This window comes from Hallella mizrahii (assembly GCF_009695775.1).
Taxonomy (GTDB): Bacteria; Bacteroidota; Bacteroidia; order Bacteroidales; family Bacteroidaceae; genus Prevotella; species Prevotella mizrahii.
Map to the genome: position 1 here is coordinate 115,343 of NZ_VUNG01000002.1, position 115,279 is coordinate 230,621.

The window sequence follows — 115,279 nt, forward strand, 5'->3', positions numbered from 1 at the left end:
ATCTGCCCATTCTCATAGGTGATCTCATAGAGCGATGAGGACTGTGATGACTTGGAGAGGAAGACCAGCACGCGACCGTTCATGCCTTTCTCATCGACGATGGCACTCTCAATGCTGTCGAGGTTCTCCTTCAACTCGTTATAGAGTCCCACACCCGACTGCGAGCCGGACCAAGGCATAAAGATGAGAATCGTCTGCTTGTTGATCGTGTTCACGTCCACGCTGTCGTCACTGCATGAGGTCAGCACCAAAGAGAGCATACTGACACAAGCAAACAAAAAAAGAAAGATACGGTGCTTCATATACGATTTACTAAAAACTCCCCCGCCCTATAAAGGGAGGGGGATGAAAAAAGAGATGATAACTTATTTAGCTTTCAAATGGCTGAGCGACTCCTTCAGCGCGGCAATCTTCTCCTCGGAGTCTTGCTGCTTCTTGCGCTCACGGGCCACGACGGCCTCTGGTGCATGGGCAATGAAGTTCTCGTTGGCGAGTTTCTTCTGAATGCCAGCCAGAAAGCCTTCGAGATGCTGGAGTTCTTTCTCCTGCTTCTCGATCTCAGCCTTAACATCGATGAGGTCGCCCACCGGTACGGCAAACTCCTGTGTGCCGACCATGAAGACGCTGGCGTCAGCAGACTTGTCGCTCACGGTCTCTACGCTCTCCACGTTGGCCATCTTCTTCACGATGTCGTTGTAAGCAGCGTAAGGGTTAGCAGCCACAGCCTGAAGCTTCAGTGCCTTCTTCGGTGCGATATTCTTCTGATTGCGGATGGTGCGCACGCCGGAGATCACCTGCTTGACCTGCTCCATCTCATCACAGAGTTTCTTGTCGTCGTCGTCAGGAGCTGCGATGTTGAGCGTAGCCTTCATAATGCTCTCACCATCCTTGCGGTCATAGAGATGCTGCCAAAGCTCCTCGGTGATGAACGGCATGAACGGATGCAGCATCTTCAGCAGATCGTCGAAGAAGTGGAGCGTAGCCTGATAGGTGGCAGTGTCGATAGGCTTGCCATATTCTGGCTTCACCATCTCGAGATACCAGCTTGAGAACTCGTCCCAGAACAGACGGTAGACGGTCATCAGCGCCTCGGAGATGCGGTAGGTCTTGAACTGGTCGTCCATGATGGCGTTGACCTCTTTCATCTTGGCAGTGAACCAGGCCACAGCCTGCTTGTTGGCCTCGGGCGTAGCCAGACTGTCATCGGTCTGCCAGCCCTGTACGAGACGGAAGGCGTTCCAAATCTTGTTGTTGAAGTTACGGCCCTGCTCACAGAGACTCTCGTCGAAGAGAATGTCGTTGCCTGCCGGAGCGGAGAGCATCATACCCATGCGCACGCCGTCGGCACCGTACTGCTCGATGAGCTTCAACGGGTCGGGGGAGTTGCCAAGGCTCTTCGACATCTTGCGACCGAGCTTGTCGCGCACGATACCGGTGAAGTAGACATGCTTGAACGGCATCTGTCCACGATACTCGTAGCCGGCCATGATCATACGGGCCACCCAGAAGAAGATGATATCCGGACCGGTGACAAGATCTGATGTCGGATAATAGTATTTGATCTCGGCATTGTCGGGATGGTTGATACCGTCGAAGACGGAGATCGGCCACAACCAGGAAGAGAACCACGTGTCGAGGCAGTCGCTCTCCTGCTCCAGGTCAGCGGCGGTCAGCGACGCGTTCTTCTCCTGAGCGAGCTTCAAAGCCTCCTCGGCAGTCTCAGCCACGACGAAGTCGCGCTTGCCGTCGGCTGTCCTGAAGTAATAAGCCGGGATGCGGTGTCCCCACCACAGCTGACGCGAGATACACCAGTCCTTGATGTTCTCCAGCCAGTGGCGATAGGTGTTTTTGTATTTCTTGGGATAGAACTCAATGTCGTCGTCCATCACCGGAGGCAGGGCGATGTCAGCGAAGTGCTGCATCTTCAGGAACCACTGGGTGGAGAGCTTCGGCTCGATAGGCACATTGGTGCGCTCGGAGAAGCCCACCTTGTTGTCATAGTCCTCGATCTTCTCCATCAGTCCGGCATTGGTCAGATCCTTGGCAATCTGCTTGCGCACATCCATACGGTCCTGACCGACATAGAGTCCGGCAGCCTCAGAGATGGTACCATTGTCGTTGAAGATGTCGATGGTCTCCAAATGATGCTTCAGTCCGAGCATGTGGTCATTGACGTCGTGAGCCGGGGTGACTTTCAGACAGCCGGTACCAAACTGTATGTCGACATATCCGTCCTCAATCACCGGAATGACACGGTTGACCAATGGCACTATGACGTGCTTGCCCTTGAGCCATGTGTTCTTCACGTCCTCGGGGTTGATGCACATGGCCGAGTCGCCCATGATGGTCTCGGGACGTGTGGTGGCCACGACAGCGTAGTAGCCTTTCTCGTCCTTGTGCATGACGTTGCCCTCGTCCTTGCGCTCGATAGACGCCTGGTCCTCGGGAGCCACATAGTATTTCAGATAGTAGAGCTTGGAGTGCTCGTCCTTGTAGATCACCTCCTCGTCGGACAGTGCGGTCTGGGCTTTCGGATCCCAGTTGACCATGCGCACGCCACGATAGATGTAGCCCTTGCGATAGAGGTCGACAAAGACCTTGATGACGCCCTTGGATCGGGTCTCGTCCATGGTGAAAGCCGTACGGTCCCAGTCGCAGGAGCAACCGAGCTTGCGAAGCTGCTTGAGGATGATGCCGCCGTGCTCACGTGTCCAGTCCCAGGCATGCTCGAGGAACTGCTCGCGCGTGAGATCGGTCTTCTTGATGCCCTGCTCAGCGAGCTTGCCGACAACCTTGGCCTCTGTGGCAATAGAGGCATGGTCGGTGCCGGGCACCCAGCAGGCGTTCTTCCCCTCCATGCGCGCACGGCGCACGAGGATATCCTGAATGGTATTGTTAAGCATGTGACCCATGTGCAGCACACCCGTCACGTTTGGTGGGGGAATGACGATGGTATAGGGTTCGCGATTGTCAGGCTTGGAGCTGAAAAGTTTGTGGTCCAGCCAGTACTCATACCACTTCGACTCTACTTCTTTCGGGTCGTACTTACTTGCTAATTCCATGTATTCTTATCTTTTATACCTTATTTTATAATTAATGCTGCAAAAGTACGAAAAATCCCCCGAAAATCAGTAACTTTGCATCAAAAAGATAAACGAAGTGCATACACGCGAAGAAAAATTGAGAGCTTTCGGGCGATTGCTCGATGTGCAGCACCGCCTGCGCAAGGAATGTCCCTGGGACAAGAAGCAAACCATGGAGAGCCTCCGACCCAACACCATCGAAGAGGTTTTTGAGCTCGCCGACGCTCTGATGCGCCGCGATTACCACGAGGTGATGAAGGAGCTGGGCGATGTCATGGAGCATGTCGTCTTCTATGCGCTCATCGGCGACGAGGCCGGGGAGTTCGACATGGCGGACGTCTGCAACCGCGAGGCCGACAAGCTGATGTTCCGTCATCCCTTCATCGACTGGAACAACTCCCAAGGCGACTGGACGATCGACAACGAGCCGTTCTCGGTGTCGGCGACAGACATGACCATCAACGCCAAGGGACAAGTGGTCTACAAAGACAGCGAGGCCGACGGCAGCCAGGATACCGACAAGCCCCAGACGGCAGCCGGCGTGGAACAGACGTGGGAACAGATCAAGCAACGTGAGCGCGACGGCAACACCAGCGTACTCAGCGGTGTGCCCTCTGCCCTGCCCTCGCTCATCAAGGCTTACCGCATCCAGGACAAAGCACGCAACGTGGGCTTTGACTGGCAGAAAAAAGAAGATGTCTGGGACAAGGTGAAAGAGGAGATGGGAGAACTGGAGACGGAACTGAAGAAGGAGGACAAGGAAAACTCCACCAAGGAGCTAGGCGACTTCCTTTTCAGCGTCATCAATGCCGCACGCCTCTATCATCTCAACCCCGACAACGCACTGGAGCACACCAACCGCAAGTTCATCTCACGCTTCGGATATATCGAACAGAAAGCCAAAGAGCAGGGTAAGAGCCTCAAGGACATGACGCTCGGCGAGATGGATGCCTTGTGGAACGAGGCCAAAAGCGTACTGAAAGACGAGTGATACTGTTGCTCGAAACGGGCACTGGGTCTTTCAAGCAGAATGTTGATTATCGAACCCCATAAAACTAAAGCAAAATGAAGAAAATCACATTGATATGCCTTGCCGCCCTGGTCACGGCATTTGCCATGACGGGCTGCAAAGGAAAGAGCACAAAGACAACAACTGGAAGCAAAGACTCGGTAAAGGCTGAAACCACTTCCGACTCCACCATCTATGGCGTTTGTGGCGATGGCACTTCCATGAACGTCGTGCAGTTGGTCACCGACGCGGGCGACAGCATTGAATTTGAGTTGCCACAGACCGACGACGGCACGGAAGCAGTGCTCGGCGGACTGCTTGCCGGTGACCGTCTGGCTGTCATCGCCGGTGGTACAATGGACGGCATGAGGGTGGCCAAGAAGGTCATCAACCTCACCACACTGCAAGGTAAGTGGACAAGTCTCGACAAGAACTTCGAGATCCTTGAGGGCGGAACGGTGAAGTCAAACGTACAGGCAGAAAAGAATCCCTGGACCAGCTGGAAGATCCTCAACGGACAGCTGATACTCAACACCGACACCTTCAACATCGACCGGCTGGGCGGTGACTCGCTCTATCTCGAGAACCGTCAGGGCATCTTTGTCTACACACGACAGAAATAAATGGAGCCTTTCCTCATACATATCTTAGGCTGTGGCAGTGCCCTGCCCACACTCCGGCACAGCGCTTCCTCGCAAGTCATCGAACTGCGGGGCAAGCTCTTCATGATCGACTGTGGCGAGGGCACGCAACTGCAAATGCGGAAATACCATATCAGCTTCACCAAGATACAGACGGTGTTTATCTCGCATCTCCATGGCGACCACTGCTTCGGACTGATAGGCCTCATCTCCACCATGGGCATGCTGGGGCGTACCGCACCGCTGCACATCTACGCGCCGAAAGAGACGGGACCGCTGCTTGACATGCAACTGAAAATGTTCTGTACGGGACTGGAATTCAACGTGGTCTTTCACGCCGTTGACACAAAGAGACATCAAGTCATTTATGAAGACCGAAGTCTCACCGTGGAGTCGCTGCCCTTGCAGCATCGGGTGCCCTGCAATGGCTTTCTCTTCCGCGAGAAAGCTACCCTGCCCCACATACGCCGCGACATGATCGACTGCTACGAGATACCGGTGTCACAGATCAACAATATCAAACTCGGTGCTGACTGGACAACCGAGGACGGCGAGGTCATCCCCAACAGTCGTCTGGTCACTCCTGCCGACAAAAGCCGCAGCTATGCTTATTGCTGCGACACCCGTTTCATCCCTTCGCTCCATCAGCTCATCGAAGGCGTCGATGTGCTCTATCACGACTCCACATACGACAAAAGCATGGAAGAGCGGGCTGCTCTCTACAACCACTCTACGTCAACGCAAGCCGCAATGGTGGCTAAAGAGGCGCACGCCGGACAACTGCTGTTGGGACATTTCAGCGCACGATATGATAACGAGGAGGGTATACTCAACGAGGCAAAGGAGATCTTTCCCAATACACAACTGACAGACGAGGGCATGACGTTCCCTATCTTAGCAAAGAAATAGACAAAGCAATCACAAAAACAGCAACATGGCAAAAATGGGTAAATGGATAGGTGGCTTTCTCGGCTTGATCACTGCCGGACCTCTCGGTGCGTTGGCGGGGTTCGTCTTAGGTGCCATCTTTGATTCAAGCGTAGATGCTGTCAACGCCAACGGCGGCGAGGCTTATGCGCAACAGCATGTCTACGAGGGCGAGCGCAATACGTTCCGCTTCTCCCTGCTCGTGCTGGCTTCCTATATCATCAAGGCAGACGGCAAAGTGATGCATTCCGAAATGAATGTGGTGCGCAACTGGTTGAGGGTCAACTTTGGCGAGGTAGCCGTGGAGGAAGGCGAGAGCATCTTGCTGAAACTCTTCGAGCAGCAGAGGCGACTTGGTGCTGAGGAGTACCGAAGTGCCGTCATCAGCAGTTGTCACCAGCTCCGGCAGAACATGCTCTATGAGCAGCGACTGCAACTGCTCAACTTCCTGGCGATGATCGCGCAGGCCGATGGTGTGGTGACTCCGCAAGAGGTCAGCGCGCTGAAGGAGTGTGCGGTAGGACTGGGACTGAGCGAGGCTGACGTAGACGCCATGCTCAACCTGAAAGACGCTGGCACGAGTCTCGACGCTGCCTATAAGGTCTTGGGCGTGGCACCGACGGCTACAGACGACGAGGTGAAGGCTGCTTACCGACAACTGGCCTTGAAAAACCACCCCGACCGTGTGGCGACGCTCGGTGAGGATGTCAGAAAAGCAGCAGAGAAGAAGTTCCAGGAGATCAACGCGGCCAAGGAAACCATTTGGAAAGCAAGAGGGTTGTAAAAGTAAGCTCTCTCTAACTCTCCCAAGGGAGAGCATGGCGATACCAATACTGCATGTTGTGACATCAGAAAATTAAGATTTAAGACCTCTCTGTGTCTCCGTGTACTCAGTATGAGATAGAGACAAGCCTTTGTGAGAGAAGAGTTCTGCGTTATCTGTTATCTGCGAGAAAATAAAAAGGCTTGCATCTGTGAGGAAAGTCTCACATATATCACATTAAAGTCTCTGATATCTCTTGCAAAGGCGCAAAAAACGCAAAGAGACCTACGGTGGTGCTCTACCTTGCTTTCTCACCGCGTCAGCATGTTTTCAAGCGAGGAACGAGCATGGCATTCTCGGTCTTTGTCAAAAAAACACCTACTTTTTCTTCGGGTTCTTGCTGAAGTGATACACGATATGCGCCATGACATAATGCGGCAAAGACCGGTTCCACATTTCGGTGCGCCCCTGAGCATTGACCTCATATTGAGTTGATGTGATCTGTTGCAAGAGGTCGAATGCCTCGATTCGTGCGATGAGTTTACCCTTAAAGAACGGCTGACTGACTGAGGCGTTCAGGATGAAGTCGTCAGTATTCAGATTCCGGCTACCATATCCACGTCGTGAGTACATGGTTCCATCAGCGGAAACAGTCATGTTCAGTGTCGGGATAGTGTAACGGGCTGAGAATCCATACTGGAAATCTGTAGCATTCAGCGTCTCGAAGTCGTACATCTTTCCCTCGCTGTGCCGCCATCGTATGTCGCCCGTAGCACGTACATTCAGTGAGCCCCTGTTATATTGTAGGTAAGCACCATCATGCAGTGTCAAGGTGTTGACTACGTTTTTATCACTCGCTGTCATACCCGATAGCATGGCATAGTCAACGTCGTGGTTCAGGAAGGCATCAGCATTGGCCTGCCACGTCCAATAACGTTTTTTGTCTATGGCGCGTGTGATGTCGAACCTGGCATTCAGCCTGTATGCTCCTGTAACGTTCACGGGCTGATAAGTATAAACGCCGGTAGCCGCATTATAGGTTACTGACTGAGCCGTCTGCCGGTGATAGATGTCTGCTGATGCTCCCGCATGCCATTGTTGTTGGTTGGCTCCTTTATTATAAAAGTCCACGGCAAAATTAGAGGTGATGATGCTTTTGAGGTCTGGATTTCCCAACTTTACGACGAGTGGCTGGCTGTCGTCGCGGTAAGTGATACAGTCGGACAGACTGGCACCTGTGCGCTGGTGGTTTGCTTTTGCCCTAAAATCATGTTTGCCGTCTTTTGACACGTGCCTGAAGGAAGCATTGGCATTGACAAAGAACGTGTTTTGTGTGGCGAGCGTGTCAAGCCTGCCCCGCTGATAGTTGAGAGATTCATGACGTACGGGCAAGCTGATGCCTACGGTCCAGGGCTGATAGCTGATGGCAAACGGATTGTCCGGCGCAATTTTGTATTCTGCTTTGCCCGACAATGTGAGGCCGATAATGTTACCTATTGCTTTCGTTTTGCTGTCGTACGAATTGTTAAAGTCAGTAACGGCTCTCAGCGCATCCACCTGAGATGACAGAGTCAGCGTATCGGGATGGTACAGATAGTCGTGGACTTTCGTTTGGGTCAGATACAGGGTTTCGTTCAACTGCATGTCCACACCGCTAAACAACTTAGTATTATAATTCAATGAAGCATACCCCAATGATGTGCGGTTGCTAATGTCATTCAAATTGTGCAATTTTGTTTGCTGACGACCAGCGTATTGCGTCGTATTATAGCTTTGAGCTGATTTGGAATCATCCTCCGTGTGTTCTGCCTTGATATAGAAGCCAAGATATTTCTGCTTTTTCCCGATGTTGAATGCGCCTGTAGCCTCTATGTTCCCACTCCACGTCTCCCCTTCCCCGAAGCTGTGGGTGCGCTGTGATGCGGTCAGGGTGTCAGAGAATTGGTCAAACGCAGCGTTGAGCCGGTTATGAGATTTGGTATATGTGAAATCTGATGCAATATTTAGATAGAGCGGTTTGTTTAATGAAAGCTCATCGTGAGCGTTCCATTGGTGGTTCCCGGTACTGTTGAAACTTGTTGTCAGAGAAACAGGAGTTTCTCCTTGCAAGAATTGTTCGTAGCGGCTTCTTGACTCGCTGACATCTGTTGTTGAGGTGTAGGATGCCGTCAGGTTATTCTTCACTGTTCCTTTTTTGTTCTGGTAGTCCATTTCTCCCGCGGCGCTTCTGGTTGTAACCAGATTTTTAGGCATTGTGGCAGGAGTCCAGTTGTTGGATTGTCCGATATGGCGTGTCTCGTTCACGTTGTTAAGATTTCCCAGCATCGTGAAGCGATACCGGTCAGTAAAACTGAGAAGAAAAGCTCTGCCAAGCCATCGCTCATTGTTCCTGCGGCTCCTTCCACATTGGCGATGTATCCGTGCTGATATTCCCGTTTCAAGTTCACATCCATAACGAGTTTTTTCGGCTCTACATCATAACCCAAGGCCATACTCTTGTCAGTCTGCTTGTTATAGACCTTGACATGTTTTACTGTAAAATATGGCAGGTTCTCCATCAGCACCTTCTTATTGCCACGCATGAACGAGCGTGAGCCAAGCAACAACTCGTCCACCTTCCTGCCGTTCACGAATATCTCTCCTGCTTCGTTCATTTTCACACCCGGCATCTGCCGGATAAGGTCATTGAGCATAGACCCTTGCGGCAGTTTAAACGCCGTGGCGTCATAGACGATAGTGTCGCCCCGATAGAACATTTTTATCCGGGTGGCCTTCACCTCCACCTCATTCAGGTTCGTCTCTCTCATCTTACGCATCTCCAGCGTCGGCACCTCCACCTTAGCCTGAGTACCGATGCTTATCCGCTGCCAGACATCTTCATATCCTTTCAAACGGGCGTGCAGCAACAGTTCACTCTCACCGGTCTTGACTTTCGCCGAATATACAGCGGACAGTGGTTTCCCGTTTCGTTGGTAATAGATGGTCCGATAGCAGGAATCCACCAACACGCTGCTGTCGGGCCTGCATATCGACACCATCGCTTCGACGAGAGGAGTTTTCAGAAAAGCATCCTTTACGTCACTTGTGATAGTTATTTCTCCCTGTGGCTGTGCCCAAGTAACGAAAGCATGACAAAGGAGAACAAATATCAAGACACTCTTATGAAGTAATGATCTTGTCATATTTACTTTCTTTTGAATTTAAAATCTTGTTGTATTTAATATGAATTTATTATACTACTCCCTTCTAGAAACGTTCTCATAAGATCCAGTTTATGGGACAGGAGCAAAGATAAAGAAAAAAATACAGCAAAACAAGGATATTTAGTTAAATTACAAGAGAATCATGTTTTTCCGTAACTATCAGCGAATATATTTCACACAGAGTCTCTGAGACGCAGACGTATCAACCAAATATAAAAGTAATCAGATCAATCTTACGTTCTTCACTAATAGTTCTTAACGTCTCTTTCAGCCTCTTAACAATAGACTCAGCTCTTTCCAGATGGTCAGCCCTCAAATGAAAATCTGAAAAATGAATTATTCTCATAATATATATATGTCGTTTATCAATTCATATTCAAGGATTATCCTACATATAGGGGGGGATAGTACATTATGAAATTTGCACTTATTTGATTATTTATTATGTGCTAAGCACCACCCACATTCCATCATTGTCCTTTCCTTCATGTTTCAGGATGCCGTTCTTTTGCATTGCAGAAAGGTCGCGTTCGACGGTGCGCTGGCTCACCGACAAAGTCTCCGACATTTGTTTGCCGGTGATTGTCGGAGATTTTTTGATGAGATTGAGGATTTTCTGCTGACGCTCAGTGAGTTTCGTCTCCGACATGTCTCCGTCATGGTCTCCGACATTCGGGGTGTCGAAGGTGGCATAAATGATGGTCTGAAATTGGGTTGGAGTGGACTTGAACTTGGGTTTTAGCTCATCCTTATAACCTTCCAAGGCTTTGGTCTCATTACAGATGCGTGTGAGTCCGCTGCCTCGTTTCTCCATATAGTCAAGTTGAGCCATTACGTTTGCAAGTATGGGATTGCGCCTTTCAGAAGACACATCTTTGATGTCCAAATCCTGTATCAGTAAACCATTATACATTCCGCCTGGGGATGTGACAGTGAGACGGTCATCGTATATATCAAGATGTACTTCGCCACCCATTACAGTATAATCGCGATGGATGAAATGGTTTATCATTGCTTCAAGAACTGCACGTTCCGCATACTCTGGTTTGTTCTTTCTTCCATCAGGCAGTTTCTCCCAGCCTTTCTTTGTGTTGGATTTCACAAAATTCATAGCTTCACGAAGTAGCATGAGGACATTGCCTGTAAACTCTGCATCGTTGATGGCATCGCCCTTTTCCTTTCCATCCCATCGTGTGCAATATAGGCGAGATTGCCACAATGGGCAGTCATCGGCAAACAACGCTCCTGCATTCGTAAGGTTCCCTGCACCTGCCACCAGTCCAAACGACAAGAGATATTTCTTGTCCCATTCTTGTTTGGTGCGGTCTTTGAACGAGTTCGCCAATATCGTAAAGGAATAGTCCTCTGCCTTATAGTCTGTATGAAGGGAATCAAAAGTTTTGTTGGAACCTTTCAGCACCAAGCGAACCATCTGCTCTGCTGTGGCAGGAAGACTTTCATCACCGATACGAACAAAGGCAATTCGCTGACCATCTCCAACGTAGTAATATGGGGTATAATGCCCTGAATTGACTTTGAGTTGCAAGATGTGCAGACCATCTATATCATGGGGAATCATTTCCACCTCTGGTAGAGGATCCATGTAATCGCGTATCCTACTACTGATAGTCTCACATACATGCTGCACGTCATCAAGACCTTTGACGATACCATCATTATCTATGCCATAGAAAAGGGAACCGCCCAAGCCATTAGCGAAAGCACTAACGCTCTTCAACCAACTCTTAGGCTTCTTTTCTTCAAGCATCACCTTGAAGTCGTATGCAGTACATTCCGCTACCAGAGTCTTTAATTCCATTCCATATGAATTTTGGCTTATCACCTTGCAAAGGTACACTTTTTTCTTGAGAAGAAGGCATGAAATCACCGTTTCGCGCGTAAATTTTATCTAAAATCACACTTTTGTAACATCAAAAGTTTCGATAATTATTTTTTTGAGTACATTTGCAACGCATAGTGGCGAAATGCCATCTTTGCAAGACATATTGCTCACATCCTGCCAAATTACCACACCGAAAGGATAAACAGAGCAAACACCAATCATCGTGAAGTCGCGCCATAGGCGCAGACTTCCCCGTAGATGATTGGAGGCTGTGGTAAGCCTGGCAGGATTATGGTGGCGGTCTGCGCCATTTTAGTAGATATTTAAAACATAATTCTATGAAGAAAGTATTTTTGACGTTGCTCATGATGGGATTTTTTTGACACCCTTTGTCAACTTTCGCCACGATATTGCTTTACTCAAAAGCAAGTCGGAAACCTGTCAACTCTTGTAACCTATTGTTGCCTTTTGTCAACTATGTACACGATGTGGCAAAAATAAAGCCTCGTAAATTCTCTGCGGTAGAAATACGTTGCAAATTTAACGGGAATTTCCGAAGCAACCAAAAACAGCTTCTGAAGTGTTAAAATCTAAAAGTAGCTGTAATACAATGATTTAAGTTCGATTAGTTTTCGTTGTTCATGGTAGTTTATAGGTCTCTAAATACAGTCCTCGAATATAATAACAAGAGAGAAACTCGACCAAAAGCAACTATTATATTCAACAGTTTTTTCTTACAAAAGTCTGTCAACCCAAACATACGAAATAGGAAAGGAAAGACGACATTTCCGCTTTCTCAAACAAATTTTTGCAGTGTTGGGGGATAAAAAGGGTTGTTTGATGCTGTCATCTAAGTTGAATGACAAGGTCAGCTAAGTTGAATGACAAGGTCATCTAAGTTGAATGACGAGGTCATCTAACTGTTTTCTTCGGGTCAAACAACCGAGATGACAGCTCTTTTTCAAAGTTTCTTTGTAAAAAATCACCGATATCTATATACTACGAGCGATTCATTTTTATAACTGTCTGATTATTTGTTAGTTATAAAAAGATCGATTTTTTCGCAGAAATCAAGGTCAAAGGAGGTGCTGATGGAAAAGAATCGATTCTCAGTGCCTCTAAAATGTCACTTTATAAGACAATATAGGCTACGAACACACGTCGCAGCCCCATGAGTCAGACAGAAAGCTATCTGTAGGTGAAAAACGTTCCTCCATCTGACTGAGCGTATTTTCTGACGAGCTCCTGGATATACTGCGCGTTGGCAACCACCTGACTCTCATCGCCATCATAGCCATTGATGAGCACGACGAGGTGGGTCGTGGACAGACCTATCTTGGTCCGCTCATTGTCGGAAGTAGGCGTCCCTACTCCACCCACGGCATCGCGATAGACGGGGAGTCCCGCAATGTTGATCATGCCACGGCCGATTCCCTCGTAAGGTTCACCTTCCCGCCCCACGCCGAGCGTCAGCGTGTCACCCTCGAACTTATCCGCGTCGAAGCCGCCGATGCTGTAACCATAGCGGATGCTCGCCAAGTTGACGAGATCCACCAAGGTATCGATCTGATAGAGATCCTTGCCCTTGAGCTGCCGGCGTATCAGTGCCTCAGCGGCAGGACGGTAGCGCGAGGGATCCTTGCCACAAGCACGGTAGACGCGTCGCGTGGCTTCGATACCGGAAATAGCCTTCAGCGTCTCGGTGCTCAGTACCTGACGATAGTGCTCTCCCAAGGCATTGATCTCCTGCCACAGCTCAGCGCAATAGGGTGAGTTCTTTACCTGCGCTTCTACGCAAGCCCCCACGAAATTCGGACAAACGTTCTCTATCTCTTTTGAAACTATAATTTTCATCTTTTCTCTTTCTTAAATGACTCTTGCTATTTCTTATAAAGGTCAGCATGTGTACCTGTATCCATAAGATAAAGCGTCAACTCTTTGTCATTCTGATCCCATAATAGAATCCAGTCTGACGAGATATGGCATTCCCAAATACCTTTCAATTTGCCATGTAATTGATGTGGCAAATACTTCTCTGGGAGAAACCGTTTTTTGCAAGCAGGTTATACACGTCATCAAATAACGACATATCATAGCCCCGTTTCTTGCAGAGCTTATATGATTTCTTGAAAGACGTGGAGAAATAGATTTTATATTTCATTCGTCAAGCCACTTTTTTGCGTCCTCCAAGGAGTCGAAGGAATAAGTCTTTTCCTTTCCGCTCCTCACTGCTTTGATATGCTTGACAACATCTTCCTTTAGTTCTTCCGATGTCTCTTCCGATTTTAGTCTTTTTACGAAAGCCTTGCGAACGGCCTTGGGCTGACTCTTGAAAAGTGCCCAAAGAGCGTCTAAGGTTGAAACCTGAGTATTTGAAACTTGCAATGTAGCCATAACTATTCCTTTCTGATGCAAAAATAAAAATAAAATTCCAAAGTAGCAAACCTATGACAAAATAAAAAGGAATGAAATGGATTTTTATTTTGCATTCCCGAGTGCAGCGCAACTTATCTGAGATCTATACAGTAGACGAGGGGAATGACAAAATAAAAAGAGAACAAAAAGCCACAAATAAAGTTGGAAGTCTCATAGAAAAAACCTAATTTTGCAAATAAAGCAGATTATATAATGTGGAGATATGGAGAAAAACTTATCAGACATCTCTTTAAGAAACGGACAGAAAGCCAACCTATACGTGTTGTCCTTGAGTCCAAAATACAGGCCGATCGCGACAGAAGCGATATTCGAGTGTTTGAGACTGGGGTATCCTCTCAACGATATGGAGATTACGAGCAAGGCACGAGAGCTGCAGCGCAAGAGACTGAAGGGAAACGCCTGATTTCCATAGCCAAAGACTATGGCTTATTCATACCCAAATTAGAATGGAGTAAGTTTGGTGACCGCAAGCGACTCCCTTCCGGAGAGAGCATTGTCTATCTCAATGAAGAAGGGGACACTATTACCAAGATCCGCAATCCTTTCGCCAAGGCAGTTATCAAAAATATCCATGCACAAGATGTCATCTATGAACATTTGATCCATAACATTCTTTTCCCATCGACAAGCTATAAGTTTATTGGAATAAGCGAAGATACTGATGGCGTGAGGATTATCCTCCAACAACAATATCTTCCAAAGAAGTTCTCTACTCCAAGCCAAAAAGATATTGATGACTATCTACTGAAAGGATTAGGACTAAATATCGAAAACAGATATTTTTATGCTAACGAATACATTGCAATTACGGATGTATCCGCTGATGGAGATAATGTGCTATCTGACAATGAGCACCTGCTCTTTATCGATCCTATCATAAAGTTCAAGCAACCGGCAATAGTTGTTCTGAATCATTATTACGAAGAAATACAAGGTTCATTGAGATGAACAGCAAGAAAAACAACGAAACAACGGGCATACCGATTTTTTTTGTTAACTTTGTAAACAGAAAGCCTATTAAGGCAGGTTACGACCATATCACGATCTTATGACAAAGACAGAGGAAATGAAGGCTTTGATTGAGCAGCTCAACAAAGCCTCCGACGCATACTATAACGGCCGCGAGGAGCTGATGACCAACTATGAGTGGGACGCACTCTTCGACCGGCTCACCCGACTGGAACAGGAGACGGGCACCGTGCTGGAGGGTTCTCCTACCCATCACGTCTCCGCCGACACGCTCACAGGACAGAAAGAAGCCCACGAATATCCGGCTCTCTCACTGGCAAAGACGAAAAAGCCCGAGGATCTGGTGAAGTGGGCTGAGATGAAGCCCATCTGGCTCTCTTGGAAACTCGACGGACTCACCTTGGTAGCCACCTACGACAACGGACGGCTGACAAAACTCGTCACACGTGGCGACGGACATATCGGCACCAACATCACGCACTTGGCCTCAGCCATCAGCGGTGTATTGCCCAAGATCGACTACAAGAACCACACGGTCATTCGTGGCGAATGTGTCATCAGCTACCACGACTTTGAGCAGTTCAACATGGAAAGCGACGAGGAATATGCCAACCCACGCAACCTCGCCTCGGGCTCACTCACACTGAAAGATATCGACGAAGTGCGCCAACGCCACCTGCAGTGGATACCTTTCACCCTGGTGCACTGCGACGACGACATCCATTCGTGGGGACAGCGCATGGACTGGCTCAAACATCTCGGCTTCCGACCCGTGGAGCACGAACTCATCGAGCAACCATCGCTGGAACATGTCGAGGATGCCATCAACCGTTGGACCAAAAAAGTGGAAACAATGCCCTACCCCGTCGACGGACTCGTCATCGCCTACGACGACAACGACTATGCTCAGACGGGATCGGTCACCGGCCACCATGCCACACGCGCGGGCTATGCCTTTAAATGGGCCGACGAAAGCGCCCTGACCGAGCTGGACCACATCGAATGGAGTTGCGCCGCATCGACAATTTCGCCCGTGGCCGTCTTTCGACCCGTACAGCTTGAAGGCACCACGGTGAAACGTGCCTCGCTGTGCAACATCAGTGAGTGCGAGCGACTGGGCATTGGCGACAAGGGCACGAAACTCGAAGTCATCAAAGCCAATAAGATCATCCCGAAAGTCATCAGCGTCAGAGAGAAAGTCGGTGAGTTGCAGATTCCCGGACAATGTCCCGTGTGCGGACATCCCACCTTGGTGACCACCAGCGCGGCCAGCGGCACACGCACACTGCACTGCACCAACCCAAACTGCGCAGCCAAGAAACTGAAAAAATTTGCCCGCTTCGTGTCGAAAGAAGGCGTAAACGTCGACGGCATCTCAGAACAGACGCTCGCACGGTTCATCAACCTGGGATGGGTGACTCGCTATGGCGACATCTTCCGGCTGGGCGACCATGCACAGCAGATGGCCCATCTCGACGGTTTCGGTGCCAAATCTGTTTCCAATCTGATGGCTTCGCTCGACAAAGCCCGCAACGTCGAGGCACGCCAATTGCTTTACGCCCTTTGCATCCCACTATGCGGCAAGGATGTCTGCCAACGGTTGCTCTCGGCCTACAGCCTGCAAGCACTGGTCGACATCGCCACCACCGACGGCGGGCTTTTCGGCAGAGGTGAGCAGTTGGCTATGATTCCCGGTATCGGCCCCGAAAAGTCGGCATCGTTCACAGCGTGGTTCCGCAATGCCGACAACAAGCATGACTTCGACGACCTCATGGAGCAACTCCACGTCACAGAATCGTCGACAGCACCCACCGGCAACCGCTGTCAGGGACTGACCTTCGTCATCACGGGCGATGTGCACCACTATAAGAATCGGGCAGAACTCAAAGCTTATATCGAGAGTCAGGGTGGAAAAGTCACAGGATCGGTCAGCAAGTCGACAAGCTTCCTGATCAACAATGACAATACCAGCACCAGCGGCAAGAACAAGAAAGCCCACGAGCTCAACACGCCCATCATCACCGAGGACGAGTTTATCAGCAAATTCACCGAAGGATGATGCCCAGTAGGAACAGCGTCTCAACCTTATCAACGAATCAAAAACAACAGACATAGCATATTACAGACACCATGAGAATAGATATCATTACCGTATTGCCAGAGATGATCGAGGGCTTTGTCCACGAGTCGATATTGGCACGTGCACAGAAAAAAGGCTTGGCCGAGATCCATCTCCACAACCTGCGCGACTACACCCTTGACAAATGGCGCCGTGTCGACGACTATCCCTACGGCGGCTTTGCGGGTATGGTGATGCAGATAGAGCCCATCGACCGCTGCATCTCGACCCTGAAGGCAGAACGGGACTACGACGACGTGATCTACGTCACACCCGACGGAGAGAAGTTCGACCAGCATATCGCCAACGACATGTCGCTGCAGCAAAACCTCATCATCCTTTGCGGACACTACAAGGGCATCGACCAGCGCGTGCGCGACCACTTCATCACACGCGAGATCAGCGTGGGTGACTTTGTGCTCACCGGCGGCGAACTGGCAGCAGCCTGCATCGCTGACGCTGTGGTCAGACTGGTACCCGGCGTGATCAGCGATGATCAGAGTGCCCTCTCGGACTGCTTTCAGGACGATCTGCTGGCAGCACCGATCTACACACGCCCCGCTGACTACAAAGGATGGAAGGTGCCCGACATCCTGCTGAGCGGCAATGAGGCTAAAATCAAACAATGGGAAATGGATCAGGCCATGGAGCGCACAAAACGCTTGCGTCCCGACCTGCTGAAGAAATAACAAAAAACGCCATCCGGTTACGGATTGTGCAACCGGATGGTGTTGATACCTAAATCGACTTTCTCATCGTCGGCCAACGACTGAACAGCAGAGGCGACCGTATCCTTGTCGAAATGAAGGGTACGAAGAACGGAAAGATCATGGGAATCGCCATCGGACAAGAGCTCAAGAATCTGACGTGGCAAAGCAGCCACCCGCTGACGGTAGTCCTTACGGCGCTGGACGCAGACGTCACACTGACCGCAATCGTCTTTTGCCTCCTCTCCAAAATATGCCAACAACTGACGGCTGCGGCACTCCTGATCGTTGAGGACATAATCCATCATCGCCTTGAGCCTTTGCTCATATTTTTGTTTCCTGTCCTCATAGACATGAGGCGGGATGATTACATCCTCAATGCTGACGCGGTCCTGGAGATATGTGATCTGCGGAATATGGCGGTTGGGGATGAAGTGGATGATGTGCTTGGCACTCATCGTCTTCAACACCAAATAGGTCTGCTGCTCACTCAACTGTGTACGCTCAGCCACCTCGTTTAAATCAAAAAAGGCATAGCGCGTAAAAATACCATCGCACAGTCGCAACAAGACAGTGAGGACAAGATCCTCTTGAGCAGGCAGACGAAGACGATAGAGTTCGTCACGACTGACCAGAATCCTCACCCGCGAGACACTGTCTGGCTCAGAATTGTAATCGATGTAGCCGGCGTATTGCAATAGCTGCAAGGCGGAAGGCACCATGAAAGGCGACAGATGATAGGATGCGCAGAACTTGTCGATATTGAAAAGAAACGTGTGTCCACCTCCACTTCCCACACCGACCTGATAGAAATATGCCAAACGCTCATACACGTCGGCAATCTTCTCCTTGGGCGGAAAGTTCATTTCCACACGCTTGAGCATCATGCGCAGATCCATCTGATCATCCCAAAGCAACACAGCATAGGACTTCTGTCCGTCGCGCCCTGCCCTACCGGCTTCCTGGAAGTAGGCCTCAATGGCATCGGGACAATCAAAATGAACGACCAGACGCACGTCGGGTTTGTCGATGCCCATGCCAAAAGCGTTGGTGGCAACCATCACCCGCACCTCGTCGCGCGTCCATTTTTCTTGCCGCTCGTCTTTGTCCTGAGGCTCCAGACCGGCATGATAATATGTAGAGGAAATACCGCTCTCGGTGAGAAAAGTCGACAGCAAGCGGCTCTTCTCACGGCTACGGACATAGACGATGGCACAGCCTGGAACATGCCGGAGGATATGCACCAGCTCTTTCTGCTTGTCGACGGTGGGACGTACCACATAGATGACGTTCTTCCGGACAAAACTCATCTTGAAGAACCGCTTGTCCTTGAAGGCCAACCGGTCCATGATGTCATGGACAACAGCCGGCGTGGCGGTGGCTGTAAGAGCCAGCACGGGTACGCCGGGCTTGACCTGCCGGATGTCTGCAATCTTGAGATAGGAAGGACGAAAGTCGTAGCCCCACTGGCTGATACAATGAGCCTCGTCGACCGTGATGAAGCTCACGGGAATGCGCTTGAGCTTTTGAAGAAACAAAGGACTGCCGAGACGCTCAGGCGAGACATAGAGCAACTTCAGCCCGCCAAAGATGGCATTCTCCAACGTCGCGACAATCTTGCTGCGCGACATGGAGGAATAGATGGCTGCCGCCTTGATGCCGTTGGCCTGAAGATGGGCGACCTGGTCTTTCATCAAGGCGATCAGTGGCGTGATGACTATGCAGACGCCATCAGCAGCCAAGGCTGGTACCTGGAAGGTGATGGACTTTCCACCACCCGTCGGCATCAGTCCCAACGTGTCGTGGCCGTTGCCAATGCTGTCTATGATGTCGCGCTGAATGCCGCGAAAGTCGTCATAGCCCCAATAACGCTGAAGAATTTCACGATACTTGTCCAATGTTCAAGCTCCAACTCTTTACCTCTAATTTTATATATCCTTATGCCACAAGACACTTACTCGCTCTTGCGTGGCCGGATATCCTCGATCTGCAACTGCACTTGGTTGCGCTTGAAGACATTGTCCTCAATGGTGTAGGCGATGTCGAATGACCGACGCGACTTGATATATCGGGCGGACGCACTCTGACCGAAGGCAATGCCGTTGACCACAACACCCGACTTGGAGTCGACAAGTTCCAGTTTGATATGCTCCTGAGACCGCCCGACGACCTTGCTGGTGCCATAGTCGTAGACGCCAAGCGTACAGAACACCGGTTTGGGATTGCTCGGCCCAAAGGGTGAGAAGCGCTTCAGGTCGTTGTAGAGTTTCTTGGTGATGTCCTTGAAGTCGATGATCGCATCAATCCTGAGGTAAGCCTCGGTTTGCTCGGGCTGGATATGCTCCTCGACATATTTCTGAAAACGCTTGCGGAATGTGGGGATGTCGGCCCAGCGCAAGGTAAGTCCGGCGGCATAGGTGTGCCCTCCGAAATTGATGAGCAGGTCACGGCAGCTCTTAATGGCCGAATAGATGTCGAAGCCCATCACCGAGCGGGCTGAGCCTGTCGCAAGGTCACCGTCACGCGTAAGAACAACTGTTGGCCGGAAATAGATCTCTGTCAGTCGGGAAGCCACAATGCCGATGACGCCTTTCTTCCAGTGCTCATCATACAGGACGATGCTTGACTGATGTTTCTGGCTTTCCAGACGCGAGACGATCTGGTTGGCATCTTCGGTCATGTGCTTGTCGATGTCCTTGCGCTGCTCATTGTACTCATTGATATGCTTGGCCTTGCGCAGTGCCTCGTTGATGTCTTTCTCCACGAGCAGGTCCACGCTTTCCTTACCGTTCTCCATACGTCCGGAGGCATTGATGCGCGGTCCGATCTTGAAGACGATATCGCTCATGGAGATGTCGCGGCCGCTGAGTCCACAGATGTCGATGATGGCTTTCAGGCCCACACTGGGATTCTGATTGAGAATCTTCAGTCCATGGAAAGCGAGAATGCGGTTCTCATCAACCACCGGTACCATATCGGCGGCAATGCTCACGGCGCAAAAGTCCAGCAAAGGGATAAGCCGGGAGAAGGGAATGCCATTGTTCTTGGCGAAAGCCTGCATGAGCTTGAAGCCCACACCGCAACCACAGAGTTGCTTGAAAGGATAGGGATCGTCGTCGCGCTTGGGGTCAAGAATGGCCACTGCGGGTGGCATCTCCTCGTCGGGTACATGGTGGTCGCAGATGATGAAGTCAATACCCAACGACTTGGCATAGGCAATTTCCTTGACTGCCTTGATGCCACAGTCAAGGATGATCACCAGTTTCACACCTGTCCGATGGGCATAGTCCAACCCTTTGCGGCTGATGCCGTAGCCCTCATCGTAGCGATCAGGAATGTAATAGTCTATATTGGAATAGAACTGCTGTAAAAACTTATAAACCAAAGCCACCGCAGTGCATCCGTCAACATCATAGTCACCATAGACGAGCACCCGCTCCTTGCGGCCCATCGCATCATTGAGTCTGTCGACCGCCGCGTCCATATCCTTCATACGGAAAGGATTGATCAGGTCGGCCAACTGAGGCTTGAAGAATTGCTTGGCTGCACTCTCTGTGGTGATGCCACGCTTGACGAGAAGCTGGGTAAGCAAGGGACTCATGTTGAGTTTCTCGCTCAGTTCGCCCGCCAAACGGAGTTCATCAGATGTAGGTGGCACATACTTCCATTTGAAATGCATTTTAAATATTTCTTTTTCTGCTTCAAAGATACAAATTTTCTTGCTGAACAGCAAAAAAACTATAGAAAAAGTATAAGGAAGGATGGAAATGAGGATAGCAGCAGTGCGGCTCGATGAAAGAAAGCCGACTGGCGAAAACAGAAATCCGCCTCTTCACACTGCGGTGAAGAGGCGGATGGTATGACTTAAGATCTTAATGATCAGATGTTGCACTTCTTGCGGATGTCCTTAGGCACAGCGTTTTTGTTGACCATGAAGTCCATGGTGTTGGCGATGATGAAGTTCTTGGTCATATACCAGATGCCGTCATAGTCGCCGCTCTTGCCCCAAGAGTTCTTTACCATGTAGTACTCCTTGCCATTCTGATCCTTAGCAATACCGAAGATCAGCATACCGTGGTCGTCGGTGAGCTCCCAGTCGTCGAAGCGCTCCTGACGCTGCTTTTGTGTAGGCACGACCTCCGGAACGTTAACACCGAGAGAGTCTACAATACTTTTCTTCTTGGCAGGAGTGAGTTTCAGCCAACGGGCCATGTCACTGCCTTTCATGTTCTCGAGCTTCTTCTCATCGACATTGTATGCGAGTCCCTTGCGGGTGAAGCCTTCCTCACTGACGTCGCCGCCCCAGGCAATCGTATAGCCGTTCATGATGGCATTGTCGAGGATCTTCTGGAGATCGTCGATAGGCACGTTCCATGTCAGAGGATTGCGCCAATTGTCCTGTACTTCTACAGCAAACTGTGTCCAGAAAGGATGATGGGAGAAAGAGGTGAAGCTCACATAGTTGTTCCAGTCAAGACCAAGGGAAGCGGCGAAAGTCTTCGGCGTGTAGGTCTTGCCCTCGTAGGTGAACTGCTCAGGGCACTTGCCAAGATAAGCGTCGAGAATGCCTTGCAATCCTACCTTCCACTGGCTGGAGATCTTCTTCAGGCTGCTCTTGGCAACGCTCTGCACGTAGGGAGTCATCACAGAGAAGAACTCACCGAAGTTGTTGAGCGAGTCGCCATAGAGACTGCCGGGGAAAGGCATGGCTTTTTCCGGGCAGATGCCGTAATGCTCGAGGCAATAAAGAGGATCGTAGGTGCTGCCGCCCTCAGAGAACTGGCAGTCGCCATGCAGGCGCACGACCTGGATAGCACGGTCCATATATGTCTTGTTGGCCACAAAGCTCTCGCAAAGATCATAGGTCTTGCCTGTGGCCTTGAGAATCTCTGACTCGAAATAGCTCAGCGTGGAATAGTCCCAACACGTACCTGAGCGGTTCTGATCCTTGATGGAAGTGATCGGGTTCTTCTTGACAACGGTGAACACCGGCTTGTTGGGATTAACACTGTCTTTTTTCTCAGCGTGGGCACCTAACGTGCACACTGCAAGTAAAGCCAATACAATTACTTTCTTCATCTTTTTCTTTTTGGTTGACTTGTCTTAATGTTGTTACTTGTAATTCTCTCTATAGTCTTTTCTATATTAGCGGTTCTCAGCCATGAAGGCTTCCACATCCTTGGGATGGTAAGGAATGCGGTTCTTGCCTATGAAGCGGCAACCATCATCGGTGATGAGCAGATCGTCCTCAATACGGATACCACCGAAGTCCTTATAGGTCTCCAACTTGTCGAAGTTGATGAACTCCTTGCAGTGGCCGCTGGCTTTCCAGTCATCGATCAGTGCGGGAATGAAGTAGATACCCGGCTCGTCGGTGACGACAAAGCCTTTTTGCAAGCGGCGCCCTAAGCGCAGGCAGTTGGTGCCAAACTGCTCAAGGTTAGGACGAACCTCCTCGTCGAAACCTACATTGATCTGGTCGAAGCCCTCCATATCGTGTACATCCATACCCATCATGTGGCCAAGTCCATGGCACATAAACATGGCGTGAGCACCGGCGCGAACAGCTTCCTCGGTGTCGCCTTTCATCAGACCGAGCTCTTTCAAACGGTCGGTCATCAAACGGCAAACGGCGAAGTGAACATCCCACCACTTCACACCAGGCTTGGCTACCTGAAGTACGTAGTCGTGGCAAGCCTCTACGATGGAATAGATCTCGAGCTGACGCTGGTCGTAGTGACCGCTCACCGGAGAGGTACGGGTGTTGTCGGAGCAATAGTTGTTGATCGTCTCGGCACCGGCGTCGCAAAGCATCAGACGGCCAGCCTCCAACTTGTTCATTGAGGGAGAGCCGTGCATGATCTCGCCATGCTGTGTCAGGATGGTAGCAAAACTGACCATAGAACCCAGTCCGTTGGCGATACCGTCGAGAGCACCGGCAATTTCTTGCTCTGTGATACCCGGGCGGCACATCTTCATGGCTGTCGTGTGCATCTTATAGCCAATGACGGCGGCACGCTCCAATTCCTCGACTTCTTCATCAGTCTTCACAGAACGCATCTTCACGATAGCCTTGATCAAGTCCATGGAAGCACTCTCTTTCTGCTGATTGGGATGGATGCCGAGCAGATCGAATATCTGAATCTTTATGTCTGCACGGTAAGGCGGCAGAAAATGGATGCGGCGCTTCTGACGCATGGCATCGTTGCAGATGGTCTTCAACGACTTCATCGGCGCAGAGTTCTTCACACCGACCTGCTCTGCCATGTCGTGTACACTTTCTACAGAACCATACCATACGATATCGTCGATACTGATGTCGTCGCCGATGAGTGTCTCAATATCATTATCCACATCAATGACACCCACGAGTCCGTCACGGTTCAGACCGAAATAATACAGGAATGATGAATCCTGACGGAAAGGATGGTATCCGTTGTTGGGAAAGTTGGCGGGAGAATTATTGTTGCCGAAGAGGATAATCACTCCACTCTTCACAAGCTTTTTGAGTTCAGCACGACGACTGACATAAGTTTCTTTGCTATACATAGACAATGAATTTAATATTCATTGCAAAGTTACTAATTATTCACTTAAATTGCGTAACTTTGCAATTAAAATTAAATGTTTTTATGCAAATTGATACGAATACAGGATTGGTGCTCGAAGGCGGCGGTATGCGCGGCGTCTTCACAAGTGGCGTCTTGGACGCTTTCATGAAGCACGAGGTATGGTTTCGCTATGTCGTCGCGGTGTCTGCCGGTGCTTGCAATGGCATGAGTTACATCTCACGCCAACCCCGGCGTGCGCGCATCTCGAACATCGACTATCTGACAAGATATAACTATATAGGTATAAAGCATCTGGTCACGCAAGGCTGCATCTTTGACCGGGAATTGCTATACGACCGTTTCCCCAACGAGCTGTTGCCCTTTGACTATGACGAATACTTCCGCCATGCCGACGGTTTCGAAATGGTGGCGACAGACTGCGCGTCGGGTCATCCTGTCTATCTCAAGGAGACACACGACCGGCAACGGGCCTGCGACATCGTGAAGGCTTCCAGCAGTCTGCCCTATGTGAGCAAGATCGTTTGGGTGGACGGGCGGCCGCTGCTCGACGGAGGTATCATTGACTCTATACCCGTGATGCGGAGTATAGAAGCCGGACACGCCACCAACGTGGTCATCTCTACCCGTAACTATGGATTCAGAGAACTGGGCAAAGACCGGAAAATACCACCCTTTGTCTACCGCAACTACCCTCGGCTGCGTTTGGCACTCAGCCATCGCATCCGGGCATACAACCAACAGCTGCAGCTCATCGAGGACTTGGAGCACGAAGACCGCATCATCTGCATCCGGCCACGGAAGCCCATGCAAGTGAGAAGAATAGAGAAGGACGTGGAGAAACTCGAAGCCCTCTATGAGGAAGGATTCGCTCTGGGTGAACAGTTTTGCGAAACTTATGGCAAGTACATCCGCGAAGAGCCCTCATCTAAGACTTTGTAACAAAGGAAACACATAGACTAAAAAACAAAGCAAAGACAAAGTAAACGAAAAAGCAAAAGGATGATACAGCCTTGAACAGAAGGGCTCTAAGACAAAGACATCGGGGCAGGCTACGAAATCGCAGCCTGCCCCTAATGTTTTTCAGTGCTTGATCAGATTTTCAATTTCTATTTGCATTCATGGAAGCATCACTGATACTATTTTACTTTCTTGTCTTTTGTATCGGTATCAGTCTTGTCGGAAGTGAAGAGCTCCTTGATACCACCAATGCTTCCGAGCAGATTCGTGGCCTCGTAAGGCAGGTAGACCGTTTTGGTACGGTCGCCCTCGGCTACATTCTGCATCATCTGGATGTACTTCTGTGCCAACAGGTAATTAGCCGGATTGGTACTCTTTCCTACTGCTTCCGTAATCTTTTCGATAGCGACAGCCTCAGCCTCAGCCTTGCGCACACGGGCCTGCGCCTCACCTTCCGCACGAAGGATAGCCTGCTGCTTGTCAGCCTCCGCGCGGTTGATCGTTGCCGCTTTCTCACCTTCAGACCGCAGGATATCGGCCTGTTTCTTACCTTCAGAGGTAAGGATGGTGGCTCGCTTATCACGCTCTGCCTGCATCTGCTTTTCCATCGCCTGCAAAACGCTCTGTGGCGGAATGATATCCTGAAGCTCCACACGGTTGACTTTGATGCCCCACTTGTTGGTAGCGTCGTCGAGTACACCACGCAACTTGGTGTTGATCGTGTCGCGGGATGTCAACGTCTGATCCAGTTCCATCTCACCAATGATGTTTCGCAAAGTGGTCTGCGTGAGCTTTTCAATGGCATTGGGCAGATTGTTGATCTCATAAACAGCCTTGAAAGGATCCACAATCTGGAAATAGAGCAAGGCATTGATCTGCATCTGGATATTGTCCTTGGTGATGACATTCTGCTTGTCGAAGTCGTAGACCTGCTCTCGCAAGTCTATGTTGTTGCTGTAGACATAGCGTCCGCGCACCAGTGTGCAAATGACTTTTGCACGGTCGATAAAAGGAATGATGATGTTGATACCGGGCTTCAATGTAGCATAGTACTTTCCCAGTCGCTCAATAATCTTGGTTTCACTCTGTGGAATGATGACGATGGCCATCTTGGCAAAGATAAGCGCAAGGACGATAAGTCCTATCAGTACGTAAGTTGCAATCATAGGGTTATTGTTGTTTTATGGGTTAAACTTATTATGAACAGCCTGCAGAGACCAAGCGGAAATATTGCCCGGACCTACTCCTCATTAATATATGTCATGCTACTCCTTATTATATATAGTATACTACAGCGCGATAAGCCACATTCTTGCGAAACAGATTGCATTCATCTATGCTATATTTCATAACCATATGGATAAGGCATAGCATTTTCCTACACCATCAGGCAGTATCGCCACAAGCTGATTTTTGATATTAATCTTCTTTCACGGCAACCTCAACGGTCACGACGATGCTCTCGCGTGCAACGACTTTCACAATAGTTCCTTTGTCGATATTGCTTCCATCTTTGCTCACTGCGCGCCACTCGTCACCATCAATTTTGACGTACCCGGGCTTTTCCGCGGTGATTGGCTCTATCACAACGCCCTCACGACCCAAAAGCGCATCGGCATTACTCCTGCGGTTACGACGGTCGGTATGCAGATATTTCACTACTACCGGACGCACACAGAACACACAGAGACAGGAAAAGATGACAAAGACCAACACCTGTGCCCATAAAGGAATGCCGAAAAAAGAGGAGACAATAGCCCCGGCAGCTCCTACTGCAAAGCAGAGCAAGTAGAAGGTACCGGAAGACACTTCCAGTATCAGCGCAAGGACACAAACCAGCGTCCATAGCAGCCATAAGTTTTCAGAAAGATAATCTATCATAGTCATAGAGATTGTTTTCTGTACGTAAAATTAAGAAAAAAAATCGATATTCCCTACATTTCGCTAAAAGAATTATGTGCAACTTAAGATTAATTCATAACTTTGCAATAACTGAAAGGATAAATCATCAAAACAGAAGGCTATGACAAGTATTTGGAGAAAGTTTTTTGGATTCACTGACGAAGAACATGAAGGAGAGACCTACGATGAAGCCGTGCAAAGAGCTAAGAAACTTTTGCACGAAGAAAACTACGAGGACGCGTGCCGTATCCTGAGATATGCAGAAAAGCAACACCATGCCGAGGCAATGTATTACCTGGCATGGTGCTATTGGAACGGGACCGGCGTGCGCGAGGATGCGGGACATGCGCGGCACCTATGGAAAGTTTGCGATGCGATGGGCTTCAAAAAAGAGCATCCGGAATAAGAATCTCTATACTTCTTGCCCAAGCAACATAGCACTAAATCTTCTATTTGCGGCGACGTGACTTGCGGCTCTTGGAAGAGGTCGTACTCTTTTTGGCAGTAGTGTGAGCAGCCTGATAAGCCTGATAATATTTCAAAGCCTCAGGCATCTCCTGCTGCAAGGCTGCAATACGTTTTGCATCGCTTGGGTGATCGCTCAGGAAATCATTGGTATTGTTATTGCCTTGTGACATGCGCTTCCAGAAAGGAATGGCCTCCTGGGGATTGTAGCCAGCCATAGCAGCAAAGACGAGTCCCATGTGATCAGCCTCGCTCTCATCATCACGGCTATACTTCAGATTGGCAAAAGAAAAGCCCTGCTGCATGATACTCGTGGCAACATTGGTGAGATCACCGGCTCCCAGCACACTGCCAAGGATGTTGACCCCCTGAGTAGCATACTGCTGACGGATCTGCTTCGACATCTGCTCGGCAGAATGCTTAGCCACTGCGTGAGCGATCTCATGACCGAGAACGATGGCCAATGATGCCTCGTTCTGGGTGTAAGGCAGCAGGCCTTCATAAACAACAATCTTTCCGCCAGGCATACAGAAGGCGTTGGCTTCCTTGCTCTGCACAAGATTGAACGACCAAGAAAAGTTCTTCACCTCGTCGGCAGCACCGTGTGAGGTCAGATAGCTCTCTACAGCAGTAGCCAGCCGCTGGCCGACCCGCTTTACCATGGCAGTATTTGTTGCATCCGTAGAGACCTTGGCGGACTGCATAAATTTCTGATACTCTTGATTACTCAAACTGAGAACCTGTTGGTCTGTGACCAAAAGATTGTGCTTACGACCGGTGATAGGCACGGTCTGTGTGGTTCCACATGCCGACACGAACAAGGCTGTCAGCATAGTAAAGAGGAAAAACTTGATTTTCTTCATAGTTACATAATATATATCAATTACTAACTGCAAAGTTAGAGATTAATCAGTTATCAACAAAAAGAAACCTTGAATATTTTATAATTTTAGCCAACTGAAATCGATTGCACAGCGTATTGTGCAAAAAAAGATAACTTTTTCATTTTCATATTTAGAAATATCGTACCTTTGCAACAGAAAAAAGAAAACAATAGATTATTCAAGAATAAGCAAGTTAGTTAGGTAGTTTTTCATATAGGTAGTTATTAGGTATTTGATGATTGGTTAGGTTAATTGATGTATTAGTCAAGAAAGGTAGAGATTGTTTTTAGGTACCAAAAGACGGCAGTTATCCAAGTGGGATGACTGCCGTCTTTTGCTTTTCTGCTATTCTTACCCTCTAAGTGTCAGAGAATTATATTTCTTTCTTACTAAAAAGCTAATGACCATTTGGCTCACTGCCGTTTCTTCCCGGCAGCATTAGGCAAATGGTCATCAAGGCAAATAGGAGTATTAGATATGTACTGTCTTGTTGAGCAGATAATTATCCAGCAACACCATCGCCGCCATCGACTCCACAATAGGCACTGCACGCGGTAACACACAGGGATCATGACGACCTTTGGCTTGCAAAACAGTTGCGCAACCGTTTGCATCAACTGTATTTTGACTGCGTAATAGTGTAGCTACGGGTTTGAAAGCTACGCGGAAGTATATATTCTGTCCATTTGAGATGCCGCCTTGGATGCCTCCACTGTTGTTGGTACGCGTAGTAATTTGCCCATGATGAGCGACAAAGACATCGTTTTGCTGACTGCCGCGCTGACTGACGCCGTCGAAGCCTAAGCCATATTCAAAGCCTTTCACTGCATTGATACCGAGCATTGCAGCTCCCAGCTGAGCATGCAGCTTGTCAAACTCCGGCTCGCCAAGCCCCACAGGACAGCCTTTGATGACACAGGCGATCACTCCTCCGATCGTGTCGCCGTCGGCTTTGACCTCTCTGATCAAGGCCTCCATCTGCTGCGCTTTTTCCAGATCGGGACAGCGCACGATGTTGGAATCGATCTGAGAAAGGTCGTAATGGGTGTAGTCGCCTTCCAACTTGATGTCACCAACTTGTGTTGTGTAGGCCTGGATAGTGATACCCAACTGTTGCAAAGCCAGCATGGCCAAGGCACCACCGACACAACGGCTGATCGTGATGCGGGCAGAAGAACGCCCGCCTCCACGGGGATCACGCAGTCCATATTTGTTGTAGTAGGTATAATCGGCATGAGAAGGGCGAAACAAATCCACCATATTGTTATAGTCGGAAGATCGCTGATTTGTGTTCCGGACCATGAAACCGATCGGCGTTCCCGTCGTCTTGCCCTGGTAGACACCACTGAGCAGCTCCACGTGGTCGGGCTCTTTGCGCTGCGTAGTGATCTGACTCTGACCCGGACGACGCCGGTCTAATTGATGCTGAATGAAATCCATGTCCACCTCTATGCCAGCCGGCATCCCGTCAATAATACCTCCTACAGCCTCACCATGACTTTCACCAAAAGTCGTCAAAGTGAATATATTACCAAACGTGTTCCTCATTGTTGTTCTTTCTTTTAGTTTTGCATCACCACACACCTGTAAATAATGGATGTCTCATGACAACCTAACAAATGTCTCCCCCTTATCTATTTCAGCTACACCTTATTATATAATAGGTCACTCCTTATTATATAGGAGCGTATACACCTTATTTTATATAAGGAGCAGGACAAGATCTCTGATGAAAAAAAATGCTTCCGGGCATCAAAGGACCGCTTAATGACAGTGTCCGCATCCTTCGCCACAACCGCCGCCACAGCCTTCTTCACCATGGCCTCCACAGCCTCCGCCGCAGTTATCGCAATGACCACCGCAACCTTCGCCCGACATAGCCTTGGCCAACTGTGCCATCTCTTCTTTCGTGGCCTCACGATTGGCCAGCACCTGACCGACAAAGTTCAGCGTGCAACCAGCCAATGGATGGTTCAGGTCGATGGTCACCGTATCAGGTCCCACCTCCACGACACGACCGTTGAAGTGATCTCCTGCCTCATTTTGCAGCATCAGTATGGCATCGGGATAGACATGCTTGGAATCAAACTTGCCATCTATCTCGAAGATATGCTTGTCGACACTCTTCACCAAGTCGTTGTTGCGGGGACCAAAAGCCTGCTCCGGCGTCAACTCAAAGTTGAAACTGTCGCCAACAGCCAGGTCGACGACCTGCCGCTCGAAGTCTTCCAACATAAAGCCCATACCACTGATGAAAGTAGCAGGCTTAGCCTCCTCAGTCATCTCGACAAGCACTTTCTGTCCATTAGAGACATCGTAGAGCTGATAGGAAACGCTCACCAACTTGTTACTCTTGTTTTCGCTCATTATAATACTATTCTTTTGATTATTTGTTGTTCGCCTGCAAAGGTAGTGCTTTTTTCTTAGTTACAAGCCTATTAAAATTCAAAATGGTAATATAATCTTTGATTTACATCAAAATAAGCAGTTGTTTACGCACACAGCTAACAAATTATTTGGTTGGTATCGATAATTCTCGTAACTTTGCATCGAAATCAAGAAGATAAGTGATTTCAAGGATAACATGTTGAACACCCGGACACAGATCCAATGAAGAAGATTCAGGACAAAGCCGGGAAAGAAGAAAGGTAAAAAGATGAAAAAGATTGTATTGACACTGGCTGCCATGATGACAATGAGCATGGCATTTGCAAACACAGAGAACATCCCTGAGAATGCACCTGAGGTAACCGAGGCAAGCACTGCTGCCAACTACGACATGACTGTCAACTACAGCAAACTGGCTACCACACTGGAGCTGAGCGCTGATCAGATCGACGCTGTCGAGGCCATCCACGACCAGTTCATCAACGACATGCGCAAAGCCGCAAACGCAGAGGCTTCTGAGCGTGCTGAGCTCGTCAAGAAGGCTGCCACCAAGGAGCTGAAGTACATGCACTATGTTCTCAACGAGAAGCAGTATCGCAAGTACAACACACTGCTCAACCTCACTCTTGAGAACCGCGGTTTGCTGAAGTAATAAGTAGATAAAGAGAACCCCTTTTCTGATACGGCATCCACTAACGGATATAGCGTCAGAAAGCAAATATAAGAAGCCTCGTCTGCAAAGACGGGGCTTTTTTATTAATTGTTCTTAAATACCAGCGAGAAGCTCACGTAGATCGAAATAATTTGTCTACCTTTGTAATCTAAAACGTATTAAGCGTGAAAATAGCAAAAGTGGTGAATGCCCTTGAACAGTTCGCGCCTCTGCCCTTGCAGGAAGACTACGATAATGCCGGCCTGCAAACGGGATTGACAGAGGCGGATGTCTCAGGGGCTTTATTGTGTCTTGACGTTACCGAGGCTGTGGTGGACGAAGCCGTAGCCAAAGGGTGCAACCTCATCGTGTCGCATCATCCTCTGATCTTCCACAAGCTCAGAAGACTCTGCGGTGAAGATGACGTGCAGCGCACGGTGATGAAAGCCATCGAAAAGCATATTACCATCCTCTCACTCCACACCAACATGGACGCCGCTGAAGGCGGTGTCAACTTCAAAATAGCAGAAAAGCTGGGACTGGAACATCCGACATTCTTCGGCAAACGCCAGTCCGCAGAAGTAAAAACCAGTGACGGCCAACTCCGAACAGTGGCTGCCGGCGAAGGAGTGATTGCGGAATGGACCGAGCCTCTTGCCGCCGACGACTTTATTATCCGGCTGAAACAAACCTTCGACGTGGAATGCGTGATGGCCAATGAACTGCTCCGTCGTCCCATCCGTCGTGTGGCCATCTGTGGTGGAGCCGGTGATTTTCTGTTGCCGGACGCTGTTGCCCTCGGAGCCGACGCCTTTCTGACAGGAGAGATGCACTACCATCAATATTTTGGCTACGAGCAACGCATACAAATTGCCGTCATCGGCCACTATCAAAGTGAGCAGTTCACACGGGAGATCTTCCGCGACATCATCACGCGGCAATGCCCCGGTGTCCGCTGCATTTTGTCGGAGATCAACACCAATCCGATCATCTATTTTTAGATCCAAACGGAAATTCACGTTGATCCAACGATAGATACGGATAGATCGAGCTCACGATACACATAGACTCAAGTATTAATACATATTGATCGAACTATAAAAACATAATAATCATGGCAAAGAAAGACCCATCAGAGTTGTCGGTGGAGGAGAAGCTCTCCACCCTCTATCAGTTACAGACCACCCTGTCTGCCATCGATGAGAAGCGGGCACTGCGTGGCGAACTTCCTCTCGAAGTGCGAGACCTTGAGGATGAGATCGCCGGTCTCAACACACGTATGGAACACATCAATGCTGAGATCGAAGACTTCCGCGCTGCCATTGCACAGAAGCGCAATGAGATTGAGCAGAACCAAGCCAGCGTAGACCGCTACAAGGCTCAGCTCGACGAGGTAAAGAACAATCGTGAGTACGACACGCTGACCAAGGAGATCGAGTTCCAGACACTGGAGATCGAACTCTGCAACAAGAAGATCAAGGAAGCCAACCAGAAGGTACAGGAGCGTCAGAACGACCTCGCCAACACACAGGCTACGCTCACCGAGCGCCAGAAGGACCTTGAGTCGAAGCGCGACGAGCTCGACTCCATCATGCAGGAGACGCGTGAGGCCGAGGAAGATCTCAAGGAGAAAGCCAAAGAACTGGAGGCCCGCATCGAGCCGCGTCTGCTGGCCAGCTTCAAGCGTATCCGCAAAGGTGCCCGCAACGGACTGGGCATTGTCTATGTGCAGCGTGATGCCTGCGGTGGTTGCTTCAACAAGATTCCGCCACAGCGCCAGTTGGACATCAAGATGCACAAGAAGATCATCGTCTGTGAATACTGTGGCCGTATCCTCATCGACCCGGAGCTCGCCGGTGTGAAGACGGAGCCCGCTGTTGAGGAGAAGCCCAAGAAGAAACGCACAACAAGAAGAAAGAAGGCTGAGACTGAGGAAAACGCAGAAGCATAATCAGCCTTGAACCTTCACTATATATAAAAAGGAGACTCTCAACGCGAGAGTCTCCTTTTTGTTTTTATAGCAATCCTATATTTGATTATATAGCTGTTCTATTTTGTCTTTACTGCGTTATCGGGTAAAAACTTTCCGAGTCAAGGCCACGGAAGTCTCTACTCGTAATCGTCAATGACATTATTGGTGAAGTCCATCATCGGCTTGGCCACCTTCGCAATCTTCACGAGCTGTTCTGTCCAATGCTCTCCTTGGAAGAAATCATCGGGCACACAATGCCAGGCACAATAGTCTTTCATCTTCAAATAAGAGAGGAACTCATAGTCCTTGGGGAAGTCTTTCGGTGCTTTCTTCAAACAGTTGATGCCGAAGCCTTTTGGCGCAGGCGCATCATCGCTCCATTCCGAGGCATTGGGATAGCCAAAGAGATGGATGAACTCACCGCTCTCTACACAGTGTCTCCACTCTTCTATGTTTCCCATGATCTCATTTCTCACGGACGTGAGGATGTTTGTCGGCAGCCAATAAGCCCCGACGGCAATCAGACTGTGGCCCGGCTGCAAGTGGATATAATAGCCCGCGTGCAGTCCTTTACGGCCATGGGCAGAGATGTAAGCACCCAAATGGCGCTTATAGGGCGACTTGTCGGGTGAAAAACGCGTATCGCGATAAAAGCGATAGACACAGTCCTTCACCGTCAGATGAGCCACCGTCTCGTCCATTGCTCCCAAAGCGTTGATGGCCTGCTCCACGCCTTTTTCGAAATCCGCCTTGGCGGCAAGGTACTGATCTTTATGCTCAGCAAACCATGGCCGGTTGTTGTTGGCGGCCACATCCTTCAAAAATTTGAATATCAGTTGGGTATTCATTTGTTCTTTCCTCTATTTTTTCTTTTTTCCTTACCGTTTTGGTGAGGCCTATTCCAGTTTACTACCCTTCAGCAACTTCGGACAGATCGTGTCAAAGGGGCATTTCTCGCACTTCGGCTTCGCGCTCTGACAGATATACCTTCCATGTAGCAACAGCCAGTGATGGGCAGAGGGAATATCCTCCACCGGAATACTCTTCTCAAGATATTGCTCTACCTTCAATGGTGTGTTGGCCGTTGCGGGCACCAAGCCCAGGCGATGCGCCACACGATAGACATGCGTATCGACTGCCATCACCGGCTTGCCAAACCACACGGCCTGCAGCACATTGGCCGTCTTGCGGCCTACCCCCTGCAACTTCACGAGTTCCTGAGGATCAGAGGGCACCTCACCACCATAGTCAGCAACGAGCTGCCGGGCCATCGCCACGAGGTGACGTGCCTTGGCATTGGGATAGCTCACACTGCTGACCAACGCCAGCACATCCTCCACCTCTGCCTGGGCCATGGCTTCCGCTGTAGGATACTTGGCGAACAGTGCCGGTGTCACGGCATTGATGCGTTTGTCGGTGCACTGTGCCGAAAGCAAGGTGGCCACCAGAAGCTGGAAAGCGGAGCCGAACTGCAACTCTGTTGTCACATGTGGCTCGTGCTTCCGGAAATAATCAAGTATATACTGATAACGTTCTTGTCGGGTCATATTCTTATGTTATTCATTCTTCATAGAACATTCATCATCGAACTCTCATCATACGACAATAAACATTCATTATTCATTAATCGCTCCGCAGTAAGGGCATTTTCCTTTATGATCAAGCCTTGCCCCACAATTTCCACACACATATCGGGCATGTGGCACATGGAGATAACGGTCAATGGCAAAGACCACATACGCCACGAGCAGGAGATAACCGACATAGTGGAGCGTGGTGATGCTGAAGACGATGTAGTCAATGGCACACATTGCTGCCAGTCCTCCCAAGTAGAGCACACCCTCTCCCCAGCTCAATTGCCGGCGTACATCATCGACGCACGCCAACACAATCACCGGCATCGCCCACACAGAACAGAGGAAGATCATCAGCGGCACTGGCACTGAGAAGGGATTGAGCGTTGGATGATAGTAGAAATGCTGCCACATCTGCGGTGCATACATCTGCAAACTGGCATAGAGCGTAGCCGAGAAGGCCACTGTCAGGCACAGCAAGGTGGGATAGAACGAGTCGATATCGTGGAAATGTACAATATGTGCTTTGTGGCGCTTAATGTTCCAAAAGGCATAGCCCGCCGCGAAGACAGCAATGACACAAAGGAAGATGAGGACATGGTCGTTGCTGAACTCAGAGATGAACTGCGAGATCGGGTCGTCGGGCATCACGCGGGGCAAGAGGTAGGACTCGCGTGCCCAGCCAAAGGCAGAACTGTCGTTGGCCAACTCCACCCACACCGAGTCGGTATTGTCAGACGATACCATGTGTATGTCGGCCACCACGAGGTGGGCACCCTTACGCACGATAAAGGAGTCGGTAGGCAGTCCGCCGATATACTCTTCGGGCATCTGACTGATGAGCGAGAGCGAGTCGGCCTTCACCACGAAGTTGTAGTTGTTGGTATAGTGGTGCGTCGAGAAGAACGACAAGGAGTCGATCTGCCGCTCACTGAACTTGAAAGCAGCATGGTTGCGGTGATGGGACTGATAGCACCCCGTAAGCGAGAAGACCACCGCAAACATGATCAGCAACAGACGAAAGATCCTCATTCCGCGTAGATATTCATTTGACACAAGTCACATCTAAACTCCAACCGGAAGCGACGGCCGTCACCGAGCCGCAGCGTCAGCGGCTCACGCCACCGTGGGGCTGTCCCACCCCGCCTGACACAATGGCCGAGAGCATAGCGCAGACAGTGACGGCACTGCATCACCAATGCTTTGCCGGGCTCCTTCAACTCAAAGGCCGGAGCCTCCACCTTGATGCCCTGCCGCTCATAGAACTGCCGGGCGAGGTGATTGGCGACATTATATAAATAGGAGTAGGCATTGTAGAGATCCTGCGGCTGCTCAAAGTTGACATTACGCTCAACCTGCTCTGTATCCCTGCAACATTTCTCTCCACCATACATTTCAGTCTGTTGCGGCCCGTCCGTATCCTTCGTGGGCAGCACCTGATTTTGCTCAGTTGACTCAACGATCTTTTTCTGTAAGCTTTCTACAGCCTCCCGCCTCAACTCAGAGAGCAGACTGGAAGGGATAAAAAGTTCGTCGGCGCCCTGCTCGATGGTGATGTCGGCCGGCTCACAGTGGAAGACGGTCGTACCGAGTTTGGCGAGTTGTTGCCGGATATTGTCGGCCTGTGGACGCTTGGCAGCCTGATGATCAAAGGCGACTGAAGCCTCGGCCTGCAAATTTTTAGCCTCAGCTGACTTTCCATCGACCGACATTCTCAGACGGAATCCATTCTGTGTCAAGCCATAAACCATGGCAACGGAAATACGACGGTCAGCCGTCTTACCACTTAAAAGTTTTTCGAAAGCCACGTCCTGATTGCGATAGAGCGTCATACCTTTTCTCAGATGTGTCGGCATCTTGAAGGGAAAGAGTCGTCCGCCCTCTACCCTATTGACGCGGAAGCCTTCCAGCTCATGTTCGTCGTTGAGGAAGCACAGTCCGTCGCCATTGGCGAAAGCGGCAATACCCGCCACGGTGAACGAATCGCGACGCAACTCCTTGACGTGTCCGACCATCTCGCCCAGTGCCTTTGGTGTGTCAAACGAGGCAATATCGGGCTGACGGCCATGGAGGAAATAAGTGGTGAAGCCGCGGTTGAATGTCTTCTTCAAGTCGGGCGTGAACCCATAGCTCACCTTTCCGAGGGAAGCCCTGCGGTAATCGTCGGGGCGGCGCCGCACCAGATCATCAAGTTTCCGACTGTAAGCACTGACCACATTCTTGACATAGTCAGCCGTTTTCAACCGTCCCTCAATCTTGAACGAGCAGATACCGGCATCCGCCAGCTCCTCGAGATGGTCGAGGCGGTTCATATCCTTCAAGGACAGCAGATGGCGGTCGTGCTCTATCGTATGACCGTCAGCGTCGAGCAGATCAAACTTCATACGGCAAAACTGAGCACAAGCACCCCGGTTGGCCGAACGGCCGAAGCAGTGCTGCGAGGCGTAGCAGACACCGGAATAGCTCACACAGAGCGCGCCATGGACAAAGCCCTCCAACTCGACAGTGGGTACTGCCTGGTGTATGGCCTTGATCTCATCCAATGACAACTCGCGAGCCAGCACCGCCCGACTGAAGCCTTGCTGTTGCAGCCACCGCACCTTCCCAGCCGATCGGGTGTCGCACTGCGTGGAGGCATGAAGAGCCGGTGCATAGCCCAGTTCACGGCGCACACGGGCTACCAACTCGATAGCAGCCATATCCTGTACCAAGAGCGCGTCGACCTTAGCCTCAGCCAACTGCTTCATGAGCTGGTAGGCCTTGTCGATCTCATCTTCATAGATGAGCGTGTTGACCGTGACATACACACGGACACCATAGCGGTGGGCGTAGTCACAGAGATGGTGAATGTCGTCGACACTGTTTCCGGCAGCCACACGGGCGCCGAAGTCCGACGCACCGATATAGACGGCATCGGCACCATGATCCACAGCAGCCATGGCGCAGGCCAGGTCGCGTGCGGGAGCAAGAAGTTCGAGTGTGCGTTGTTCTTTCATCAGCATTACTTAATCTCGTTGATGTTATAAGGCGTCTCCTGATAGACGTAATAGTTGATCCAGTTGTTGAACAGCAGGTTGGCGTGCGATCGCCAGGTGACCAGCGGTCCCTTAGCGGGGTCGTTGTCGCGATAATAGTTCTTCGGCAGTTCCACGTCGTCGCGCTTTCCCGCGTCACGCTTGTATTCCTTGTCAAGCGTGTCGGGGGCATATTCCAAATGTCCGGTGATGAAGAACTCCCTACCCTCGCGGGCCATGACCATGCTCACGCCACTTTCCGGTCCCTCAGCGATGACGCGCAGCGCGTCGACCTTGTCGATGTCGCTGCGCCATACCTCGGTATGGCGGCTGTGCGGCATCATAAACACGTCGTCGAAGCCACGGAAGATGGGCAGCAAGGGATCCAGCGGTGTCTGTGGGAAGATGCCGAAGCGCTTCTTCTCCAGCGGATGCTTGGGCACCTGATAGAAATGGTACAGGGCAGCCTGAGCGGCCCAACAGATATAGAGCGTGGAGGTGACATGGGTGCGTGCCCAGTCAAAGATACCCGTGATCTCCTGCCAGTATTCCACATCTTCGAAAGCCATCTGCTCGATAGGGGCACCGGTGACGATCATGCCGTCCCATTTCTGCTCGCTGAGGACAGAGAAGTCCTTGTAGAACATCTTCATGTGCTCGATGGGCGTGTTCTTAGGTGTGTGGCTGTGCAACTTCATGAAGTTGATCTCAATCTGCAACGGCGTGTTGCTCAGCAGTCTGATCAAATCGGTCTCAGTAGTGACCTTCAGTGGCATGAGATTGAGAATCACGATCTTCAACGGACGAATCATCTGCGTATGGGCGCGGCTTTCGTCCATGACGAAGATATTCTCATGCTTCAAAATATCAATGGCCGGTAACTTATCGGGTAATCTTAATGGCATTGTCTCTTATCTTTAAAACACTATAGAATCCAGCGCAAAGATAACAAAAAAAATGGAGAATAGAGACAATAACAATCGAAAAAAGCAAGCATGCGCAAGCGGAAGAACAAATAAGGGTGACCAGCGTTGGCCACCCTTATTCGTCATATCGGTTTACCAGAGCTCTAAGCGCTGATTTTCTGGAAGATACATTTTGTCGCCCTTCTTCACGTTGAAGGCCTTGTACCAAGCGTCGATGTGCGGCAGAGCACCGTTGACACGCCACTCACCGAGTGAGTGAGGATCGCGCTTGACGCGGTTGCGGATCTCCTGATCGGTGATGTTCTGTCCCCACACACCGGCGTAGGCGATGAAGAAGCGCTGGTCGGGCGTAAGGCCGTCGATGGTCTTCAGCGGTTTGTTGGCCGTGGCATGCTTGAAAGCATTGAAGGCGACCTGCAGACCACCGTGATCAGCAAGGTTCTCGCCAAGGGTGAACTTACCGTTGGCGTGTAGGCCTGGGAGCACCTCAATGCCGTCGAAGAAGTCGGAGTAGAGCTTAGCACGCTTCTCAAAACCCTTGGCATCGTCAGCTGTCCACCAGTCGTGGAGGTTGCCGTTGGCATCGTACTGACGTCCCTGGTCGTCGAAGCCGTGAGTCATCTCGTGGCCGATGACCACGCCGATGGCACCGTAGTTGAAGGCAGCGTCAGCCTTAGGATCGAAGAACGGACGCTGCAGGATGCCTGCGGGGAAGCAGATCTCGTTGGTCGTCGGATTGTAGTAAGCGTTGACCGTCTGGGGTGTCATGAACCACTCGTCGCGGTCGACGGGCTTACCGGCTTTGTCAGCGATCATCTTGTCAACAGCAAACTCACGTGTGGCAAGCACGTTGTCGTAGTAGCTCTTCGAAGGATCGATAGTGAGCTTGGAATAGTCTGTCCACTTGTTGGGATAGCCGCTCTTGACGTAGAACTTGTCGAGTTTCTCGTGAGCATTCTTCTTTGTGGAGTCGCTCATCCATGTTTGGGCATCGATGCGCTCGCCGAGGCTGATCTGCAAGTTATGCACCAGTTCCTCCATCATCTTCTTGCTGGAAGCAGGGAAGTAGCGCTCGCAATACATCTTACCAAGTGCCTCGCCCATGGCACTCTCGACCTGGTTGGTGGCACGCTTCCAGAGCGGATACTCCTCCTTGCGGCCACTCATGGTCTTGCCGAAGAAGTCGAAGTTGGCCTGACGGATCTCGTCGGTGAGGTAAGAGGCAGAGCTTTGGATGACATCCCACTCCATAATGGCACGCAACTCGTCGGCGGTCTGCAGAGCCATCAGACTGTTGAGAGCGGTGAAGAAGGCGGGCTGTCCGACATTCATCTCCTGGATGTAGTCGAGCTTCACGCCCTCAGCCTCAGCCATCTGGCAGAGTGGAATATTAGGATAGTTATCCTCAAACTCCTTCAGGCTCATCTTGTTGTAGTTGGCCTGGGGATCACGGAGCTCGGTATTGCTCTTGGAAGCAATGGCCAGCTCAGTTTCAGCACGGAAGACATCCGCAGCCTTGACACTGGCCTGTGCGTCGGTGAAACCGTAGAGCTTGAACATGCGCACGAGATGCTTCTTGTAAGCATCACGGATGTCGCTCGTTGCCTTGTCGTTGTTGAGATAGTAGTCCTTCTGTCCCAGTGTCAGTCCACCTTGTGAGAGGCAGAGGATGTTGCGGGTGACGTTCTTGTCGTCAGCACCGAAATACGAGCCGAAGGGCACGCCATAGCCGATCTTGGCATATTTCAGCTGCAAGTCGTGGAGCTGGTCAAGGGTCTTGGCAGCTTCCATCTCGTCGAGCAGTGGCTTCACGGGAGCCAGTCCCTCCTTGTTGCGGCGGTCCTGGTCCATGGCGAGCTTATAGAAATCGCTGAGCTTACGCTCTGTGGTGCCCTCCTTGAACTTCTTCTTGGTCAAAGAAGTGAGGATGCTATTGACCTGCTTGTTGACGTTTTCCTGCAACATGTCGAAGCTGCCATAGCGGCTGTAGGCGGCTGGCAGCGGGTGGAGTTTCTGCCATCCACCCGTGGCATAACGGTAGAAGTCATCGGCAGGACGAACACTCTTGTCGAAGTTCGTCATGTCGAGTCCCGACTGGTTCTGCGCCATCAGGCCCTGAGCGGGCGCTGCGGCGAGCATCAGCATCGGGAGAATCTGTTTCATGTTCATCATTGTTTTATTTTAAAGTTAGAAATTTATAGAAGCCATAGAAGCTATAGAAACTATAGAGGCCATAGAGGTCATTGGGACTATAGAAGCTATAGAGATCATAGAGGTCATGGAAACTATCATCCCAGCTCTTCGACCTTTTCGGAGAGTTCCATCCAGCGGTCGTTTTCTTTGTCGAGTGCTTCCTGCGTTGTGGAATATTCGTTGACGAGCTGCATGTTGGCCGCATTCTTTGGATCCATGAGCAACGTGTCGAGCTCTTTGAGGCGAGCTTCCATCTTTGCTATCTTTGCTTCAGACTCCTCGACGGCGCGCTGGGCCTTGCGCAACTTTTTCTGTTTTTCCTTATGCTCTTCCCAAGATTCCTTGGTGGCAGGTTGGGAAGTGCCCGGCTGTGCTGTTTCTCCCTTGGCAGATGACGGTGTCTGCTGCTTAGCAGCGGGTGCAGCGGCTGTCGTTGTCTTCTCCTCAGCGACAGCCTTACCGTTGAGAGCCTCGTGGATGGTCTCGGCATTGTGCGCCCGGAGATAGTCATAGATGCCACCGATATGCTCCTTGACCTGTCCGCCGCCAAACTCATAGACCTTCGAGACGAGCCCGTCGAGGAAGTCACGGTCGTGGCTGACGATGATCGCCGTACCGTCGAAGGCTTTGATGGCCTCCTTGAGCACATCCTTTGACGGCATGTCGAGGTGGTTGGTCGGCTCATCGAGGATGAGCAGGTTGACCGGTTCCAGCAGCAGACGGATCATGGCCAGTCGGGAGCGCTCACCGCCTGAAAGCACGCCGACCTTCTTCTCAGAGATCTCACCTCCGAACATAAAGGCACCGAGCAGATCGTTGATCTTCAGGCGCATCTCGCCCGTGGCCACCCGGTCGATGGTGTCGTAGATGCTCAGACTCTCATCAAGCAACTGTGCCTGGTTCTGTGCAAAGTAGCCGATCTGCACGTTATGCGCGATCTTCAGCGTGCCGGTAAAAGGTATCTGTCCCATGATGCACTTGACAAGCGTGGACTTACCCTCACCGTTCTTACCGACGAAGGCTACCTTCTCACCGCGCTTGATGGTCATGTTGACATGTGAGAAGATGGTGTGGGAGCCATAGTCCTTGCGCACGTCGTCGCAGATGACGGGATAGTCGCCACTGCGCAGGCACGGGGGAAACTTGAGGTGCATGACCTTGTTGTCGACATCATCGACCTCGATGGGTACTATCTTCTCGAGCTGGCGGATGCGCTGCTGTACCTGCACGGCCTTGGTGGCCTGATAGCGGAAACGCTCAATAAACGCCTTGGTGTCGGCGATCTCCTTTTGCTGGTTCTCGTAAGCGCGCAGCTGTTGCTCGCGACGCTCTTTGCGAAGCACTACATACTGGTCGTACTTCACCTTATAGTCCTCGACATGACCGCAGGTGATCTCCAGCGTACGGTTGGTGACGTTGTTGATGAAGGCGCGGTCGTGGCTGACGAGGACCACGGCACTGGAGCTCTGAGCCAGAAACTGCTCAAGCCACTGGATAGACTCAATGTCGAGGTGATTGGTGGGCTCGTCGAGAAGGAGCACGTCGGGGTGCTGCAGAAGAATCTTGGCCAACTCAATGCGCATGCGCCAACCACCGGAGAACTCACGTGTAGGCCGCTCGAAGTCACTGCGCTCGAAACCCAGACCGGTCAGCGTACGCTCCATCTCGGCCTCATAGTTCTCTCCTCCCATCATCATATAGCGCTCATGGGTCTGGGTGAACTTGTCAACCAGAGCCATGTAGTCTTCACTTTCGTAGTCGGTGCGCTCGGTCATCTCCTGCTGCATCTTGTCGAGCTGCTCCTTGATATGTATATGTCCGGCAAAGGCCTTGCGCGCTTCCTCGCGCACAGTGGTGTCATCCTGAAGTTTCATCACCTGTGGCAGATAGCCCACGGTAGAGCCGTTGGGCACCGACACTGTACCGGATGTCGGCTTTTGCAGGCCACAGAGTATTTTCAGCATGGTGGACTTTCCGGCACCGTTCTTACCCACGAGGGCCACACGGTCTCGGTCGTTGATGACAAAGCTGACATCGTGGAACAGCGGCCGGGTGCCAAACTCCACCTTGAGATTCTCTACTGAAATCATTTCAAAAATATAAAAATTAACGATGCCCACCGCCAGCAGCGAGTATTTCTCTACGCCACAGACAAGGCGAAAGAGTCTCGGAGCGGTTGGAAACATCCCAAAAAGCAAAACAGGATAGCGGAGTCTTTCGGCATCGCTATCCTGTTTCTTATCTACAAACTCTGATTGCTCAGGGTTTTCTTTACTTCACCTTGTCAACGATGGCCTTGAAAGCCTCAGGATTGTTGACAGCGAGGTCAGCGAGAACCTTGCGGTTGATCTCGATGCCTGCCTTGTGGAGAGCACCCATCAACTGGCTGTAGCTCATGTCGGAGAGACGAGCGGCAGCGTTGATACGCTGGATCCACAGAGCGCGGAAGTTGCGCTTCTTGTTACGACGGTCACGATAAGCGTAGGTAAGACCCTTCTCCCAAGTGTTCTTAGCTACTGTCCAGACATTCTTGCGAGCTCCATAGTAACCCTTTGTGAGCTTCAGAATTCTTGTTCTCTTTGCTTTAGATGCAACGTGATTTACTGATCTTGGCATAATTTTGTTCTTTAAGCGTTCGACTAAAAAGGTTTACGATTAACGGAGGCAGAGCAGACCGCGAACCTGCTTGAGGTTTGCGCTGTCGACCAGTGTCTGATGGTCGAGGTTTCTCTTTTGCTTCTTTGTCTTCTTAGTCAGAATGTGACTGTGGTAAGCGTGATGACGCTTGATCTTACCCGTACCGGTGAATGTGAATCTCTTCTTTGCACCGGAGTTAGTCTTTACTTTTGGCATTTTTTTGTTGTTTTAATGTTGATATGAATTGAAAGGTGGCAACGCATATACCCGGCGGTACCACTCAGTATTTCTGTCTCTTAGTCTTTCTTGTCCCCGTCAGCGGCCTCAGCGAGCTTGCGGAGGGCCTCACCACCCTTGGCGTTGCCAAGGAGTCCGTTTTTCTCGGCCTGCTCAGCAGCCTGTGCCTTAGCTTCTTCCTTGGCCTTGGCCTCTGCAGCGAGACGATCGCGCTTCTGCTGGCTCTGCTTGGCAACACCCGCTTTCTTAGGAGCGAGGAAGAGAAACATCTTCTTGCCTTCGAGCTTTGGCATCTGCTCTACCTTGGCATACTCCTCCAAGTCATTGGCAAAGCGCAGCAACAGCACCTCACCCTGCTCCTTGAAAAGGATGGAACGGCCACGGAAAAACACGTAGGCGCGCACCTTGTTGCCCTCTTCGAGGAATTCCTTGGCGTGCTTGAGCTTGAACTGGTAGTCGTGGTCGTCGGTCTGAGGTCCGAAGCGGATCTCTTTGACCTCCACACGCACCTGTTTTTGCTTCATCTCTTTGGCACGCTTCTTCTGCTGATAGAGGAACTTGCTATAGTCGATGAGACGACAAACGGGCGGCTGTGCGTTGGGCGAGATCTCCACGAGGTCTACCCCTTGTTGATGAGCCAAGTCAAGTGCCTGACGTGTAGGCATCACTTGTGAGCCGTCGTCGCTTACGACTCGTACTTCCCGTACATGAATCTGTCCGTTGACGCGGTACTGATTCTTCTGATTGTCTTTCTTCATCCAGCTATATTAAAGTCATTTTTATATTGGTTTTAGGGTATAACATACCCATACAGCGTGCAAAATTACTAAAACTTTTCCGTTCCACCAAACTTTTCCTCGGAAAAAGGCGATTTACTTGTCCAGCAAGTGTGTGGCACGCAGATTGTCCACCACCTGACGGTCGGCGGGCAGCCAGCGGACACCGCTGAGATTGTCTTCCCGCAGCCAGCGTGCATCCTCGGCCTCCAAAAGCTCGAGGTGACCGGAAAGGACATGGCAGACATAGCAGTGCATCGTGAGATGGAAAGCAGGATAGTCTTGCTCCACCGTCATGACGAACCGGTCGACAGAGATCTCTGTGTTCAGCTCCTCACGTATCTCGCGCCGCAATGCGTCCTCACGGCTTTCGCCCTCCTCAACTTTGCCGCCGGGAAACTCCCACCAGTCTTTCCACTCGCCATAACCGCGCTGTGTGGCAAACACCAGACCGTCGCGGCAGATAATGGCAGCCACCACTTCTATATGCTTCATGTCTTATATATAAATAGGTATAACCCGATGCAAAGTTACAAAGAATATCCGGCATTCCGCTTCACCTACCCTATGATTTTGACGGCATCGCTGTTTTGAATAGAAAACCTTTTGACAAAAGACCTTCCACCCAGACTTTCATTCTAGAGAAAAAACTGGGATTTCTTTTAGAAAAAAAAGAGTAGAGAACAAGCCAAAACCGATTTCCGATGGTCATCTCAGTTAGATGATGCGCTCATCTCACTGAGATGACACGATGAAATCACTGAGATGACCACATCAAACTACCGAGATGACAGGGTCAAAAAGGTACTTTGGCAAGCAGAAATAGGCTCTTTTGAAATGGCAAGTAAGCGTGTAAACATATAAAGGCCTAATACACAGATAGTTGCAAAATATTGCTCAGAATTTAAAAAATCACGGCAAGAGATGGCTTCGTCGAAAAGAATCGCAAAATAAGGCCCGTTTTTTGTCAGTTTATTCAACAAATGAGAGACACGATGAAGAAGGCTAAGAATCCACCTCGCTGTTTTAGCATGTCAATGACTGTATTTCTTTTCATGTTAAAATATAATGTTACTTGATTATCAGATGGTTACGTGGTAAATGGTACAAAAATGTACAGTAAGAACTTCAGCCATATCCTAAAAAAACGTGTTGATTACAAATTGCAAATTATGGATGTTTATCAATTTCGTGATACGGTTTAACATCTTTTACCAGGAAATTGTATACGAAAAAGTTGTCTAATATTGAAACTTTCCCTACCTTTGCGCTATGGAAAGAAAGATAGTTACGTATGGTGGCTATTTTGAAGCTTTCATGGAAACGCTGACTGACAAAGAGCAGGAGAAAATTCAGTATGGATTACTTCTCTTGAAGACCCAAGATCGATTGTCCAAGAAGTTCGTGAAACTGATTAGAGAAGGCATCTATGAGTTGAGGACGGAATTCAACAGCAATATATTCCGTGTATTCTTCATCTTCGACGAAGGTAGGATTGTAGTTCTTTTCAATGGTTTCCAAAAGAAGACTCAGAAGACGCCAAATACAGAAATAGAAAAGGCAATTAAAATTAAGGAGGCATACTATGCAGACAAACAATCACAAAATCGCTGATTACGATTTGGTTCTTGATAAGAAATTTGGGAAGGAGGGCACTCCCGAGCGAGCATTGGCAGAGGAGAAGGCGTACTCTTTCTACTCGGGTCAGATACTTCACGACGCTCGGAAAGAAGCCAATATGACTCAGGCTGAACTTGCGAAACGCACTCACACGACCAAGTCGTATATCTCAAAAATAGAAAATGGTATCATCACACCCAGCGTTGGTGCCTTTTATAGGATTATCAGTGCTCTTGGTATGAGAGTAGAAGTAGTGAAACCAGTGTGCTAAGCCATCAGTCGTCCTATCTCATCTGTGTCCCGGGCTGGAGCCAATGGTCTTCTTTACATGAAGTGACTTGATAGCAAAGTCGCATTTGTAAACATCTCCCAACTCTATACGTGAAAAAACATTTGATGGACATCAATAGCTACAGATTGCATTTTACACAGAAGAGAATTTCACATCCACGCAGCGGAACTGAATAATATTGATAGTTGAGTCCTGTATAAGACGCTTCTATATATTGACTCCGGTTGAAGACGTTGGAGAGTTTTGCTCCAAGTTCAAGACGCTTAGTTGGGGTATATGTGATACGGGCATCAACAAAAGCATTGCGGTTATACTTACCCTTTTCAGTCTCTATTGACGAGTATTCGCATCCCGTGCTGACTGAGATTTTTCTCAATGGATAGAGATATATGTTGAACTCATCAAACCAACTCCTCAGAGAATATCCGGCATGGTTTGGGTAATAGTCTTGCCATGAAAGATTAAAGGTCGCCTCATTGGATAGTTGAAGCCATGTCAATTTGTTCCATCTTAATTTCATTGATGGAGAAAGGATGTTTGATTTCACGGTCTGTTGCACGTTGTTTTGCGTGACAGGCAGTATGTTCCTTGTATAGTTAACAGTGCCTTTAGCAGAAAAGCCTATTTGTGTGAAAGTCTTATCTACTGAGGTTTGGACCAAAAACATATGCGAATGTGTGTCTGCCCAAATTGGCGTTATGACAGTATACCGTTCTTCGTAGCTGTATTGGTTGTGATAGTCGGTCTTCCTCCACGACGCTGAAGCCGTAAGATTCCATGTAAACATTGTGATGAAGTTTGCATAATTCACTGAGAAAAGAAGAGAGGACAAGTGCTTCCAGCCAAATCTTTCTGAAGGATTCACCCAAGTACGGTAATTAGTCAGAATGCTATCGGAATATATGATTGAATTGTCCAAGTCGTCATCTAATGAACCGAGTATTTTTAAACGCCAGAAAGGAGAAAGGTCGTGCTTCCAGTGTATGGAAGGCGAGATATAGATTTTTGTGTCGCTTTTGTTAGTCTCGCTCCAGGATATTGAGGATGAAAAAACATTAAGGGGAAAATCAAATGCCACGAAGCCTTTATGATACCGAATTGCATAGTCAACCCCCACTTTGTTGAGAAAATAATGGGTCTGTTTGAAATCGCTGGAGCCAGCCTTTATTCTGTCAACCTTGTACTCCATTCCATATTTCAATTCAATGTTGTTGCCCAAAAGAGGAAGTGTTGTAGATAGGCTGTTACGCGTGAACAGCTGTTGGAGGATTAACCTTTCACGGCTATTGTATGTTGATACAGAGTCTTCAACACCCATTAGTTCACTTCTTCGCAAATACCTTGTTGATGAGTTAATGGTGTAAGCTAGTTTCCCCGCGTTAAGCGTCATTTGCAGCTTGTTCTGTGCGTATGATGTATGCCGTGCGACATGCTCCTGCAGCAAGTTCTCATTACTGTTTAAATGGTTGATGTTGTCAGTATATGACAAGGATGTCGAAAGGTCGTCAACAAGATAGACCTTGGGCGCGTTAAGCTCGTATCGGAACTGTGGCACGAAAGTATGCTCATGCGATTTTCTTCTGTTGCTCTCGTTGAGCGACAGTGTTGGTGAGCCTCCATAAAGGCTGGAGGTGCTGTCCGCCAGCAGGTCACTTGTACCATAATAGATAAGATTAGTACGGAAATTCCCGTAACGTCCAATGCGATGTAGGTGGTTAATACCCATGGAGTATGACTTATTCTTCAGGTATCTTTTAAGCTGTATTGGTAGATAAGTTGCTGAGGACGTTGTGATTATATTGTCAGGTAAGGGAATATAGTTGTCCAGATTGGCAACATCGATATGATCCAGTGTGTTCTCGCTGATATTTTCCCCTGTGTCGTTCATCTTTACAGTAATCAGAGTCTGATTCTTTTTGGCAATATTTATAAGGGTGATGTGATTGTCCCACAAGGTATTGTCGGAAAAGCCTATACCGCCTTGTGCCTCACCGAACGGCTTTAATTTGTATTCGCGCTTAAGTTTGATATTAAGCGTCGCACGCTCTGATGGTATTCTGTTTTTCAAGGCTCTGATTGGCTGATCATTCTCCATTATTTGAACTTGGGCCACGGCATCAACGGGCAGGTTTCGTGTGGCCTGATTGTAACGGTTTCCAAGCAGATCCTGCCCCTCGATATTGAAATGATTGATGGAATTGCCCTTATAGGAGATTGTCCCATTTTCACCCACTTCTATACCAGGTAGCTTCTTCAGTACATCCTCCAGGTAATAGTCTTCCTTGTCTTTAAAGGACGAAACGTTATATTTTATTGTGTCGCCGTTCTGCTCTATTGGTTTCACCTTGACGGTGACCTCTGGAAGTTTCACTTCGCGCCAGACAGAATCATTATGGGTCTGTGCCCAAGAGAATAACGGTATGGCAGCTAATAGAAATATTATAAAGCGTTTCATTTATTCTATCTCAATGGGATTATATGGGCGGCTGTGGCTACCTTTCTGCATATCTTCGGAGAATCTTATGCCCGGTGAAGCCATCTCAAAGGCTTTAATGATGTCACGCTGTTCATTTTCAACCGCCCGAAGAGCATTCTGCCGAGTAGTTTTTATTATCTTAACATCTGCATGCAAGTATATTGCTGTTCCGATAGTAAGGTTTTCCAAACCATTCAGCGTAAAATGATAATTGTTTTTGGCATCTTTTATGTCGAAGATAAGCCCAGGCAGACCAGAGAACAAGTATGGACCTGCTTTCAGATGGAAAGTTGGGGCATACCATGCATTCCATTTTCTGCCTCCGTATACGCAAAATGCTTTCTTACATGGTACATTGCTTATTAAGGTGTCTCCATCTGTCAAATTCCAATTGATTACAGGCATCTGTTCTGTGTATTCATAATTGTTTATATTCTGTACTTGCACTATGGCTCTTCCTGTCCCCTTGTCAATGACAAGGGGATATTTGTACACAGCATTCTGCATCAAGCCCAATCCCTTGGTAATAAGCGACATGGGTGACTGTTTGGCATAGTATAAGGAATCGTTGGCCTTATCAAATTGCCACTGGTAATAGTCCATAAAGCCAAGGCACTTTTTCCCAACCAATAAAATTGATTGGCCATTGGTCCATTTACTCTTCGTAGAATCTCTTCTGAAGGAGTATTCGTAATAAATTTTTGTGTAGGCAGTATCAAATACCGTCTTTTCTATTGGTTTCAATGGCGGCATATCAGAGCCGGACAGAGATTGCGCTTTTGATGTCTCCGTCCCCAATAGGGCTATAATAACAGCTAAGCTGTAGGCCAAAAATAATTTCTTTGTCATGCGGTACGTTGTTCAACAATTATAATTTGGTGTAAAAACAAAAAAAGATCAATTCTACTTGTTATGGCAAAGATAGCAATAAAATACGATAATATTATATATTATCCTTTAGTTTTCGATAAAACTTAAGTTTTTTATACTAATTGTGTTAAATGCAGAAATCTCTATTTGAGACACTATACATCAAGCATAGCTACTAGCTCTTCTATATATTTAAGCATGGTTGCCGTACCCCATTTTCCACCATCTTTGGTTCTCGCCTTCTTGTATTTTGAAAGGTGTCTTTTGAGAAGATCGACTGTGAGAACGTCTCTCCAAGCGCCGCCTCTATCATGCTGAGAATCTCCTTCCGTGCGACGACGGTGACGCGCTCCGAGATTTTGACCGGGTGCAGCTTCCCCCGACTGACCATCGTGTAGAAAGTCCTCAGGCTGATGCCGAGCAGCTCAGCCACCTGCCGCGGGCGGTAGAACTCCTGTCGAGAGCCCACGCCGGCAACGCCGCCGCCCGTAGTGTTAAGTTGTGTTTCGTTTTTCTTTCCCATAGTGCTTGCCTTGTGAATTTATCCGTTTTCAGCTTTACCCGGCAATTAATGTGCAGTGGCGTCGCATTATCTGCCTTATGGTGCAACATCTTATGCCGCGGCACTTCATAGTCAAGTTCCAAATGTTGTACAAAATTAATCAAAACAGATGGAACCTACAATTGCCATTTGGGAAGACTTCAAACGCTTGTTAACTGATAATCAACCGATTACTTTCGACCGTTTGCAGCCGTTTGCCAACATTAAAGTTCATGTTATTCTTATTTGCGTGTGAAGATACAACTACTTGTTGAGAATAAAGTATGCTTCGTGTTAAAAACTACGGAGAATACAAACAATATCCGTAACATTTTACATTCTCATCAAACTTTGACCGTTTGCCTTACAAGTCACACATCCTTTGCCGCTTCCGATTTTGTGTAGTTATGACATTCTTCATTTGGAAGTGCTCTCCATTCCTTTGTAGAGAGAACCTTTTCTGGATTATCCTTGTGAATGTACTTGCTTCCGACGCGCCCATGTTTCTTTACTTGTTCAACAGGCACGGTCTGCACATGGGCATGGATGATAGTCTCATCACAATGCACATCAAAGCCGATGACATTCTCTTCTCCCCATTTCTCACATGCAAAGCGGTAGGTGTCCAATGCCCAGTCATAGATGCCTTTTTGTAATGTCACCTTGCTGTGGTCAGCATTTGGATCTGATGTGTTGAGTTTCTGTTCACCAAAGGCTAGCCTGTTAAGCACATCATGGTCACCACTGAAGATGATGCCGGCAGTGCAGTTCGGACTGTTCCTTGAAACTTGGTCGGGACGCTTGGCATCCATATACGGCTTGAAGCCAAGTTCATCAAGTCTGTGCTGCAAGCGTTCATGCAACGGCACAGACAGGGAACCAAGAGGCACAATCTTTCCACCCTTGACTATCTCAAAGTTGAGTCTCTTGCGTGAGTAGTTATAGGGATGTTCTATAAATTAAATTGCTAACAATCAACAAGTGTTTGCGTAATTCAAGAAAAAGTATTACCTTTGTAATATAAATCAGACGAAAGATGGACAAACTGACAGTATACCACAAGTCGATGGGCAAGAGCCTGTTTGAGGAGGAGTTTTACAGTAGAAGCCCTCTCCCAAATGGGCAATCCCTTGGAACGACTTTCCTCTCTGGTGGATTTTGAGATGTTCCGCCCAGTTCTTGAAGATAACTGAATAAAACAAAGGGCAATATGGCACAGATAGACGATTTCTTTATGTACGAGAACCGCGTGGAGGGCATCACCGATGCCGACTACCAGCGTGCGCAGCCTTACGTGGAGGCGGCGCAGGCTTTCGCACAGACCACCTACCAGAGCATCTACATCATCGACTACTACCGCAAGAACTTCCTCTACGTGTCGGACAATCCGCTCTTCCTTTGCGGACACACTGCCGACGAGGTACGCCAGATGGGCTACGGCTTCTACCTGAGCCACGTGCCTGAGGACGAGGTGCCGATGCTGACCGAACTGAATCGTTCCGGCTTCCGCGCCTTCTACGACGAGCCCGTGGAGAACCGCCGTCAGTGCATGATGTCCTACGACTTCCACATCACCAACGGCAATCGTCTGTTGCTCGTCAACCACAAGATTACGCCCCTTGCCATGACCACGGAAGGCCACGTTTGGCTGGCCCTCTGTACCGTCTCGCTCTCGCCCCACAAGGAGGCCGGGCACATCGAATTCTTCCAGTTCCATACGGGCGAGAAGCGCGAGTACTCACTGGAGAGCCACCGCTGGAAGATCCGCGAGACCATCACCCTGAAGCCTGAGGAAAAGCAGATTCTGACGCTCTCAGCTCAGGGCTACACCATGAAGGAGATAGCCGAGAAGATGCTCCACTCGTTCGACACCGTGAAGTTCTACCGTCGCCAGATTTTCGAGAAGCTCGACGTGCAGAACATCACCGAAGCCCTCGCCTTTGCCACCAACTACGGCCTCGTATAAGCCGTCATCCCCACAATTTTAACATATTTTGTTACCCAAATGGGTAATTTTTCATCCCTGTGATGCAGAATTACCCATTTAGGTAGTAGGTTTATTTGGTCGTTTCATTTATTTTGCGGGCAAAAAGTCGTAAAAGATATGAAAAGATTGATTCTATTTTCAATGATGTGCCTCATGGTGATAGCCTCGACAGCACAAAACATCAGTGGCAGGGTGATTGACGAGCAGGCCAAGCCGATGCCGTTTGCCAATGTTGTGCTCGTCAGCCGTTCCGACTCCGCTTATATTGCAGGAGCAGTGACTAAGGATGACGGATCTTTCTCTATTGCTACCGATAATCAAGACGGGCTACTGAAAGTGTCGAGCGTGGGTTATATAATAAGGTATATAGACGCACGACAGGGCAATATCGGTGACATCCAGATGCAGCCCGACACGCAGATGTTGGGCGAGGTGGTGGTGAAAGGGCAGATGCCGACGCATAAAATGACCACCGAAGGTGTGCTGACCACAGTGGAGAACACGCTACTGAGCAAGGCGGGAACAGCCAACGACGTGCTGCAGCAACTGCCCGGCGTGCAGAAGAAGGGCGACGGCATAGAGGTGTTCGGCAAGGGTACACCGCTCATCTACATCAACGGGCGGCAGTTACGCGACAAATCCGAACTGGACAAAATCAGTAGTGAGAGCGTCAAGAGCGTGGAACTCATTACCACCCCCGGAGCGAAGTACGACGCGCAGGTGGAGTCGGTTATCCTCATCAAGACCCGCCGCCAGCAGGGCGAGGGATGGAGCGGCGACGTGCAGAGCCACTACCGCCAGGGCTACAATCCCGACCTTGACCTCGGGCTGAACCTCAACTACCGCCACAATGGTCTCGATGTATTCGGCAGCGTGTGGTACAACGATGACCAAAACCGCCAGCGCAACCTCATCAACCTCGATGTCGTGGCCGACACGCTCTGGCACATGGCCGAACAATTCAATTCCGACACGCACCACCGCTCGTTCTACGTCTCGGCGGGCGTGAACTACGTGTTCAATGACCAGCACTCGATGGGCTTCCGCTACGATACAAAGGCGTGGCTGAAGCCCAAGATGACGGGCAGCTTCATTGCCGACGTAACTGCCGACGGAGTTTTCTACGACCACCTCGACAGCAAACTCGAACAGGAGACGACTTCTAACATGCCGCATACGCTCAACGTTTATTATAACGGACGAGTGGGCAAAACAACGATTGACTTCAACACAGATTACATTTTCCACAAAGACCGCACGTCGCAATTCACTAACGAGGTGAGTCAGGAGCGCACGAGTCGCACTGTGACCAGCACCAACGTCGTACGCAACCAACTCTGGGCATCGAAACTCGTGCTGTCGTGGCCGCTTTGGAAAGGCAACCTGCAGGCGGGTACCGAATACGACATTACCAACCGTAACGACGACTATGTGAACCCCGAGCAGGTAGTACCCACGTCACAGACGGAACAGCGCGAGAGGAACTACATCTTCTTCGCCGAGTACAGTCGCTCGCTGCCCTTCGGTCAGATGCGCTTGGGACTTCGCAACGAGAACGTCAGCACAGACTACTATCTCCGTGGCGTTCATCAGCCCGAGCAGAGCCGCTCGTATCACCATTTCTTCCCTACCGCCGCACTGATGGCCAAGGCGGGCAAAGTGCAGTTGATGGCCAACTATGCCATGAAGATTCAGCAACCCTACTATTGGATGCTGAGCAGCAACGTGGCCTACGTCAACCGTTTTACTTGGGAAAGTGGCAACCCAATGCTGCAGCCCGCCATACGCAACGAGGTGGGTCTGATGGCGATGTACAAGTGGATGCGCTTGGCCGTCGATTACAAGCATACCACCGACGAGATTGTAAATGTGGCTGAGACCGTAGCGGGCAACGAGGCCACCACCATCATCACCCGCGCCAACGTCCATCGCTCCGACGGCCTCCGTGCCATGCTCACCCTCTCGCCCCGCTTTGGCCTCTATCAGCCGTCACTCACCGTTGGCGTGATAAAGGACTGGATCAAGATTCCGTCACCAGTAGGCAATCTCAGCCCGAAGAACCCTATCGGCCTCATCCAGTCGAACAACGACTTCCAACTGTCGCCAACCCTCACCGCTTCGGCCAGCCTACAAGTGACGACCACGGGTGACCAGCAGAACATGACCGTTACAAAGCCCGGATACGTGGCCGACGTGAGTGTCACAAAGACGTTCTTCGACAACCGTCTGTCGGTGAGGATCGGTGGTCGCAACCTGTTCAACTCGCAGCAGCACATCAACATCTGCTACGGCCTTCGCTCTCTCTATCAGGAAACCCACAAAGACTCCCGCAAGTTTGAGTTATCCGTCCGCTACAACTTCAACGCCACCAACTCGAAGTACAAAGGCACGGGTGCCGGAAACGACGAGAAAAACCGCTTCTGATATGGAACCTATTCATCATTACATAGATCTCTCATGGGCCGTGGTGGGCATTTGTGAGAATCCCCACCAGCCCCTTTCGTCCTGCATCCCCAGCATCGAGGAGGATAAGGCCGCAGCCGTAGAGCATTACGTCATCGGCTACATGGCCTTCTGGCACATCGCCTTTGTGGATGAAGACCGCCTCGTACCATGCCGCGACGACACCCTGCGCAACGAGGCCCGGCAGAAGATAGACCGCTACATCGCCGACCATCCGCCCGTCGAGACCTTCCCCCGCTTCTACCTCGTTCTTCTTCGCCAACCCATCGCCCCGATGGAACCCGACGGCATGAGCCGCGTGTATCAGATGTAACATAGGCAAATGTCAGACAAATGTCAGGAAAGACATTCGTTTGTCAGGCATAAATGACAGGGCAAGTTCAACATAGAAGTGCAATCGATAGACAGGTATAACCTAAATAACCTATACCTGAAAACACCGAGGGGCCAGGAGGCGAGCAGCCCCCATAAACGATCTTGAACGGCAGAAGAGATTAGCAATGCATAAAAAAGAAAAGGAAGAACGCTTTCTCCCTAAAATCAACTATATTTGCATTGTTATGTACAAACATTTGATTTCGGAACAAAGGTACGCAATTTCCTGACTCCAGATGAAGTCGTTTATAAAAAGACTTCGTAAATTTGCACTTGCTAATTGACTCCGCCCTTCGAGGGTATAACAACAATGCTAAAAGATATAACGAGCATGAAATACAAGAAAATCACCTTTCAAAATTCCAGCCCGCTGACTTTAAAGGCCAAGATAGCCTTTTATTTAGTCGGAGTGATACTGATCGCCGCAGGTATTTTCTTTCTTGTCTGTGACCTGACACACGCTATTGTTGAGGGAAGAAAGATTGCTGTGGAATGCTTGATGATAATAGGAGGTGGAGCGGTGATAACCGGAGTGTATTTCAGAAAACGCATTCCTGAGATGGTGAAGTTTTATATCTCTTGGATAGGAATGATTGGCGCGTCTATCACCTTGATGCTCGCCCAGCATGGTACTTATAGATACGGTCCTACAACACTTCAGGTCATAGGATTCATCGGAACTATATTTTTCGGAGGCGTCGGACTTTGGATAATCTTCAACGATTGCATGTATCGCCTGAAACACAGAGAAGACGACAAAGACCAAGAGAGCGATTGACTATCAAGGCCAAGCTTCGCCATGCCTCTTCCCAGCCAATCGCTCAGGAAGCAAGGATCATCTGTCTTTTGAACTCTTCTCCAGTTTGATGAGCAGCAGTCCGATTCCAGTCCAAATCAACTCACGCACACGCACGATCAATGCCACAAAGATGCCGGCACTGGCTGTGAGGCCTAAGCTGGTAGTGGACATGAGGAAACCACCCTCGCGACCGCCCAGTTGCAAAGGGATGAAGAAAAGCAGATTGGCAAAGAGTGAGGTGAAAGCCAGGATGAGCACACAATAGATGAAGTTGACGTGGGGCATGAGGACCAGCAGAATGAAGAAGATCTCCAAAGCGGAGCAGATGCGGCACGAGAGCTCCAGGAGCACGGCACCGACGAAGTGGCGCGGCTGCTGCTTGTGCAGGGCAGCAATCTGCCGGTCGATGGTGTTGAGCTGTTCACGATGCCGCTCGACAAACGGGGTAGCCCACCGCTTGATCATGGGCAGATGGCTCAGGAAGTTCATCACTCGGTTGGCCAAGCCCTTTTGGTATCCTACCATAAAGAACCAGACACCGAGAATGCAGAAACAGATGATGGCCAGCATAATCACCGTATAGAATACGGAGAAGGGATGGACAAAAAGAAAGACGATGGCCGAGAGCAACCAAAACCAAAAGTGGCTGAAGATATGGGTCATGGCATAGAGGATCACCGACGACGAAGCACGCTCTGTGCCAATCTTCGGTGCCAACTCCATGATACGGTAAGGCTCACCGCCCATCAGTCCGCCCGGCGTGGCATAGTTGAGTGCAAAGCCCGACACCGTGATCTTGTAGAGCCACAGAAAGGAGATGCGCTTCACCGGCTTGCCGTCGGTCGACGGTTGGCTGCATACCCCCTTGATGATCAGATACCACGCCGAAGTGTTGAACACATAGAGAAACATCCACAGCGCTACGACGGCGAAAAACCAGTAGCCCGCATGTTTCAGTCCCGCCCACACTTGCGCAAAGTCAAGTTGGGTGACCATGATGATCAGTACGATGAGTCCAAAAATGAAGAAGCCGTTCTGGTATTTCTTTTTCATGCTGTCGAGAGATGTTGTATGCTATATGTGTGTTATTGTTCCTTGCCGTTGCTTTCCTGAGCTTTGGCGGCAGGAGCGGGACGGTTGCCGAGTCGCTCCTTAATGGCGTTCTCGTGCTTCTTGGGAATGGAGAAGCGCACCTTCTCACTGTCGTCCTTCTTCTCGTGATAGAGCTTAGGCAACGGGTTGGCCAGCGGTTCGTCGTAGGCACGGCGGTTGCGGAAGCCGTCGATGGCGGCGTAGATAGCGTGGCGCAAAGGCGTGGGATCGGCAACACCCTGGCCGGCGATGTCGTAGCAAGGGGAGAGATCGGGAGCCGTAGCTACCAAAGGCAGTCCTCCAAGATAGCGGACATTGTTGTCGGGATGGAGCGTCTTGAACGGTGCCAGTCCCTGATCGTGGTACATGGCAAGAATGGCATCGAAGTGATAGTAGTCGCCCTGCTGGAAGAAGAGGTCAGCCTGATAAGGGCCGAAGACGTTGACACCGGCATCAGCCAACTTCTGGATAGCCGGTACGATGGCCTCAGTCTCCTCCTTGCCCTCTGCCTTACCATCAACGGGGTTAAGGGCAAGCACGGCAATGCGGGGATTTGAGACGCGCATGTCGCGGCGCAGCGTGGTGAAGAGAATCGCCACCTGCTCGATGATGTCGTGAGAGGTGATGGCAGCAGGGACATCCTTCAGGCTGATCTCGTCAGTCATCAGAGCCATGCGCATATCTTCGTTGATGAGCAGGCTCTGCGCTTTCTTGCCCTCACCGATGCACTGCTCGATGTATTTGGCACGACGCGGGAAGTCGAAGCCACCCACATGAGCCTCGCCTTTATCGGCCGGAGCACAGACGAGCACGTCGAAGAGTCCGTCTTTGTAGTCGGTGATGACGCGGTCGAGTGCCTTCACAGCAGCCAGCGTGGCATCGGAAGAGGGAATGCCCATCTCCACCTTGATTTCCTCGTCGACGGCCGGAATGATGTTGAGCTTACCGTCCTGGGCAGCACTGGCGTCGTTGATGATGGTGAAGTTGTCTTTGATGCCCAGAGCCTTGCTATGATAGGCGGCAACCTTGGGAGAGCCATATATAATAGGAGTGCAGAACTCAAACATATCTGTCTCCTCAAAAGCTTTGAATATAAGCTCGTAGCCGATACCGTTGGTGCTGCCGTGGGTGATGGCCACGCGTATTTTGTTGTTGTTCATGGTTGTTTGGTCTTATATATTAGTCTTGAATATTTTTATGTTAGATATCATTGATCTTTGCGCTTAGCTTGCCTCATGGTATTGAGCACGGCTTCGAGGCGGCGGATTGCATTGCGCTTGGTCTTGCCCGGAGCGAACACAAAACCCTCGACGACGATATGACGGCAAACAAAGTTGCCCTGCCGCTCGGGCTGCTGCAACAGGAGCGTGCGGCTGACAAACGGGCCGCCCATGGCATCGCCCGTCATCATCCACAGGCCGCGGTAGAAGCCCCGTCCATCGGTCAGTACACTTTCGGGGACTGTGGCCATGTGCATACTGTCGGTCTCACCGAGGATGTTGCGACCCAACATATAGTCACGGGCGCCGATGAAATAGCGGGACTCGCTGTCGATAAAACCAACTGTTTGAACGTCACGTTCGATATGATTAGCTTTAGCATCAGAAGCGTTGACAGAATTCCAATCGCGATAGACCACAATGTTTTGCATCATGGTGGCTGAGTTGTTGCTCAACCAAAGGAAGTCTTTGCCCTGCTTGCTGGCAATCATGTCGGCAGGTATCCACAACTCTATGCCGAACATCTTCCGGGCGAGCTTTTCGGCCTTGACGTTCCGCTCATGGCGCAGGATGCTGAGCTGCTTCTTCATCTCTGAGCGATTGAGGAGAAAGCGCAGCCGCCGTCCTACGCTGTCGATACTGTTGCGAAGTGCCATTGCCGACGGTGCCCCGATATGCACCACGGTTTGAGGCTGTGCCCACACATTGCGCTCGCTACGGATGGAGGGACGAGTGTATGCCTCAGCATTGATGTCGACGATCACGATATTGCGCGTATAGCGGAGCGTGTTGCCGAAAGCCTTCGTGCTGACCTCCGACACATCGAAACTCGGTTCGGGTTGCGGCAAGCCCTCCACATCGACAGAGAGCACGCTGCGTACCATGCCTGCCGTGTCGCCCACCAGCAACACTTCATAGAGCTGTCCGCCGGAACGGGGCAGCAAGCCACCATTGCGACAACTCACAAGAGCAAACAGCAGCAACAATAGAGCACTTCTGAGACTCACTGCGCTATGGGCGATACGCTTCACGGAATGGTGCGGTTTCTATTTTGATTCAGCTTTCTTCTTAGCTGTGCTGAGCAGTCCACAGGCGGCAAAGATGTCCTGCCCACGGCTGGCGCGGATCGTCGTGTAGATGCCGTGCTGTGTGAGATAGTCGCGGAAGCTCTCCATCTTCTCCTCGCTGGCTCCATGCAAGGGCACGTGGGGAATCTGATGGAAGCGGATGAGGTTGACACGGCATTCAAGGCCATGGAGCAGACGCACGATGGCCTGGGCATGAGCCTTGGAATCGTTGAGTCCGCCAAAGACGATATACTCAAACGAGAGGCGACGCTGATGCGAGAAGTCGTAGTTGCGAAGCAGTTCCACGATGTCCTCAATCGCCATACCTCTCTCTGCCGGCATGAGCTCCTGGCGCTGCTCATGGAGCGGTGAGTGAAGGCTGATGGCCACATGGCACTGGCTCTCTTCGAGGAAGCGCTTGAGCTTGTCCTTGAGTCCCACACTGCTCACGGTGATGCGCTTGGGACTCCAGGCGTAACCATAGGAAGCGGTAAGGATCTCGGTGGCTCGCAGCACATTATCGAGGTTGTCCATCGGTTCTCCCTGACCCATAAACACGATGTTGGTAAGCTTGTCACGCTCGGGCAGACTGTAGATCTGATTGAGGATATCAGTGGCTGTGAGGTAGCCCTCAAAGCCCTGCTTACCCGTTTGGCAGAAGAGACAGTTCATCTTGCAGCCTACCTCACACGAAACGCAGAGTGTGGCACGATCGTCCTCGGGGATGTATACCGTCTCGACAAACTTGGTGGCTACCGGTGCCGAGTCAGCACCGGCGGTTGTGACGACGGGGAAGAGATATTTGATGGTTCCATCCTTGGAGTGCTGGGCATCAATAGGCTTGGCGCAACCAATCTGATAGTGCTCGTTGAGCTTCTCGCGGTTGGCCTTGGAGATGTTTGTCATCTCGTCGATGGAACTCACATGCTGGGTGTAGATCCATTTTGCCATCTGCCCTCCGGCGAAAGAAGGCATGCCAAGCGACACGGCCACTTGCTTGAGCTCGGGCAGTGTCATGCCAAGGAGATTTTTCTTATTCATGGTACTATTCATAGTGCAAAGATACAAACTTTTTGAGTAAAGTAGGGATTTTGTGCCATAAAATAGCTATCTTTGCATCATTAACACCTTATTATATAGGATTATGTCTATGGAATCATCGAGTTGGAAATATCATTGTGAACCACAAGTGAAGGTGGGAATCGTCAGTGGCGTGACCATTCATTTCGCGTTGAATGGCCCCTACACGGTACTGGGACACAAGGCTGTAGGCCCCCAGACGGCGATGATGATCCCCAAAGGTATTGTGTGGAATAATGAGGTATATCCCGAGCTGGTCTTCTCGCCATTGGCAGATGACGCGTCGTTCTCGCTGAGCGATGTGACCATAGGCGTAAATTTTCACTGGGAACGCAAAGAGACGCAAACATTCCTGGGCACGCTGCGTCTTATTCAGAACGGCGACAAGGTATGTGCTGTCAATGAGCTCCCAGTGGAGAAATATCTGGAAAGTGTGATCTCCAGCGAGATGAGTGCTACGTCGAGCTTGGAGCTGCTCAAGGCTCATGCGGTCATCTCGCGGTCGTGGCTGCTGGCTCAGATGGAAAAGCGAAAAAAAGTACACCTATCAGATGGGGTTAATGCACAGGAGGAAACGACAGCAGCCGAGATGGTGGAAGACAAGGATCGTATCGTGAAATGGTATGACCGCGAAGACCACACGCTGTTTGACGTCTGTGCCGATGACCATTGTCAGCGCTACCAGGGTATCACCAAGGAGACCAGCCCACACGTGGCGGAAGCCATCAGACTGACAAGAGGTGAGATTCTGACCTCCGACGGTGAGATCTGTGACGCACGCTTCTCGAAGTGTTGCGGCGGCGTAACAGAAGAATTTCAATATTGCTGGGAAAACAGCCCGAAGACTTACCTGAAAGCGGTGACTGACACGGCAGAAATGGTCAAGAGTCAGGAGGACAATAGCAGCGATGCGCTGGTTCCCGACTTGACGGTAGAGGCTGCGGCAGAGCGATGGATACGCTCCACGCCACCGGCTTTCTGCAACACGAAAGACAGAGAAGTGCTGTCGCAAGTGCTCAACGACTATGATCAGGAGACCACGGATTTCTATCGCTGGACAGTAGAATATACACAAGAGGAATTGGCTGAACTGATTCAAAGAAAGACGCGACGGGACTTAGGACGCATCCGCGACATCATTCCCTTACAGCGGGGAAAGAGCGGCAGAATCTGGCTGATGAAGGTCATCGGTGAGAACCATGACTTGATCATCGGAAAAGAGTTGGAAATACGACGCGCACTCAGCAACAGCCATCTCTATAGTTCTGCCTTTGTGGTGGACAAAGAAGGAGAGGATGCAGACGGATTTCCCAAGAGCTTTACCCTCCATGGAGCAGGATGGGGACACGGCGTGGGACTCTGTCAGATTGGTGCCGCGATGATGGGTGCCAAAGGCTATGACTATGACAGAATCTTAGCACACTATTATCCCGGTGCCTGTCTCACAAAACAATACGTTTAAAAACAGTTACGACCATTTACGACTATGCTCAATAAAACGAAAGAGAGAACACGAGCAACTTTTCAAGATCAAGAACACAGGTCGCCTTGGCTATGGGTGCCGTCGCTGTCGTTTGCCGACGGATTGCCATTGGTGACGATTATGACTCTATCGGTGATCCTCTATAAACAGCTGGGACTGAGCAATGCCGAGATCACCTTCTATACCTCGTGGCTCTATCTGCCTTGGATATTGAAACCGGTATGGAGTCCGCTCATCAATGTGGTGAAAACCAAACGCTGGTGGATCGTGCTGACAGAAGTGCTCTTGGGCGCTGCCTTCGGCGGAGTAGCCTTCACGATACCTACCTCGTTTTGGCTGCAGGGCTCTCTGTTCTTCTTTTGGGTAATCGCCTTTGCGGGTGCCAGCCACTGCATCTCTGCCGACGGCTTCTATATGCTTGGCCTTAATACCCATCAGCAGGCTACGTTCATGGGGATACGATCACTGTTTGACCGCTTGGCCACGATATTCGCCCAAGGCGTACTGGTGATGATAGCCGGAAATCTGCAAGTGGTCTTCCGAAATAGCATCTCCTACTCGTGGAGCCTGACATTCTTTGGCGTCACGGGAATGTTTCTGCTGTTGTGGCTTTGGCATAACTGTGTATTGCCGCGTCCGCGGGAAGATGCCAAGCGCCCATTTGTCAACTTCAAAACCATCGGAGACGAGTTTACGCATACCTTCCGCACGTTCTTTGCCAAGGAACAGATATGGGTAGCTCTGATGTTCATCATCTTCTTCCGCATGCCGGAGGGACTGATGGAAAAAGTGTCTGCACTCTTCCTCATCGACTCAGGACATAACGGGGGACTGGGACTCTCACCTCAGGAATATGGACTCGTACAGGGTACCGTGGGCATCATCGGCGTGTCACTGGGAGGCATCTTGGGAGGCTTCTTCGCGGGCAGAGACGGACTAAAAAAATGGATATGGCCGATGGCTCTGGCTTTCTTCCTGCCACAGATGGTCTACTTGCTACTGAGCTATGCGCTCTCTTCCAGTCTGTGGATGATCAGCCTTTGCGTGTTTGTGGAGCAATTCGGCTATGGCTTCGGACTGACTGCCTACACCCTATACCTTATATATTATAGTCGAGGAGAGTACAAAACCAGCCATTATGCATTGGCTTCCGCCATCATGTCTCTCTCGATGATGCTGCCGGGATTGGTATCCGGTGCGCTGCAGGACATGATGGGATACCGAGATTTCTTCACGCTATCACTGGTATTCAGCCTCCTCACCCTCTTAGTGGTAGGCCGACTGAAAATCGACAAAGAGTTCGGAAAAGCAGAGCAGGAACAAGAAAAGGAACAAGGACAAGAAAAGGAACAAGAGAAAGAGTTGAAAGAAGCATAAGGCTACTGAGCCATACGCCTGGCTTCTCACAGACAGAACGGAAGCTTCAAACAACGCAGTTTCCATCTTTAGCGGACACCAATATTACAAAAACAAAGATGCCGCAACCTCGCAGAATATATTTGCGGAGTTGCGGCATTATCATGTTCACCCGATGTCTATCATTATCATATCTGATGATCATGTCTATTTCACGACACCGATAATCTCTTTCACGCTCTTGCATCCATGACACTCCAACCACTGAGCCATGCCATTCTTGACTTTCACGGTGACAGCGGGATCGATGAAGTTGGCGGTACCAATCTCAATGGCTGTGGCTCCTGCCATCATAAACTCGATAGCGTCTTCTGCTGTCATGATGCCACCCAAGCCGATCACCGGTATCTGTACAGCCTTGGCCACATCATGCACCATTCTCACTGCGACAGGCTTCACTGCCGGACCGCTGAGTCCACCGGTACCGATACTCAACTTAGGACAACGGTGCTCAATGTCGATGGCCATACCCATCAGCGTGTTGATGAGCGACACACTGTCAGCGCCCTCTGCCTCGCAGGCACGGGCAATGTCAGCAATGGATGTGACATTGGGCGAGAGCTTCACGATGAGCGTCTTATGATAGACTTTACGCACTGCCTTGACCACACTGGCTGCACCCTCACAGGTAACACCGAAAGCCATTCCGCCATCCTTCACATTGGGACAAGAGATATTCAACTCGATGGCCGGAATACGCTCCAACTCATCAATACGCGATGCGCACTCGGCATAGCGCTCTGGCGAGGAACCGCTCACGTTGACGATGAAATGGGTCGGGATGTCTTTGATCTCAGGATAGATGTGCTCACAGAAATAGTCCACACCTTTGTTCTGCAGTCCCACACAATTGAGCATTCCGCTCGCCGTCTCTGCCATACGCGGGTAGTCGTTGCCCTCGCGACGCTCCAGTGTGGTGCCCTTAACAATGATACCACCGATTTCCTCTAAAGGCACTAAGTCGGAAAACTCTACACCATAGCCAAACGTGCCGCTGGCTGTCATGACTGGATTAGCTAATTTGAGATGATGAATATTGACACTTAAATCTACCATAACAACTTCTTAATATTAAACACAGGTCCTTCTTTGCATACACACAGATTGCCATCGACAGTCTTTTCCACACAGCACAGACATGCCCCAAGTCCGCAGGCCATCATATTCTCCAACGACACTTCGCAGGGGATATTCTTCTCTTTGGCGAACCTTGCCACTGCCTTCATCATCGAAGTAGGACCACACGTCTGGATAAAATCGAAATGCTCATCCTGCAAAATAGAATGATTGGTGACAAAGCCTTTCTCACCGGCAGAAGCATCTTCAGTGGTGATATATACCTTACCGATTTTTTTAAACAAATCCAGTTCTAATAAATCTTTAGCAGAACGGGCACCAAGCAGGAATACAGGCTCGCCTCCCTGACACTTGATCTCAGCACCCTGATAGAGAATAGGAGCCACGCCAACACCGCCGCCGACTAATAGCACGCGCAAACGATAATCGTCATCCGGCTTTCCATAGACTGGGGAAGCAGCCTTATCGTTCTCAACTGTAGCAGTGGCAGCAACACTCTTATCACTACGAATCGAAGACTTGATTGCAGCCAGATCACTGAAACCATGACCTAAGGGGAAGAGGCAGTCGAGATGATCGCCAGCTTTGAGCTTAGCTATGTGTTTCGTGCCTTCACCAACAGCGGCCACAAGCAGCCACAACTCATTGCGGGAGACATCTACAAAGTTAATCGAGATAGGGCGACGGAGAAAGGTAGTGGGACTGTCCTCAACGTGGATGTTGACAAACTGTCCCGGCATCATCTCCGGAAGAGGTCGCTTGGAAGTGAGCTTGAGCAGAACATGATGATCACTGATATGTTCGTTCGATGCCACTGTCAAGTCCATACAAAATTTCTTCATATAAATGGATTTAAAGGGTCTTTCTTCTTAGCAAGAGCATTGCCCACAGTGATACCGTCGGGCTTACGCTTCTCTATATTCAGGTTTACATCCTTTCTATATTCGGGGCTTTATCCTTCTATATTCGTGGCTACACCTTATTATATATAGAGGATTATATTTGGAGGAGTTGCACCTCGTGTTCCCATCGGACTCACCCCTCGCCATAATCCAACTACAAACTTACACAAAAAAAACAAGAAATCAGCATTTCTATCCCAACATTATTTCATCCGATGGCAAGAATCGCTATTCCGTTGAACGCAAAGCACAAGGCTTCGAAGCACAAAAATCCTTTCATCAAGCAAAAGCACATACCTCATGAAGCACCATGCATCGCCTCATGAGGAAATAAAAAAACTTAATCGTGGAAGAACTTAGCTACAGCGAAAGGTGGACTTTACTTCTTCGGCACAAACGACTCCCACGTCTGATCGTCATAAAAAATTCTTATCTCTGTGATCTTTCGTTGTGGTTTGTCAACATATTTCACTATCACATTTTCTGCCTGAGAAGCGGCAGAACGGGAAGATGGACTACCTTTTCCATTGTTCTGTCCAAAAAGTGAGGGCTGCTGAACTCCGGAAGCATCACCGCCTGAAGTCGGGTTCTCGATACTGTTTCCACCGTCAGACTGTGATGCATCAGATGCTGTGATACCATCAACAGTAGCGTCACCGGCAGCGGAGTTAGACTGCTGAGCATTGCCTCCGGCAGTGGGGGAGTTGCTTACATACATCGGTCCGTTGCCAAACATCAGCCAGTCGATGGAGATTTTTGGAAAGCGCTGATGGATATTATCCACGATCTGCAAGGTAGGGCGCGTCCGACCATTAAAGATTCCGCTGAGGGTACCTTCTGAGATGCCGGTGTACTGCGCGAAAATTTTTTGCGTCATGTGCTGATTTTCCATCAGCTTCTTAATTCTGTCTTTCATATCAGGAACCATAGAGATGAAAATGGGCTAAAAAGCCGCTTTTATTTATGCATTTGCAAAGTTAAATCAAAAAAATGATATTTGCAAATGTAAATAGCAAAATTTTAATCCTAAAACGATATTCAACAAATCAAATAATACGAATTTTAGAATTTAAATATTATAATCATTATTTCGCGATTTGAAAGATCAAATATCGACCACAAAACACCTATAAAGCATTGAATGAACGATTCAAGTCAACTATTTGGCTTTTATACGGCTATATCTACATATTAGATATGAAAAAGGCTCAAAAAGGGTGGCTTTGAAGATAAAATAACTTTATTTTCATGTATATCGCTTCTCTTATATCCATTTTCTATATTGATAATCAATGATTTATCCTCAAATAGAATATCTGCATACTTTTGCGTTTGTGTTCTTGAATTTATACTTGATAATTTGAATAGTCGAATAAAGGTCTTATTCAGCAATGCAAATTATTTGCATATTCGATTTTGTATATTAGATTTGAATTAAACTTTTAGAATTTCAAATTTGAAAATTGGAGATTTAAAATCAAAATAAAAGTTAATCGTAAATTTCAAGATAACCCAAACACTGTTTTTCGTCATTTTTGCGAAAATTCAGACAAGGATAGGAGTCGGTTCTGATTTTTAAATTCTCAGCAAAAAAAATTAGCCTAACTTCGTTCATTCTTAGGAAGTTAGGCTCAAAAAAAGGTGCTTTTTAAACTTTCAAAATAGAGAAAAACAGGCCTTGTTTTGGCGTTTTTCGCTACTTTTTAGTGCAAAATGAAGAAGACAAGCTCTCTCATCAACTCCTCAGAAGGGGTGTTTGGATTGTCCAACCCCTTAATTTTGGCGTCTATTTCTCCTAGTTTACCCAAAATCTGTAGCGTCTTTCTTCCCGAGTAGTTTTTCATACCTATCAGATAGTCTTTCACACCCCATGGACTTTTCATGCCCAAATATTCCGCCAAGGCATATTGGTCGTTGCGGTTAGGAGCATAATAAGCTAACATTAAATTCTGGAAGAAGTTGAAAAGAAGCGGTACCAGGCTGAAGGCGGATCCTGCTTTAGGGTTACTATTGAAATAACATATGATCTGATTCGCCTTGTAAACATTTTTATTGATGATGGCATCTCTTAGTTCAAAGGCATTAAAATCTTTGCTTACCCCTACGTTGCGCTCCACGATGTCAGGCGTGATGCGTCTGTTATCCTCCGGCAATGAGATAAGCAACTTGTCGAGTTCAGAAGTGAGTCGACTAATATCTGCTCCGATATGGTCAGCCATCATCACGGCACTTTTCTCGTCGATGGATGCTTTTTGCCGTCTGACATAGTCGTTGATATATTTTGGCAGCTGCCACTCCTTAAGTTTCTTGCTTTCAAAGATGACACCAACCTTGTCTACCGCTACTGCAAATTTCTGTCTTCTGTTCATCGTTCCATTTTTATAGCAGAAGACAAGAATTGTTTTCGGTTGCGGATGGAGAACATATTTCTCGAGTTTATCAAACGACTTGAGTCCCTGCGCCTCCTTGACGATGATCACCTTTCTTGGTGCCGTCATCGGATACTGCATGGCCAGATCTGCTATCTGTGCAGCATTAACATCAGCACCAAAGACCACAGTGAGATCAAAAGCCTGTTGCTCGGGCGTGAGAATTTGGTTTTGGAAAAAACTGCTGAGCTTGTCGATATAATAGGTCTCATCACCCATGAGTAAGTACACGGGTGCAAACTCTCCGTTTTTAAGTTGTCGCATCAGAGCGTCAAATGAAACTGAAGCTTTCTTTTCTGGCATGTTTCTGTTTCTGTTATCTGTTATTCTCGCGATAAATGACTATCTTTGCATAGTGGGAAACACAGGAGTCACCCTGCTACGGTTCCACCAAGAATAATCACTTGCAAAGATAACAAAATGATTTCAATCAACCTACCCCATGGCGATATAAAAATAGGAGGTACCCGCGAAAAGCCAATGATTCTGGACATACTGCGTCATCGTTATGTGGCACTGACGCCCGAGGAATGGGTCCGTCAGAATTTCGTACATTATTTGATTTCTGAACTTCACTATCCTTCCGGGCTGTTGGCCAACGAGGTGTCACTGTCTGTGGGCACAAAACGGCTACGTGCAGACAGCGTGCTCTATGACCGCGACATGCATCCGAGGATGATCATCGAGTATAAGGCTCCGTCAGTGAAAATCACTCCAAAGGTATTGGAGCAGGTGGCCACCTACAATCTCTTGCTGCATGTCGACTACCTGGTGATGAGCAATGGTCTGACGCACTATTGCTGCAAGATGGATTATGAGAGTAAAAAGTATGTATTCCTCCCAGAGATTCCCGTTTACGAAAATCTTTGAATCGGGATTCCATAATATGGATTACTCAAACTCTGCCCGAGTTACACAGTTACGAGCAACACAAGTAACAAAAAACCTCATGGTTGTTGACCATGAGGTTTTCTAAAGGGTTACACGGCAGCGTAGCCTTTTGTGGAGTTGTCACGCATGATATCGCGGATGTTCAACTCTTTGTATTCACCGCCTTGATGCGCAGTAGGATCCGGATGATGAGGTTTGTCCTCTTCATAACTGAAGTTTTTGTAGTTCAGTTCTGCACATCCCCATACGATGAGCGCAGCCACGATGAACACGACCAATGCTATTGCTATATTCATAGAGCGTATTGTATTATGATATGATACGAGTTATAAATCAGTTGCAAAGGTAGCAAATTTCACTGTAAAACATTTATTTTCAGAGCACTTTTTTCGAGGACCTTACATAGACCCCATTATAAGTGTATCTTTCAAAAAGCACTTACCACAAGAACAACCTTCAAAAAGTTTCTATCATCGATCATCTTTTTCATTTTCTTCTTACCCCCTTCTGTGCCATTGCTTCCAGGGGATTGTCGGGCCAATAGTGCTTAGGGTATCGGCGCCGCAGCTCTTTTCTGACCTCGAAGTAAGTGTCCTGCCAAAAGCTCCGCAAGTCAGTGGTGAGCTGCACCGGTTTGAAGCCAGGGCTGAGCAGTTCCATCAGCACGGGTATCTTGCCGTTGTTGACACGCGGCGTCTCGGTAAGTCCGAAGCATTCCTGCAAGCGCACGCTGAGCACAGGCACCTCTGAGCCATTGCGATACCGGAGTTGTATCTTACTGCCCGAGGGTACCACGATATATGTTGGTGCCAGCCTGCTGACCACCTGTTGCTGCTCATACGAGAGCATGTTCCACAGAACGCTCTCCATATCTATTTTTCTCATTTCACTGACCGTAGTAATTACCTTTCCATCTTTTTCAAGATAGAAAGGCAGCCACTTTTCAGGTTGCATAAGCACAGTGTCAGTAGAGAGATCAGGAAGTCCAAGCTCGGGATGCCACTGCGCCACTAGGGCTACCCGCTCCTGCAGTGCAGCCGTCTTGTCGGTCCAACTAAGCATACTTTTCCCTTCTTTCTTAGCAGCCTCGCAGATGATATTCTCCAACAGTTTCCTTGGTACATTGCCCAAAGGCTTAGTTTTGACCACCAGCGTGCCTATTCTCATTTCTTTCTGTGCGACCACCCCACCTTGATGTGCTATCCACGTGACGTTGTCCCACCACGTGGCATAGTCGTCGAGGCTTTGACTGCTGACCGGCGCGGCAAGGAAAGCCCTTCCCCTACCTCCGTTTCCGGCATGCAGCGTAGCAATAGCCAGCCACGGAAAGCTGGTGAGCGGATCCGCTGCGTCGAGCATCACCTCCTCACCATTGGCCATGCGGTAGTTGCCGTTATGGTCCAGTGCCTTTGCTATTCTCTCGGGATAGGCGGCAGCCACCAGGGCACCAATATCCTCCCTTGCCACGTAAGCATTGCTGGGGCGTATACCTACCGTCCTGTCATACTCCGCAGCTACCTTGCCAACGCGCTTCCATCGCCCCAGCGCATTCTTTCGTCTTGCATCCTGCAGAGCCGACACGCGCAGCAACAGGTCGGAATAGACATTGCTTTCCTGAGCCATCACGTCTTTCTCCTCAAGGATAGCGGCAATGTCGCAGGCCAGCGACTTCTCCGGCAGGTTCCGCGCCTGGAGCATCATTCGAGCGATTCTCGGATGACAGGGCATGGAAGCCATCTTCCGTCCCAAAGGAGTGATCTGTCCCTCCGCATTGACAGCATGAAGCGCCCGCAGTTCTTTGACGGCTCTTACCACATTTCCCCTTGGTGGCGGTGTGAGCCAAGGGAGGCTCTCGACATCCGTCTCACCGAAAGCCGCTATCTCCAGTACCATCGGCACGAGATCGGCATCCATGATCTCGGGCTGCCGTTGCTCCTCCATACGCTGTTGTGTGGCATTGGTCCACAGTCGGAAGCAGGTACCCTTTTCCACACGCCCCGCCCTGCCCGCTCTCTGCCGTGCCATATCCTTACTGATGCGCACGGTCTCGAGATGGCTCAGGTCGTTGGTGGGGTCAAAGACGAGCTTTCTGTAGAAGCCGCAGTCTACCACGATTCTGATGCCTTCTATCGTCAGCGACGTCTCAGCGATAGGCGTAGCCAGCACCACCTTTCTCTCCCCCTGTGCGGATGGGCAGATAGCTTCGTATTGCTGTTGAGGCGGCAAATTGCCGTAGAGTTGACACACATGGGTAGCACCCAAACTGGTGCCAAGCAGTTCCGCGCATCTGACAATGTCGGCCTGTCCGGGCAGAAACGCCAGTATATCGCCCTCCTGCTCACAATGTGCCCGACCAACAGTTGCGGCAACTGCCGCAGCAATCTCACCAGGAGAAATATCTTCTTTGGCGAGCACCGTATCCACGGGATACATCCTGCCCTGACAGGAGACTTCGCGAGCGCCGAGTGCCTGACAGATGGCTGTGGCATCTATGGTGGCCGACATCACGACGATATCAAGGTCGGGTCTGAGTATGTTTCTCGTCTGTTGTGCCAGACAAAAAGCCAGATCCGACTGCAAGTTGCGCTCATGAAACTCATCGAAGATCACACAGCTCACACCTTCGAGCGTAGGGTCATCGGCCATGCGACGCGTAAGGATTCCCTCTGTGACCACCTCTATCCTTGTCTTCGACGAGATCTTCTTCTCGAAACGTATCTGATAGCCCACCGTCTGCCCCACTTCCTCGCCGAGCATCTGAGCCATGCGCAGAGCCACCTGTCTGGCAGCGAGGCGACGGGGCTCAAGCATGACTATTCTACCCTGAATGCCACGGCTGAGCATCGTCAGTGGCAGTAATGTGGACTTGCCGGCACCGGGAGGGGCGACGACCACAGCGGCATGATGCTGATTCAGCACGCCGTTGAGTTCCTCTGCTATGGTGGCAGCCGGCAACATACGGTATTTCTCAATAATATTCTTGGTTGTCATCGTCATTGACTCCATATTATATTATATATGAGCTCACTTTTTTAAAAAGTGAAATTACTGATTATCCCGATTGTACCACGACCGTTTTTTTTAACGGTAATGGCTATAGAGTTCAACTCTATAAAACATCAAGTTTTAATTCGTATATAGAAAAGATTATGGCCCTGCGACTCGTTTTAAGGCCTCAAACGAAGCTCTTCTCGTTCTTCGACTGGTTTATAATTCTTGCGTCATACAGAAAAAGTCAGCGCATGTTAATCCATACGCAACGGGCTACAACCTATAGCATGTGCTTTATTTCTCCCCGATATCGCGTTTTGTTATTCCTCGTGTGGAAGCTGTATTGGTGTTGTTCCTCGTGTGGGAGCAATATTGGAAGACTGTTGCTTCAACGTTGTTTCGTCTTTTCCTTTCCTCGAACGGGATTGAGTCGACCTCTTTGCGAACCCTGGATTTTTCTATCTATTCTTATCCCTGACAGACACCGTGCCATCGTCTGACTTCTCGTACCGCTCATGAAACACGCGGTGCAGCAAGTTTTTTTGTCTTTGCCACAATGGCCGAGTACGTTGTCGATGACGAGTCCAAGGTTGAGAAGACGGCGCCCCATGGTCTCACAGCCTGTACGGCAGACTGTCTTAGCAGTATTCTCTTCAAAGAACTCAAGAGCCTGTTGGCGTATCATCTGGTCATCTATCTTCTCAAGTTCATTGCGTGTCACCGACCCGACAAAAGTCTTCTGATGATCTCGTAGCGAGAATACCATGTGATATTGCTTGAATGGCAGAAACCATAATAAGCATCAATGGAAGGCAGCTGTCACAGAGACAGAACAAGCCAAGCGCAGCACGGAACAGAAAGTTGTAACGACAATGCTCATAAAGGCACTCGTAGCAGCAACCGTAACCCTCCTTTAGGACACACATAGCGAAGAAGATACGGATCGAAGCTTTTGTACGGTCTTTCTTTCCGTTGGCCTTACCGTCGTCAGAGGAAAGGAGACTTGAATATATTCTCGTCCACCTTGCTTGTCACCTCACGATAAAACTTGTTGTGCCACGATTTGGGATCATCGTATGGGATGCTCTCTCGCTTGTCCAACACATGGGCAGGCGAGGAAAGTTACTCGGCATGATTATTCAGATGTGTGGACAATATTACCGGTAAGAGGGAGAAGAACGGCATAAGGCCGCTCCTACGCCAAAGTAAAAGAAAGAGACGGAAAGCATGTTTCGATGCTTCCCGCCCCTGTGTAAAAGTCTCCTGAGAGCGTCAGGAGAGGATGAATCGTTTAAGCGTTGATCTCTTTGAGCTGCTCAGCAACCTCGTCCTTGATGCGCTGTGCAAACTCAGTCATTGGCATGGTAGCCTGCTCGCCACCACCCTGCTTACGCATGCTCACGAGCTTGTCGGCAGCCTCTTTCTCGCCTACGACGATCATGTAAGGCACACGTTTGAGCTCGTTGTCGCGGATTTTACGGCCGATCTTCTCGTTGCGGTCGTCGATGTAAGCGCGCACGTCTTGCGTATCGAAGTAGCTCTTGACCTCCTTGGCGTAGTCGTTGTACTTCTCAGAGATCGGCAGGATAGCCACCTGATCGGGCGTAAGCCACAGAGGGAAGTGCCCGGCAGTGTGCTCGATGAGCACAGCAGTGAAGCGCTCGAGTGAGCCGAAAGGAGCACGGTGGATCATCACCGGTGTCTTTTTGGAGTTGTCCTCTGCAGTGTATTCCAGCTTAAAGCGCTCCGGCAGGTTGTAGTCAACCTGGATCGTACCCAACTGCCATTTGCGGCCGATGGCATCCTTGACCATAAAGTCGAGCTTAGGACCATAGAAGGCAGCCTCGCCGGTCTCCTCATGAGCGTTGAGTCCCTTCTCCTTGCACGCCTGGCGAATAGCGTCCTCGCTCTCCTGCCAGATCTCGTCAGAGCCGATATACTTCTCGGTGTCCTTGGGATCGCGCAGAGAGATCTGTGCATCGTAGTTGTCGAAGCCGAAGATGCGGAAGACCTTGAGGATGATGTCGATGATAGTCTCGAACTCAGCCTTCACCTGGTCGGGGCGCACGAAGATATGTGCATCGTCCTGTGTGAAGGTACGCACACGTGTGAGTCCGTGGAGCTCACCACTCTTCTCATAGCGGAAGACAGTACCGAACTCAGCGATGCGGAGCGGCAGGTCTTTGTAAGAGCGTGGCTTGCGTGCGTAGACCTCACAGTGATGAGGGCAGTTCATTGGCTTGAGCATGTACTCCTCGTCCTCCTCCGGCGTGTGGATAGGCTGGAAGGCATCCTTGCCGTAGTGGGCGTAGTGTCCCGAGGTGACATAGAGGTTTTTCGAGCCGATGCCCGGAGTGATGACCTCCTGATAGTTGTAAGGCTTGAGCACGCTACGAAGCAGCTCCTGCAGGCGCAGACGCAGCTGTGTGCCCTTAGGCAGCCAGATGGGCAGTCCCTTGCCGACGCGGTCGGAGAACATGAAGAGTTCCATTTCCTTGCCGATCTTGCGGTGGTCACGCTTCTTGGCCTCTTCAAGCATGACGAGATACTCGTCGAGCATCTTCTTCTTGGGGAAGGTGATGCCGTAGATACGTGTCATCTGCTCGCGCTTGGCATCGCCGCGCCAGAAAGCACCTGCTACGCTGGTGATCTTGATAGCTTTGATGGCACCCGTGCTCATCAAGTGCGGACCACGGCAGAGGTCTGTGAAGTTGCCTTGGGTGTATGTAGTGATGGTACCGTCAGCGAGATCCTGCTGAATGTGCTCCACCTTATATTTCTGTCCGTCAGCCTCAAACTCCTTGATGGCGTCGGCTTTGGATACCTCACGTCGTACGACGGGCTCGTTTTTCTTGGCAAGTTCCTTCATCTTCTCCTCGATCTTGGAGAAGTCGTTTTCGGAGATCATCTTGCCCTCAGGGGGCATGACATCATAGAAGAAGCCGTTCTCGATAGCAGGGCCAAAGCCGAACTGTATGCCGGGGTAGAGCTCCTGCAGTGCCTCGGCGAGCAGATGGGCAGAAGTGTGCCAGAAGGTGTGCTTGCCCTCTTCGTCGTCGAACTTGTAAAGAGCGATGGTTGCGTCCTCGTTGATAGGACGGTTCAACTCGGTTGTCTCACCATTGATCCCGCAAGATACAACGTCGCGGGCGAGAGCCGGTGAGATACTCTCTGCGATTTGAAGTCCAGTGACGCCCTGCTCGTACTCACGCACAGAACCGTCAGGGAATGTGATTTTAACCATAATACAAATTAGTTTTGTTTAAATCACCGCAAAAGTACTACTTATTTTTTGATTGGCGCAATATTTTGGGTATTTTTATCCCAAAAATCAATATTTGCAATTGTACGGCGAATCGTTTCCCCAACTCTTTTAATCTAACTCATACTAAATATCTTTTAATCTAACTCATACTAAATATCTGACAGCTATTTTTGCTTATTGATCAGCCCTAGTGGCTTGTAATAAAGATAGAGTACAACGCAACAGGCAGAAACAGACGTTGTGTGTAACCGACCAATATAGCTAAAAAGGGATTCAGCAAATACGCCGAATCTCTTTTTATTAGATAACTCCCATCATGTGGAACAGATAAGCAACAAAGTATCCGACAATCGTTGCCGTGGAGACATGGATGAGACCCGGAATCATAAAAGAGTGGTTGAAGAGATATTTGCCGATGACCGTAGTGCCCGACCGGTCGAAGTTGACTGTTGCTATGTCGGAAGGATAGTTGGGAATGAAGAAATAGCCATAGACCGAAGGCAGCACACCCAAGAGCACCCAACCTTCGATGCCGAGAGAATAGGCCAGCGGAAGCATGGAGACCACGACAGCACCCTGGCTGTTGATGAGTACAGAGGCGAGAAAAAAAACAATGGCGATGGTCCATGGGTAAGCTGTGACCAAATCGCTGAGCATAGCCTGTATCTCGGGGGTATAGTTGTCAAAATAGGTGTTGACCATCCAAGCGATGCCATAGATAGCCACGACAGCCACCATACCACTCTGCCATACAGTACCACTGACGGCAAGCTTGAGTTTAGCCTTGCAGAAGATGGCCATCAGAGCTGCGGCGGCTATCATCGTGATTTGGATGACAATAACCATCGTGATTGGCTCCGACACCTTCTCGGTAACTCCAGCAACCACCACGCCAGCCTTAGCCAATTGCTTGGCCGATTCCGTCACGCCATTAGCCAAGGTGATCTGCTCCGCTCCTCCACTGACCACCTGTACCTGATCGAAACTGGGCAGGAGGTTGATGTCCATCATAGACGTGATAGAGAACATCACAATGATACCTAAAGCTACGAGGAAGATGTAAACCGCGCGCTTGCTTTCGGGCTCGATTTTCTTATCGAGCACAGTAGCGCTCTTGCCGTAGATGTACTCGCGCTGCATGGGATTTTTCAGTCTTTCCAGAAACAAAGGATCCTTGTCCAGGTCAACTCCCCGGTGCCAACTATAGGCTACGGCCATAAGGATCCCACAGATACAAGCTGGCATGGTGACCATGATAATATGTATATTGCTCACATGATAGCCGTTTTCAGCCGAGATGGCAGAGAAGGCCACCACAGCAGCGGCAATCGGCGAGCAGGTGATACCGATTTGTGAGGCAATGCTGGCAATACTGCAAGGACGCTCTGGACGTATGCCTTCCTTCAGGGCTATGTCGCTGATGATTGGCATGATCGTGTAGACGACATGTCCGGTCCCCACAAGCACGGTAAGGAAAAACGTAGTGAAAGGTGCCAACAGTGTGATGCGGTCGGGGTGCTTGCGAAGTATTTTCTCTGCTATCTGTATCATCCAATCCATGCCGCCCGAGGCTTGCAACATACTGCCACAGGTCACTGCGGCTATGATAACATAGATCACATCTGTAGGGGGCGCACTCGGTTTGAGATGAAAGCCGAATACCAAAATGGCCAAGCCCATGCCGGAGATGGCTCCAAGGGCAAGACCTCCATAGCGGGCACCTATCCACAGCGCCACGAGCACCACAAGGAGCTCTACAAACATGAGAACAGACATAATAGTGAAGGTTTTATAATTGTCTTTTTTAGTGTTTAAAATTGATGTGACAAAGATAAACTTTTTATTCGAAAAAAGCAACATCCGCGAAGATCTTTTTCAGGATTCCTATCAAATTTCACTTTACCTTTTCTTGTTTACCTATTATCTTAGATCCTTTGACCTTGAATACAGCAATCTCTACGATGTGATCTGCAAATATAGAAAAAACGATATTTGCAAGTACAAAAACAAAATCGCTAATGCATATATAAAAGGAGATACGCTTTCATCATATTTCCGGGACAGATCTATATGGACTTAAAAAGACATCAAAATCGCACACCTATTATATATAGGTATTATAACTATCCCTTTTAATGTGGTCCTTCTTTGGCCAAGCCAAATTTTCAAACGCACGCATTGTTGCAGCCTCATCGAGTTTGACGAGGACATTGCCCAAACCAAATATGATATTCTCGTAATTCTTCACCGATGCTTATCTATATTTTGCTGTTTCTTTAAGCCTACTTTTCAGACTTTAACGTCGCTAAGTTAATCAAAATTCTGCGTATGACAAAGCGAGTTGAATACACAAACTCATGGGATAAAAAATTGGATACCATTCTCCACTTTACAAGCTGACATTGTCGCTATTCTTGTTTTTTTTCGTATCTTTGCGGAAAATAATCAAGGATGAAACAGCAAATAGAGATTCTTGGCAAGAGCTGCACAGTTTATCAGCGAGGTGACGTACCGCAGATGCTTCTTTTGCAGCTTGTCGACGAGCACGATCGTGAGGAATTGGACACAGAGATGGAATGGATCGTCAGTCATAGCACTGTGGATTTTCGTTTCATTGCCGTCCATGTCGACCGATGGTTTGACGAGTTGGCTCCCTGGCCAGCGCCACCCGTTTTTGGCAAGACTCCTTTCGGCAATGGTGCCACTAAGACCCTCGACAGCCTCCGACAGATTGCCGGTGAGGAACAACAGCGTATGGCTGCATCTGTAGAGACTCCGATAAAGGTTATCATTGGCGGTTATTCCTTGGCAGGACTCTTCGCTCTGTGGGCTGGCTATCAGTCAGACCAACCCTTCGATGCAGTCGTTGCCGCCTCTCCTTCGGTGTGGTATCAAGATTGGCTCGACTATGCCGCCACTCATCAGCCTCAGTCCGATGCTTTCTATCTCAGCCTCGGTGACCGCGAGGAGCGTTCGCGCACGCCTATTCTGACAACCATCGCCACGGCCATCCGCCGTCAGCAACAATTGTTGGAACAGGCTCATATTGTCAACGTCCTTGAATGGAATCCTGGAAATCACTTCCAAGACAATGGACAACGGACGGCCAAAGGATTTGTCTGGGCAATGAAAAACTTGCTTCATCACTAATGGCATTATCGATGGATAAAAACTATCATTTCAACTTTATTTCTTACCTCAGCAATGAGCACAAAGAACTCTAACAACGAGGTTCTGAAAGATGCGCGGCAGGTCACCGAACGGCTGCTCGCTCTACGCGATGACAGCCAGCGCGAGATACTCATGCGTTTCTTCAAGACTGGACCGGGAGAATATGGCGAAGGCGACGAGTTTTTGGGCATCAAGGTACCTGTGACCCGCAGCGTGGTGAAGATAGTGGACAAGCACCTGCCGCTTGTAGAAACAGAACAATTATTGCTATCTCCTTGGCATGAGGTTCGGCTCTGTGCACTGCTGATATTAGTGGGTCAATTCTGCCGCTTTGCCAACCGCAACAGCCAGGAAGCCATGGAGGAGCGCGATGCGATCGTCAACTTCTATCTCTGTCATGCCGACCAAATCAACAACTGGGACCTTGTCGATGCCTCGGCGCCGAAGATCATTGGACAATGGCTGATGTGCCCTACCAATTTGGGACAACAGCGCAACATCGTTGACGCTTTAGCTCACAGCAGTCATCTATGGCGGCAGCGCATCAGTATGGTTTGTACCCTCACACCTACACAACAGGGCGACCCCTCGTGGTGTCTGCACTATGCCGAAATCCATCTCCATGCTACTCAAGACCTCATGCAGAAGGCTGTAGGCTGGATGCTCCGTGAGATGGGCAAACACGTCAGCATGGATCTCTTACGCAATTTCCTCAATCAACATGTCCACGAGATGCCGCGAACCATGCTCCGCTATGCCATAGAAAAATTTGACGAGGCAGAACGGCATGATTTCATGACAAGATAATGTAGAAAGCAAAAGGTAGGACAGAGTGCCCGCCTACAAACAATGTCTTGAAAAATGACAAATATCACCCCTCATTTTGCGATTCTTTTCGAGGAAGCAGACACTCGCCCATGATTTTTCGATTTTTGAGCAATTTTAGCTAACTGTCAATCTATCAATCACTTACCCTTTTCCTCGTCTTTGTATTTCTTCAGTACTATTGATTTTTCCATAAAAAATAGGCTTTTATCACTATCATCTCAGTTGTTTCTAGTCATCATCTCAGTTGTTTTATCAGGTCATCTCAATTGTTTTATCAGGTCATCTCAGTTAGATGACAATCAAAATTTCACTTTTGCCTGCTTTCAGCACCTTTTTCCCTCAAAAAACACTTGGTTGTTTCTCTATAATGCAAGTTAAGAATAGCGGTCTTTTGTCAATACTTTTTCAAGCACTATACGGCTCGGCTACGCTTTCTACAAAGCAACACTGTAGCCCAACACCATACGCATTCTGTGTGTCACACATCACCAATGAGTATTGCCTTCTCCCCTTTGCAAAGACACAAATACAGGAGAAAACAGCCTTACAAACCAAGTATTTTTGTTTCGTCCTCATCTTTTTCTGCCAAAATTGCAGTATTCTCAAATAAAATGCGTAATTTTGTCAACCCATGAATACTACAGAACTGCAAAGAATCAAACAGCGCTACAACATCGTAGGCAACAGCGATGATCTGAACCACGCCCTCGACGTGGCCCTGCAAGTAGCCCCCACCGACCTCAGTGTGCTGATCGTCGGCGAGAGCGGCGTGGGCAAGGAAATCATCCCACGCGTCATACACGACAACTCTCCCCGGCGCCGTGAGAGGTACTTCGCCATCAACTGCGGTTCCATACCCGAAGGCACCATCGACAGTGAGCTCTTCGGTCACGAAAAAGGTGCATACACCGGAGCCGTCGGAGAAAGCGAGGGATACTTCGGTGTCGCCAACAAAGGCACCATCTTCCTCGACGAAGTCGGCGAGTTGCCCATGGCCACACAGGCACGACTGCTCAGAGTGCTCGAGACTGGAGAGTATATCCGCGTCGGCGGACAGGAAATCAGAAAGACCGACGTGCGCATCGTCGCTGCCACAAACGTCAACATGCGCAAGGCCATCTCAGAAGGACGCTTCCGCGAAGACCTTTTCTACCGACTCAACACCATCCCCATACAGATGCCGCCTCTGCGCGAACGGGGCAACGACATACTGCTGCTCTTCCGCCTCTTCGCCATGCAGATGGCCGACAAATACCATCTGCCGAAGATCACTCTCACCGACAACGCCAAGCAACTCATGCTCCACTACAAATGGCCCGGTAACGTCAGACAACTCAAAAACATCACCGAGCAGATGTCGGTGCTCAGCGAAAAACGCGAAATCGATGCCGAACAGCTCAAGCACTTCATACCCGACGACCCTGAGAGCACAGAGCTCGCCACCATCAGCCAGTCCGGACAACACTCCTACGAGAGCGAGCGCGAGGCTCTCTACAAAATACTCTACGAGCTCCGAGGAAGCGTCGCAAACCTCAGACAAGACCTCAACTCGATGAGAAAACAACTCGACGAGGCACACGAGCTCAATAATATGAGCACTTACCGCAACCAGTATCTCGACACTCCTGCCTCTGCCATGCCTGCACTCACGCCTGCCGGACATCCTCTGGCTGGATATGACGGTATCTCGCCCACACAAGAAGCCGAAGCAGAAGAAATCAAGGCTGAGCCCGAAAGCCTCAACCTCAATGATCTCGGACGGCAGATGGTCGAGAAAGCACTTGAAAGAAACAACGGCAACAGAAAGAAAGCAGCCCAGGAACTGGGCATCTCCGACCGCACACTCTATAGAAGAATCAAACAGTATGGTCTCGATAAAAAAGAATATTAAAGTCTTCCGGCACGCGCTGATCGCCATGACACTGGTGATCTCCACCATCGCGCTGATGACCGCATGCAAGGTGAGCCTGAAATTCAACGGTGCCAGCATCGACTACACCAAGACCAAGACCATCCGCATCGCCGACTTCCCCATACGCTCCAGCTATGTATGGGGACCCATGGGGCCGATGTTCAACAATCAGCTCAAAGACGTCTTCGCCAACCATACCCACCTGCAACAGGTCAAGCGCGGCGGCGACCTCGTCATCGAAGGCGAGATCACGCAGTACAGCCAGCGCAACAAATCCGTCTCCAGCGAGGGATACTCCGCACAGACCGAACTCTCCATGACCGTCAACGTGCGCTTCACCAACAACGCCAACCACAGTCAGGACTTCGAAAAACAGTTTACCTCCACCAAGAGCTACGAGACCACGCAAAGTCTCTCCAGCGTTCAGCAGGAACTCGTGCAGCAGATGTGCGAGGATCTCACCGACCAAATCTTCAACGCCACCGTCGCCAACTGGTAACCATCATGGACATAGCGCAATACATACAACATCCTGAGCTCCTCGACCGCGAGACCGTCTACGATCTCCGCAGCCTGCTCGCGCTCTATCCCTATTACCAGAATGCGCGACTGCTGTTGCTGCGCAACCTCTACCTGCTCCACGATCCCTCGTTCAACGACGAACTCCGACAGGCCGCCATCTATATCACAGACCGAAAAGTAATCTTCAACCTCGTTGAAGCCGCACACTACCAAGTCAAAACCGCTAAGCAGGAAAACAGACAGGCTCACAGCCAGGGCAAGGCTGAAAACAAGGGCGACCGCACCATCTCGCTCATCAACAACTTCCTCGACACCATACCCGAGGAAGAAAAAGAAAAGGAAAAGCCCAAGAAAAACAAACGCAAGCCTACTCCTGCTGACGCCGCCGTCGACTACGTCGCCTATCTGCTGGAGACCGAAGAAGACGATGATCAGGAAACGCCACAGGAGAAGCCTCAGCTAAGGGGACACGATTTGATCGATAATTTCATCAATAATGACAAGGGAAAAATAAAATTAAAGGATACGCCCGAGTATCTTCCCAAAATAGAAGAAGACGGAAGCAAAGACAGCAATAAAGAGGATAAAAGCTATTTCACCGAGACTTTAGCCAAGATTTACATCAAGCAGGGTCGATATGAGAAAGCTTTGGAAATTATTCAGCAATTAAATTTGAATTATCCAAAAAAAAATGCTTACTTTGTAGATCAAATACGCTTCTTAGAAAAGTTGATATTAAATAATAAAAATAATAAGTAAAAGTTTATGTACACGTTTTTCGTTATTCTCATCGTTGTGGCATCACTGCTGATGATTGGCATTGTACTCATACAAGAGTCCAAGGGCGGTGGTCTGTCCAGCAACTTCTCCTCGACCAACTCCATCATGGGTGTGCGCAAGACCACAGACTTTGTGGAGAAGGCCACATGGGGCTTGGCTGCCTTCATGGTGGTCATCAGCATCGTCTGCGCTTACACAGCACCGCAGAGCACCGCCGATCAGAGCGTGCTCGAAAAAGCTGCTACTGAGAGCCAAGCTACCAACCCCACCAACACGCAAGGTTTCCAGGCTGGCCAGCAGGCTCCCGCTCAGGGTGCTGCCAAAGGCACTACCGCTCCCGCTCAGGGTGCTCAGAATGCCCCCGCAACACCTGCTGCTCCGGCAAAATAACAGAAAAATGCAAAAAAGTAAGGGATAAATTTGGTGGTTTCAAAAAAATCCCTTACCTTTGCACTCGCTTTTGAGAAACATCCTCGTCACCAATTATTGCTGACTCGGATCTCTCACAAAGCCTTACATGGTGGGCGTAGTTCAGTTGGTTAGAGCGTCAGATTGTGGTTCTGAATGTCGTGGGTTCGAGTCCCACCCCCCACCCCTCAAAAATCCCCGTAGTCCAAGCGACTGCGGGGATTTGTCGTTTATATCGAGCCTACCCTCTCTATCGATACCAAGAAAGAAACCCGCCTTTTTTATATATAATATTTGGAGGCTACCATATTTATTATTATCTTTGCGCATAGGAAACAAGACAAGCCATGGTAACACAGAAAGAGACTCGAGAGAAAGAACGCTCCAGCAGGGAAAGCCTCGGGAAGTTCTTCTATGACCTTGCAAAGGCCACTTTCACGATTATGGTGCTCACGAATTCCATAGCATTATTCATATCGACTAACTATGTATTAGCTGGTATATTCATTGCGGTAGGATTGACTTCCACGGCAGTACTTGCAAGAATAGGTTATTCAATAATTAAAAAGTAAGAACTATGATAATAATGATTATGACATATGGTGCCATTGCCCTTTGCGGCCTCGGCATTCTGCTTTGGTTCCGTACCAAAAGCGGGAAGAAGTGGCTATCTGATCTATAAAGTTAGCGCTTTAAGAAACGTACGTTCTGCGTTACCCGTTCGGTTTGCCACGACTGTGCCGTGGTCCTTGTTCCGCCCTCTATTGCCCGTCAGAAACAGCAAATCCCTGCCGCTCCTAAGGAACAGCAGGGATTTGCTATTTATCTATCATAGGCCTGTCTCAGTCCGCCTTTGCCACATACTTGCGCTTCCCGCTAAACTCCGTGAAATCTACACGGATGATGTTCACACGGTGGAATGATTTCTCACTATACTTATACCCGATCTCCTTGAAGTCCGGCGACAGCTTGTCCACCAACAAATGCAGTGCCCGCATCATCTCTTCTTCGGAAAGATGTATATGAGCCTCACCACGCAGAATAACGCTCTCATACTCTGTGGTGAAGTTGCGTGGCAGCAGATGCACACGTCCAATGATGCAGAACGACACCAGAGGATGATGCTCCAAAGCTTGCAACTTATGCCCCTCCGGAGCACAGTGGATGTAGATGGAGTGGTCGCCGTCCCACACATAGTTCAGTGGTACGCCATACCCCGATCCGTCGACATCCTGCATCGACAGCACACCATATTCACTCTCCCGCAAGAGCTCCAAAGCCCTCTCCTCGTCCATCAGCCTATCCTGGCGACGGACAGTGTCGTTGACATACTTCATTTCTTCTTATCCTTTAATCATGGTGATGATCATCTTGAAGGGTTTCTCTGCCTTGACAGCATGACGCGCTCCGGCAGGTATCACCAGAGCCTCTCCCGTTTGGAGATGCAGTGTCTCGTCCTCCAGCACAAACGTCATCTCACCGTCGATCACCTGAATGAGCGCGTCAAACGGTGCCTGATGTTCGCTCAGCCCCTGTCCCTTGTCAAATGAGAACACGGTGATGCTTCCTGCTTCATTGTGTTCCAGCTCACGGCTGACCACACTGCCCTCGGCATAGTCTACCAGCGCCTTGGGCTCGAAAACCTTTCCTTTTACAAACGTTGCCATAAAAGTAATATTATAATGTATAATGTAAAAAGTATAATGTATAAATAATTGAGGAAAATGAAAAATGAATAAATAACAGCGCAGAAAGGAAGATGCCCTTCACGCCATTATTTATTCATCATCATTTATACATTACGCATTAATCATTGTCTTGATATCCTCGTCTACGGTAGAGATGGTACCGAGACCAAAGCTGTCCTGAAGCACTTTCAGCACACCGGGAGAGACAAAGGCGGGAAGCGTAGGACCAATGTGGATATTCTTCACGCCAAGGCTCAACAGAGCGAGAAGCACGATGACAGCCTTCTGCTCGTACCAGGCAATGTTGAAAGCAATCGGCAGATCATTGACATCAGCAGCACCGAAAATCTCCTTGAGCTTCAAGGCCACCACAGCCCATGAGTAACTGTCGTTGCACTGTCCGGCATCGAGCACACGGGGAATGCCATTGATATCGCCAAGGTTAAGCTTGTTGTATTTATACTTAGCACAGCCAGAGGTGAGGATCACCACATCCTTAGGCAAAGCCTGGGCGAAGTCAGCATAATAGTTACGGCTCTTCATACGGCCGTCGCAACCACTCATCACCACAAACTTGCGGATAGCGCCACTCTTGACAGCCTCTACGATCTTGTCAGCAAGGGCAAAGACCTGATCGTGAGCGAAGCCACCGACAATCTCGCCATGCTCAATCTCCTCTGGAGCCTGGCACTGGCGTGCCATCTCGATAACCTCAGAGAAGTCCTTATGGCCGTCGGGGCGGGTAGCGATATGCTTCCATCCCGGGAAGCCCGTAGAATTGGCCGTGAACACACGCCCGGCATAGTTGGCCTTCGGTGACGGCGGTACGATACAGTTGGTGGTGAAGACGATAGGACCGTTGAAGTGGGCAAACTCTTCTTTCTGCTTCCACCAAGCATTACCATAGTTACCTACGAGGTGCTTGTATTTCTTCAACTCAGGATAGTAGTGCGCCGGCAACATCTCGCCGTGGGTATAGACATCGATACCCGTACCCTCGGTCTGCTCCAAGAGGTCTGCAATATCGTGGAGGTCGTGACCACTGATGAGAATACCCGGACGCTTGCCTACGCCAATGTTCACCTTCGTGATCTCAGGTTTACCATAAGCTCCCGTATTTGCCTTGTCGAGCAGTGCCATCACGTCAACACCATATTTACCTGTGGTGAGAAGCAGTTGCAGCAGACTGTCGGCAGTAGCGTCGGGATTGGTGATACCTGCCAAAGCCTCAGCCATGAAGCCGGCGATAGCCTCTTCGCGCTGTCCCAGGCGTGCGGCATGCTCATAGTAAGCAGCCATACCCTTAAGTCCAAGCATAATGGTCTCCTTGAGTGAGCGGATGTCTTCGTTGGCAGTACGCAATACGGTCTCGCGGTCGCCCTCAGCCTCATAGTCGCTCTTCTCGCCACCCCACTCCACTTCGTGATAGTTAGGCAGTACCACTCCGAGCTCAGCAGCCTTGGCCAGCAACTGTTTCTTCAGTGCGATGCCCTTGTCGACTTTCTGCAACAGTGCGCAGTCGTCAAAGTTGGCATTGGTGATGGTGGCAAAGAGTGCATCCACGATGAAGTCATCCACAGTGGTGTCGTCACTCTGTCCCTGCTGCAGCAGTGCGTGATAGATGGTACCTACACCACGTGTCACACTCAGCAACAAGTCCATCCAACGGCTTGTCTCAGGTTTCTTACCACATACGCCACTCACAGTACATCCTGTACCTTTGGCAGTCTCTTGACATTGATAGCAAAACATCATATTTTTCTTCTGATTATAAGTTTTATTTATTGTCTAATGATTGGTTACAAATTCTGTCCGTCGAAGCGCGACGCTTCCATCTCGATGGCCTTGGGGAAGATGATGTCATTCTCGACATGGGTGTGCTCCTTGAGGTTCTCACGGAACTCGCTGAGTTGGCGCATCAGCTCCTTATAGTCTTCCGACGCGTCGGCCGGAGCCTGGTAGTCGTTGAGCAGTGTGGCGATGCGTTCATGCCGCTGCAACTCGGCATCGTGGTCTGACATCATCACGTTGATGGGGTTGCGCACCGTGCCGCAGTGCATCGGAGCAATGGGCTGTCCGCGGCGCACGGCATCGTAGAGATCGAGGATATAAGGAAAGAGCACCCGTTCCTCCTTCATCAGATGGGTGTCGAGATCAGAGAGCGACTGGCTGAAGAGTTGCTCCACCTCGTCGAGAACGAGATTCTCCATCATCACCTTATTAATAAGGCTCAGCGTGCCAGGACCTTTCTCCCTCACCCTACGGTGATGCACTTTGAGCACATAGTCCACGAGGAGGTCCAATGGCCACTCGCTGAAATTAAATCTGCTTGTATTCTCCATCTTGTTCTGCCTAATTATATATTGACGGGTGCAAAGTTAGAAAGATAGAAAAGAAGCACCGGTAACAATTGTTACCTCAGCGTATTAATATGAGTTAAAGATGGGGAAAAGTGTCATCGCTACAAAAAGATGATTAAACTTTCAAAAGCCGGCTACGTCATATTACTGACTTCGCACAACAAACGAAATCGTTCCCTATTCAGAATAGAATATTCAAAATCAGATATGAAGAAAGCATTACTTCTCGCCTTGCTATCGATAATGGCGATAGCATCAGCGACGGCACAACAAAAGATTAGCGGTACACTGATCGACCGCGACTCGAAAGAGCCAGTGCCTATGGTCACCGTTCAGCTGCTCAAGGCCGACTCGGCGTTTGTCTCCGGCTCGGTAAGCAACGACAGCGGTAAGTTTGTCATTCAGACGCCGGCTCCCGGCAAATACTTGCTGAAGATCTCGAGCATAGGCTATGTCACCACCATCAAGCGTCTGCAGATGGAGGCAGAGCATGATATTGCCCTTGGCAACATCATCATCCACTCCGACGCTGTGATGCTCAAAGAGGCACAGGTGACGGCACAAGCTCTGAAGGTGACACTCAAGGAGGACACCTTTGTATATAACAGTGCTGCCTACCGCACGCCAGAAGGTTCTACCATCGAGGAACTCGTCAAGCGATTGCCCGGCGCACAGGTGAGCGACGACGGCAAGATCACTATCAACGGCAAAGAAGTGAAAAAGATCATGCTCGACGGTAAGGAGTTCATGACCGGTGACACCAAGACGGCCATGAAGAATATCCCTACCAGCATCATCGACAAGGTGAAGGCTTATGACCAGAAAAGTGACCTGGCACGTGTCACCGGTATCGACGATGGCGACGAGCAAACTGTGCTCGACTTCGGCACGAAAGCTGGAATGGGCAACGGGACCATGGCCAACGTCGATCTCGGCGTAGGGACAAAAGACCGGTATGCCGAAAGACTTTTCGGTGGATGGTTTAACAAGGAGGCTCGCGTCTTTGTCATGGGTAACGCCAACAATGTCAACGACATGGGATTCGGTGGACGTGGCGGATTCGGCAGAAACCGCAACGGACTCAACGCTTCGAAAATGGGAGGCGCGAATGTCAACTATGAGAAGAAAAACGTTGTTAAAGTCGATGGCAGCGTCAGATGGAACCACAGCGACGGCGATGTCTACTCCAAGAACTCCAGCGAGAACTTCGTCAGCAAGTCAGCTTCCTTCTCCAACAGCCTCAACCAAAGCTACTCGCGCTCCAATAGTTGGAATGGACAGGCACGCATCGAGTGGACGCCCGACACGATGACCAACATCTTGTTCCGGCCCACAGCCAGCTACTCCACCAGCGACGGACTGGGCAACAACAACTCGGCATCCTTCAACGACGATCCTTATAAATATGTGGTGGATCCGCTCACGGAGGAAGGTTTGAAGACTCTCGACGAGAATGGACAACTCGTCAACAGCCGAAGCAACACATCCATGAGCTATTCCCGCAGCAAGAGCCTCGGTGCCGAACTGCAATACAACCGTCGACTCAACAGCCGAGGACGAAACATCACGCTGCGTGCCGACGCCAACTACTCCGACAACGACAGCAAGAATCTATCCACCAGCAACGTACATCTCTATCAGATTCAAAACGCCCTGGGACAGGACTCTACCTATCAGACCAACCGCTACAGCCTCACGCCGACAAAGAACTACGGCTACACCTTGCAGGCTACATACAGCGAGCCGCTGTGGCGCGGTACCTTCCTGCAACTGCGCTACCGCTTTAAATACAGCTACAGCAAGAGCGACCGCTCTACTTACGACTTCTCTAATCTCGGTGAGGACTTCTTCTCGGGCATCTACCCAGCCTACCGCTCTTGGGGCAACTATCTTGACCGTCTCGCCAACCCTTACACCGATTACCTCGACACTAATCTGAGCCGCTACTCGGAATATAAGAACTATACACATATCGTGGAGCTCATGCTGCGCATGATACGCACCAAATGGCAACTCAATGCCGGTGTGATGGCACAGCCACAGAAGTCGCACTATATCCAAGACTACCAGGGCATCAGCGTCGACACCACACGCAATGTCTTCAACGTCTCGCCGACCTTCGACTTCCGCTACCGCTTCAGCAAGGTCAGTAATCTGCGCGTCAACTACCGCGCCAACACGTCACAGCCCAGCATCTCGCAGCTCCTCGACATCACTGACGACTCTGACCCGCTCAACATTCAGAAAGGTAACCCGGGACTGAAACCGTCGTTCACACAAAATTTCCGATTCTTCTACAACAACTACTGGGAGAAGACACAGCGCGCTATGATGGCACACCTGGGATTCTCCACCACCAACAACTCCATCAGTTCAAAGGTGACCTACGACGAGAAAACAGGTGGACGCACCACACGACCGGAAAACATCAACGGACAATGGAACATGAACGGTGCCTTTATGTTCAACACACCGCTTGACTCGGCTGGTATCTGGAATATCAACACATTCACCAACATGAGCTATGCCAACAACGTAGGCTACGTAACGCTCAACAGCACGTCAGATTCACAGAAGAGCACAACCAAGGACCTCTCCCTTTGGGAGCGTCTCTCGGGCAGCTACCGCAACAGTTGGCTGGAGGTGGAACTCGACGGCCAGCTCTCCTATCGCCACTCTCGCAATGAGCTTCAGTCCACCGCCAACCTCGATACGTGGCAGTTTGCCTATGGTGCCAATGTCAACTTCATACTGCCTTGGGGCATGTCACTCGCTACCGATCTCCACGAGAACAGCCGTAGAGGCTACAGCGATCCTTCGCTCAACACCAACGAGCTGGTATGGAATGCGCAACTCTCACAGAGCTTCCTGCGTGGCAAGCCCCTCACAGTGATGTTGCAGTTCTACGACATTCTCCACAACCAAAGCAATCTCTCACGCACTATCTCGGCTATGCAGAGCAGCAACACGGAGTATAACAGCATCAACAGCTACGTGATGCTCCACGTCAACTATCGTCTCAATCTCTTTGGCGGCAAAGGCATGGGGCCCGGTGACGGCCGTCGTGGTCCCGGCATGGGTCCCGGTCGTGGAGGACGCCCGCCAATGGGTGGCTTTGGTGGTGGCAGACCTCCACGTGGCGGTGGCTTCGGCGGATTCTAAAACACTATAGAATAAAGCATGATAGTGCAAGGTATGAAAGCACGAAAGCATAAAAGCACAAAAAAAGGGAACTCTTCACTGAGTTCCCTTTTTTTGTTGTATGTAAGGAAGCTGCTCTTGACAACCCCATATATAATAAGGTGTATCCGCAGTCTCCTATATAAATAAGGTGTATCCCTATAGTGCTTTCACTGCCTTAGCCAATTTCTCCAATGCCTGTCGGATATAGTCTCGCGGTGAGCCGACATTGAGCCGCATGAAGCCCTCACCACCGGGACCGAACATCTCGCCGTCGTTGAGAGCTAAATGAGCTTTGTCAATGAAGAGATCGAGCAGTGCTTCATGGCTTAGATGCAGTTCACGGCAGTCAAGCCATACCAGGAAGGATGCTTGTGGGCGCAACGGACGAATGCCCGGAATATGCTCCCGGCAATAGTTTTCCACAAAGCGAATGTTTTCCTCGACATAAGCCAGCATCTCCCGACGCCACTCTTCTCCCTTTCGGAAGGCAGCTATCGTGGCGATATGGGCAAAGATATGCGCCTCATCCAATTCGTTGGCCTTGAGCCAGCCAAAGAAGCGGTCACGCAATTCTTTGTTGGGCACGATGGCATGACTGGTGATAATACCTGCTATATTGAAAGTCTTGGTAGGCGACTGAAATGTGATGCTGATGTTTGCGGCTTTTTCCGACACGCTGGCAAAAGGTATATGGCGATGCCCAAAGAGTGCCATGTCGCAATGAATCTCGTCCGAGATGACCAGCAGGTGATGATCATAGCAGAAGTCCGCCAGGCGGGTAAGCGTCTCACGTGTCCAGCAGATGCCACCCGGATTGTGAGGATTACAGAGTATCAGCAACCGGCACTTGTCGTCGCAGACACGTTCCAATCCCTCGAAATCCATGTCGTAGTAGCCGTCCTCCCGTCTGATGAGCGGATTCCACACCACTTCCCGGTGATTGCCACGGGGCGTGAGGAAGAAAGGATGATAGACCGGCGGCATGACGATCACCTTCTCATCGGGCTTGAGAAAAATGTTGCAGACCAGTCCGATACCCTTGACGATGCCGGGGATAAAAGACAGCCACTCCCGCTTGATGTCCCACTGATGATGGGAGAGCACCCAGTCATGGATGGCCGGGAAGTAATCTTCCGGCTCTACCGTGTAGCCAAGGATGGGATGCTCCAAACGATGACGCAAAGCATCGAGGATCTCCGGGCAGACAGCAAAATCCATATCAGCCACCCACAGTGGTTGCAAGTCGTCGCGTCCCCAGCGTGGTTTCAGTGCCTCGTGCATCAGGTCACCCGAACCACGGCGCTCAATGACAGTATTGAAATCGTATTGCATAACTAAGAGTTGAGAGGTGAGAGTTGAAAGTGGAGAGTTGAAAGGTGAGAGTTGAAAGGTGAGAGTTGAAAGTTGAAAGGTGAGAGTTGAAAGGTGAGAGTTGAAAGGTGAGAGTTGAGGGGGTGAGAGAGTTGAGGCCGGGGCTGTGCCCAACTCTCATGATTCCTATAATTAGCCCTCCAAAGCCTGCTTGATGTCCTCAAAGAGATCGTCGACATCCTCCAATCCGATGGAGAGACGGATCGTCGTGTCGTTGACATCCATCGCCCTTTTCATCTTGTCGGGGAAGAGGCCAAAGATCGTACTGGCCGGATGGATGGCCAGCGTGCGGTTGTCGAAGAGATTGGTAGCACGGTGGATGAGTTTCAGATGATCAATCATGCGGAAGCAAGCATCTTTCGACTCCAAATCTATGCACACCATAGCGCCGGCTGTGGCCCCGAACTGCCGCTGTGCCAGCTCATGAAAAGGATTATCCTCCAAGCCCACATAGTTGACCCGCTTGATCTGAGGGAGAGTCTGAAGCTTTTGTGCCAAGACCAATGCATTGGAGGATTGCACACGATAGCGCGCGTCAAGGGTCTCCAGTCCCATGGTCTGCAGGAAAGCCACCTGCGGTGTCATGTAGGCCCCGAGATTAAAGATCATCTCGTTTTTCATCACTTCACCGAAATGCGGCGTAGTACCATAGTCAATGACCAGCCCTCCCAACGATGTTGCCCCACCGCTGACATATTTCGTGCTGGACACCACCTCGATGTCTACTCCTAAGTCATGGGAAGAGAACATCGTGAAAGGAATGGTTGTCGTGTCAGCTACCAATGGGATATGATGAGCATGGGCGATCTCTGCCAGTTTGGTCAAGTCAGCGACTTCCATCTGCGGATTGGTGATAATCTCCAAAAAGATGCAGCATGTATTCTCGTTGACGGCAGCCTCCACAGATTCTGGATCAGTCAGGTCTGCAAGTTTGCAGCCCACTCCAAACTTGCGGAGCGTAGACATAAGCAAAGAGAATGTGTTGCCGAAGAGATGCTTCGACGTCACCACGTTCTTTCCCTGTGCCGTAAGTGCCATCATCGTATTGCTGATGGCAGCCATTCCGCTGTTGAGCGCAATGACATTCTTTGCCCCAGTGAGCACCTTGACCCGCTCCTCAAAATTGGATACGGTAGGATTTTCACAACGTGAATAGTCAGGCGCGTCGATGCGATTGCAGAAGGCATCACTCATCACCTGAGCATTATCAAACTCATAGGCTACCGCATTGTACACCGGCATACTGAGCGCATCATAAGCATCGCGCCGCTTATAAGGCACATGTATGGCTTGTGTTTGTTTCTTCATCATCTCTTTATCAATAATTGTTCTATAACGAAAATACTACTTTAATACCTATAAACGGCATACGGAACACCCCTATCTGTAATATCAATACCACTGCACGGCATTGCTGTAGCCACTCCGCTTGTCATATTTCAGAGCGTCGGTAAGTGTGGCGGCGTTGCAACGGAAGGTGAAGTTATAGCTTGTGTATGGTGCCAGCACCACAGAGCAACTCATGTTGAAGCAGTGAAGATCACGCTGCAACGACGCTGTGGTCATTGAGATCTTGTGGTTGTCGAAATCATAACCGCTGGAGAAGCTGATATTCCACCCGTCGCTGATACGCAGGTTGCCACTCATGTTAAGAGTTTGGGAGAAGCTGTAGGGATAGCGCATGCTTTTATAGTTGAACTTCCCTGAAGTATTCTCCCGCATTGTGATACCGTAACCAAAGGTGATAGACCAAGGCATAGAGAAACGCATATAGCCATCGTCGTCGGTGCTGGCCTTGCCGCCACCGCTTTTCTTCTTGGCTCCGTTCTGCGCTTTGACCATTTCGTCATCGACATTACTGTTGATGTCGGTATCTATACCTTCGTCGTCGTCATCATTGTTGTCCTTGCTCTTATTGTCTTTTTCATCGTCGCTGCCACCGCCGAAGAGCTTGGCTATCTTTTCGGGAGTCAGCGTATAGGAGATATTCTGCGACATGCCCTGGAAACGTCCGAAGCGTCCGCGTCCCCACTCTGTGTGGTTACCGACATAGGGTTTGCCGTTCTCGTCGAGATCATAAGCGTAGGTGGCAAAGACCGCGTTCATGTTGAATGTGTAGTTTTTCCACCATTTCAGTCTCAGACGCATGCTCAAATCACTCCACTTATGATATGACGCAGCCATATTGTAAGACATGCTGGCACCGAGCTCATCAATAAGGCTGATCTTCTTATAGCCCGTCGAGTCCTCGTCACTCTTGATCTTCATCTCCAGATTGTTGGCCAGATCCATCGAGATACTTCCCGTCTTGCCCTTTCCCGGTACGGAATAGAGCTGATCGGAATAGGGTGAATACTCTACGAGCGACACATTGCCGTCGGCATCCGTTTTCTGATAGGTCTGATAATAACCATAGCGGGAAGCACCGAAATCAGGCGCATAGCTGAACGATATTTGCGGTGTGATGACGTCACGGATAGCCTGTATCTTGTCACCGAAGATTTTTCTGCTGGGAATCGCAAACAGATAGAGTTTAGTATTTGCCGAGAGACTCAGGTTCCAGTTATACACGTTGTGGAATCCATATGTCGTGTCACGCACCTCTTCCTGCGTTGCCTCGTCCCACGAGCGTGTGACCTTGCTGGTGTACATACGGTCGGTGAAATTGAAAGAAGGAGAGATGTTGATGTAATTAAACAGTGTGAAGTTTCCGCTGATCGGTATGTTATGCTGCATGCCGTTCTTCCAGTCCTTAATGAGATTGGAGTGCATGAGCTTGTCCTCCTTGGTGTTGATCGAGTTGCTGAGCTGTCCGGTATAGCTCATCGAGATCTTCTCATACCATTTCTCGTCGCCCACCTGATGCTTGCGACGGAAGGGATAGAAGCGCGAGATGCTGATGTTCAGGTCGGGCAGCGTCATGGCGATACTCGAGTCACGCATGTTCTGCGAGAGATTGGCAGAAGAACTCAGCGACAGTCCAATGCTGGAGAACGTTGTGCTCCAACTGACCGAAGAGGTACGTGTCGACTGCGTGAGTGACTGCGGATTGTACACACTCGTCAGGTTATTGCGCTCATATTTGGAAGACGCGAAGTTGACACTGGCAGCAAGACTACTGTAAGGGTTGGCTTTGGAGTCTTGTCGATGGCTCCATTGCAGTTTGAAGCTCTTCTGCTCGGAGAAGTCCGGCATACCCTTGTCACCGGTCTTGGTATCCTGGTAGCTGAAGAGGAACGAACCGCTATATTTATATCGTTTTTTGTAGTTGCTGGCAGCCGAGAACCCCCACGAGCCTTTGGTGTAGATCTCTCCCAAGAGTTTCAAATCCCATTTGTCGCTCATGGCAAAATAATAGCCGCCGTCACGCAGGTAGAATCCACGGCTGCTCTCATCGCCATAGGTTGGCATGATGAAGCCGCTGGAATAGCTCTTGGTGAAGGGGAAGAAGCCATAAGGAATGGCGAAAGGCAGCGGCACATCGGCTACTACCAAATAAGCCGGACCAAAGACCACGTCCTTGCCGGGACGTACCTTGGCACGCGACAGAGCAATATAGAAATCGGGATGAGGGGCGTCGCATGTAGTGTAGCGTCCGTGAGCCAGATAGATCTCGCCATTGTCGTTGCGTTTCGACTGTTCGCTGGTCAGGAAGCCATCCTCCTGCTTGGTATATACGTGCTTGATGAAACCTTTCTTGGTTTTGAAGTTAAACGACATCGTGTCGGTGTCGTAGGTGTCCTGCCCCATGACAAAGACAGGCTTTCCCTTGATGCCGTCCGTCGCTGTGGTATCCCTGGAGCCGGTAGCATGTACAAGACTGCTGTCAAGACTCAGCTTGATCTTGTCGCTCTTCAAGTCCATGTTTTCATACTTCACCTCAGCCGAACCGTAGAGATGAGCAGTATTGGAAGATGCCATATAGACCAGCGAGTCGTCGGCTTGATAGGTGACGGGGGCGTCAATGCCGTTTTTCTTCTTACGGTTGATAGAGTCGAGACGCAGCGAGTCGTCTACCGCCTTATTGTGATGATAGACAGCGAGCTGCAGCGAGTCCATGCCCGTGGTGTCGGTAGCGGCATCATCAGCTTGTAATCCTTTGATACGGGAAGAGTCTGTCTGTGTGGTATCAGCCTTTTTGCCGGTAAGCCGCTTGTCGGGAGAAGGCATAGCCCCACTGGCCATGGCCACAACCATGACACCCACTGCCGATAATATAATGAAAGGCTTACTTCTCAATGGATAATCTGAATAATGTGAAAACAATGAATGGCGCTCATCATGAGCTATGCAAAATTACGCAATATCTGTTGAACAAGCGAGGGTTTACGCATTTTTAACGTTCAGGCTCAAACAGTGCTTTCCATTGTTGAAAACGCTGGAGGCCGTCCTCGCCAAATTTGGCAAGACTCTTCTCTGCCTGCTCTGCCGTCTTGACTTTCTTGAGATTTGACTTGCTGTAGAACTTATCAGCATAGCAAATCAATTTCTCTTCCAATGTCTCAGGCAGGAAATCCTGATGAGGCAAAGGCAGGTTCTGCCGGACGATCTCCTCTTTGGTCAGTCCCGCACCGGTATGCCGCTCACACACACGGGCATGCTCAGGATAGCCTTCCGCGCGCATCAGCTCCGCGCCCAGACGACCGTGGCAGATATAAGGCTCTGTGCCATGGCAGGCAATGCCGGGCGCGTCACAACGGAAGATACCGATGTCGTGGAGCATCGCTGCCTCCTCGACAAACCGCCGGTCGAGATTCAACTCGGGATGACGGTCGCAAATCTCCAGTGCCCGCGCTGTCACAGCACGACTGTGAACCAGCAGGATATGGCGCAGCTCATCGTCGGCAGGATAGTATTTGTCTATGATCTTCTGATAATCCATATAAAACGAATTCATCACCCACCCTTCTCCTTGCTTCTTTGCAGGCCTGGCCACGCCACAGCGGCGACGGCTCTGCTCTTTGGGAAGCAAAGAGAAGAATAGATGATGAAATATTAGTGTTGACGCTCTATGTAAGCGATGACATTGCCCTTCTGGACTTTGCTGCCCTGCTTGGCATTGATCTCCACAAGTTTGCCACCAAGATCAGCCTTGACTTCCACAAACTCACCCCATGGAGCCTGGATATAGCAGAAGGTATCGCCTTCCTTATATTCCTTGCCAATGTAAGGCTCCACAGCAGGAGCGCATTCGCCCTCGCCCTGGAACTCCCAGAACACCTGGCCCTTCACCGGAGCGACAATAGCGTCTGCCTTGGCGTGCTTGAAGGCGGCGAGCTCCTCTGCAGAGAGTTTGCTGCCCATCTTGGCATCCTTAGCCTTCTGCAGGTCGGCCAGCATGTTCTTCTTAGCCTGACCGCTCTTGTAGTTGCGGTACTGCTCGGGATGCATGGCAAGCTCGAAGAGTTCTTCGTCGTCCTTACCATAGTCCCATCCGTTCTCGTCCATCTCCTTCTTAAAGTCCTCCAAAGCGGGCTTCAGCAAGGTATGAGGATCGATGTCGGTGAACTCATAGCCCTTTTCTTTGGCCAGTTCCTTCAGCTCGGGAGCAATCTCGCCTGGCACCTTGCCACTGCGGCCGAGAATCATTCCCCACATGGAATCATCCATATAGACATAGCGTCCCTTGCCTTGCTCCATAGACAGCAAGTTCATCAAAGAGATGTTCTTTGTATACTGAGAGAACGGTGTCACCAATGGTGGATAGCCCACGCGAGGCCATACGTAAGCAACCTCATTGAAGAGCTTGATGAGCAGATCGTCGACGCTCAACTCGGGTTCGCCTTTCTTCTTACGCAGATTGTTGATAGTTCCGCGGATGCCGCCAAGGTCGCTCATCATCGAACCCATCATACCGCCGGGCAGTCCGCAGCTCAACAAGAGCGAGGACATCAACTTGTTTTGAGGATTGATGAAGTAGCCCAACCACTCGTCGATGAACTCCTGAGTCAGCGCACGTGCCTTCATGTAAGCGTCCATATTGATGTCAGCCACCTCGAAGCCGGCATTCTTCAACATGCTCTGCACAGAGATAACATCGGGATGAACCTTACCCCAAGACAACGGCTCAATGGCGGTGTCGATGATATCAGCACCATTTTTGCAGACCTCCAATATAGAAGCCATGCTCAGACCGGGACCGGAATGGCCGTGATATTCGATGATGATCTCAGGATGCTTGTCCTTGATCATCTTTGTGAGCTTGCCCAAGAAGGCAGGCTGACCGATACCGGCCATATCCTTCAGGCAGATCTCCTCGGCTCCAGCCTCTATTTCCTGATCAGCCAGGTGGCTGTAGTATTCAAGTGTATGTACAGGTGATGTGGTAATACAAAGTGTTCCCTGCGGTGTCATACCTGCTTCCTTGGCCCATTTGATAGACGGCGCGATGTTGCGGATGTCATTCAGCCCATCGAAGATACGGGGGATGTCCACACCCTGAGCATGCTTGACACGATACATCATCGCACGCACATCGTCAGGCACAGGATACATACGCAGGGCATTCAAGCCACGGTCAAGCATGTGGGTCTTGATGCCGGCCTCATTGAAAGGCTTGCAGAAGGCACGCACTGCATCGTTAGGATTCTCACCAGCCAAGAGCTGCACTTGCTCAAAAGCACCGCCGTTGGTTTCCACACGGGAGAAACATCCCATGTCTATGATGACCGGAGCAATACGCTCCAACTGATCCTTGCGTGGCTGAAACTTACCTGAGCTCTGCCACATGTCACGATAAACGAGACTGAACTGAATTTTCTTACTCATATTTATCTACTACTTCTGTTTTCATCTATTTCTTGCCGCAGGAGACTCGGACTCCTTGCTAAGGCTGCAAAATTAAATAAAAAAAAGCAAAATACGGCTTGTACGATTGATTTTTTATGATTTATAACTATCTTTGCATTCAAAAAGTAACACTCTCGATGATGCGTGCAAAAACATTGATCACTGTCACTTTGGCCGCAGGCTTGTTTGGAGCCTGCACCAGCGACAATGCCACAAAAGACAATACCAACATACAGTTGGAGTCGGAACTGAAGATCACAGGCGACAAAACCATTTATGGACTGGCCTGCGAGGGCTGCAACGACTCTACCATCCTGCTCCTGCCCAACGACGGAAGCGATCCGGTGAAATACGACATCATTGATGCCACACGCAACCACAAGATCCGCGGCAAGATTAAAACGGGCGACTGGATCTGTTTGATCACCAACAAGAACGACAAGCGGGTGGCTGACTTCGTGATGGATCTCGACCAGCTACGCGGCATCTGGTGCTATATCGTCATGCCTAAGATGCGCGACTACAACAAAATGAGCAAACGCCTGCAGGCCCGAATGATGGAAAATATGAGCGATTCGCTAAAAGAGACGTTTCTCATCCCGCGCGAATACGGATTCTGGCTTAAGCGTCAATGGCAGGCTCAGAGTGTCGGCTATGTCAAGGAAAGCAGCACGCTGGCCGAGGAGAGTCCTGTGGTCTATCCTCAACTGGGTTATTATGTCGCATGGGGCATCTGGAACGGAAAGATCATCATCGCAAGAGGAACACCCAAATTCAGCGATACCGGTCAGGTGTCAGTAACGAATATGGTCAACGACACATGTGACGTGGACTATTTAGACGCTGACTCTCTCGTGCTCTCATCCGACGGACAGAGCCGCAGCTACTACCGCAAGAGCGACATCAACGATGTCAACAAGCGGGCCAATGCCATCGCTGCCATGCGCAGCAAGCAGGCCCTCCAGCAGGCCACGGAAAGCAAATAACCGCACGACAGATCTTCGAATGCAAAAAGCCCTGGGCACCATTGCCTCAAATGGTGCCCAGGGCTTTTTAGGTATATGCGCATCTTTTTATGGATCCTTCATGCCAATATGCGCTCTGCGAGGAACTACAAGCAATCAGGAAAGCAAAGCGACTGAAACCTTTTCTTCTTGACGCCTTACCGCGCAAACAAAGAACTTGACAAAAACCAGTCGGGAAGAAGTCTCAAAATAGAAGAAAAACGTATTATAAAACAGAAAAAGCAACTGCGAAAAGGCCATTTTTATAGCTTCGTTTAGTCATCTTTATAGCTTCATTTGGTCATCTCAGTGATTTTACTCTGTCATCTTACCGAGATGACGAGGTCATCTCAGTGAGATGATAACAAGAAAAGGGTACTTTGACGAGAAATTCTCTAGAGAATTTCTCGTCAAAGTACCCTTTTGATTTTGGCAGGCAAAGCGACTTGATTGTACACCTCTGATTATTAACCACTTACAAAAAGTAGCTAAAATTCGCAAAATCAAGAGCAGAAGAGGGTTTGCTTCAAAAAATCGCCGCCACAGAGGCGGAAAATTGTCAGTTTATCCAACAATATTATGACTGAGCCTCTATCTGTTTTCATTCACGCCTATTCGTGCGTCTCGAAACGTTTCTGTGCCAAGTGCTCATAGCGTGTGCCCTTGCGCCCATAGTTGGCATAGGGATAGATGCTGATGCCACCACGGGGAGTGAACAATCCCGTCACCTCTATATATTTAGGATCCATCAACTTGATCAAGTCCTCCATGATAATGTTGACACAGTCTTCATGGAAGTCGCCATGATTGCGGAAGCTGAAAAGATAGAGCTTCAGGCTCTTGCTCTCCACCATACGCACGTCAGGGATGTAGCTGATGCGGATCTCAGCAAAGTCGGGTTGTCCGGTGATCGGACAAAGCGACGTAAACTCAGGGCAGTTGAACCGCACCCAATAGTCGTGATCCTGATGTTTGTTGACAAAGGTTTCCAGCACTTCCGGAGCATAGTCCATCTTGTATTGTGTCTTGGCACCGAGGGCTTTGAGTCCCTCTGATTTGCGTGTATCTTCCATATTGTTTTTTGTTTGAATCATCTGATTTCTATCTTTCCAGCCTTATCAGAGGCTGAACACATTCCATATATTATAGTTGACGCCTACGTCATAGACATCCTCACCTTCGTGCTCCTTGAGTCTTTTCACGACGCGAATGGTCACCGGCAGTGCAATGATCTCATAGACAGTCTTGAGCACTACTTGCCACAGCATCAGCGCAGGCAGAGCCGTGAGCGGCACAACTCCACCCAAGGCCAGCGGAAAGAAGATCAGTGAGTCGCAACTCTCTCCGGCTACCGTACTCCAAATGGCCCGGGAGGAGAAATGACGACCTTTGTCACGGATCTTCATCTTGCTCATCACGTAGGCATTCATAAAACTGCCCACAACGAACGCCACAAAAGAAGCCAGGGCTATGCGGGGCGCTAAACCAAAAACGGCATGGAAGCCTTCCTCATTGTGCCAGTAGGGCGCACCGGGAATGGCATCACACAGGGCACCCATCGCCACAAAGAAGAAATTCATGCCAAAGCCCAGCCAAATCAGCAGACGAGCCTTGCGATAGCCCCACACTTCGCACACGCAGTCATTAATAATATAGGATACGGGAAATACCAGCAGTCCTCCCGTCAGATTAACGGGCCCCACGGCAATCTGCTTCGTTTCCAACACGTTTGCCGTAATCAGACAAACACAAAAGAGGGTGCTGAACAGCATGAACAGCACGCTCACGGATTGTTTTTCTCTTTTCATGTTCTTGTTTTTAAAGAGGTTAGACAAGCACTCTGTAAAATATTGAATAATGAATTAAATACAGTATTGAATATTGAATTTAAACAGTGATGAATGGCGACGGCTCCAAGCCTATACCTGATAAAGAAGATAAGCGATATATCCGATAAAGAGCACCGACAGTACGCCTCCTTCCCAACGCTCAATGCGATACTTGGTGAAGGAAAAGAGCCAAAGCAGAATCATGGAGATAACCATCACGCTGAGATCTACAGTGGTAATGCCTTGCGTGCTCATCGGGGAGATGATGCCGGTGACGCCAAGAATCATCAGAATGTTGAACACATTGGAGCCTAACACATTGCCAATGGCAATGCCACTGTTACCTCTGCTGGCAGCAACTGTGCTGGTAGCGAGCTCAGGCAACGACGTACCGCAGGCCACAATCGTCAGACCGATCACGGCATCGCTCACGCCTAAGGTATGGGCCAGTGCTGAGGCATTATCCACAAACACCTCTGAACCGACAATCAGTCCGATCAAGCCAACGACGATCAGCAAGGACGCTTTGCCCACACCGATATTGACCGGCTGCTCCAAAGAATCCTCGCCTGCCTTCATGCCTTTCCTGGCTTCAAGCAGCGTCAGATACATGAACACGAGAAACAAGACAAACAGTATAGCTGCATCCAACCGGCTGATGTTGCCGTCCAGACAGAGCATCAACAGCACTACAGAAGCGACAAGTGCAAACGGGATGTCGCGCTTCACGGTGCCATGAAGGATGGAGATCGGGGCGACCATAGCTGCCACACCCACAATGAGCAAAGCATTGAAGATGTTGCTGCCAACCACATTGCCCACTGCCAAACCAGGCTTGCCGCCAAGTGCAGACATCAGACTGACGAAAAACTCTGGCATGGAGGTTCCCATGGCAACGACAGTCAGACCAATCACGATTTGAGGAATACCCATGCGAGTGGCGATACCTACCGAACCATCAGTGAGCCAACCTGCTGACTTCACCACAGCGACGATGCCTATTACCAACAAAACAACCTGAATCCAAGTTTGAGAAGGAGCAAAGTTAAACAGCAACAAACTCATATTAAACATATTTTTTGCAAAGGTACGAAAAAACCCTGAATATTCACATATTCAGGGTCTAAAACTAACAATCACACAATTATAAATCTATCAATCTATTATGCTCTTATGTCAAAGCCTGCACTTGGCTTATGCCTTAAGAGACTGGTACAAAACCTAAATGCTTCAAAAAAATGCTTAAACCTATTTGCTTACTTATCTGCACTATAGATTGCAACAGATATGCCACAGCAGCCAGCCGGCCACTGTGGCATAATTGCGTGACAATATGTCATATTCAACACTGCTATTACTTAGCAGCCTCTGTCTCTTGCTCTTTGTTTTCCTCACTGCTCTCAGCCTCCTCGGGAGCCAAAGTAGCCTTGAAGTCGGAATAGCCGTTGGTGACCAGAATGTTGTACCACTGCAACAACTTCTTGATGTCGCTGTCGTGAACACGATCCTCGTCAAAGTCGGGCAGCACTTCCTTGAAATATGCACGGAGTTCCTTGCCGGATACCTTCTTGTAGTTGATGGAGGCTTCCTTGCAGCCTTCCTTCTTGGCTACATTGTCCAGCACCTGCCACAAAGGCACATCATCACCGGTAGTGTACATGGCAATATCGCCCAGGCTGGTCACCTTGTCGGTAGCAAAAGCGGGCTGACGGCGATGTGTGGCATCAATAGCCTCAACGATCAGATTCATCTTACCACGACTTACCAACTTATACAATCCGGGCTTACCGGCAATCGATAATATTGTTTCCATTGTTTGCTAAAATTTTGCTTTGTTATGATGTTTATTGATTGATTTCTGTCTTGTGCATTCTCTTTATTACCAACAGAGCGAGTCACCCTCCTGCTGCTTACTGCCTACTGCCCCAACGCGCGAAGCATGTCATCAACCTGCCTGTCGAGATTAGCTTCACCGTCGTTCACGATCGTGTAGTCGCAACGACGTCTCACCTCTTCGGCCGGCAACTGGCTGTCGATCCACTGCATGGCTTTCTCGCGAGTAATATGGTCGCGGACCATGATCCGGCGGACTCTCACCTCCAAAGGTGCGTCGACAAAGACGAAAGCATCGAAAGCCACACGACGGTCAAAACCACTGTCGAAAAGGATAGCACTCTCCAGCCATGCACAGCCGCTCTGCTCGAAGTCTTGTGCCACTGCCGGATGCACAATATCGTCGACCGCCTGCTTGTTCTCATTAGAGGCCAGCAGAAAACTCGCCAACACTCTCTTCTGCAAATCATGGCCTTGGTAGACATCGTCGCCCACGAGCTCACGCAACTGACGTTGCAAGACAGCATCTGTGCGCATCAGCCGCTTGGCAGCAGCGTCACAGTCATAGACCTGTATGCCGCGTTGGGCAAGGAGACGACAGACAAAGCTCTTTCCGCTGCCTATGCCACCGGTGATCGCGATTCTTTTCATTGCTGCTCTATGAGATAATCGACCTGGTTCATCTCAAGCCGGACATTGCTTACACCTCTCGGCCGTTGTGTGACGTAGAGATTGCATTTATCCGACGGGTGGGCTGAGATATCTTTGAAGTCTACCACCACACGGAAGTCACTGGCCTTGACTTGACGATAGAGACTGGCACCAACCGTGAACGTCACATTGACCCGCTGTGGAAACGTACGGATGACGGTTCCGACGGGTTTATTGATCGCTGTGATTGGTACTTCCATGGTCTCCTCAGTGAGGATGTCGGGAAACAGAGTGATCTTGACTTTTGCCGGTGTGATCTTTACGCCGTTGATTGGCCGGAGCCTGACCACTCTCGTCACCGTATCAGAGAAGTTGGCGATGCGGAGAAACTCGGTCATCACCGTTTCGATGCTGTCCAGTTTGGCTTTGCTGGCATAGATCGTCACCTTGTCAGGCCAGAACTGCACGTGGGACAAGTAATAGTCTTTGGCCGGCACAATGTTTCCCGCCAGACTCACCTTCACCTCTTTCTTCCGACCATAGTTGAAGTAGAAGTCCAACCGGTCGCTCTTGATACCCGAGATAGTTGATGAAGAGAAGATTTGCTGTCTGATCTGCCGCTGAATATCGACTATAGGCACAATGCCATGCCCCGTCTCGCCGTCGGCATAAGTGTCGAACTTCAGCACCACCGGACGTAAGTGCCGACTCGTGGAATAGCCCAAGAGCATGAAGCCCTTGTCGTGAATAGTCACACGCACCGTATCGCTCATAGGCGTGGTAATCACTACGTTCTTCGGTACACCGACAAGGCGCACAGCGACCGGAAACTCTTCGTCATACGTCTCGTTGAGCGTCTCCATCAGCCAGAAGATGCCTGAGAGGAAGAGGAAGAATAAGAAAATCAGAAACTGCTTGTTCTTGGAACTGAACAAGAAGCTTCTGACCATATTGAGGAAAGACCCTATATTATGCATTAGGCTGCTGCTGAGCTGCGTCCTGGAAGACGTAGTTCTTATCAACCGTAATCACAACACCACGTGCCACTTCCACCTCAACAACATTCTTCTCATTGTCGAGACGCTTCACGGTGCCATAGACGCCACCGCCTGTGACGACCTTGGATCCTTCCTGTAAGGAGTTTTGGAACTCGCGTATCTTTTTTTGTTTCTTCTGCTGGGGGCGAATCATGAAGAACCACATGATGGCGAAGAGTGCCACCAGCATGATGAGCATTCCACCGAAGCCGCCTCCTTGTTGAGCTGCCTGAGCAGCCAGTACCATTGTATTCATTTACTGTCTGATTAAAAGATGATTGTTTTGTTATGAATAGCCGCATACCCCATTGATGCCAGAGGCACGCTACACATTATTATATATAGTCTACATTATATATAGTCTACTCCTGCTCTTCGGGCTCTTCTGACGCTTTCGCTTCTGAAGGCTGAGCATCCTCGCTGTCTTCTTCAGGCTGGGGAGCCTCGACCGGCGCATCGTGATGGACAAAACGCATGCGGCCCGTCGGTTGGACGTTTCGACCCATCGGCTGATGGTCAGGACGTTCTGAGCGCTCAGGCATCTCTTTCATCATCTTACCGCTGTCGATCAGATGGCGGGCAATGGAGTCGAGCATGCCATTGATATATCCGCCACTGCGCGGAGTGGAATAGAGCTTAGCCAACTCCACATACTCGTTGATCGTCACCGATACCGGGATATTGGGGAAAGTAAGCATCTCGGCGATGGCAATCTGCATGATCACTACGTCCATATAGGCCAGACGCGAGAAGTCCCAGTTGCGGGAAGCCTCACTCATGTAGTGCTGATACTCATCGGCATTGAGGATCGTGGAGCGGAAGAGTTTGCGGGCAAAGTCTTTGTCCTCGACATCCTTCCATTCCGGCAGCAGTTCCTGCTTATTCTTGTTCTTCGGATCGAAACGCTTGATGGTCTTCAGCACGAAGGTGTCCACCACCTCCTTGTCGTCGTTCCAATAGAGACTCTTCTCCTCCAGCAGAGCGTCGAGGTCGTCGTTGGTTTCGATAAACATCTTGTAGAGCCGGCGCCACAGTTCACGATCTTCGTCATAAGTAGTCTCAGGAGTCTTCATATACTCCTGATACAACTCACTCTGCTCGATCTGGTTGCACAGCTTGCGGATGAACTCTATATCGTCCTTCCAAGTGAGCTTCTTGTCCTCAAGGAACTCATTGAGCATTTTGTTTTCTTCCAATTGAACCGCGAATTTGTTGAACGCGAATTTGGGAGATGCCGGCTGCGTGCCCTCACGCTCCGCACGCTGATTGAGCACATCGAGACGATGCCGCTCCTCCTGCGTGACTGCGACCATCAGATCCAAGAGATAGTTGTACAAATCGTATGCCTTGGAAAGGCTGAAAAGCAATTCCTTTTCAGCTGCATCCATATTCTTATTACCGTTTTGATAGTATGCATAGGTTAACTGGACTATCTTTATACGTATTAGCTCGCGATTAATCATTTTCTTTTATTCCGTCTAAAAACATGTTTTACGCTGCAAAAGTAGGGAAAATTCCGTGGATATGCAAGAAAGAGGTATCAAAAGACTATTTTTTTAGATAAACTTTGCACATTGCTTTGCTCAATTCAAATAAAAGCACTACCTTTGCATCGCTTTTCAGATTGATACATATTATTGATTCAGTGTGATGGCGAATTAATTAACGATTTAATTTAGAGTAACACAAATGAAAGAAATCAGCATTTCAGGTAAGAAGCGCGAGGCCCTTGGTAAGAAAGCTTCTAAAGCCCTTCGTAAGGAAGGTTTGGTTCCCTGCAACCTCTATGGTGAGGAGCGCGTAGACGGCAAGCCGGTAGCATTGGCTTTTGCCTCTCCCTTCAGCGAGCTGCGCAAGCTCATCTACACTCCCCACATCTATGTCGTGAAGATCAATATCGACGGCACTGACCACACAGCAGTGCTCAAGGAGATCCAGTTCCACCCCGTCACTGACGCTCCTCTGCACGTCGACTTCTATGAGGTCAACGATCAGAAGCCTATCACCATCGGCATTCCTGTGAAACTCGTAGGTCTGGCACAGGGTGTTCGCGACGGTGGACGTATGAACCTCTCTATCCGCAAGATCAACGTTACTGCTCCTTACCAGCAGATTCCTGAGCACCTCGACGTCGACGTCACTGCTCTGCGCATTGGTAAGAGCATCAAGGTAGGCCAGCTCTCTTACGAGGGTCTGGAGCTCGCTACAGGCAAGGACGTGGTCGTTTGCTCCGTGAAGATGACACGTAACGCCAACGCCAGCGCAGCCAGCGACGACACTGACGCTTCTGCAGACGCAGCAGCTGAGGCTGAGAGCAAGTAATCCATCTCTGTAGGTTACCGATATCGATAGACATTGGATAAGTATTTGATCTGTGGTTTGGGTAATCCCGGTGATGAATACGCCGGTACTCGCCACAATACAGGATTTATGGTATTGGACGCTTTTGCTAAAGCGTCCAATATTTGTTTTGAGGATCGCCGTTACGGCTTTGTGGCTGAGACGTCCCTGAAAGGCAGAAAGGTGTTTTTGTTGAAGCCGACAACGTTCATGAACCTCAGTGGCAACGCGGTACGCTATTGGCTCAACGAAGAGAAAATCGACCAAAGCCGGCTGCTCGTCGTCAGTGATGATGTGGCATTGCCCTTGGGTGATTTCCGTCTGAAAGCCAATGGAAGCAATGGAGGGCATAATGGTCTGGGACATATCATGCAACTGATCGGCCAGAACTTCGCACGCCTGCGAATGGGCATCGGCAACGACTATCCACGTGGCGGACAGATCGACTGGGTCCTCGGCCATTACTCCGACGACGACATGAAGGTGTTACAACCTACCATCGACATGGCGGTCGACATCATCAAGAGCTTTGTACTGCAAGGCATCGACAACACGATGAACCAGTACAACAAACTGGGAAAAAAGCACTAAACAATGTTGAATGTGGTATGATGAATGAAGTCAACATTCATCATACCACATTCAACATTCGTCATTGCAATCATTCATTCCTCATCATTCATCATTCAATATTGTATGAAAGATACTCTTCCTCAGCACGGTCCTTCGGCCCGCATCGACAAATGGCTTTGGGCAGCACGTGTTTATAAAACACGCTCCCTGGCAGTGGATGCTATCAAGAACAGCCGTGTGACCGTAGACGGAGCCAACGTAAAGCCAAGCCATATTATTAAAGAGGGGCAGGTCGTCAGCGTGAAAAAACCGCCCATCACCTACTCTTTCCGCATTCTGGCTTGTATCGAACAGCGTGTTGGCGCCAAACTCATTCCGCAAGTCTACGAAAACGTCACGGATCCCAAGCAATATGAACTTTTGGAGATGAGCCGCATCAGCGGTTTCGTCGACAGAGCAAGAGGTACGGGACGCCCCACCAAAAAAGAGCGACGGGCCCTCGACGCCTTCATCGAGCCTGCCATGTTCGGCTTTGACGATGATGACGAGTGACAAACCAAAACATGAAGCGACACGCTCAAGAAGGGCACACTCCATTTACTCTTAACACGAAGTGTTGCACTCAAGAAGGAGCGCACCCTTTACCGAGCACGGTTTCAAGCCCAGAAGCTATGAGCCCTCCAGCGTGGGACTGACTGCATTTCCCATAGATGCCTGTGCGGCCGCTCCATGACGCATATCAGCAAAAAGAGGAGGCAACGACCACAAAACCGTCGTTGCCTCCTCTTTTTGTTTTCTTCTATCTTAGCTGCCATCGTTATTCACAGCTGCTTGTCGCATTTTTTCCGTTGTTGGCTTCGGCCAGCATCTCCAGAGAGTTGCGCTCCCCTACTACCCAGATGATATCTCCGACCGTAAACTTGCGCGAGGGACTAATCATGGTCAAGTTTTGCTGACCTTCCTCCACGCCCACCACCATGCAACTATAGCGGTCTCTGATGCCACTCTCGCCAAGAGTCTTGCCCAGGAAAGCGCAGGAGCGCGACAGTACCATCTTTCTTAATTTCATCTCCCTTTCTTCTATATTCGGGTCTTCAGGCACCAGTTCTCCCTTGAGAGCTTTGCCAAATGCCTGCAGCTGCTCATCGCTGCCGATAGCCTGGAGACGGTCACCCGGGAAGATTATGTCATCACCACCGGGGATGTTGATGCGCTGATGGCCACGCAGGATGCTGCTCACGTGTACGCCATAACGCGTGCGGAACTGTAACTGGCGCAAAGACTGTCCCGCCCATGCACTGTCCTCGGGCACATCGAAATCCGACACATGGATATCGCGCTCCAAGAGATGATCGCCATACAACGGGCGGCGCTTGCCCTGCACCTGGGCTTCTATCTCTCGACTGCGAAGGTTCTGAACGAAGAGACGCTCCAAGGCGATGGACCGCTTCTTCATCCTGCGTGACAAGACAATCAGCGTCAGCACCACCAAAGCCAGCGTGATGACAACGGCATTGGCGAAGCGGGCCAGATAGTTACAGATATAGAACAGAAAGGCAGCAGCGATCACGACACGTGCAAGAACGGTGAACAGCAGCGGCAGACGGTTCATACGACTCTGAACCCACAGCGTCCTGAACTCCTCGCTATGGTTATGTTTCATCACGATGGCACGCAGGAAAGGTGCCAACAACAGCAGCAACAGCACACCACATACGCCATTGGCCCACCAGTGGGGCAGTAAATGACGAAAGAAGGGCAAGGCGAAAGACAACATCACGGCAGTCACGGCCATGCACAGAATAGTGTAGACCAAGGTAGAGACTGCCATCTTGGTGAGCAACCGTTTCCAGTTGCTCTGCTCCTCTACCGTGTTTTGATGAGCCTGACCGAAGTGGTTGAGCCGGCGTATCCACCGCTTGGGCAGGACATGCTCCAGGCCGTCGTAGCAGGGTACAGCGGCACGGATCATGTAAGGAGTCAGGAACGTGGTGATGACCGAGACTGCCACGACAACAGGATAGAGAAAGTTGCTGATCACACCGAGCGAGAGTCCAAGTGAGGCGATGATGAAGGCAAACTCACCAATCTGTGCCATCGAGAAGCCACAACGCATGGCTGTCTTCAACGGCTGACCACTGAGCATGAAACCCAGTGTGCCGAAGATGCCCTGTCCAACAAGGATGGTCACCACCAATGCGGCAATAGGCAGGGCGTAGTCCACGAGTACACTGGGCTCGACAAGCATACCTACCGACACGAAGAAGATGGCGCCGAAGAGATTCTTCACCGGTTCCACCAACCGCTCGATCTTGTCAGCTTCGATCGTCTCCGCCAAAATGCTGCCCATGACAAAGGCACCGAAGGCTGAGCTGAAGCCGACAGCGGTGGAGATCCACGCCATCAGACAGCAAAGACCCAAGGCCACGATGACCATCGTCTCGTCGGTCATCAGCCGGCGTGTCTGCCGCAGAAAGGTGGGAACGATGAAAAGACCGACAACAAACCACAGCACGAGGAAGAAGCCTATCTTCAACACCGAATCGAGCATCTGCCCGCCATTGGGATCACTGCCACTGGCAATAGCCGACAGCATCACCATCATGACGATGGCAAGGATGTCCTCAAGAATGAGTACACTCATCACCAGCGAAGCAAAACCCTGCTGACGGAGATCCATGTCGTCAAAGGCCTTGTAGATGATTGTCGTCGACGACATGGCAAGCATACCGCCAAGGAAGATGCAGTCGTAATGGTTCCAATGGAAGAGATGTCCCACACTGATGCCTAAGATGATCATGCTGAAGACAATCGACAAAGCCGCAATGACTGGTGCCATGCCCATCTTAAGGATCTTCTTGAACGAGAAGTCGAGACCCAATGAAAACAACAGGAAGAGCACGCCTATGTCTGCCCACGTCTGAATGTCGTGCTTGTCAAGTATCGACATGGTGTAAGGCATGTGGGGACTCACTAAGAATCCGGCTACAATATAGCCCAGCACAAGCGGCTGCTTGAGTTTCTTGAACAGTAAAGTGACAGCTCCGGCAACTACAAGAATAAGTGCCAAGTCTTTGACCAGGTTGGGAAGTTCAGACATCTATAATAAATAAAAAAAGTAATACTTGCCTTTCCTACAACAAGGAGAAAAACAAAACAAGACAGAAAATGGGAAATGTGCCAACAACACAACGTTGAAGAATGGAGAAGCAATGCGCCTCTCCATTCTGAAATAGGGTATCAATCGTTGAACGTACCGGCTATCTGGCAAATCTTCACGATGACATCCACGGCTTTGTTCATCACTTGGATGGAGACGAACTCATAGGGCCCATGGAAGTTCACGCCACCGGCGAAGATGTTGGGACAAGGCAGTCCACGGAAACTCAACTGTGCACCGTCAGTACCGCCACGGATAGGCTCTACTTTCGGCGTGACGCCACTCTCCTGCATAGCCTTCAGGACGATGTCGATCACATACATCTTGGGATCAATTTTCTCCTTCATATTGTAGTACTGATCCTTGATGTCTACCTTCACCGTGCCTTCGCCATACTTCTCATTCATCTCCTTGGCAATGTTCTCCATGAAGTCTTTACGGTCTTCAAACTTGCGACGGTCGTGATCGCGAATGATATAGCTCAATTTGGCCTGCTCGCAATGGCTCTCGATGCCCAGCAGATGATAGAAGCCCTGATAGCCTTCTGTAGTCTCAGGAATGTCGGTCTCCGGGATGTGAGCATTGAACTCGCAAGCCAGGCGGCTGGCGTTGACCATCTTACCCTTGGCATATCCTGTGTGCACACTGCATCCCTTAATGGTCACCTTAGCCGATGCTGCATTAAAGTTTTCATATTCCAGATCACCGATATCACCGCCGTCCATCGTATAAGCCCAGTCACATCCAAACTTCTCCACATCGAAATGGTGGGCACCCATGCCGATCTCCTCGTCAGGATTGAAGGCAACACGTATCTTGCCGTGCTCGATTTCCTTGTGATCCCGCAGGTAGCACATGGCCTGAACGATCTCTGCGATGCCGGCCTTGTCATCAGCGCCAAGCAGCGTAGTGCCGTCGGTGACAATCAGGTCTTCGCCCTTGTGGGCAAGCAGCTCTGGAAATTTCTTAGGAGAAGAAACGATGCCCGATGACAACTCAATGTCGCCTCCATCGTAGTTTTTCACGATACGGGCCTTGATATTTGCGCCACTTGCGTCCAGCGCAGTATCGTAGTGAGAGATGAAGCCAATGGTCGGTGTCTTCTTCTTTGTGTTGGAAGGCAGGGTTGCATAGATATAGCCCATGTCATCCATCTCGACGTCTTCCAGTCCTTCGCTCTCAAGTTCCTCCTTAAGATATTTGGCGAAGATAAGTTGTTTGGAGGTGCTCGGTACGGTCTTTGAATCCTCGGCCGACTGAGTATCAAACTTTGTGTAATTGATAAATCTTTCTGTTATGTCCATTTTAGATATAATACTGGTTTCTCATATTTTATTCGCAAAGATAAGGAAATTAAGTCATATTGCAAAGACTTTAGCAGTTTTTAAAGACAGAAGGACGTAAAGAGAGGGGGAAAACAAGATTTGACCCGACAAAGACTGCCGTCGGAAGTGTAAAAACAAATAAAGCGCTCCGCTGTTCCATGGAACTACAGAGCGCAACCATGTGACCTCGGTGGGACTCAAACCCGCGACACTCAGAACCGGAATCTGATGCTCTATTCAACTGAGCTACGAGGCCATATTCGCTATTATCGTTTTGCAAAGTTAAGCAATATTTTCGCTATCACCAAATTTTCACGTTAAAAAAAATATATATCCACCTGATTCTACCAGTCTGGAAACAAGAGCCGCATAGTGAACAGGCAAAACTGTCTGTGTCTTGACATATGTCTGTCTCATACAGTTCAGTGTTTACTATTTGAAAAATTATTTCTCGTTTTACTTGCATAATTACAATTAATAGCGTAACTTTGCAGCAGAATAAAAGAAAATTCAATCGTAGGAGATACATATTCACATCACTATACGACAATATTAACATAATCATCATATAATGAGCAAACTTATCAAGCCAATAGGCTACAAGGCCCTGCTCGACAAGCATCAGACGGAACAGGGCATCAAACAGATCAAGGAGTTCTTCCAGCAAAACCTTGCTACAGAGCTACGCCTGAGCCGTGTCACCGCTCCGCTCTTTGTCCTGCAAGGGCTGGGTATCAACGATGACCTCAACGGTGTGGAGCGTCCTGTGACTTTTCCTATCAAGGACATGGGCGAAGCGAAGGCTGAGGTCGTGCACTCTCTGGCAAAGTGGAAACGACTCACACTGGCTGAATACAACATACAACCGGGCTACGGCATCTACACCGACATGAACGCTATCCGCGCTGACGAGGAGATGGACAACCTCCACTCGCTCTATGTCGATCAGTGGGACTGGGAGGCTGTCATCGAAAAAGGTGACCGTACCATCGCCTTTCTGGAGAATGTGGTACGCCGCATCTATGCCGCCATCCTGCGCACAGAGTTTCTGGCCTGCGAGAGCTATCCCCAGCTGAAGCCCTTCCTGCCACGCGAGATCCATTTCATCCACAGTCAAGATTTGCTCGACATGTATCCCAACCTCAGCCCCCATGAACGCGAGGATGCCATCTGCAAGAAGTATGGTGCCGTGTTTGTGGAAGGTATCGGCGGAAAACTCTCCGACGGAAAGAAACACGACGGTCGCGCTCCCGACTACGACGACTGGTCGACAGTGGCAGAGAACGGCAAGGCCGGCCTCAACGGTGATATCCTCATCTGGTATCCTGTTCTGGGACGCTCGTTTGAGATCAGTTCCATGGGCATCCGCGTGGACAAGGAAGCACTGCTGCGCCAGTTGAAGATAGAAGGCAAGGAAGAGCGTGAGAAACTCTTTTTCCACCGTCAGCTTCTCGACGGCAAGCTGCCGCTGAGCATCGGTGGCGGTATTGGACAGAGCCGTCTGTGCATGGTCATGCTCCACAAAGCCCATATCGGCGAGATCCAGGCAAGCATCTGGCCCGAAGAGATGAGAAAGGAATGCGAGGAACTCGGCATGCCGCTCATCTAAAAAAGAAACCATAAAAGTTGCACACTGCTTAGGCCGTGTGCGCAAAAACAAAGGTTCTATATTTAAGAAACCTTAATATCAGTAGCTCTCTGTTCTATAATCCGCTTTTTTTGGTTATATTTGTGGTAAATAAAAAAGTATGATTATGGAGCAGAGAGTGATTATTTCCAAACATTTGCAAACTGAAATAGCCACTGCTATTTCAGAATGTGAGCACGATAAGATTTTTGTTCTTACCGACGAGACCACCCACGAGAAATGCTGGCCTGTGCTTGCCAAGCAGTTTGGCTTGCGCAATGCTTACGTCATCACCATCCAGTCGACGGACAGCCATAAGGATCTCACCTCGCTGTCGCACGTTTGGAAGGAACTCGGCGACCATGGTGCCACACGTCATTCGCTGCTCATCAACCTCGGTGGAGGCATGGTGACGGACTTGGGTGGCTTCGCGGCCTCTACCTTCAAACGTGGCATTGACTTCATCAACATCCCGACAACACTGCTCGCTATGGTAGACGCCTCGGTAGGCGGTAAGACGGGTATCAACTTCAACGGACTGAAAAACGAGATCGGTGTGTTCAACAATGCGCGCTTCGTCATCCTCGACACTGAGTTCCTGCGTACGCTCGACGACAAAAACATTCGTTCGGGCTATGCTGAGATGCTCAAGCATGGTCTCATCTCCGACGAGAAACACTGGGCAGAGCTGCTAAACTTCGATCTTTCCCGTCCCGACTTGAAGCAGTTGCAGACCATGCTGGCATACTCAGTGAACGTCAAGAAGCACATCGTGAAGAAAGATCCACACGAGAAAGACATCCGTAAGGCACTGAACCTCGGCCACACCTTCGGCCACGCCTTCGAGGCTTTCTCGCTCGACACACCCAATAAGGAGCCTCTACTCCACGGCTATGCGGTAGCCTTCGGCCTCATCTGTGAACTCTATCTTTCTTCTGTACTCACCGGGTTCCCAACGGACAAGATGCGGCAGACTGTGCAGTTCATCCGTGAGAACTATGGCTCGTTTGACTTTAGTTGCGATGACTACGACCGGCTCATCGAACTCATGCACCACGACAAGAAGAACACGGGTGCAACAATCAACTTCACGCTTTTAGCCGGTATCGGCAATATCCGCATCAACCAGACGGCTTCTGACGAACTCATCAAGGAAGCCCTCGACTTCTTCCGGGAAGGATAAAAGCACAAGAAAAAGAATTGCAAGAGAAAAGGTTCATCCGTTAAATGAGTACTCATAAAAGGGTACAGCATTTAGCGGATGAACCTTTTATTATTGATATCGCTTATTAGTTAATTGTTCCACCCCCACAGGCCACGGAGCTTTTTATTTGCTACACTCTTCTTTTTTCTCCGCCCGTTTTTTCTCCTCCATTGCCTGTCTGTAGGCATTGACAATAGGATCCTCGTCGCCCTTGTCTGTAATCGGTATCTTTGCACCAACAAATTTCAGAAATTAGCAATGTAGCAGATTTCGGAAAAATGAATGTAGCAGATTTCGGAAATTAGCAATGTAGCATTTCCGGCAAATAAGGATGCAACATTGGCGATTAAATTGTGTGTTCTGAGTTTGTATAAAAGGCATAAAAGTCTTAACTTAGTGATGTTCGAAGTCGCTAAAAAGACGATTATGCCTTACAAGACAGTAAACAATTTAATCTCATTTACCGCAATGTGGTACAAAATTAATGAATTATCTCGAA

The 115,279-nt window shown here is 49.7% G+C and carries 98 protein-coding genes, 2 tRNA genes and 2 pseudogenes (1 of these 102 only partly in view); 38 read left to right on the forward strand and 64 right to left on the reverse strand.

Going from position 1 to position 115,279, the window contains the following annotated elements; genetic code table 11:
• Together FYJ73_RS01415 and FYJ73_RS01420 are read right to left on the reverse strand one after the other, a co-directional pair.
• Window positions 1-302: the 5' portion of a clostripain-related cysteine peptidase gene (locus FYJ73_RS01415; protein WP_154532889.1), read on the reverse strand. It extends 970 nt beyond the left edge of the window; only the first 302 of its 1,272 coding nucleotides appear in the window; its start codon is at window positions 300-302; its stop codon lies beyond the left edge, outside the window.
• Window positions 303-365: 63 nt separating this feature from the next.
• Window positions 366-3,062: a valine--tRNA ligase gene (locus FYJ73_RS01420; RefSeq protein ID WP_154532891.1), complete on the reverse strand. Its 2,697-nt coding sequence runs from the start codon at window positions 3,060-3,062 to the stop codon at window positions 366-368.
• Between the two features lie 97 nt (window positions 3,063-3,159).
• Here FYJ73_RS01420 and mazG point away from each other — a divergent pair, with 97 nt between their 5' ends.
• The 4 genes from mazG (at window position 3,160) to FYJ73_RS01440 (ending at window position 6,444) form a co-directional block, all read left to right on the forward strand.
• Window positions 3,160-4,074, forward strand: a complete 915-nt coding sequence (gene mazG / locus FYJ73_RS01425) for a nucleoside triphosphate pyrophosphohydrolase (protein WP_336509562.1) — start codon at window positions 3,160-3,162, stop codon at window positions 4,072-4,074.
• A 74-nt stretch (window positions 4,075-4,148) separates the two neighbouring features.
• Window positions 4,149-4,715 carry a lipocalin-like domain-containing protein gene (locus FYJ73_RS01430; RefSeq protein WP_154532893.1) on the forward strand — a complete coding sequence of 189 codons (567 nt, stop codon included), beginning with the start codon at window positions 4,149-4,151 and terminating at the stop codon, window positions 4,713-4,715.
• Window positions 4,716-5,642, forward strand: coding sequence for a ribonuclease Z (locus FYJ73_RS01435; RefSeq protein WP_154532895.1), 927 nt, complete (start codon window positions 4,716-4,718; stop codon window positions 5,640-5,642).
• A 25-nt stretch (window positions 5,643-5,667) separates the two neighbouring features.
• Window positions 5,668-6,444, forward strand: a complete 777-nt coding sequence (locus FYJ73_RS01440; protein WP_154532897.1) for a DnaJ domain-containing protein — start codon at window positions 5,668-5,670, stop codon at window positions 6,442-6,444.
• A gap of 357 nt (window positions 6,445-6,801) precedes the next feature.
• On the opposite strand, the gene FYJ73_RS01445 is transcribed toward FYJ73_RS01440, so the two are convergent.
• From FYJ73_RS01445 to FYJ73_RS01470, 6 genes are all read right to left on the reverse strand, one after another.
• Window positions 6,802-8,748, reverse strand: a complete 1,947-nt coding sequence (locus tag FYJ73_RS01445; protein ID WP_154532899.1) for a hypothetical protein — start codon at window positions 8,746-8,748, stop codon at window positions 6,802-6,804.
• Complete coding sequence (locus tag FYJ73_RS01450; RefSeq protein WP_154532901.1) at window positions 8,724-9,605, reverse strand: hypothetical protein; 882 nt, start codon at window positions 9,603-9,605, stop codon at window positions 8,724-8,726. The genes FYJ73_RS01445 and FYJ73_RS01450 overlap by 25 nt, the downstream gene beginning before the upstream one ends.
• A gap of 463 nt (window positions 9,606-10,068) precedes the next feature.
• Complete coding sequence (locus tag FYJ73_RS01455) at window positions 10,069-11,445, reverse strand: ATP-binding protein (protein WP_154532903.1); 1,377 nt, start codon at window positions 11,443-11,445, stop codon at window positions 10,069-10,071.
• A 1,212-nt stretch (window positions 11,446-12,657) separates the two neighbouring features.
• Complete coding sequence (locus FYJ73_RS01460) at window positions 12,658-13,323, reverse strand: B3/B4 domain-containing protein (protein WP_154532904.1); 666 nt, start codon at window positions 13,321-13,323, stop codon at window positions 12,658-12,660.
• A 26-nt stretch (window positions 13,324-13,349) separates the two neighbouring features.
• A complete protein-coding gene (locus tag FYJ73_RS16220; protein ID WP_336509563.1) occupies window positions 13,350-13,496 on the reverse strand; it encodes a type II toxin-antitoxin system RelE/ParE family toxin in 147 nt (48 codons plus the stop codon).
• Between the two features lie 130 nt (window positions 13,497-13,626).
• Window positions 13,627-13,863 carry a hypothetical protein gene (locus FYJ73_RS01470; protein ID WP_154532906.1) on the reverse strand — a complete coding sequence of 79 codons (237 nt, stop codon included), beginning with the start codon at window positions 13,861-13,863 and terminating at the stop codon, window positions 13,627-13,629.
• 234 nt (window positions 13,864-14,097) lie between these two features.
• Here FYJ73_RS01470 and FYJ73_RS15670 point away from each other — a divergent pair, with 234 nt between their 5' ends.
• From FYJ73_RS15670 to trmD, 3 genes are all read left to right on the forward strand, one after another.
• Window positions 14,098-14,853: a putative polyvalent protein kinase domain-containing protein gene (locus FYJ73_RS15670; protein WP_206081662.1), complete on the forward strand. Its 756-nt coding sequence runs from the start codon at window positions 14,098-14,100 to the stop codon at window positions 14,851-14,853.
• A gap of 100 nt (window positions 14,854-14,953) precedes the next feature.
• Window positions 14,954-16,933: an NAD-dependent DNA ligase LigA gene (gene ligA / locus FYJ73_RS01485; RefSeq protein ID WP_154532908.1), complete on the forward strand. Its 1,980-nt coding sequence runs from the start codon at window positions 14,954-14,956 to the stop codon at window positions 16,931-16,933.
• 71 nt (window positions 16,934-17,004) lie between these two features.
• Complete coding sequence (gene trmD / locus FYJ73_RS01490) at window positions 17,005-17,682, forward strand: tRNA (guanosine(37)-N1)-methyltransferase TrmD (RefSeq protein WP_154532910.1); 678 nt, start codon at window positions 17,005-17,007, stop codon at window positions 17,680-17,682.
• Between the two features lie 17 nt (window positions 17,683-17,699).
• Here trmD and FYJ73_RS01495 read toward each other — a convergent pair whose 3' ends face one another.
• The 4 genes from FYJ73_RS01495 to FYJ73_RS01510 form a co-directional block, all read right to left on the reverse strand.
• On the reverse strand, window positions 17,700-19,598 hold the full coding sequence (locus FYJ73_RS01495) for a RecQ family ATP-dependent DNA helicase (protein ID WP_154532912.1): 1,899 nt from the start codon (window positions 19,596-19,598) through the stop codon (window positions 17,700-17,702).
• A gap of 56 nt (window positions 19,599-19,654) precedes the next feature.
• The gene (gene recJ, locus FYJ73_RS01500) at window positions 19,655-21,379 is read right to left on the reverse strand and encodes a single-stranded-DNA-specific exonuclease RecJ (protein WP_154532914.1); all 1,725 of its coding nucleotides are present in this window, start codon (window positions 21,377-21,379) and stop codon (window positions 19,655-19,657) included.
• Between the two features lie 200 nt (window positions 21,380-21,579).
• Window positions 21,580-22,779, reverse strand: a complete 1,200-nt coding sequence (locus FYJ73_RS01505) for a C1 family peptidase (RefSeq protein WP_154532916.1) — start codon at window positions 22,777-22,779, stop codon at window positions 21,580-21,582.
• 66 nt (window positions 22,780-22,845) lie between these two features.
• Window positions 22,846-24,249 carry an aminopeptidase P family protein gene (locus tag FYJ73_RS01510; RefSeq protein WP_154532918.1) on the reverse strand — a complete coding sequence of 468 codons (1,404 nt, stop codon included), beginning with the start codon at window positions 24,247-24,249 and terminating at the stop codon, window positions 22,846-22,848.
• 83 nt (window positions 24,250-24,332) lie between these two features.
• On the opposite strand from FYJ73_RS01510, the gene FYJ73_RS01515 reads away from it, so the two are divergent.
• Window positions 24,333-25,211: a patatin-like phospholipase family protein gene (locus tag FYJ73_RS01515; protein WP_154532920.1), complete on the forward strand. Its 879-nt coding sequence runs from the start codon at window positions 24,333-24,335 to the stop codon at window positions 25,209-25,211.
• 197 nt (window positions 25,212-25,408) lie between these two features.
• Here the strand turns inward: FYJ73_RS01515 and FYJ73_RS01520 are convergent, their stop codons facing one another.
• Together FYJ73_RS01520 and FYJ73_RS01525 are read right to left on the reverse strand one after the other, a co-directional pair.
• Window positions 25,409-26,395, reverse strand: a complete 987-nt coding sequence (locus FYJ73_RS01520) for an SPFH domain-containing protein (protein WP_154532922.1) — start codon at window positions 26,393-26,395, stop codon at window positions 25,409-25,411.
• A gap of 253 nt (window positions 26,396-26,648) precedes the next feature.
• Window positions 26,649-27,110 carry an NfeD family protein gene (locus FYJ73_RS01525; protein ID WP_154532924.1) on the reverse strand — a complete coding sequence of 154 codons (462 nt, stop codon included), beginning with the start codon at window positions 27,108-27,110 and terminating at the stop codon, window positions 26,649-26,651.
• A gap of 142 nt (window positions 27,111-27,252) precedes the next feature.
• Between FYJ73_RS01525 and FYJ73_RS01530 the strand changes: the two genes are divergently transcribed.
• Window positions 27,253-27,537 (forward strand): SEL1-like repeat protein, encoded by a 285-nt coding sequence (locus FYJ73_RS01530; RefSeq protein ID WP_154532926.1) that lies wholly within the window; start codon window positions 27,253-27,255, stop codon window positions 27,535-27,537.
• A gap of 43 nt (window positions 27,538-27,580) precedes the next feature.
• On the opposite strand, the gene FYJ73_RS01535 is transcribed toward FYJ73_RS01530, so the two are convergent.
• The 3 genes from FYJ73_RS01535 to FYJ73_RS01545 all read right to left on the reverse strand — a co-directional run bounded on the left by FYJ73_RS01535 (window position 27,581) and on the right by FYJ73_RS01545 (window position 30,847).
• Window positions 27,581-28,459 carry a M48 family metallopeptidase gene (locus FYJ73_RS01535; RefSeq protein WP_154532928.1) on the reverse strand — a complete coding sequence of 293 codons (879 nt, stop codon included), beginning with the start codon at window positions 28,457-28,459 and terminating at the stop codon, window positions 27,581-27,583.
• A 492-nt stretch (window positions 28,460-28,951) separates the two neighbouring features.
• On the reverse strand, window positions 28,952-30,028 hold the full coding sequence (gene aroC, locus FYJ73_RS01540) for a chorismate synthase (protein ID WP_154532930.1): 1,077 nt from the start codon (window positions 30,026-30,028) through the stop codon (window positions 28,952-28,954).
• Window positions 30,029-30,244: 216 nt separating this feature from the next.
• On the reverse strand, window positions 30,245-30,847 hold the full coding sequence (locus FYJ73_RS01545) for an FKBP-type peptidyl-prolyl cis-trans isomerase (RefSeq protein WP_154532932.1): 603 nt from the start codon (window positions 30,845-30,847) through the stop codon (window positions 30,245-30,247).
• A 289-nt stretch (window positions 30,848-31,136) separates the two neighbouring features.
• Here FYJ73_RS01545 and FYJ73_RS01550 point away from each other — a divergent pair, with 289 nt between their 5' ends.
• The 3 genes from FYJ73_RS01550 (at window position 31,137) to FYJ73_RS01560 (ending at window position 33,471) form a co-directional block, all read left to right on the forward strand.
• Entirely contained in the window at window positions 31,137-31,520 is a 384-nt protein-coding gene (locus FYJ73_RS01550; protein ID WP_154532934.1) for a hypothetical protein, read from the forward strand.
• 185 nt (window positions 31,521-31,705) lie between these two features.
• Window positions 31,706-32,521, forward strand: a complete 816-nt coding sequence (locus FYJ73_RS01555; protein ID WP_336509564.1) for a Nif3-like dinuclear metal center hexameric protein — start codon at window positions 31,706-31,708, stop codon at window positions 32,519-32,521.
• A gap of 113 nt (window positions 32,522-32,634) precedes the next feature.
• Window positions 32,635-33,471, forward strand: coding sequence for a zinc ribbon domain-containing protein (locus FYJ73_RS01560; RefSeq protein WP_154532936.1), 837 nt, complete (start codon window positions 32,635-32,637; stop codon window positions 33,469-33,471).
• Between the two features lie 158 nt (window positions 33,472-33,629).
• On the opposite strand, the gene FYJ73_RS01565 is transcribed toward FYJ73_RS01560, so the two are convergent.
• The 11 genes from FYJ73_RS01565 to FYJ73_RS01615 form a co-directional block, all read right to left on the reverse strand.
• Window positions 33,630-34,340, reverse strand: a complete 711-nt coding sequence (locus tag FYJ73_RS01565) for a DUF2461 domain-containing protein (protein ID WP_154532938.1) — start codon at window positions 34,338-34,340, stop codon at window positions 33,630-33,632.
• Window positions 34,341-34,388: 48 nt separating this feature from the next.
• On the reverse strand, window positions 34,389-35,039 hold the full coding sequence (gene nth / locus FYJ73_RS01570) for an endonuclease III (protein ID WP_154532940.1): 651 nt from the start codon (window positions 35,037-35,039) through the stop codon (window positions 34,389-34,391).
• Between the two features lie 69 nt (window positions 35,040-35,108).
• Window positions 35,109-36,098, reverse strand: coding sequence for a TFIIB-type zinc ribbon-containing protein (locus FYJ73_RS01575; protein ID WP_154532942.1), 990 nt, complete (start codon window positions 36,096-36,098; stop codon window positions 35,109-35,111).
• Entirely contained in the window at window positions 36,095-38,062 is a 1,968-nt protein-coding gene (locus FYJ73_RS01580; protein ID WP_154532944.1) for a peptidase U32 family protein, read from the reverse strand. Before FYJ73_RS01580 ends, FYJ73_RS01575 begins: the two co-directional genes overlap by 4 nt.
• A 5-nt stretch (window positions 38,063-38,067) precedes the next feature.
• Complete coding sequence (gene metA / locus FYJ73_RS01585; RefSeq protein ID WP_154532946.1) at window positions 38,068-38,985, reverse strand: homoserine O-acetyltransferase MetA; 918 nt, start codon at window positions 38,983-38,985, stop codon at window positions 38,068-38,070.
• Window positions 38,986-39,138: 153 nt separating this feature from the next.
• Entirely contained in the window at window positions 39,139-41,175 is a 2,037-nt protein-coding gene (locus tag FYJ73_RS01590) for a M13 family metallopeptidase (protein ID WP_154533014.1), read from the reverse strand.
• A gap of 119 nt (window positions 41,176-41,294) precedes the next feature.
• The gene (locus tag FYJ73_RS01595) at window positions 41,295-43,289 is read right to left on the reverse strand and encodes an ABC-F family ATP-binding cassette domain-containing protein (protein WP_154532948.1); all 1,995 of its coding nucleotides are present in this window, start codon (window positions 43,287-43,289) and stop codon (window positions 41,295-41,297) included.
• 181 nt (window positions 43,290-43,470) lie between these two features.
• Window positions 43,471-43,815: a 50S ribosomal protein L20 gene (gene rplT, locus FYJ73_RS01600; protein ID WP_154532950.1), complete on the reverse strand. Its 345-nt coding sequence runs from the start codon at window positions 43,813-43,815 to the stop codon at window positions 43,471-43,473.
• A 39-nt stretch (window positions 43,816-43,854) separates the two neighbouring features.
• A complete protein-coding gene (gene rpmI / locus FYJ73_RS01605) occupies window positions 43,855-44,052 on the reverse strand; it encodes a 50S ribosomal protein L35 (RefSeq protein ID WP_154532952.1) in 198 nt (65 codons plus the stop codon).
• 80 nt (window positions 44,053-44,132) lie between these two features.
• Window positions 44,133-44,831 carry a translation initiation factor IF-3 gene (infC, locus tag FYJ73_RS01610; protein ID WP_154532954.1) on the reverse strand — a complete coding sequence of 233 codons (699 nt, stop codon included), beginning with the start codon at window positions 44,829-44,831 and terminating at the stop codon, window positions 44,133-44,135.
• A 114-nt stretch (window positions 44,832-44,945) separates the two neighbouring features.
• Complete coding sequence (locus FYJ73_RS01615; RefSeq protein WP_154532956.1) at window positions 44,946-45,344, reverse strand: (deoxy)nucleoside triphosphate pyrophosphohydrolase; 399 nt, start codon at window positions 45,342-45,344, stop codon at window positions 44,946-44,948.
• A gap of 777 nt (window positions 45,345-46,121) precedes the next feature.
• On the opposite strand from FYJ73_RS01615, the gene FYJ73_RS01620 reads away from it, so the two are divergent.
• Both FYJ73_RS01620 and FYJ73_RS01625 read left to right on the forward strand, forming a co-directional pair.
• Window positions 46,122-46,463 (forward strand): type II toxin-antitoxin system RelE/ParE family toxin, encoded by a 342-nt coding sequence (locus FYJ73_RS01620; RefSeq protein WP_154532958.1) that lies wholly within the window; start codon window positions 46,122-46,124, stop codon window positions 46,461-46,463.
• Window positions 46,435-46,740, forward strand: a complete 306-nt coding sequence (locus FYJ73_RS01625) for a helix-turn-helix domain-containing protein (protein ID WP_154532960.1) — start codon at window positions 46,435-46,437, stop codon at window positions 46,738-46,740. The genes FYJ73_RS01620 and FYJ73_RS01625 overlap by 29 nt, the downstream gene beginning before the upstream one ends.
• Window positions 46,741-46,879: 139 nt before the next feature.
• Here the strand turns inward: FYJ73_RS01625 and FYJ73_RS01630 are convergent, their stop codons facing one another.
• The 4 genes from FYJ73_RS01630 to FYJ73_RS15830 form a co-directional block, all read right to left on the reverse strand.
• On the reverse strand, window positions 46,880-49,216 hold the full coding sequence (locus FYJ73_RS01630) for a TonB-dependent receptor (RefSeq protein ID WP_154532962.1): 2,337 nt from the start codon (window positions 49,214-49,216) through the stop codon (window positions 46,880-46,882).
• Window positions 49,217-50,086 (reverse strand): GLPGLI family protein, encoded by an 870-nt coding sequence (locus FYJ73_RS01635; protein WP_154532963.1) that lies wholly within the window; start codon window positions 50,084-50,086, stop codon window positions 49,217-49,219.
• A 205-nt stretch (window positions 50,087-50,291) separates the two neighbouring features.
• Window positions 50,292-50,630, reverse strand: coding sequence for a helix-turn-helix transcriptional regulator (locus FYJ73_RS01640; RefSeq protein ID WP_235899175.1), 339 nt, complete (start codon window positions 50,628-50,630; stop codon window positions 50,292-50,294).
• A 389-nt stretch (window positions 50,631-51,019) separates the two neighbouring features.
• Window positions 51,020-51,499 carry a plasmid recombination protein gene (locus FYJ73_RS15830; protein ID WP_235899176.1) on the reverse strand — a complete coding sequence of 160 codons (480 nt, stop codon included), beginning with the start codon at window positions 51,497-51,499 and terminating at the stop codon, window positions 51,020-51,022.
• Between the two features lie 185 nt (window positions 51,500-51,684).
• On the opposite strand from FYJ73_RS15830, the pseudogene FYJ73_RS15835 reads away from it, so the two are divergent.
• The 5 genes and pseudogenes from FYJ73_RS15835 to FYJ73_RS01665 all read left to right on the forward strand — a co-directional run.
• Window positions 51,685-51,835: pseudogene (locus FYJ73_RS15835) on the forward strand (IS5/IS1182 family transposase); the annotation flags it as partial.
• 23 nt (window positions 51,836-51,858) lie between these two features.
• A complete protein-coding gene (locus tag FYJ73_RS01650) occupies window positions 51,859-52,614 on the forward strand; it encodes a helix-turn-helix transcriptional regulator (RefSeq protein ID WP_154532964.1) in 756 nt (251 codons plus the stop codon).
• A gap of 138 nt (window positions 52,615-52,752) precedes the next feature.
• Window positions 52,753-55,059 (forward strand): outer membrane beta-barrel protein, encoded by a 2,307-nt coding sequence (locus FYJ73_RS01655; protein ID WP_154532965.1) that lies wholly within the window; start codon window positions 52,753-52,755, stop codon window positions 55,057-55,059.
• A gap of 1 nt (window position 55,060) precedes the next feature.
• The gene (locus FYJ73_RS01660) at window positions 55,061-55,411 is read left to right on the forward strand and encodes a hypothetical protein (RefSeq protein WP_154532966.1); all 351 of its coding nucleotides are present in this window, start codon (window positions 55,061-55,063) and stop codon (window positions 55,409-55,411) included.
• Between the two features lie 393 nt (window positions 55,412-55,804).
• Window positions 55,805-56,251, forward strand: a complete 447-nt coding sequence (locus FYJ73_RS01665; protein WP_154532967.1) for a hypothetical protein — start codon at window positions 55,805-55,807, stop codon at window positions 56,249-56,251.
• A 57-nt stretch (window positions 56,252-56,308) separates the two neighbouring features.
• Here the strand turns inward: FYJ73_RS01665 and FYJ73_RS01670 are convergent, their stop codons facing one another.
• The 4 genes from FYJ73_RS01670 to rlmN are packed head-to-tail and all read right to left on the reverse strand — an operon-like array spanning window position 56,309 to window position 60,692.
• On the reverse strand, window positions 56,309-57,325 hold the full coding sequence (locus FYJ73_RS01670) for a lysylphosphatidylglycerol synthase transmembrane domain-containing protein (RefSeq protein WP_154532968.1): 1,017 nt from the start codon (window positions 57,323-57,325) through the stop codon (window positions 56,309-56,311).
• 32 nt (window positions 57,326-57,357) lie between these two features.
• Window positions 57,358-58,524: a PdxA family dehydrogenase gene (locus FYJ73_RS01675; protein WP_154532969.1), complete on the reverse strand. Its 1,167-nt coding sequence runs from the start codon at window positions 58,522-58,524 to the stop codon at window positions 57,358-57,360.
• A gap of 47 nt (window positions 58,525-58,571) precedes the next feature.
• Window positions 58,572-59,591: a DUF4837 family protein gene (locus FYJ73_RS01680; protein ID WP_336509565.1), complete on the reverse strand. Its 1,020-nt coding sequence runs from the start codon at window positions 59,589-59,591 to the stop codon at window positions 58,572-58,574.
• 39 nt (window positions 59,592-59,630) lie between these two features.
• Window positions 59,631-60,692: a dual-specificity RNA methyltransferase RlmN gene (gene rlmN, locus FYJ73_RS01685; RefSeq protein WP_154532970.1), complete on the reverse strand. Its 1,062-nt coding sequence runs from the start codon at window positions 60,690-60,692 to the stop codon at window positions 59,631-59,633.
• Window positions 60,693-60,822: 130 nt separating this feature from the next.
• On the opposite strand from rlmN, the pseudogene FYJ73_RS01690 reads away from it, so the two are divergent.
• Window positions 60,823-62,193: pseudogene (locus FYJ73_RS01690) on the forward strand (SpoIID/LytB domain-containing protein); the annotation flags it as partial.
• A 24-nt stretch (window positions 62,194-62,217) separates the two neighbouring features.
• Window positions 62,218-63,591, forward strand: a complete 1,374-nt coding sequence (locus FYJ73_RS01695; protein WP_235899178.1) for an MFS transporter — start codon at window positions 62,218-62,220, stop codon at window positions 63,589-63,591.
• Between the two features lie 186 nt (window positions 63,592-63,777).
• On the opposite strand, the gene FYJ73_RS01700 is transcribed toward FYJ73_RS01695, so the two are convergent.
• From FYJ73_RS01700 to holA, 4 genes are all read right to left on the reverse strand, one after another.
• On the reverse strand, window positions 63,778-64,686 hold the full coding sequence (locus FYJ73_RS01700) for a dihydroorotate dehydrogenase (RefSeq protein WP_154532971.1): 909 nt from the start codon (window positions 64,684-64,686) through the stop codon (window positions 63,778-63,780).
• A complete protein-coding gene (locus FYJ73_RS01705; protein ID WP_154532972.1) occupies window positions 64,680-65,549 on the reverse strand; it encodes a dihydroorotate dehydrogenase electron transfer subunit in 870 nt (289 codons plus the stop codon). The genes FYJ73_RS01700 and FYJ73_RS01705 overlap by 7 nt, the downstream gene beginning before the upstream one ends.
• Before the next feature lie 439 nt (window positions 65,550-65,988).
• Window positions 65,989-66,525 (reverse strand): helix-turn-helix domain-containing protein, encoded by a 537-nt coding sequence (locus FYJ73_RS01710; protein ID WP_154532973.1) that lies wholly within the window; start codon window positions 66,523-66,525, stop codon window positions 65,989-65,991.
• Between the two features lie 787 nt (window positions 66,526-67,312).
• The gene (gene holA, locus FYJ73_RS01715) at window positions 67,313-68,341 is read right to left on the reverse strand and encodes a DNA polymerase III subunit delta (protein ID WP_154532974.1); all 1,029 of its coding nucleotides are present in this window, start codon (window positions 68,339-68,341) and stop codon (window positions 67,313-67,315) included.
• 117 nt (window positions 68,342-68,458) lie between these two features.
• On the opposite strand from holA, the gene FYJ73_RS01720 reads away from it, so the two are divergent.
• Entirely contained in the window at window positions 68,459-68,908 is a 450-nt protein-coding gene (locus FYJ73_RS01720; RefSeq protein ID WP_154532975.1) for a type I restriction enzyme HsdR N-terminal domain-containing protein, read from the forward strand.
• A gap of 110 nt (window positions 68,909-69,018) precedes the next feature.
• On the opposite strand, the gene FYJ73_RS01725 is transcribed toward FYJ73_RS01720, so the two are convergent.
• Together FYJ73_RS01725 and hrpB are read right to left on the reverse strand one after the other, a co-directional pair.
• Window positions 69,019-69,225: a hypothetical protein gene (locus FYJ73_RS01725; protein WP_154532976.1), complete on the reverse strand. Its 207-nt coding sequence runs from the start codon at window positions 69,223-69,225 to the stop codon at window positions 69,019-69,021.
• 190 nt (window positions 69,226-69,415) lie between these two features.
• On the reverse strand, window positions 69,416-71,920 hold the full coding sequence (gene hrpB / locus FYJ73_RS01730) for an ATP-dependent helicase HrpB (RefSeq protein ID WP_235899180.1): 2,505 nt from the start codon (window positions 71,918-71,920) through the stop codon (window positions 69,416-69,418).
• Between the two features lie 556 nt (window positions 71,921-72,476).
• On the opposite strand from hrpB, the gene FYJ73_RS01735 reads away from it, so the two are divergent.
• Window positions 72,477-72,674 (forward strand): hypothetical protein, encoded by a 198-nt coding sequence (locus tag FYJ73_RS01735; RefSeq protein ID WP_154532977.1) that lies wholly within the window; start codon window positions 72,477-72,479, stop codon window positions 72,672-72,674.
• 537 nt (window positions 72,675-73,211) lie between these two features.
• Here the strand turns inward: FYJ73_RS01735 and thrS are convergent.
• Window positions 73,212-75,164 carry a threonine--tRNA ligase gene (gene thrS, locus FYJ73_RS01740; RefSeq protein ID WP_154532978.1) on the reverse strand — a complete coding sequence of 651 codons (1,953 nt, stop codon included), beginning with the start codon at window positions 75,162-75,164 and terminating at the stop codon, window positions 73,212-73,214.
• Between the two features lie 321 nt (window positions 75,165-75,485).
• On the reverse strand, window positions 75,486-76,961 hold the full coding sequence (locus FYJ73_RS01745; protein ID WP_154532979.1) for an anaerobic C4-dicarboxylate transporter: 1,476 nt from the start codon (window positions 76,959-76,961) through the stop codon (window positions 75,486-75,488).
• Window positions 76,962-77,636: 675 nt separating this feature from the next.
• On the opposite strand from FYJ73_RS01745, the gene FYJ73_RS01750 reads away from it, so the two are divergent.
• From FYJ73_RS01750 to FYJ73_RS01785, 8 genes are all read left to right on the forward strand, one after another.
• Window positions 77,637-78,335, forward strand: coding sequence for an alpha/beta hydrolase-fold protein (locus tag FYJ73_RS01750; protein ID WP_154532980.1), 699 nt, complete (start codon window positions 77,637-77,639; stop codon window positions 78,333-78,335).
• A 54-nt stretch (window positions 78,336-78,389) separates the two neighbouring features.
• Window positions 78,390-79,163, forward strand: a complete 774-nt coding sequence (locus FYJ73_RS01755; protein ID WP_154532981.1) for a DNA alkylation repair protein — start codon at window positions 78,390-78,392, stop codon at window positions 79,161-79,163.
• 652 nt (window positions 79,164-79,815) lie between these two features.
• Window positions 79,816-81,075, forward strand: coding sequence for a sigma-54 interaction domain-containing protein (locus FYJ73_RS01760; RefSeq protein WP_154532982.1), 1,260 nt, complete (start codon window positions 79,816-79,818; stop codon window positions 81,073-81,075).
• 25 nt (window positions 81,076-81,100) lie between these two features.
• The gene (locus FYJ73_RS01765) at window positions 81,101-81,595 is read left to right on the forward strand and encodes an LptE family protein (protein WP_154533019.1); all 495 of its coding nucleotides are present in this window, start codon (window positions 81,101-81,103) and stop codon (window positions 81,593-81,595) included.
• Window positions 81,596-81,600: 5 nt separating this feature from the next.
• Window positions 81,601-82,377, forward strand: coding sequence for a tetratricopeptide repeat protein (locus FYJ73_RS01770; RefSeq protein WP_154532983.1), 777 nt, complete (start codon window positions 81,601-81,603; stop codon window positions 82,375-82,377).
• Between the two features lie 6 nt (window positions 82,378-82,383).
• A complete protein-coding gene (gene secG / locus FYJ73_RS01775; protein WP_154532984.1) occupies window positions 82,384-82,788 on the forward strand; it encodes a preprotein translocase subunit SecG in 405 nt (134 codons plus the stop codon).
• 129 nt (window positions 82,789-82,917) lie between these two features.
• Window positions 82,918-82,993 (forward strand) — tRNA-His (locus FYJ73_RS01780).
• Window positions 82,994-83,153: 160 nt separating this feature from the next.
• A complete protein-coding gene (locus FYJ73_RS01785; RefSeq protein WP_154532985.1) occupies window positions 83,154-83,378 on the forward strand; it encodes a DUF6722 family protein in 225 nt (74 codons plus the stop codon).
• A 270-nt stretch (window positions 83,379-83,648) separates the two neighbouring features.
• On the opposite strand, the gene FYJ73_RS01790 is transcribed toward FYJ73_RS01785, so the two are convergent.
• From FYJ73_RS01790 to FYJ73_RS01805, 4 genes are all read right to left on the reverse strand, one after another.
• On the reverse strand, window positions 83,649-84,143 hold the full coding sequence (locus tag FYJ73_RS01790) for a pyridoxamine 5'-phosphate oxidase family protein (RefSeq protein WP_154532986.1): 495 nt from the start codon (window positions 84,141-84,143) through the stop codon (window positions 83,649-83,651).
• A 6-nt stretch (window positions 84,144-84,149) separates the two neighbouring features.
• Window positions 84,150-84,473, reverse strand: coding sequence for a cupin domain-containing protein (locus FYJ73_RS01795; protein ID WP_154532987.1), 324 nt, complete (start codon window positions 84,471-84,473; stop codon window positions 84,150-84,152).
• Window positions 84,474-84,605: 132 nt separating this feature from the next.
• Window positions 84,606-86,246 (reverse strand): hydroxylamine reductase, encoded by a 1,641-nt coding sequence (gene hcp / locus FYJ73_RS01800; RefSeq protein ID WP_154533020.1) that lies wholly within the window; start codon window positions 86,244-86,246, stop codon window positions 84,606-84,608.
• 47 nt (window positions 86,247-86,293) lie between these two features.
• Window positions 86,294-86,836, reverse strand: a complete 543-nt coding sequence (locus FYJ73_RS01805; RefSeq protein WP_154532988.1) for a hemerythrin domain-containing protein — start codon at window positions 86,834-86,836, stop codon at window positions 86,294-86,296.
• A gap of 225 nt (window positions 86,837-87,061) precedes the next feature.
• Between FYJ73_RS01805 and FYJ73_RS01810 the strand changes: the two genes are divergently transcribed.
• Window positions 87,062-90,016 carry an outer membrane beta-barrel protein gene (locus FYJ73_RS01810; protein ID WP_154532989.1) on the forward strand — a complete coding sequence of 985 codons (2,955 nt, stop codon included), beginning with the start codon at window positions 87,062-87,064 and terminating at the stop codon, window positions 90,014-90,016.
• Between the two features lie 177 nt (window positions 90,017-90,193).
• Here the strand turns inward: FYJ73_RS01810 and FYJ73_RS01815 are convergent, their stop codons facing one another.
• The 5 genes from FYJ73_RS01815 to FYJ73_RS01835 form a co-directional block, all read right to left on the reverse strand.
• Complete coding sequence (locus tag FYJ73_RS01815) at window positions 90,194-91,369, reverse strand: MalY/PatB family protein (RefSeq protein ID WP_154532990.1); 1,176 nt, start codon at window positions 91,367-91,369, stop codon at window positions 90,194-90,196.
• 171 nt (window positions 91,370-91,540) lie between these two features.
• Window positions 91,541-92,716 carry a trans-sulfuration enzyme family protein gene (locus FYJ73_RS01820; protein WP_154533021.1) on the reverse strand — a complete coding sequence of 392 codons (1,176 nt, stop codon included), beginning with the start codon at window positions 92,714-92,716 and terminating at the stop codon, window positions 91,541-91,543.
• Window positions 92,717-92,800: 84 nt separating this feature from the next.
• The gene (locus FYJ73_RS01825) at window positions 92,801-95,593 is read right to left on the reverse strand and encodes a putative LPS assembly protein LptD (protein ID WP_419471122.1); all 2,793 of its coding nucleotides are present in this window, start codon (window positions 95,591-95,593) and stop codon (window positions 92,801-92,803) included.
• Window positions 95,594-95,744: 151 nt separating this feature from the next.
• The gene (locus FYJ73_RS01830; protein ID WP_154533022.1) at window positions 95,745-96,290 is read right to left on the reverse strand and encodes an HD domain-containing protein; all 546 of its coding nucleotides are present in this window, start codon (window positions 96,288-96,290) and stop codon (window positions 95,745-95,747) included.
• 113 nt (window positions 96,291-96,403) lie between these two features.
• Window positions 96,404-98,176 carry a biotin/lipoyl-binding protein gene (locus tag FYJ73_RS01835; protein WP_154532992.1) on the reverse strand — a complete coding sequence of 591 codons (1,773 nt, stop codon included), beginning with the start codon at window positions 98,174-98,176 and terminating at the stop codon, window positions 96,404-96,406.
• 116 nt (window positions 98,177-98,292) lie between these two features.
• Here FYJ73_RS01835 and FYJ73_RS01840 point away from each other — a divergent pair, with 116 nt between their 5' ends.
• Window positions 98,293-99,183, forward strand: a complete 891-nt coding sequence (locus FYJ73_RS01840) for a lipocalin-like domain-containing protein (RefSeq protein ID WP_235899182.1) — start codon at window positions 98,293-98,295, stop codon at window positions 99,181-99,183.
• A gap of 629 nt (window positions 99,184-99,812) precedes the next feature.
• Here the strand turns inward: FYJ73_RS01840 and queF are convergent.
• From queF to nusB, 8 genes are all read right to left on the reverse strand, one after another.
• Window positions 99,813-100,274: a preQ(1) synthase gene (gene queF / locus FYJ73_RS01845; RefSeq protein ID WP_154532993.1), complete on the reverse strand. Its 462-nt coding sequence runs from the start codon at window positions 100,272-100,274 to the stop codon at window positions 99,813-99,815.
• Window positions 100,275-100,319: 45 nt separating this feature from the next.
• A complete protein-coding gene (locus FYJ73_RS01850; protein WP_154532994.1) occupies window positions 100,320-101,009 on the reverse strand; it encodes a queuosine precursor transporter in 690 nt (229 codons plus the stop codon).
• Window positions 101,010-101,120: 111 nt separating this feature from the next.
• Complete coding sequence (locus FYJ73_RS01855; protein WP_154533024.1) at window positions 101,121-102,095, reverse strand: calcium/sodium antiporter; 975 nt, start codon at window positions 102,093-102,095, stop codon at window positions 101,121-101,123.
• 289 nt (window positions 102,096-102,384) lie between these two features.
• The gene (locus tag FYJ73_RS01860) at window positions 102,385-102,843 is read right to left on the reverse strand and encodes a DUF5606 family protein (RefSeq protein WP_154532995.1); all 459 of its coding nucleotides are present in this window, start codon (window positions 102,841-102,843) and stop codon (window positions 102,385-102,387) included.
• A 104-nt stretch (window positions 102,844-102,947) separates the two neighbouring features.
• A complete protein-coding gene (coaE, locus tag FYJ73_RS01865; RefSeq protein WP_154532996.1) occupies window positions 102,948-103,514 on the reverse strand; it encodes a dephospho-CoA kinase in 567 nt (188 codons plus the stop codon).
• Window positions 103,511-104,464, reverse strand: coding sequence for a CdaR family protein (locus FYJ73_RS01870; protein WP_235899184.1), 954 nt, complete (start codon window positions 104,462-104,464; stop codon window positions 103,511-103,513). Before FYJ73_RS01870 ends, coaE begins: the two co-directional genes overlap by 4 nt.
• A gap of 19 nt (window positions 104,465-104,483) precedes the next feature.
• Window positions 104,484-104,807 carry a preprotein translocase subunit YajC gene (yajC, locus tag FYJ73_RS01875; protein WP_154532998.1) on the reverse strand — a complete coding sequence of 108 codons (324 nt, stop codon included), beginning with the start codon at window positions 104,805-104,807 and terminating at the stop codon, window positions 104,484-104,486.
• A 106-nt stretch (window positions 104,808-104,913) separates the two neighbouring features.
• On the reverse strand, window positions 104,914-106,014 hold the full coding sequence (nusB, locus tag FYJ73_RS01880) for a transcription antitermination factor NusB (protein ID WP_154532999.1): 1,101 nt from the start codon (window positions 106,012-106,014) through the stop codon (window positions 104,914-104,916).
• Between the two features lie 226 nt (window positions 106,015-106,240).
• On the opposite strand from nusB, the gene FYJ73_RS01885 reads away from it, so the two are divergent.
• The 3 genes from FYJ73_RS01885 to FYJ73_RS01895 all read left to right on the forward strand — a co-directional run bounded on the left by FYJ73_RS01885 (window position 106,241) and on the right by FYJ73_RS01895 (window position 108,016).
• Entirely contained in the window at window positions 106,241-106,873 is a 633-nt protein-coding gene (locus FYJ73_RS01885) for a 50S ribosomal protein L25/general stress protein Ctc (RefSeq protein WP_154533000.1), read from the forward strand.
• Window positions 106,874-106,906: 33 nt separating this feature from the next.
• Window positions 106,907-107,482: an aminoacyl-tRNA hydrolase gene (pth, locus tag FYJ73_RS01890; RefSeq protein ID WP_154533001.1), complete on the forward strand. Its 576-nt coding sequence runs from the start codon at window positions 106,907-106,909 to the stop codon at window positions 107,480-107,482.
• A 105-nt stretch (window positions 107,483-107,587) separates the two neighbouring features.
• A complete protein-coding gene (locus tag FYJ73_RS01895) occupies window positions 107,588-108,016 on the forward strand; it encodes an RNA-binding S4 domain-containing protein (RefSeq protein ID WP_154533002.1) in 429 nt (142 codons plus the stop codon).
• Between the two features lie 265 nt (window positions 108,017-108,281).
• Here the strand turns inward: FYJ73_RS01895 and FYJ73_RS01900 are convergent, their stop codons facing one another.
• From FYJ73_RS01900 to FYJ73_RS01910, 3 genes are all read right to left on the reverse strand, one after another.
• The gene (locus tag FYJ73_RS01900; RefSeq protein WP_154533003.1) at window positions 108,282-110,564 is read right to left on the reverse strand and encodes a monovalent cation:proton antiporter family protein; all 2,283 of its coding nucleotides are present in this window, start codon (window positions 110,562-110,564) and stop codon (window positions 108,282-108,284) included.
• A gap of 140 nt (window positions 110,565-110,704) precedes the next feature.
• Window positions 110,705-111,928, reverse strand: coding sequence for a peptidase T (gene pepT / locus FYJ73_RS01905; protein WP_154533004.1), 1,224 nt, complete (start codon window positions 111,926-111,928; stop codon window positions 110,705-110,707).
• Window positions 111,929-112,131: 203 nt separating this feature from the next.
• Window positions 112,132-112,205: transfer RNA gene (locus FYJ73_RS01910), tRNA-Arg, on the reverse strand.
• A 315-nt stretch (window positions 112,206-112,520) separates the two neighbouring features.
• Between FYJ73_RS01910 and asnA the strand changes: the two genes are divergently transcribed.
• Window positions 112,521-113,558 (forward strand): aspartate--ammonia ligase, encoded by a 1,038-nt coding sequence (gene asnA, locus FYJ73_RS01915; RefSeq protein WP_154533005.1) that lies wholly within the window; start codon window positions 112,521-112,523, stop codon window positions 113,556-113,558.
• A 145-nt stretch (window positions 113,559-113,703) separates the two neighbouring features.
• The gene (gene aroB / locus FYJ73_RS01920; RefSeq protein WP_154533006.1) at window positions 113,704-114,759 is read left to right on the forward strand and encodes a 3-dehydroquinate synthase; all 1,056 of its coding nucleotides are present in this window, start codon (window positions 113,704-113,706) and stop codon (window positions 114,757-114,759) included.
• Window positions 114,760-115,279 lie beyond the last annotated feature (520 nt).

Excerpts from the sequence above, each read along its gene's own strand:
- FYJ73_RS01420 (WP_154532891.1), bottom strand. The coding sequence starts at position 3,062 with ATGGAATTAGCAAGTAAGTACGACCCGAAAGAAGTAGAGTCGAAGTGG.
- FYJ73_RS01430 (WP_154532893.1), top strand. The coding sequence starts at position 4,149 with ATGAAGAAAATCACATTGATATGCCTTGCCGCCCTGGTCACGGCATTT.
- FYJ73_RS01435 (WP_154532895.1), top strand. The coding sequence starts at position 4,716 with ATGGAGCCTTTCCTCATACATATCTTAGGCTGTGGCAGTGCCCTGCCC.
- FYJ73_RS01440 (WP_154532897.1), top strand. The coding sequence starts at position 5,668 with ATGGCAAAAATGGGTAAATGGATAGGTGGCTTTCTCGGCTTGATCACT.
- FYJ73_RS01445 (WP_154532899.1), bottom strand. The coding sequence starts at position 8,748 with ATGCTGGGAAATCTTAACAACGTGAACGAGACACGCCATATCGGACAA.
- FYJ73_RS01450 (WP_154532901.1), bottom strand. The coding sequence starts at position 9,605 with ATGACAAGATCATTACTTCATAAGAGTGTCTTGATATTTGTTCTCCTT.
- FYJ73_RS01455 (WP_154532903.1), bottom strand. The coding sequence starts at position 11,445 with ATGGAATTAAAGACTCTGGTAGCGGAATGTACTGCATACGACTTCAAG.
- FYJ73_RS01460 (WP_154532904.1), bottom strand. The coding sequence starts at position 13,323 with ATGAAAATTATAGTTTCAAAAGAGATAGAGAACGTTTGTCCGAATTTC.
- FYJ73_RS01470 (WP_154532906.1), bottom strand. The coding sequence starts at position 13,863 with ATGGCTACATTGCAAGTTTCAAATACTCAGGTTTCAACCTTAGACGCT.
- FYJ73_RS15670 (WP_206081662.1), top strand. The coding sequence starts at position 14,098 with ATGTGGAGATATGGAGAAAAACTTATCAGACATCTCTTTAAGAAACGG.
- ligA (WP_154532908.1), top strand. The coding sequence starts at position 14,954 with ATGACAAAGACAGAGGAAATGAAGGCTTTGATTGAGCAGCTCAACAAA.
- trmD (WP_154532910.1), top strand. The coding sequence starts at position 17,005 with ATGAGAATAGATATCATTACCGTATTGCCAGAGATGATCGAGGGCTTT.
- recJ (WP_154532914.1), bottom strand. The coding sequence starts at position 21,379 with ATGCATTTCAAATGGAAGTATGTGCCACCTACATCTGATGAACTCCGT.
- FYJ73_RS01505 (WP_154532916.1), bottom strand. The coding sequence starts at position 22,779 with ATGAAGAAAGTAATTGTATTGGCTTTACTTGCAGTGTGCACGTTAGGT.
- FYJ73_RS01510 (WP_154532918.1), bottom strand. The coding sequence starts at position 24,249 with ATGTATAGCAAAGAAACTTATGTCAGTCGTCGTGCTGAACTCAAAAAG.
- FYJ73_RS01515 (WP_154532920.1), top strand. The coding sequence starts at position 24,333 with ATGCAAATTGATACGAATACAGGATTGGTGCTCGAAGGCGGCGGTATG.
- FYJ73_RS01520 (WP_154532922.1), bottom strand. The coding sequence starts at position 26,395 with ATGATTGCAACTTACGTACTGATAGGACTTATCGTCCTTGCGCTTATC.
- FYJ73_RS01525 (WP_154532924.1), bottom strand. The coding sequence starts at position 27,110 with ATGATAGATTATCTTTCTGAAAACTTATGGCTGCTATGGACGCTGGTT.
- FYJ73_RS01530 (WP_154532926.1), top strand. The coding sequence starts at position 27,253 with ATGACAAGTATTTGGAGAAAGTTTTTTGGATTCACTGACGAAGAACAT.
- FYJ73_RS01535 (WP_154532928.1), bottom strand. The coding sequence starts at position 28,459 with ATGAAGAAAATCAAGTTTTTCCTCTTTACTATGCTGACAGCCTTGTTC.
- aroC (WP_154532930.1), bottom strand. The coding sequence starts at position 30,028 with ATGAGGAACACGTTTGGTAATATATTCACTTTGACGACTTTTGGTGAA.
- FYJ73_RS01545 (WP_154532932.1), bottom strand. The coding sequence starts at position 30,847 with ATGAGCGAAAACAAGAGTAACAAGTTGGTGAGCGTTTCCTATCAGCTC.
- FYJ73_RS01550 (WP_154532934.1), top strand. The coding sequence starts at position 31,137 with ATGAAAAAGATTGTATTGACACTGGCTGCCATGATGACAATGAGCATG.
- FYJ73_RS01560 (WP_154532936.1), top strand. The coding sequence starts at position 32,635 with ATGGCAAAGAAAGACCCATCAGAGTTGTCGGTGGAGGAGAAGCTCTCC.
- FYJ73_RS01565 (WP_154532938.1), bottom strand. The coding sequence starts at position 34,340 with ATGAATACCCAACTGATATTCAAATTTTTGAAGGATGTGGCCGCCAAC.
- nth (WP_154532940.1), bottom strand. The coding sequence starts at position 35,039 with ATGACCCGACAAGAACGTTATCAGTATATACTTGATTATTTCCGGAAG.
- FYJ73_RS01575 (WP_154532942.1), bottom strand. The coding sequence starts at position 36,098 with ATGAGGATCTTTCGTCTGTTGCTGATCATGTTTGCGGTGGTCTTCTCG.
- FYJ73_RS01580 (WP_154532944.1), bottom strand. The coding sequence starts at position 38,062 with ATGAAAGAACAACGCACACTCGAACTTCTTGCTCCCGCACGCGACCTG.
- metA (WP_154532946.1), bottom strand. The coding sequence starts at position 38,985 with ATGCCATTAAGATTACCCGATAAGTTACCGGCCATTGATATTTTGAAG.
- FYJ73_RS01590 (WP_154533014.1), bottom strand. The coding sequence starts at position 41,175 with ATGAACATGAAACAGATTCTCCCGATGCTGATGCTCGCCGCAGCGCCC.
- FYJ73_RS01595 (WP_154532948.1), bottom strand. The coding sequence starts at position 43,289 with ATGATTTCAGTAGAGAATCTCAAGGTGGAGTTTGGCACCCGGCCGCTG.
- rplT (WP_154532950.1), bottom strand. The coding sequence starts at position 43,815 with ATGCCAAGATCAGTAAATCACGTTGCATCTAAAGCAAAGAGAACAAGA.
- rpmI (WP_154532952.1), bottom strand. The coding sequence starts at position 44,052 with ATGCCAAAAGTAAAGACTAACTCCGGTGCAAAGAAGAGATTCACATTC.
- infC (WP_154532954.1), bottom strand. The coding sequence starts at position 44,831 with ATGAAGAAAGACAATCAGAAGAATCAGTACCGCGTCAACGGACAGATT.
- FYJ73_RS01615 (WP_154532956.1), bottom strand. The coding sequence starts at position 45,344 with ATGAAGCATATAGAAGTGGTGGCTGCCATTATCTGCCGCGACGGTCTG.
- FYJ73_RS01620 (WP_154532958.1), top strand. The coding sequence starts at position 46,122 with ATGGAAAGAAAGATAGTTACGTATGGTGGCTATTTTGAAGCTTTCATG.
- FYJ73_RS01625 (WP_154532960.1), top strand. The coding sequence starts at position 46,435 with ATGCAGACAAACAATCACAAAATCGCTGATTACGATTTGGTTCTTGAT.
- FYJ73_RS01630 (WP_154532962.1), bottom strand. The coding sequence starts at position 49,216 with ATGAAACGCTTTATAATATTTCTATTAGCTGCCATACCGTTATTCTCT.
- FYJ73_RS01635 (WP_154532963.1), bottom strand. The coding sequence starts at position 50,086 with ATGACAAAGAAATTATTTTTGGCCTACAGCTTAGCTGTTATTATAGCC.
- FYJ73_RS01640 (WP_235899175.1), bottom strand. The coding sequence starts at position 50,630 with ATGGGAAAGAAAAACGAAACACAACTTAACACTACGGGCGGCGGCGTT.
- FYJ73_RS01650 (WP_154532964.1), top strand. The coding sequence starts at position 51,859 with ATGGCACAGATAGACGATTTCTTTATGTACGAGAACCGCGTGGAGGGC.
- FYJ73_RS01655 (WP_154532965.1), top strand. The coding sequence starts at position 52,753 with ATGAAAAGATTGATTCTATTTTCAATGATGTGCCTCATGGTGATAGCC.
- FYJ73_RS01660 (WP_154532966.1), top strand. The coding sequence starts at position 55,061 with ATGGAACCTATTCATCATTACATAGATCTCTCATGGGCCGTGGTGGGC.
- FYJ73_RS01665 (WP_154532967.1), top strand. The coding sequence starts at position 55,805 with ATGAAATACAAGAAAATCACCTTTCAAAATTCCAGCCCGCTGACTTTA.
- FYJ73_RS01670 (WP_154532968.1), bottom strand. The coding sequence starts at position 57,325 with ATGAAAAAGAAATACCAGAACGGCTTCTTCATTTTTGGACTCATCGTA.
- FYJ73_RS01675 (WP_154532969.1), bottom strand. The coding sequence starts at position 58,524 with ATGAACAACAACAAAATACGCGTGGCCATCACCCACGGCAGCACCAAC.
- rlmN (WP_154532970.1), bottom strand. The coding sequence starts at position 60,692 with ATGAATAAGAAAAATCTCCTTGGCATGACACTGCCCGAGCTCAAGCAA.
- FYJ73_RS01695 (WP_235899178.1), top strand. The coding sequence starts at position 62,218 with ATGCTCAATAAAACGAAAGAGAGAACACGAGCAACTTTTCAAGATCAA.
- FYJ73_RS01700 (WP_154532971.1), bottom strand. The coding sequence starts at position 64,686 with ATGGTAGATTTAAGTGTCAATATTCATCATCTCAAATTAGCTAATCCA.
- FYJ73_RS01705 (WP_154532972.1), bottom strand. The coding sequence starts at position 65,549 with ATGAAGAAATTTTGTATGGACTTGACAGTGGCATCGAACGAACATATC.
- FYJ73_RS01710 (WP_154532973.1), bottom strand. The coding sequence starts at position 66,525 with ATGAAAGACAGAATTAAGAAGCTGATGGAAAATCAGCACATGACGCAA.
- holA (WP_154532974.1), bottom strand. The coding sequence starts at position 68,341 with ATGCCAGAAAAGAAAGCTTCAGTTTCATTTGACGCTCTGATGCGACAA.
- FYJ73_RS01720 (WP_154532975.1), top strand. The coding sequence starts at position 68,459 with ATGATTTCAATCAACCTACCCCATGGCGATATAAAAATAGGAGGTACC.
- FYJ73_RS01725 (WP_154532976.1), bottom strand. The coding sequence starts at position 69,225 with ATGAATATAGCAATAGCATTGGTCGTGTTCATCGTGGCTGCGCTCATC.
- hrpB (WP_235899180.1), bottom strand. The coding sequence starts at position 71,920 with ATGACAACCAAGAATATTATTGAGAAATACCGTATGTTGCCGGCTGCC.
- FYJ73_RS01735 (WP_154532977.1), top strand. The coding sequence starts at position 72,477 with ATGGCCGAGTACGTTGTCGATGACGAGTCCAAGGTTGAGAAGACGGCG.
- thrS (WP_154532978.1), bottom strand. The coding sequence starts at position 75,164 with ATGGTTAAAATCACATTCCCTGACGGTTCTGTGCGTGAGTACGAGCAG.
- FYJ73_RS01745 (WP_154532979.1), bottom strand. The coding sequence starts at position 76,961 with ATGTCTGTTCTCATGTTTGTAGAGCTCCTTGTGGTGCTCGTGGCGCTG.
- FYJ73_RS01750 (WP_154532980.1), top strand. The coding sequence starts at position 77,637 with ATGAAACAGCAAATAGAGATTCTTGGCAAGAGCTGCACAGTTTATCAG.
- FYJ73_RS01755 (WP_154532981.1), top strand. The coding sequence starts at position 78,390 with ATGAGCACAAAGAACTCTAACAACGAGGTTCTGAAAGATGCGCGGCAG.
- FYJ73_RS01760 (WP_154532982.1), top strand. The coding sequence starts at position 79,816 with ATGAATACTACAGAACTGCAAAGAATCAAACAGCGCTACAACATCGTA.
- FYJ73_RS01765 (WP_154533019.1), top strand. The coding sequence starts at position 81,101 with ATGACACTGGTGATCTCCACCATCGCGCTGATGACCGCATGCAAGGTG.
- FYJ73_RS01770 (WP_154532983.1), top strand. The coding sequence starts at position 81,601 with ATGGACATAGCGCAATACATACAACATCCTGAGCTCCTCGACCGCGAG.
- secG (WP_154532984.1), top strand. The coding sequence starts at position 82,384 with ATGTACACGTTTTTCGTTATTCTCATCGTTGTGGCATCACTGCTGATG.
- FYJ73_RS01785 (WP_154532985.1), top strand. The coding sequence starts at position 83,154 with ATGGTAACACAGAAAGAGACTCGAGAGAAAGAACGCTCCAGCAGGGAA.
- FYJ73_RS01790 (WP_154532986.1), bottom strand. The coding sequence starts at position 84,143 with ATGAAGTATGTCAACGACACTGTCCGTCGCCAGGATAGGCTGATGGAC.
- FYJ73_RS01795 (WP_154532987.1), bottom strand. The coding sequence starts at position 84,473 with ATGGCAACGTTTGTAAAAGGAAAGGTTTTCGAGCCCAAGGCGCTGGTA.
- hcp (WP_154533020.1), bottom strand. The coding sequence starts at position 86,246 with ATGTTTTGCTATCAATGTCAAGAGACTGCCAAAGGTACAGGATGTACT.
- FYJ73_RS01805 (WP_154532988.1), bottom strand. The coding sequence starts at position 86,836 with ATGGAGAATACAAGCAGATTTAATTTCAGCGAGTGGCCATTGGACCTC.
- FYJ73_RS01810 (WP_154532989.1), top strand. The coding sequence starts at position 87,062 with ATGAAGAAAGCATTACTTCTCGCCTTGCTATCGATAATGGCGATAGCA.
- FYJ73_RS01815 (WP_154532990.1), bottom strand. The coding sequence starts at position 91,369 with ATGCAATACGATTTCAATACTGTCATTGAGCGCCGTGGTTCGGGTGAC.
- FYJ73_RS01820 (WP_154533021.1), bottom strand. The coding sequence starts at position 92,716 with ATGAAGAAACAAACACAAGCCATACATGTGCCTTATAAGCGGCGCGAT.
- FYJ73_RS01825 (WP_419471122.1), bottom strand. The coding sequence starts at position 95,593 with ATGGCCAGTGGGGCTATGCCTTCTCCCGACAAGCGGCTTACCGGCAAA.
- FYJ73_RS01830 (WP_154533022.1), bottom strand. The coding sequence starts at position 96,290 with ATGGATTATCAGAAGATCATAGACAAATACTATCCTGCCGACGATGAG.
- FYJ73_RS01835 (WP_154532992.1), bottom strand. The coding sequence starts at position 98,176 with ATGAGTAAGAAAATTCAGTTCAGTCTCGTTTATCGTGACATGTGGCAG.
- FYJ73_RS01840 (WP_235899182.1), top strand. The coding sequence starts at position 98,293 with ATGATTTATAACTATCTTTGCATTCAAAAAGTAACACTCTCGATGATG.
- queF (WP_154532993.1), bottom strand. The coding sequence starts at position 100,274 with ATGGAAGATACACGCAAATCAGAGGGACTCAAAGCCCTCGGTGCCAAG.
- FYJ73_RS01850 (WP_154532994.1), bottom strand. The coding sequence starts at position 101,009 with ATGAAAAGAGAAAAACAATCCGTGAGCGTGCTGTTCATGCTGTTCAGC.
- FYJ73_RS01855 (WP_154533024.1), bottom strand. The coding sequence starts at position 102,095 with ATGAGTTTGTTGCTGTTTAACTTTGCTCCTTCTCAAACTTGGATTCAG.
- FYJ73_RS01860 (WP_154532995.1), bottom strand. The coding sequence starts at position 102,843 with ATGGAAACAATATTATCGATTGCCGGTAAGCCCGGATTGTATAAGTTG.
- coaE (WP_154532996.1), bottom strand. The coding sequence starts at position 103,514 with ATGAAAAGAATCGCGATCACCGGTGGCATAGGCAGCGGAAAGAGCTTT.
- FYJ73_RS01870 (WP_235899184.1), bottom strand. The coding sequence starts at position 104,464 with ATGGTCAGAAGCTTCTTGTTCAGTTCCAAGAACAAGCAGTTTCTGATT.
- yajC (WP_154532998.1), bottom strand. The coding sequence starts at position 104,807 with ATGAATACAATGGTACTGGCTGCTCAGGCAGCTCAACAAGGAGGCGGC.
- nusB (WP_154532999.1), bottom strand. The coding sequence starts at position 106,014 with ATGATTAATCGCGAGCTAATACGTATAAAGATAGTCCAGTTAACCTAT.
- FYJ73_RS01885 (WP_154533000.1), top strand. The coding sequence starts at position 106,241 with ATGAAAGAAATCAGCATTTCAGGTAAGAAGCGCGAGGCCCTTGGTAAG.
- FYJ73_RS01895 (WP_154533002.1), top strand. The coding sequence starts at position 107,588 with ATGAAAGATACTCTTCCTCAGCACGGTCCTTCGGCCCGCATCGACAAA.
- FYJ73_RS01900 (WP_154533003.1), bottom strand. The coding sequence starts at position 110,564 with ATGTCTGAACTTCCCAACCTGGTCAAAGACTTGGCACTTATTCTTGTA.
- pepT (WP_154533004.1), bottom strand. The coding sequence starts at position 111,928 with ATGGACATAACAGAAAGATTTATCAATTACACAAAGTTTGATACTCAG.
- asnA (WP_154533005.1), top strand. The coding sequence starts at position 112,521 with ATGAGCAAACTTATCAAGCCAATAGGCTACAAGGCCCTGCTCGACAAG.
- aroB (WP_154533006.1), top strand. The coding sequence starts at position 113,704 with ATGGAGCAGAGAGTGATTATTTCCAAACATTTGCAAACTGAAATAGCC.